The 115,343-nt window shown below is 40.4% G+C and carries 100 protein-coding genes, 3 tRNA genes and 3 pseudogenes (1 of these 106 running past the window's edge); 12 read left to right on the forward strand and 94 right to left on the reverse strand.

All coding sequences use genetic code 11. The features are described 5' to 3' along the window. Positions 1–286: 286 nt before the first annotated feature. From LI162_RS04035 to LI162_RS04115, 17 genes are all read right to left on the reverse strand, one after another. Positions 287–376 (reverse strand) — tRNA-Ser (locus LI162_RS04035). 8 nt (positions 377–384) lie between these two features. Next, a tRNA-Ser gene (locus LI162_RS04040) sits at positions 385–470 on the reverse strand. A 221-nt stretch (positions 471–691) separates the two neighbouring features. Further along, entirely contained in the window at positions 692–1,384 is a 693-nt protein-coding gene (gene ispD / locus LI162_RS04045) for a 2-C-methyl-D-erythritol 4-phosphate cytidylyltransferase (RefSeq protein WP_055148809.1), read from the reverse strand. Positions 1,385–1,574: 190 nt separating this feature from the next. Continuing rightward, positions 1,575–2,603, reverse strand: coding sequence for a tRNA (adenosine(37)-N6)-threonylcarbamoyltransferase complex transferase subunit TsaD (tsaD, locus tag LI162_RS04050; protein WP_227155803.1), 1,029 nt, complete (start codon positions 2,601–2,603; stop codon positions 1,575–1,577). 12 nt (positions 2,604–2,615) lie between these two features. Further along, entirely contained in the window at positions 2,616–3,524 is a 909-nt protein-coding gene (locus tag LI162_RS04055; RefSeq protein ID WP_020435984.1) for a ribonuclease Z, read from the reverse strand. Between the two features lie 58 nt (positions 3,525–3,582). Then, positions 3,583–3,819, reverse strand: coding sequence for a hypothetical protein (locus tag LI162_RS04060; RefSeq protein WP_015529908.1), 237 nt, complete (start codon positions 3,817–3,819; stop codon positions 3,583–3,585). A 137-nt stretch (positions 3,820–3,956) separates the two neighbouring features. Continuing rightward, complete coding sequence (gene tsaB / locus LI162_RS04065) at positions 3,957–5,135, reverse strand: tRNA (adenosine(37)-N6)-threonylcarbamoyltransferase complex dimerization subunit type 1 TsaB (RefSeq protein ID WP_055148813.1); 1,179 nt, start codon at positions 5,133–5,135, stop codon at positions 3,957–3,959. 89 nt (positions 5,136–5,224) lie between these two features. Continuing rightward, positions 5,225–5,650, reverse strand: coding sequence for a tRNA (adenosine(37)-N6)-threonylcarbamoyltransferase complex ATPase subunit type 1 TsaE (tsaE, locus tag LI162_RS04070; protein WP_015529907.1), 426 nt, complete (start codon positions 5,648–5,650; stop codon positions 5,225–5,227). Between the two features lie 73 nt (positions 5,651–5,723). Beyond that, positions 5,724–6,902, reverse strand: a complete 1,179-nt coding sequence (locus tag LI162_RS04075) for a phosphoribosylaminoimidazolecarboxamide formyltransferase (RefSeq protein WP_055166697.1) — start codon at positions 6,900–6,902, stop codon at positions 5,724–5,726. A 15-nt stretch (positions 6,903–6,917) separates the two neighbouring features. Continuing rightward, positions 6,918–7,631 carry an IMP cyclohydrolase gene (locus tag LI162_RS04080; RefSeq protein ID WP_054753425.1) on the reverse strand — a complete coding sequence of 238 codons (714 nt, stop codon included), beginning with the start codon at positions 7,629–7,631 and terminating at the stop codon, positions 6,918–6,920. A gap of 193 nt (positions 7,632–7,824) precedes the next feature. Continuing rightward, positions 7,825–8,304, reverse strand: coding sequence for a CarD family transcriptional regulator (locus LI162_RS04085; RefSeq protein ID WP_117916040.1), 480 nt, complete (start codon positions 8,302–8,304; stop codon positions 7,825–7,827). Positions 8,305–8,484: 180 nt separating this feature from the next. Beyond that, on the reverse strand, positions 8,485–10,041 hold the full coding sequence (locus LI162_RS04090) for an ABC-F family ATP-binding cassette domain-containing protein (protein WP_020435979.1): 1,557 nt from the start codon (positions 10,039–10,041) through the stop codon (positions 8,485–8,487). Positions 10,042–10,061: 20 nt separating this feature from the next. Next, positions 10,062–11,240 (reverse strand): M20 family metallopeptidase, encoded by a 1,179-nt coding sequence (locus tag LI162_RS04095; RefSeq protein ID WP_227155805.1) that lies wholly within the window; start codon positions 11,238–11,240, stop codon positions 10,062–10,064. A gap of 205 nt (positions 11,241–11,445) precedes the next feature. After that, positions 11,446–11,667 (reverse strand): hypothetical protein, encoded by a 222-nt coding sequence (locus LI162_RS04100; protein ID WP_118175698.1) that lies wholly within the window; start codon positions 11,665–11,667, stop codon positions 11,446–11,448. A 22-nt stretch (positions 11,668–11,689) separates the two neighbouring features. Further along, a complete protein-coding gene (locus LI162_RS04105) occupies positions 11,690–12,031 on the reverse strand; it encodes an arsenate reductase family protein (RefSeq protein ID WP_015529900.1) in 342 nt (113 codons plus the stop codon). A gap of 43 nt (positions 12,032–12,074) precedes the next feature. Then, complete coding sequence (locus tag LI162_RS04110) at positions 12,075–12,554, reverse strand: GNAT family N-acetyltransferase (RefSeq protein ID WP_195942932.1); 480 nt, start codon at positions 12,552–12,554, stop codon at positions 12,075–12,077. A 28-nt stretch (positions 12,555–12,582) separates the two neighbouring features. Then, the gene (locus LI162_RS04115) at positions 12,583–13,479 is read right to left on the reverse strand and encodes an AraC family transcriptional regulator (protein WP_227155807.1); all 897 of its coding nucleotides are present in this window, start codon (positions 13,477–13,479) and stop codon (positions 12,583–12,585) included. 128 nt (positions 13,480–13,607) lie between these two features. On the opposite strand from LI162_RS04115, the pseudogene LI162_RS04120 reads away from it, so the two are divergent. Then, positions 13,608–14,804 (forward strand): annotated as a pseudogene (locus tag LI162_RS04120) (MFS transporter). Positions 14,805–14,870: 66 nt separating this feature from the next. On the opposite strand, the gene LI162_RS04125 reads toward LI162_RS04120, so the two are convergent. From LI162_RS04125 to LI162_RS04155, 7 genes and pseudogenes are all read right to left on the reverse strand, one after another. Continuing rightward, entirely contained in the window at positions 14,871–15,134 is a 264-nt protein-coding gene (locus tag LI162_RS04125) for an alpha-glucosidase C-terminal domain-containing protein (protein WP_227155808.1), read from the reverse strand. 85 nt (positions 15,135–15,219) lie between these two features. After that, positions 15,220–15,537 carry a hypothetical protein gene (locus LI162_RS04130; RefSeq protein WP_155204302.1) on the reverse strand — a complete coding sequence of 106 codons (318 nt, stop codon included), beginning with the start codon at positions 15,535–15,537 and terminating at the stop codon, positions 15,220–15,222. Between the two features lie 219 nt (positions 15,538–15,756). Beyond that, a pseudogene (locus LI162_RS15880) lies at positions 15,757–15,894 on the reverse strand (ATP-binding protein); the annotation flags it as partial. 116 nt (positions 15,895–16,010) lie between these two features. Then, entirely contained in the window at positions 16,011–16,349 is a 339-nt protein-coding gene (gene rhuM / locus LI162_RS04140; RefSeq protein ID WP_226865674.1) for a RhuM family protein, read from the reverse strand. A 754-nt stretch (positions 16,350–17,103) separates the two neighbouring features. Next, positions 17,104–17,496: a 30S ribosomal protein S9 gene (rpsI, locus tag LI162_RS04145; RefSeq protein WP_020437258.1), complete on the reverse strand. Its 393-nt coding sequence runs from the start codon at positions 17,494–17,496 to the stop codon at positions 17,104–17,106. A 19-nt stretch (positions 17,497–17,515) separates the two neighbouring features. Further along, positions 17,516–17,944 carry a 50S ribosomal protein L13 gene (gene rplM, locus LI162_RS04150; protein ID WP_015527916.1) on the reverse strand — a complete coding sequence of 143 codons (429 nt, stop codon included), beginning with the start codon at positions 17,942–17,944 and terminating at the stop codon, positions 17,516–17,518. Between the two features lie 335 nt (positions 17,945–18,279). Then, positions 18,280–20,031 carry an AMP-binding protein gene (locus LI162_RS04155; protein ID WP_055147744.1) on the reverse strand — a complete coding sequence of 584 codons (1,752 nt, stop codon included), beginning with the start codon at positions 20,029–20,031 and terminating at the stop codon, positions 18,280–18,282. A 350-nt stretch (positions 20,032–20,381) separates the two neighbouring features. Here LI162_RS04155 and LI162_RS04160 point away from each other — a divergent pair, with 350 nt between their 5' ends. Next, a complete protein-coding gene (locus LI162_RS04160; RefSeq protein WP_227155811.1) occupies positions 20,382–21,809 on the forward strand; it encodes a hypothetical protein in 1,428 nt (475 codons plus the stop codon). Between the two features lie 74 nt (positions 21,810–21,883). On the opposite strand, the gene LI162_RS04165 is transcribed toward LI162_RS04160, so the two are convergent. From LI162_RS04165 to LI162_RS04275, 23 genes are all read right to left on the reverse strand, one after another. Then, positions 21,884–23,020 (reverse strand): DUF3048 domain-containing protein, encoded by a 1,137-nt coding sequence (locus tag LI162_RS04165; protein WP_055147738.1) that lies wholly within the window; start codon positions 23,018–23,020, stop codon positions 21,884–21,886. A gap of 190 nt (positions 23,021–23,210) precedes the next feature. Beyond that, on the reverse strand, positions 23,211–27,824 hold the full coding sequence (locus tag LI162_RS04170; RefSeq protein WP_227155813.1) for a hypothetical protein: 4,614 nt from the start codon (positions 27,822–27,824) through the stop codon (positions 23,211–23,213). A gap of 341 nt (positions 27,825–28,165) precedes the next feature. Beyond that, the gene (rfbA, locus tag LI162_RS04175) at positions 28,166–29,062 is read right to left on the reverse strand and encodes a glucose-1-phosphate thymidylyltransferase RfbA (RefSeq protein ID WP_055147832.1); all 897 of its coding nucleotides are present in this window, start codon (positions 29,060–29,062) and stop codon (positions 28,166–28,168) included. 25 nt (positions 29,063–29,087) lie between these two features. Next, on the reverse strand, positions 29,088–30,164 hold the full coding sequence (rfbB, locus tag LI162_RS04180; RefSeq protein WP_055147732.1) for a dTDP-glucose 4,6-dehydratase: 1,077 nt from the start codon (positions 30,162–30,164) through the stop codon (positions 29,088–29,090). Between the two features lie 96 nt (positions 30,165–30,260). Then, positions 30,261–31,553, reverse strand: a complete 1,293-nt coding sequence (locus LI162_RS04185) for a lipopolysaccharide biosynthesis protein (protein ID WP_196021290.1) — start codon at positions 31,551–31,553, stop codon at positions 30,261–30,263. Beyond that, positions 31,550–33,001: a GH25 family lysozyme gene (locus tag LI162_RS04190; RefSeq protein WP_227155815.1), complete on the reverse strand. Its 1,452-nt coding sequence runs from the start codon at positions 32,999–33,001 to the stop codon at positions 31,550–31,552. Before LI162_RS04190 ends, LI162_RS04185 begins: the two co-directional genes overlap by 4 nt. Positions 33,002–33,055: 54 nt before the next feature. Further along, a complete protein-coding gene (locus LI162_RS04195) occupies positions 33,056–34,972 on the reverse strand; it encodes a glycosyltransferase family 39 protein (RefSeq protein WP_196021286.1) in 1,917 nt (638 codons plus the stop codon). 22 nt (positions 34,973–34,994) lie between these two features. Beyond that, positions 34,995–35,639 carry an RraA family protein gene (locus LI162_RS04200; RefSeq protein WP_055147718.1) on the reverse strand — a complete coding sequence of 215 codons (645 nt, stop codon included), beginning with the start codon at positions 35,637–35,639 and terminating at the stop codon, positions 34,995–34,997. A gap of 8 nt (positions 35,640–35,647) precedes the next feature. Then, positions 35,648–36,868, reverse strand: coding sequence for an ATP-grasp domain-containing protein (locus LI162_RS04205; RefSeq protein WP_118174342.1), 1,221 nt, complete (start codon positions 36,866–36,868; stop codon positions 35,648–35,650). A 34-nt stretch (positions 36,869–36,902) separates the two neighbouring features. After that, positions 36,903–37,844 (reverse strand): glycosyltransferase family 2 protein, encoded by a 942-nt coding sequence (locus tag LI162_RS04210; protein WP_020437266.1) that lies wholly within the window; start codon positions 37,842–37,844, stop codon positions 36,903–36,905. Positions 37,845–37,907: 63 nt separating this feature from the next. Further along, complete coding sequence (locus LI162_RS04215; protein ID WP_227155817.1) at positions 37,908–38,576, reverse strand: acetyltransferase; 669 nt, start codon at positions 38,574–38,576, stop codon at positions 37,908–37,910. Between the two features lie 34 nt (positions 38,577–38,610). After that, complete coding sequence (gene rffA, locus LI162_RS04220; RefSeq protein ID WP_227155819.1) at positions 38,611–39,744, reverse strand: dTDP-4-amino-4,6-dideoxygalactose transaminase; 1,134 nt, start codon at positions 39,742–39,744, stop codon at positions 38,611–38,613. A 12-nt stretch (positions 39,745–39,756) separates the two neighbouring features. Next, a complete protein-coding gene (locus tag LI162_RS04225) occupies positions 39,757–41,202 on the reverse strand; it encodes a hypothetical protein (RefSeq protein WP_227155821.1) in 1,446 nt (481 codons plus the stop codon). A 412-nt stretch (positions 41,203–41,614) separates the two neighbouring features. Next, on the reverse strand, positions 41,615–43,084 hold the full coding sequence (locus LI162_RS04230) for a flippase (protein WP_227155823.1): 1,470 nt from the start codon (positions 43,082–43,084) through the stop codon (positions 41,615–41,617). A gap of 14 nt (positions 43,085–43,098) precedes the next feature. Further along, positions 43,099–44,100, reverse strand: coding sequence for a glycosyltransferase family 2 protein (locus LI162_RS04235; RefSeq protein ID WP_227155825.1), 1,002 nt, complete (start codon positions 44,098–44,100; stop codon positions 43,099–43,101). A 23-nt stretch (positions 44,101–44,123) separates the two neighbouring features. Further along, on the reverse strand, positions 44,124–45,113 hold the full coding sequence (locus LI162_RS04240; protein WP_227155827.1) for a glycosyltransferase family 2 protein: 990 nt from the start codon (positions 45,111–45,113) through the stop codon (positions 44,124–44,126). Between the two features lie 5 nt (positions 45,114–45,118). After that, positions 45,119–46,129, reverse strand: coding sequence for a glycosyltransferase family 2 protein (locus tag LI162_RS04245; protein ID WP_227155829.1), 1,011 nt, complete (start codon positions 46,127–46,129; stop codon positions 45,119–45,121). Between the two features lie 56 nt (positions 46,130–46,185). Then, entirely contained in the window at positions 46,186–47,286 is a 1,101-nt protein-coding gene (locus LI162_RS04250) for a glycosyltransferase (RefSeq protein ID WP_227155831.1), read from the reverse strand. After that, complete coding sequence (locus LI162_RS04255; protein WP_055147691.1) at positions 47,283–48,698, reverse strand: O-antigen ligase family protein; 1,416 nt, start codon at positions 48,696–48,698, stop codon at positions 47,283–47,285. The genes LI162_RS04250 and LI162_RS04255 overlap by 4 nt, the downstream gene beginning before the upstream one ends. A gap of 46 nt (positions 48,699–48,744) precedes the next feature. Beyond that, positions 48,745–49,980 (reverse strand): glycosyltransferase family 4 protein, encoded by a 1,236-nt coding sequence (locus tag LI162_RS04260; protein ID WP_020437276.1) that lies wholly within the window; start codon positions 49,978–49,980, stop codon positions 48,745–48,747. A 34-nt stretch (positions 49,981–50,014) separates the two neighbouring features. Then, a complete protein-coding gene (locus tag LI162_RS04265) occupies positions 50,015–51,091 on the reverse strand; it encodes a glycosyltransferase family 2 protein (RefSeq protein ID WP_020437277.1) in 1,077 nt (358 codons plus the stop codon). Between the two features lie 83 nt (positions 51,092–51,174). After that, positions 51,175–52,650, reverse strand: coding sequence for an LCP family protein (locus LI162_RS04270; protein ID WP_331470789.1), 1,476 nt, complete (start codon positions 52,648–52,650; stop codon positions 51,175–51,177). Between the two features lie 305 nt (positions 52,651–52,955). Next, positions 52,956–53,474, reverse strand: a complete 519-nt coding sequence (locus LI162_RS04275; protein ID WP_227155835.1) for an HD domain-containing protein — start codon at positions 53,472–53,474, stop codon at positions 52,956–52,958. A 235-nt stretch (positions 53,475–53,709) separates the two neighbouring features. Between LI162_RS04275 and LI162_RS04280 the strand changes: the two genes are divergently transcribed. Then, positions 53,710–55,032, forward strand: coding sequence for an alpha-amylase family glycosyl hydrolase (locus LI162_RS04280; RefSeq protein ID WP_020437280.1), 1,323 nt, complete (start codon positions 53,710–53,712; stop codon positions 55,030–55,032). Positions 55,033–55,106: 74 nt separating this feature from the next. On the opposite strand, the gene LI162_RS04285 is transcribed toward LI162_RS04280, so the two are convergent. Both LI162_RS04285 and LI162_RS04290 read right to left on the reverse strand, forming a co-directional pair. Beyond that, positions 55,107–56,993 (reverse strand): heavy metal translocating P-type ATPase, encoded by a 1,887-nt coding sequence (locus tag LI162_RS04285; protein ID WP_020437281.1) that lies wholly within the window; start codon positions 56,991–56,993, stop codon positions 55,107–55,109. Between the two features lie 13 nt (positions 56,994–57,006). Next, complete coding sequence (locus tag LI162_RS04290) at positions 57,007–57,225, reverse strand: cation transporter (protein ID WP_020437282.1); 219 nt, start codon at positions 57,223–57,225, stop codon at positions 57,007–57,009. Positions 57,226–57,448: 223 nt separating this feature from the next. On the opposite strand from LI162_RS04290, the gene LI162_RS04295 reads away from it, so the two are divergent. Next, complete coding sequence (locus tag LI162_RS04295) at positions 57,449–57,817, forward strand: ArsR/SmtB family transcription factor (RefSeq protein ID WP_020437283.1); 369 nt, start codon at positions 57,449–57,451, stop codon at positions 57,815–57,817. Positions 57,818–57,939: 122 nt separating this feature from the next. On the opposite strand, the gene nudC is transcribed toward LI162_RS04295, so the two are convergent. The 8 genes from nudC to LI162_RS04335 form a co-directional block, all read right to left on the reverse strand. Beyond that, positions 57,940–58,776 (reverse strand): NAD(+) diphosphatase, encoded by an 837-nt coding sequence (nudC, locus tag LI162_RS04300; RefSeq protein ID WP_227155837.1) that lies wholly within the window; start codon positions 58,774–58,776, stop codon positions 57,940–57,942. Continuing rightward, positions 58,773–59,252 carry a signal peptidase II gene (locus tag LI162_RS04305; RefSeq protein ID WP_055147682.1) on the reverse strand — a complete coding sequence of 160 codons (480 nt, stop codon included), beginning with the start codon at positions 59,250–59,252 and terminating at the stop codon, positions 58,773–58,775. Before LI162_RS04305 ends, nudC begins: the two co-directional genes overlap by 4 nt. A gap of 62 nt (positions 59,253–59,314) precedes the next feature. Then, positions 59,315–61,273: an NAD-dependent DNA ligase LigA gene (gene ligA, locus LI162_RS04310; protein ID WP_227155867.1), complete on the reverse strand. Its 1,959-nt coding sequence runs from the start codon at positions 61,271–61,273 to the stop codon at positions 59,315–59,317. Between the two features lie 23 nt (positions 61,274–61,296). Then, positions 61,297–62,097, reverse strand: coding sequence for a 23S rRNA pseudouridine(2604) synthase RluF (rluF, locus tag LI162_RS04315; RefSeq protein ID WP_227155839.1), 801 nt, complete (start codon positions 62,095–62,097; stop codon positions 61,297–61,299). Continuing rightward, positions 62,090–63,244, reverse strand: coding sequence for a DHHW family protein (locus tag LI162_RS04320; protein WP_227155841.1), 1,155 nt, complete (start codon positions 63,242–63,244; stop codon positions 62,090–62,092). The genes rluF and LI162_RS04320 overlap by 8 nt, the downstream gene beginning before the upstream one ends. 21 nt (positions 63,245–63,265) lie before the next feature. Then, positions 63,266–64,675, reverse strand: coding sequence for an MBOAT family O-acyltransferase (locus tag LI162_RS04325; RefSeq protein WP_227155843.1), 1,410 nt, complete (start codon positions 64,673–64,675; stop codon positions 63,266–63,268). Positions 64,676–64,692: 17 nt separating this feature from the next. Next, the gene (locus LI162_RS04330; protein WP_227155844.1) at positions 64,693–65,178 is read right to left on the reverse strand and encodes a DUF4358 domain-containing protein; all 486 of its coding nucleotides are present in this window, start codon (positions 65,176–65,178) and stop codon (positions 64,693–64,695) included. Continuing rightward, a complete protein-coding gene (locus LI162_RS04335; RefSeq protein ID WP_227155846.1) occupies positions 65,175–65,930 on the reverse strand; it encodes a GDSL-type esterase/lipase family protein in 756 nt (251 codons plus the stop codon). Before LI162_RS04335 ends, LI162_RS04330 begins: the two co-directional genes overlap by 4 nt. Before the next feature lie 244 nt (positions 65,931–66,174). On the opposite strand from LI162_RS04335, the gene LI162_RS04340 reads away from it, so the two are divergent. Further along, complete coding sequence (locus tag LI162_RS04340; protein ID WP_117498644.1) at positions 66,175–66,660, forward strand: DUF5721 family protein; 486 nt, start codon at positions 66,175–66,177, stop codon at positions 66,658–66,660. 141 nt (positions 66,661–66,801) lie between these two features. Here LI162_RS04340 and htpG read toward each other — a convergent pair whose 3' ends face one another. The 3 genes from htpG to LI162_RS04355 form a co-directional block, all read right to left on the reverse strand. Continuing rightward, on the reverse strand, positions 66,802–68,856 hold the full coding sequence (htpG, locus tag LI162_RS04345; protein ID WP_227155848.1) for a molecular chaperone HtpG: 2,055 nt from the start codon (positions 68,854–68,856) through the stop codon (positions 66,802–66,804). A 215-nt stretch (positions 68,857–69,071) separates the two neighbouring features. Beyond that, entirely contained in the window at positions 69,072–69,590 is a 519-nt protein-coding gene (locus tag LI162_RS04350; RefSeq protein WP_117498648.1) for a peptidylprolyl isomerase, read from the reverse strand. A 110-nt stretch (positions 69,591–69,700) separates the two neighbouring features. Next, positions 69,701–70,309 carry a hypothetical protein gene (locus LI162_RS04355; protein WP_117498652.1) on the reverse strand — a complete coding sequence of 203 codons (609 nt, stop codon included), beginning with the start codon at positions 70,307–70,309 and terminating at the stop codon, positions 69,701–69,703. Positions 70,310–70,618: 309 nt separating this feature from the next. On the opposite strand from LI162_RS04355, the gene LI162_RS04360 reads away from it, so the two are divergent. The 3 genes from LI162_RS04360 (at position 70,619) to LI162_RS04370 (ending at position 73,399) form a co-directional block, all read left to right on the forward strand. Then, on the forward strand, positions 70,619–71,731 hold the full coding sequence (locus LI162_RS04360) for an ABC transporter ATP-binding protein (protein ID WP_020437293.1): 1,113 nt from the start codon (positions 70,619–70,621) through the stop codon (positions 71,729–71,731). A gap of 96 nt (positions 71,732–71,827) precedes the next feature. Further along, positions 71,828–72,763: a PucR family transcriptional regulator gene (locus LI162_RS04365; RefSeq protein WP_055147667.1), complete on the forward strand. Its 936-nt coding sequence runs from the start codon at positions 71,828–71,830 to the stop codon at positions 72,761–72,763. Between the two features lie 135 nt (positions 72,764–72,898). Continuing rightward, complete coding sequence (locus tag LI162_RS04370; RefSeq protein ID WP_020435849.1) at positions 72,899–73,399, forward strand: hypothetical protein; 501 nt, start codon at positions 72,899–72,901, stop codon at positions 73,397–73,399. Positions 73,400–73,525: 126 nt separating this feature from the next. Here the strand turns inward: LI162_RS04370 and trxB are convergent, their stop codons facing one another. The 3 genes from trxB to LI162_RS04385 form a co-directional block, all read right to left on the reverse strand. Then, positions 73,526–74,443 (reverse strand): thioredoxin-disulfide reductase, encoded by a 918-nt coding sequence (gene trxB / locus LI162_RS04375; protein WP_412356939.1) that lies wholly within the window; start codon positions 74,441–74,443, stop codon positions 73,526–73,528. Positions 74,444–74,543: 100 nt separating this feature from the next. Next, positions 74,544–75,338: a pyrroline-5-carboxylate reductase gene (gene proC, locus LI162_RS04380; protein WP_227155851.1), complete on the reverse strand. Its 795-nt coding sequence runs from the start codon at positions 75,336–75,338 to the stop codon at positions 74,544–74,546. Positions 75,339–75,401: 63 nt separating this feature from the next. Then, entirely contained in the window at positions 75,402–75,683 is a 282-nt protein-coding gene (locus LI162_RS04385) for an acylphosphatase (protein WP_015527938.1), read from the reverse strand. 148 nt (positions 75,684–75,831) lie between these two features. Between LI162_RS04385 and hydE the strand changes: the two genes are divergently transcribed. Then, a complete protein-coding gene (gene hydE, locus LI162_RS04390) occupies positions 75,832–76,905 on the forward strand; it encodes a [FeFe] hydrogenase H-cluster radical SAM maturase HydE (protein ID WP_227155853.1) in 1,074 nt (357 codons plus the stop codon). Between the two features lie 260 nt (positions 76,906–77,165). Here the strand turns inward: hydE and LI162_RS04395 are convergent, their stop codons facing one another. Next, positions 77,166–77,540, reverse strand: coding sequence for a RidA family protein (locus LI162_RS04395; protein ID WP_015527940.1), 375 nt, complete (start codon positions 77,538–77,540; stop codon positions 77,166–77,168). Positions 77,541–77,765: 225 nt separating this feature from the next. On the opposite strand from LI162_RS04395, the gene LI162_RS04400 reads away from it, so the two are divergent. After that, positions 77,766–78,458 carry a helix-turn-helix transcriptional regulator gene (locus LI162_RS04400; protein WP_055147661.1) on the forward strand — a complete coding sequence of 231 codons (693 nt, stop codon included), beginning with the start codon at positions 77,766–77,768 and terminating at the stop codon, positions 78,456–78,458. 105 nt (positions 78,459–78,563) lie between these two features. Here the strand turns inward: LI162_RS04400 and LI162_RS04405 are convergent, their stop codons facing one another. From LI162_RS04405 to LI162_RS04430, 6 genes are all read right to left on the reverse strand, one after another. Continuing rightward, on the reverse strand, positions 78,564–79,244 hold the full coding sequence (locus LI162_RS04405) for a TIGR00266 family protein (protein WP_155204336.1): 681 nt from the start codon (positions 79,242–79,244) through the stop codon (positions 78,564–78,566). Between the two features lie 91 nt (positions 79,245–79,335). Then, complete coding sequence (locus LI162_RS04410) at positions 79,336–81,477, reverse strand: histidine kinase dimerization/phospho-acceptor domain-containing protein (protein WP_155204337.1); 2,142 nt, start codon at positions 81,475–81,477, stop codon at positions 79,336–79,338. Beyond that, positions 81,449–82,147, reverse strand: a complete 699-nt coding sequence (locus LI162_RS04415) for a response regulator transcription factor (RefSeq protein WP_117568339.1) — start codon at positions 82,145–82,147, stop codon at positions 81,449–81,451. The genes LI162_RS04410 and LI162_RS04415 overlap by 29 nt, the downstream gene beginning before the upstream one ends. A 129-nt stretch (positions 82,148–82,276) precedes the next feature. Continuing rightward, positions 82,277–82,870: a xanthine phosphoribosyltransferase gene (locus LI162_RS04420; protein ID WP_015527944.1), complete on the reverse strand. Its 594-nt coding sequence runs from the start codon at positions 82,868–82,870 to the stop codon at positions 82,277–82,279. A gap of 246 nt (positions 82,871–83,116) precedes the next feature. Further along, positions 83,117–83,187 (reverse strand) — tRNA-Gly (locus LI162_RS04425). 86 nt (positions 83,188–83,273) lie between these two features. Beyond that, positions 83,274–83,510, reverse strand: a complete 237-nt coding sequence (locus LI162_RS04430; RefSeq protein WP_020435856.1) for a hypothetical protein — start codon at positions 83,508–83,510, stop codon at positions 83,274–83,276. 389 nt (positions 83,511–83,899) lie between these two features. On the opposite strand from LI162_RS04430, the gene LI162_RS04435 reads away from it, so the two are divergent. Then, the gene (locus LI162_RS04435) at positions 83,900–84,250 is read left to right on the forward strand and encodes a DUF6465 family protein (protein WP_117915978.1); all 351 of its coding nucleotides are present in this window, start codon (positions 83,900–83,902) and stop codon (positions 84,248–84,250) included. Between the two features lie 93 nt (positions 84,251–84,343). On the opposite strand, the gene LI162_RS04440 is transcribed toward LI162_RS04435, so the two are convergent. The 24 genes and pseudogenes from LI162_RS04440 to LI162_RS04555 all read right to left on the reverse strand — a co-directional run bounded on the left by LI162_RS04440 (position 84,344) and on the right by LI162_RS04555 (position 114,487). Then, a complete protein-coding gene (locus LI162_RS04440; protein ID WP_117540980.1) occupies positions 84,344–84,979 on the reverse strand; it encodes an endonuclease III domain-containing protein in 636 nt (211 codons plus the stop codon). After that, positions 84,980–86,038 (reverse strand): putative ABC transporter permease, encoded by a 1,059-nt coding sequence (locus LI162_RS04445; protein ID WP_227155855.1) that lies wholly within the window; start codon positions 86,036–86,038, stop codon positions 84,980–84,982. 82 nt (positions 86,039–86,120) lie between these two features. Then, positions 86,121–86,564: a ribose 5-phosphate isomerase B gene (gene rpiB, locus LI162_RS04450; protein WP_020435860.1), complete on the reverse strand. Its 444-nt coding sequence runs from the start codon at positions 86,562–86,564 to the stop codon at positions 86,121–86,123. A 361-nt stretch (positions 86,565–86,925) separates the two neighbouring features. Continuing rightward, positions 86,926–88,128 (reverse strand): LL-diaminopimelate aminotransferase, encoded by a 1,203-nt coding sequence (locus LI162_RS04455; RefSeq protein ID WP_020435861.1) that lies wholly within the window; start codon positions 88,126–88,128, stop codon positions 86,926–86,928. A 223-nt stretch (positions 88,129–88,351) separates the two neighbouring features. After that, on the reverse strand, positions 88,352–88,612 hold the full coding sequence (locus LI162_RS04460) for a DUF1294 domain-containing protein (RefSeq protein ID WP_020435862.1): 261 nt from the start codon (positions 88,610–88,612) through the stop codon (positions 88,352–88,354). Beyond that, entirely contained in the window at positions 88,609–92,328 is a 3,720-nt protein-coding gene (gene addA, locus LI162_RS04465; protein ID WP_227155857.1) for a helicase-exonuclease AddAB subunit AddA, read from the reverse strand. The genes LI162_RS04460 and addA overlap by 4 nt, the downstream gene beginning before the upstream one ends. After that, positions 92,325–95,696, reverse strand: coding sequence for a helicase-exonuclease AddAB subunit AddB (gene addB / locus LI162_RS04470; protein ID WP_227155859.1), 3,372 nt, complete (start codon positions 95,694–95,696; stop codon positions 92,325–92,327). Before addB ends, addA begins: the two co-directional genes overlap by 4 nt. A gap of 134 nt (positions 95,697–95,830) precedes the next feature. Then, positions 95,831–96,139, reverse strand: coding sequence for a thioredoxin (trxA, locus tag LI162_RS04475; protein WP_055173049.1), 309 nt, complete (start codon positions 96,137–96,139; stop codon positions 95,831–95,833). 212 nt (positions 96,140–96,351) lie between these two features. Then, complete coding sequence (purD, locus tag LI162_RS04480) at positions 96,352–97,623, reverse strand: phosphoribosylamine--glycine ligase (RefSeq protein ID WP_117915967.1); 1,272 nt, start codon at positions 97,621–97,623, stop codon at positions 96,352–96,354. A gap of 13 nt (positions 97,624–97,636) precedes the next feature. Then, a complete protein-coding gene (gene purN / locus LI162_RS04485; protein ID WP_015527956.1) occupies positions 97,637–98,263 on the reverse strand; it encodes a phosphoribosylglycinamide formyltransferase in 627 nt (208 codons plus the stop codon). Then, positions 98,257–99,282, reverse strand: coding sequence for a phosphoribosylformylglycinamidine cyclo-ligase (purM, locus tag LI162_RS04490; protein ID WP_020435867.1), 1,026 nt, complete (start codon positions 99,280–99,282; stop codon positions 98,257–98,259). The genes purN and purM overlap by 7 nt, the downstream gene beginning before the upstream one ends. A 32-nt stretch (positions 99,283–99,314) precedes the next feature. Beyond that, the gene (gene purE / locus LI162_RS04495; RefSeq protein WP_015527958.1) at positions 99,315–99,827 is read right to left on the reverse strand and encodes a 5-(carboxyamino)imidazole ribonucleotide mutase; all 513 of its coding nucleotides are present in this window, start codon (positions 99,825–99,827) and stop codon (positions 99,315–99,317) included. Positions 99,828–99,951: 124 nt separating this feature from the next. Further along, positions 99,952–102,057, reverse strand: coding sequence for an aminopeptidase (locus LI162_RS04500; protein ID WP_227155861.1), 2,106 nt, complete (start codon positions 102,055–102,057; stop codon positions 99,952–99,954). Beyond that, positions 102,054–102,443: a DUF6142 family protein gene (locus LI162_RS04505; RefSeq protein WP_144366177.1), complete on the reverse strand. Its 390-nt coding sequence runs from the start codon at positions 102,441–102,443 to the stop codon at positions 102,054–102,056. Before LI162_RS04505 ends, LI162_RS04500 begins: the two co-directional genes overlap by 4 nt. After that, positions 102,412–102,861 (reverse strand): VanZ family protein, encoded by a 450-nt coding sequence (locus LI162_RS04510; protein ID WP_412286224.1) that lies wholly within the window; start codon positions 102,859–102,861, stop codon positions 102,412–102,414. Before LI162_RS04510 ends, LI162_RS04505 begins: the two co-directional genes overlap by 32 nt. Positions 102,862–102,985: 124 nt before the next feature. Then, positions 102,986–103,135 (reverse strand): hypothetical protein, encoded by a 150-nt coding sequence (locus LI162_RS04515; protein WP_020435871.1) that lies wholly within the window; start codon positions 103,133–103,135, stop codon positions 102,986–102,988. A gap of 14 nt (positions 103,136–103,149) precedes the next feature. Continuing rightward, entirely contained in the window at positions 103,150–103,830 is a 681-nt protein-coding gene (pyrE, locus tag LI162_RS04520; protein ID WP_020435872.1) for an orotate phosphoribosyltransferase, read from the reverse strand. Between the two features lie 833 nt (positions 103,831–104,663). After that, positions 104,664–105,617 (reverse strand): ORF6N domain-containing protein, encoded by a 954-nt coding sequence (locus LI162_RS04525; protein WP_055157697.1) that lies wholly within the window; start codon positions 105,615–105,617, stop codon positions 104,664–104,666. An 87-nt stretch (positions 105,618–105,704) separates the two neighbouring features. Then, on the reverse strand, positions 105,705–105,923 hold the full coding sequence (locus LI162_RS04530) for a helix-turn-helix domain-containing protein (protein ID WP_055157695.1): 219 nt from the start codon (positions 105,921–105,923) through the stop codon (positions 105,705–105,707). After that, positions 105,914–106,567, reverse strand: a pseudogene (locus LI162_RS04535) (FGGY family carbohydrate kinase); the annotation flags it as partial. The pseudogene LI162_RS04535 and the gene LI162_RS04530, both read right to left, overlap by 10 nt. A 221-nt stretch (positions 106,568–106,788) precedes the next feature. Further along, positions 106,789–107,532 (reverse strand): SDR family NAD(P)-dependent oxidoreductase, encoded by a 744-nt coding sequence (locus LI162_RS04540; protein WP_020436139.1) that lies wholly within the window; start codon positions 107,530–107,532, stop codon positions 106,789–106,791. A 23-nt stretch (positions 107,533–107,555) separates the two neighbouring features. Further along, positions 107,556–108,956, reverse strand: coding sequence for an MFS transporter (locus LI162_RS04545; protein WP_144366180.1), 1,401 nt, complete (start codon positions 108,954–108,956; stop codon positions 107,556–107,558). 99 nt (positions 108,957–109,055) lie between these two features. Beyond that, the gene (locus LI162_RS04550) at positions 109,056–111,803 is read right to left on the reverse strand and encodes an alpha-L-rhamnosidase (protein WP_055157691.1); all 2,748 of its coding nucleotides are present in this window, start codon (positions 111,801–111,803) and stop codon (positions 109,056–109,058) included. 44 nt (positions 111,804–111,847) lie between these two features. Beyond that, positions 111,848–114,487: a glycoside hydrolase family 3 protein gene (locus LI162_RS04555; RefSeq protein ID WP_155204351.1), complete on the reverse strand. Its 2,640-nt coding sequence runs from the start codon at positions 114,485–114,487 to the stop codon at positions 111,848–111,850. A gap of 192 nt (positions 114,488–114,679) precedes the next feature. Here LI162_RS04555 and LI162_RS04560 point away from each other — a divergent pair, with 192 nt between their 5' ends. Continuing rightward, positions 114,680–115,343 carry the 5' portion of a helix-turn-helix domain-containing protein gene (locus LI162_RS04560; protein ID WP_055160423.1) on the forward strand. 536 nt of this gene lie beyond the right edge of the window, so only the first 664 of its 1,200 coding nucleotides appear in the window; it begins with the start codon at positions 114,680–114,682; its stop codon lies beyond the right edge, outside the window.

Below are 115,343 nucleotides of genomic sequence, written 5' to 3' on the forward strand. Positions count from 1 at the left end.
TTCATCCTGAGCCAGGATCAAACTCTCGTTAAAAGTGTTTGTATCCAGTTCAGAATCAACTAACTAGCTAATTCTTCCCTTTTTACTGTTGTTTTGGTTTGTTAAAAACCGTTCTTAAAAATCTTCTCTTAAAGAAATTTTCAAGGGTTGTTGTTGTCTATTGTTCAGTTATCAAGGTTCTTTGTTTGTGTCGTTCTTTTCAAGCGACAGCTTTTTTATATTAACATAGCTGTTTTTGTTTGTCAAGAACTTTTTTAAAAAGTTTTATGAGTTTTCATAAAACAAACGGAGAAGGAGGGATTTGAACCCTCGCGCCGCTACTAACGACCTACTCCCTTTCCAGGGGAGCCCCTTCGGCCAGCTTGGGTACTTCTCCATAAAAAACGGAGAGGGTGGGATTCGAACCCACGCGCCCTTTCGGACAAACGGTTTTCAAGACCGCCTCGTTATGACCACTTCGATACCTCTCCATAATACCTAATCATTGCCGATTAGCAATTCTTATTAAGTTGTTGTCGTTTCACTTGCGACGCTGATAATCTTATCATAAGGTGGACCTAAATGTCAACACCTTTTTTTCATTTTTTTCACATTTTTTTAACTTTCTTTGTTTTCCTTGATTTTTGGGGCTTTTTCCACACTTTACAACATCGGAAAATCCCCCTCTTTTCTTGAATTCCCTTGTATATTCCTACAGAAACGCTTCCGCCACAAGAAGATCTTCCGGTGTTGTGATTTTTATATTTTCATATGCTCCGGGATATAATTTAACAGTATGTCCCATCATCTGCTCGACTACCATCGCATCATCTGTCGCATTTTCGATTTTCTCGTTGATTAATTTCTGATAAGCTTCTTTGATCAGCTGGATATTAAAAACCTGTGGTGTCTGAACAAGCCAGAGTGTTTTTCGCTCCGGTGTGCCTTTCACATAATTCTTTTCGTCCACAACTTTGATTGTATCCTTTACAGGCATGCCGGCAACACATGCATTTGTTTCTTCCACGCAAGAATAGGCGCGTTCAATCATAGTATCATCCACAAAAGGTCTCGCCCCGTCATGAATATATACGAACCCATCTTCTTCTGTTATTTGCTGAAGACCATTCCAAACAGAATTATATCGCTCTGCTCCTCCAGATACAATTTTGCGTACTTTTGAAAAACCATATTTTTCTACGATTTCTTTTTGACAATATTCTTCTTCACCTGTACCGCTGACAAGAACGATTTCATCAATCCATGAGGAATCCTGAAATGCTTTCAGAGAATAATAAAGTACAGGATAACCTTTCAGCATCAAGTACTGTTTATGAACTTTTGTCCCCATTCTTTTTCCACTTCCGCCAGCAAGAACAACCGCTGTACAATATTTCTTCTCCATTTTTCTCTCCTGTTATTCACATTAAATACAGGATTTTGCAAAGTTATTCACAACTCATCACAAAATCCTGTTCATATCTAATTACAATTTAAAGAATCGTGTGGATAACTTTTCGTTTCCCACTTATTCCATTCATACTCACGGTACCTATACCATATGACAAAATCATGCCTCGATACACAAAATATTTCTATCTCTCTCCAAGCTTCAGGTTCGGTACAGCATTCAAATCCCATCCCGAACGAGTTCCGGCAAGGTATTCATAATAAGCCGCCGCTCCGATCATTGCCGCATTATCTGTACAGTAAATCGGTGACGGACGGTAGAATTTCATTCCACGTTTTTCACAGGCTTCTTCCATCGCTTCACGAAGCGCTGAATTAGACGCAACTCCTCCCGCGATCGCGAATTTCTTCATGCCGAGTTTTTCTGCCGCACGCATTGAATTACCCACAAGAACTTCTACTACTGCCTTCTGGAAAGATGCCGCAAGATCTGCAGGATCAAATGTCTCACCTTTCATCTTACAGCCATTAATATAATTCAATACCGCTGATTTCAGTCCACTGAAACTAAAATCATACTCTGCATCATTTACCTTTGCCTTTGGGAACTGGATTGCATCCGGATTCCCCTCTTTGGAAATACGGTCAATCTTTGGACCGCCCGGATAACCGAGTCCGATTGCACGAGCCACTTTATCATAAGCTTCACCCGCTGCATCATCTCTGGTTCTTCCGAGGATCTCATATTTTCCATATTCTTTCACGCACACAAGATGTGTGTGTCCACCAGATGCAACAAGGCATACAAACGGTGGTTCAAGATCCGGATGTTCGATATAATTTGCAGAAATATGTCCCTCAATATGATGCACTCCAACCAGTGGAATATCTTTTGCCCATGCGATTGCTTTTGCTTCAGCCACGCCAACAAGCAGGGCTCCTACAAGCCCCGGTCCATAAGTTACACCGATTGCGTCAATCTCATCTAATGTTGTCCCTGCTTCACTAAGCGCCTCTTCAATCACCTGATTAATCTTCTCAATATGCTTTCTTGATGCAATTTCCGGCACAACACCACCGTATAATTTGTGCAGATCAATCTGAGAAGAAATGATATTTGAGCGCACTTCTCGCCCGTTTCGTACTACTGCTGCCGCTGTCTCATCACAGGAACTTTCGATCGCCAGTATATTAATCTCTTTGCTTTCACTCATTTTCTATCCCTCTCAATCTTCAAACATCAGATCAACAGACATTCCATCCTTTCCAGCTTTCGCCCGAGGGAATATCTTTTTCACATCATTCATATAATGTTCCGGCTTTGTAAGTGACGGGCTATAATGTGTCAGCCACATCTCGCCAACATTCGCTTCTTTCGCCAGTTCCGCCGCTTCATAAAATGTCATATGCTTATACTCTACTGCCTTCGCTGCTTTCTCTTTCTCTCCATACATGCCTTCACAGATGAAAAGATCAGAATCTTTCGCATTCTCACGAATCGAATCTGTCGGCCTTGTATCTGTTGTATAAGTCAGCTTAATTCCTTTTCTCTGTGGACCGAGCACCATATCCGGTGTCAAAATTCCCATTTCACTTTCTACAGTTTCTCCGTTCTGTAAGCGACTCCAGTATTTCTGCGGAATCTCATTTGCACGGGCACGCTCCACATCAAACTTACCGGCGCGGTCAATTTCAATCGTATAACCATAGCAAAGTACATTATGGTTCACACGAAATGCTTTCAACCGGTATCCATTTAACTCAAATGTCTGCTCCGCTCCCTGAATCTCCTGATAAATGATTGGAAATGGCAGTTCCGGCGCAATTACGCGCAGGCAACTGACAACCCTTTCAAGACCTTTCGGTCCGATCAGTGTCAACGGTTCCCTACGGTCTGCATTTCCCATTGTAAGTAGAAGACCCGGAAGTCCACTGATATGATCCCCATGATAATGAGTAAAACAGATCACATCGATTGGTTTAAAACTCCAGCCCTTCTCTTTTACAGCTACCTGTGTTCCTTCTCCGCAGTCAATCATCAGACTGCTTCCGTTAAACCTTGTCATTAAGGAAGTAAGGAAACGATAAGGAAGCGGCATCATCCCACCACTTCCAAGCAAACATACATCTAACATAATATTCCTCTATCTTCTTGTCCATTACGGTTTGCCCGAAACTGCAAACCAGACTCTTTCATTCATCTTTACATTCGGTTGGAATGAGGAACCCCTTTGTAATTTCATCAAAACACTCCTCGCACAGATCAAAACTGCAGCTTTCTCCATCTTTTCCAGAAAAATAGCCCCAGGTATGCTCTACATGAAGCATCTCTCTTTTCGGAATCCCACTCACAACTTTTGTTTCTTTTCCACACCGGTTACAAATAATTTTCGTAATTTCTTTTGTTTCTTTCAACTGATACTGGCGCATACGTTTTCCTCCTGTGAGCAGCAATTATGTTGTTACTCATCATTGTAATTTACAAAAACGGAATATTCCTGTTTTCTTCCTTTGTTACGCCTCAATTATACAAAACAGTTTTCGCAATTTCCACTGGAAACTGCTGGTTATTTATCTATTTCCAGACTCATCAGTACTGCATCTTCCTTCGGATCCTGATAGAATGCTTTGCGGACTCCATCATTTATGAATCCTTCTCTCGCATAAAATGCTCCTGCTGCCTGATTACTTTCTCTTACATCCAACAGAACCTTTGCAATCTGATGCTCTTTACTCCACGCCTTCAAAGCTAGCATTAATGCATGACCAACTCCCTGACGTTTCATCTCATCAATCACTGCGATTCTTGCAATCTCCACTTCATCAACTGCAGTATAACCAAGCAGATATCCTACTCTTTTCCCTGCTTTTTCCGCAACAAAGCAGACACTATTGTTCTGTTCCAGCGTCTCTAGAATCGCCTTCTCGCTCCAGGCATCAGAAAATGACTGGTGCTCAATCTCAGCAACTACAGCACCGTCTTCAATCGTCATCTCACGCACTTCTGTCTTTGCTTCCTTTTCACGCTGCGCACGTTCGCGCTCTGCCTGAGACACACGCAGATAATCCGGCTTATGCGCCTTTGCTGTCTCATATTTTCCTGCATAATAATACGCAATACCAAGTGCTCCTACTACAGCCGCTCTCTGACGGTTCATGTATGATGGGGCAAATGAATACGGGACTTCAAGTCCCTCTTCAAGCATCTGACGATACACTGGTACTCCGTCTCCCAAAAATACAACCGGACGTTTATACGCATTCAGCTTACCGATCAACTCTTCTACTGCAATCGCCATCTGCTGTTCTTCCACATGAAATGCTGCCTCTGTCAGATGTGTTCCATCTTTCACTTCATGTGAAAATGAATACAATCCTGTATAAACCTGTTTTCTTCTGGCATCCATGATTGGGCAGATCAAGTCGCCACATCCATAAACATTATAGGCCAGTGCATCCACTGTTGGAACATGGATCAGAGGTTTTCCAAGAGCAAGTCCCAGTCCTTTCGCAGTAGCAGATCCGATTCTAAGCCCGGTAAAAGAGCCCGGTCCTCCTGACACAGCAATGGCATCAATGCTGGACAAATCCAGATCGATCATCTTCTTTACCTCATCAATCATCGGCAGAAGTGTCTGCGAATGTGTCTTCTTATAATTCACGGTATACTCCGCAATTGTCTGTTCATCCTCAACGACTGCAACCGTTGCTGTCAGTCCTGAGCTGTCTATCGCCAATACTCTCATGGTCTTGCTTCCTTCCTCTGTCAGCTGCTGTAAGAATGTTCTCTGTATCAACAGCCTTCTCTTTGTTCCATTCTTCTAATTTTTTATCGTTATTGTTCCTCGATTGTGATCCGACGATAATCAAATCCCTGTGTCAGATCCTTCTCGATCAGAATATTTGTCCGACGTTCCGGAAGAATCTCTTCTATCAGATTCGCCCACTCGATCAGTGAGACACCTTCTCCCATCACGTATTCTTCAAATCCCACCTCGTCCATCTCTTCAATGTCACCGATTCTGTAGACATCAAAATGGTAGAAGGGCAGACGCCCTTCTTCATAAACCTGAACGATGGTAAATGTCGGACTATTCACCGGTTCTTCAATCCCAAGTCCTTCTGCGAGTCCCTGAGTAAAGACCGTTTTCCCAACTCCAAGATCCCCGGTCAGGGTTAACACCTGACCTGGGAATGCTTTTTCACCAAGACTTTTACCGACTGCAAATGTCTCTTCCGGGCTTCTTGTCTCTATTACCATAATATTTCAGCCTTTCTATACCGCCGGTTCTTCACCAAAAGTCCCGGTTCTTTTATCATCTTATCTTAAGTTTCTAATGATGGAACAGACGGATTCCTGTAAATGCCATTGCCATGCCGTATTTGTTACATGTAGCAATTACATTATCATCACGCACAGATCCACCTGGCTGTGCAATATAAGTTACACCACTCTTATGTGCACGCTCAATATTATCACCGAATGGGAAGAATGCATCAGAACCAAGCGCAACACCTGTCAGCTGGTCCAGCCATGCTCTCTTCTCTTCTCTTGTAAATACTTCCGGTTTTACCTTAAATGTATTCTCCCAGACACCATCTGCGAGAACATCCATATATTCCTCTCCGATGTAAAGATCGATCGCATTATCTCTGTCTGCACGTCCGATTCCATCCTTGAACTGAAGTCCAAGTACCTTCGGATTCTGACGTAACCACCAGTTATCTGCCTTCTGTCCGGCAAGACGTGTACAGTGGATTCTTGACTGCTGTCCGGCACCGATTCCGATTGCCTGTCCATCTTTTACATAACATACAGAGTTAGACTGTGTATATTTCAGTGTAATCATGGAAATAGCAAGGTCGATCTTCGCTGCATCCGGGATCTCTTTCACATCTGTCACAACATTTGAGAAGAAATCTTTATCGATATTCAGTTCATTTCTTCCCTGCTCAAATGTAATTCCGAATACTTCCTTGTGCTCTAACGGTGCAGGCACATAATCCGGATCGATCTGAATAATATTGTAATTTCCTTTTTTCTTCTGTTTCAGAAGTTCAAGTGCTTCCGGCTCATATCCCGGTGCGATCACTCCATCAGATACCTCTCTCTTGATCAGGCGCGCTGTATCAACGTCACAGACGTCAGACAGAGAAATAAAGTCACCGAAAGAAGACATACGGTCTGCGCCACGCGCTCTTGCATAAGCACATGCAAGTGGAGAAAGTTCTCCAAGATCATCTACCCAGTAAATCTTCGCCAGTGTCTCTGACAGTGGAAGACCAACAGCCGCTCCGGCCGGTGATACATGCTTGAATGAAGTTGCAGCCGGAAGTCCTGTTGCTTTCTTCAGTTCTGATACCAACTGCCATCCATTGAACGCATCCAGGAAGTTAATATATCCTGGACGTCCGCTGAGCACCTTGATTGGAAGCTCTCTGTCATCGTTCATGTAAATTCTTGAAGGTTTCTGGTTTGGGTTACATCCGTATTTCAATTCTAATTCTTTCATCTGTCTTTACGCTCCTTATTTGTTCTTATTCACGATCTTTGTCTCATAGTTACCTGTCTCGATATCAATGTAACGGACAAATAATGACACTTTATTTTCCTCATTCAGGCTGTTCCACAGAAGGTCTGCAAACTCTTCCATGTTGTCCAGCACCTCTACCAACTTCGGTTCTCCCTCAAAGCTTGGAAGCGGGTTGCCATCATGCATATAAGTGTGAATAAAATGAGCTTCACCGGCTGCCGGATTCTCGTATGCAAAAGTATATCTGTTGCAACTGTCCGGGTTTCCGTTATTGCTCTTCAGGATTGACATTGCATAATTGAAATTGCCATTCTCAATATGCATCACACCAGAAATACGTGGTGTGTAGTTCGGACCATCCGGCTCGAATTCTCTAGAACGAAGAGACTGCTCAAAAGTAAGCTGCTTATCCATTCCTTCATAAATCGTATCTGTCTGATCTCCGTTTGTTACGATCGTCTTATTCCCCAATACTCTGACCGGTGCGTAAATAATCAGACTTGGGTCTGTAAGCTTCGATGGATCAAATGCCTGTGTGCGGATTCCCTCTCCGTCCTCTACAAACACACGGTTTCTACTGTTCTCACTGCGTCCCATAATAAAATAGGCAGTGACAGCCTTCTTTCCATCCGGGCTTTTACCAATAATAATTCCTCTTCCTGGATAAGAGTTACTCTTAAGTTCCTGCTCAATCGACAGCATCTTCATTGTTGTTCTCCTTTCGGTACGTTCGCTTTCTTGACAATCTACTAGAAAAAAACGAAAAACTTCTCCTAAAATAATAGATTCAGGAGAAGTATATCATGCACATGCTTTTTTCGCAAGTCCGGGCCCGGCAGCTATTGAATGAAAAATCCTGATTTTCCGTAGCTTCGGACCTCTTTCTATTAAATTCTAGTAACTATTCACTCTTTTTGATCAGTTCTGTCATCTCACCTGCCGGAATTCCAAGAACATAATTCATTTCACTTGAAAGCGCATGTTCCAGAAGCATCTGATATTTCTTATCCATGCTTGTCATGCTGCCTCTTCGTTTTGTTCGGCTATACAATGTCTTCAGCACTTTGACCCAGTTTTCAGGACAGAAGCTTGAGATACAATCCTTGTATTCCTGTTCTCTGTACTTTTCATTCTTTACATTCAGTATACCAACCTCTGCAAGATTATCCAGCAGTTCCTTCGCTTTCTGCTCACTTACCGGACGACGGATGTTCTTCTCATCATCAATCGGAACATACGCCTTATCTCTCTGATTGTCTATGGATTGTAATGTATAATAATCTTTCTTGCCATCCACAAATGAAAAATCCAGTTTTCCTACTTCTTCTACCTTGTACACTCCTCTGCACTTATATACAACTGCGTCTCCTCTGCTGAGCATTTTCAAAACCTCCTGTTCTTTTTATTTACACTGTTGTTGTCCACAATGTACTGCCCTTTTTATAACAGACTCTACGTGTGTAGTATAACATTTTTTCAGTATTATTTTAAGAGATTTTTAAATTTTCAAACATTTTCGTGATTATTGCATAATTCACATGCAGCTCTATTTGTGCAATTTTTAGAATACTTTTGTTGTCCACTGGCTCATATCCCACACTTCATCAACCACGTCCTGATAAAATTCAGGTTCGTGACAGATCAGAAGGATACTTCCCTTGTACTCCTGTAATGCCTGCTTGAGAGAATCCTTTGCATCCACATCAAGATGATTTGTCGGCTCGTCAAGGAGAAGGAAATTCGTATCTCTGTTTAACAACTTACAGAGACGCACCTTTGCCTGCTCTCCACCGCTGAGTACACGCACCTGACTTTCGATATGCTTCGTTGTAAGTCCGCATTTTGCAAGCGCGGAACGCACCTGATACTGTGTATAAGAAGGAAATTCCTGCCACAGTTCCTCAATACAACTATTACGGTTTTCTCCTTTTACTTCCTGCTCAAAATAACCAAGTTCAAGGTTATCACCAAGTTCAACACTTCCTGATAAAGAAGGAATCAATCCAAGAATACTCTTCAGCAATGTGGTTTTTCCAATTCCATTTGTTCCAACAAGTGCGATTTTCTGTCCACGTTCCATAGAGAAATTCAACGGTTTAGATAATGGTTCATCATATCCTGTCACAAGATCCTTCGTCTCAAAAAGCATCTTACCAGGAGTTCTTCCATATTTGAAATGGAATTCCGGCTTTGGTCTTTCTGCCGCAAGCTCGATCACATCCATCTTATCCAGCTTTTTCTGACGGGACATCGCCATATTTCTTGTAGACACACGAGCTTTATTTCTTGCAACAAAGTCCTTCAGCTCGCTGATTTCCTGCTGCTGACGACGGTAAGCCGCTTCAAGCTGAGCTTTCTTCACTGCATAAACTTCCTGGAAATGATCATAATCGCCCACATAACGGTTCAATTCCTGATTTTCCATATGATAAATAATATTCACGACTTCATTTAAGAACGGAATATCATGTGAAATAAGGATAAATGCATTCTCATAGTCCAGAAGATAACGCTTCAGCCATGCAATATGCTCCTCATCCAGATAGTTTGTCGGCTCGTCAAGAAGCAGGATATCCGGCTTCTCAAGGAGAAGTTTCGCAAGAAGCACTTTCGTTCTCTGTCCACCACTTAAGTCTGTCACATCTCTGTCCAATCCAAGATCAAGTAATCCAAGTGCACGCGCAACCTCTTCTACCTTCGCATCAATCGTATAGAAATCATGCAGTGTCAGTTCATCCTGGATCGTACCAAGTTCTTCCATCAACGCATTCATTTCTTCCTCATCTGCTGTTCCAAGCATATCACAGATTTCATTCATTCTCTGCTCCTTCTGAAGGAGTGGATCAAATGCGGATTTCAGAGCCTGACGGATCGTCATTCCTTTCTCAAGAACTGCATGCTGATCCAGATAACCTGCATGCACATTCTTTGACCACTCAACCTTCCCTTCATCCGGTAACATTTTCCCTGTAACAATACTCATAAAGGTGGATTTTCCTTCTCCGTTGGCCCCGACAAGACCAATGTGCTCTCCTTTCAAAAGTCGGAATGACACATCATTGAAGATTGCACGGTCTCCAAATCCATGTGTCAGGTGTTCTACATTTAATATGCTCATATCGCTCTCCAATCGTATTCTTATTCCTGATGACTCTCCAGCCATTTCACCGCACACTGTGCCAGACATGCCACACCGATCGGGCAGACATCTTCATTAAACTGCACCTTCGGATTGTGTGCCGGATAAGTTCCACGCTCATCCATATACCCTGCTGAGAGATACATAAATGTACTCGGAACTCTCTCTGCGATCACTGCAAAATCTTCCGATGCACTTGCACTCACATCCGGAACTGGAGTAAGGCCCGGAATATCCATCTCTTTCATATATCCAATCATATCGTCCGTCAACGCCGGATTGCAGATCAGCGGTGGAACTTCGGAGATCATCTCGATTTCCACACTTCCATTATATACATCTGCAGTCTTCTCTGCCACTTCTTTCATTCGGCGAACAAGAAGTTCTCGCTCTTTCGTATTGTTTGTACGGATCGTTCCCTGAAGAACTGCTGTCTCCGGGATGATATTTGCCGCCTCGCCGGCCTTAAACTGTCCAATTGTCAGAACGCATGCGTGCGCCGGATCAGTCTCTCTTGCAATCAACTCCTGCAATGCAAGATGAATGTGTACTCCGATATTAATCGGATCCACACCCGCATGAGGATAGGCTCCGTGAGAACCTTTCCCTTTGACCGTGATTTTAAATCCATCAACAGAATACATCATTGTACCTTTATCATTATACATAAAAAGTCCGACCGGCATCTTTCCCGGAGATACATGATACGCAAGTGCTGCATCTACCTTCGGATTCTCAAGAATCCCATGTTCAATCATATTCTTACTTCCCTGAAATGTCTCTTCCGCCGGCTGGAACATGAATTTCACAGTTCCTTTCAACTTGCTTTCCTGTTCTTTTAAGATTCTTGCCGCACTCAAAAGCATTGCTGCATGAAAATCATGTCCACAAGTATGTGCTGTTTTTCCTGTTGGACAGGCAAATGCTTCACCACTTTCCTCTGGCATCGGAAGTCCATCCATATCTGCACGCAGGAGAAGAACCCTACCGCCATTTCCAAGCGTTGCCGTAACTCCCTCCCCGCATTCAACCGGATCCAGACCATACTCTTTCAACTTATCCATCACATAAGCTTTCGTCTTCGGAAGCTCAAGTCCTGTCTCTGCATTCTGATGAATGTATCTTCTGTCTGCTACTGTTTCGTCTTTTAATTCAAGTGCTCTCTTGTAGAAATCCATCGTGATTGCCTCCTTGTGATAAATATAATTTTCTGCGTCCATTTTTCCCAGGCGCTTTTGTGATTATAACACTATTTTGATGCTTATGCACTAAAAGAATACGCCCCAGATCTGCAACTGCTTTTTTGCATTTTTTAACTATGCTAACCACTGGACAGGCGTCTGCATCAACAAATATTTACATCATCATTTCCACACTTTCCATCTATATATGGCTAATAACGGAATCCGGATCATTTTTATCGAAACAAACCTTGTCTCCTTCATTGATATTGTTTTTATAAAGCAGGGCATCCTCTGCTTTCACCCTCAATTCTTCTCCGGATGAATCTACAAGTGTAACCACTGCCATAACCGGAGCGTCTTTGGCTCGTTCTTCGCAACCAAAATCTAAATCTTCATCGATTCTCTTTACTATATAAATCATAATAATTTATCCTTTACTTTTCCTATTTCCACGCTTTCCAGACATCCGGCTGATACCCTAATGTTGATTGTTTTCCATTTCTTACAACCGGCGTTTTAATCACCTGCGGATTTTCAAGCACCTTTTCCAGCTTATCTTCATCTGCAATATACTTAATGAGAGCAAGAAGATCTTTGTCTTTTCCTTCCCAGTTGATCATATTTTCTAATCCACCATTCACCTGAGCAACTGAATTGAATTCACCCTTACTCATACCTTTTTCTTTCATATCAATGAACTGAAATTTGATTCCACGTTCTTTGAAAAACCGCTCTGCTTTCTTGGTGTTATTGCATTTCTTAGTTCCAAAAATCTGTATGTTCATTTCGTTTTCCTCGCATCTTTATATTGTCAATATTTGTTTATTATTACACTTCCTTATAATACAAACAAATATTCTGATATGTCCCATCTTTCATACGGAATCCATTCGGTACAGTTCCAATCTGCACAAATCCTAATCTCTCGTACAAGTGACGTGCGTGAACATTATTTTCTACCACTGCATTGAACTGCAGGATTTTGAAATCATGCAGCTTTGCCTGTACAAGGCAGTCACTCACGAGTTTCTCACCGATATGCTTTCCACGGCAAGTTGAATCCACTGCATAACTTGCATTTGCAAGGTGGCCACAGCGGCCGATGTTATTCGGATGCAAAATGTAAAGTCCTACAATTTCCCCATCGTTATCTGCAACACCACAATAAGTCTGTGATGCAAAGAATTCTGCCCCTGTCTTATCATCCAGGAACTCTTCCTGTGGAAATGCTTCACCATCTTCTACTACTTCATTCCAGATGTGAACCATCTCGGAAATATCTTTTTCTGTATATTTTCTAATTATCATAATGTCATTCTCCTCTTCTGTTTTAACTTTATTGTACTGTTGAATTTTTACTTTTCCGATATTCTGTTGGAGTCATTTTATAACTCTTTTTAAATGCTCTACAAAAATAATCTACATTATGAAACCCTGTTTCGTAAGAAATCGTATTGATTTTTTTCTCTGTATTTTTAATCAACAATGCTGCCTTCTTCAGCCGGTAACCAATCAAATAATTAATCGGAGTGATATGTAAAAATCTATTAAAAAGATTCAACACCGTACTTTTACTAATATTAGCATAACAGGCAATTTCCTCCAAAGAAATATCTTCTGCATAATTCTGGTGCAAAAACTGCATCATAAGCTTCAAGCGTGCCTGAACTGAACCGGAATCGTCCACTTGCTCTTCCATACACGTTTTGTCAATATTTTCATAAATGATCAGCCATAATTTCTGCATAAGAACTGATGTAAGCAACTTACCATCACCTTCTCTATCCTGTGCAGAAAATATTTGCTTCATAATTTCTAATGCCTCTCCTTGCCATAAATTCTCCCCGTTTAAGATCAAGTATGACAACGATGATGAAACAATCGGTTGAATATATTTTTGATAGATCAAACTATTTTCCGGCGCAAGAAAGGACGGCATACAAAGGAAATTGGGGATGACAGTTTCATCACTGGAATAAAATTTGTGCAAAATCTTTGAATTTATAAAAATACCATTTCCCTCTGATAGTGAAAACATCGATTCACCAACACATACCGTCATGTTTCCGGATTCAACATATACAAATTCCCATTCTGTATGCCAATGCCAGTCAATGCAATGAAAATCAAATTGTGATAACTTTTCAAAATAGCATTTAAACGGATAACTGTCCGTCCCATGTTTTGCTGATTCCATTAAATTCTCATCTGTTACAATTTTATTTTGTGCCATATCTTTCCTCACAACAACCTTTTTATTGGATTTACGATATAATACAATATTTATGCAATATAAGTCAATGTTTTTTCTTGTTATCTAATATATAATACGGTATAAAAAGAACAAAGGAGTTTTCTGTTATGCAAGATTATCAAAAAACAAAAGTGGCATGTTATCTGGGATTCGTCACTCAGGCGATATCCGCAAATTTCGCACCACTATTATTTTTAAAATTTCACAATGATTATGATATTCCATTGGGTAACATTGCTTTAATATCTACATTCTTTTTCTTCACACAGCTTTTAGTCGACTTATTTTGTGCGAAGTTTGTAGATCGAATCGGTTATCGTGTATGTATCGTAACTTCTGAAATATGCGCTGCTGCCGGATTAGTTGGACTTGCATTTCTTCCTGATCTGTTACCGAATCCTTTTACTGGAATTATTCTAAGTGTAATTATCTATGCTGTGGGGAGTGGATTGATCGAAGTTCTCTGCAGTCCTATCATCGAAGCATGCCCGTTTAAAAATAAAGAAGCAACTATGAGCCTACTTCACTCCTTTTACTGTTGGGGTGCGGCAGCCACCATACTGATTTCGAGCTTATTTTTCTTCCTGTTCGGGATGAATAGTTGGAAATGGCTGGCAGTCATGTGGGCACTTATTCCGGCGATTAATATATATAATTTCGCAACTTGTCCGATAGAACATTTAGTAAATGGCGGAAATGGAATGGGCGTCAGACAGTTATTCCGAACTCCTGTTGTCTGACTGGCAATCTGCCTGATGATTTGTTCAGGAGCATCTGAATTGGCTATGGCACAATGGGCATCAGCCTATGCCGAAGCTGCACTGGGACTTTCTAAAACTTTTGGGGATTTGATTGGACCTTGCATGTTTGCAATTACAATGGGAATAAGTCGCCTGATTTTTGGAAAATATGGTGAAAAAATGGATTTGATGAAGTTTATGACAGGTTCCGGAATCCTCTGTGTGATCTGTTATCTTTTAACCACCTTATCATCGAATCCGGTAATCGGGTTAACCGGTTGTATTGTATGTGGTTTTTCGGTTGGAATCATGTGGCCTGGAACGATTAGTATTACATCTAAAAAAATGCCGGCCGGTGGAACCGCAATGTTTGCATTGCTCGCCATGGCCGGCGATTTGGGAGGCAGCATTGGACCTGGTATTGTAGGTTATGTTACCCAGAATTCTGATAATAATATCCGTGTTGGAATGGGGATAGGTCTTATCTTTCCACTTGTTCTCTTAATCATGTTATTTATTCTTTGCAAGGGGAAGAAGACGCAGGAATCGCTTCATACAGTTTAATTTCAGTTGAAGTTGAATTTCTTATCCTAACCTCAATTGATTCTTTCTCTACATAATTTATACTCTCTAGATGGAACGCATCACCTTGCACTCGTATGGTCTCAACGTTCCATCTACTTTTCCATCAGAGTAATTTCCAAGCAACAATTCATATGAATCCCACTCACTCTGCCATACAACTTTATTTTCTTCCTCACATAAATTGCACAGCACAACAAGTTTTGTTCCTTCTAATTCTCTTACATAGCCGATCACACCTTCGCTTTCTTCATCTAAAAACCGAATGGTTCCATTTGCAATAACCGGCAGTTTTTTTCTTAACTGAATCAATTTTTTATAGAAATTCAGGATAGTATCTAGCCTCTTTCTGTATTTTCTTTCACGCTTCGCGCTCTTCATCAGACTTGAAGATATCTTACTTCGCTTTGAACTCTATCCACTCGTTATCTATAAGGACAACTACCCTGTCATCCTCAATAACTGCATAAGGTGTTCCTAAATCTCTGTTGAAATTGGCTTCGCCATCTTTTTGAGGTATGCCGTTTTCTGCATAAGAAGTAGTATATTGAATAACACTCTCGTCCACTTCAACAGGAACAGCATGATCAGTGGAATAGTAGTTAGTACCATTTACCATTATAGTTGCAGGGTAGTCACCACTACCTGATTTTCCACACCTTGCCAAAGTAAGAATACAAACTAATGTCAAAGCTGATGCAATTAACTTTTTCATACAATCGCCTCGCTATTCACTTTTACTATTTCCGTAATAATATTGCCAATAAAACAATTAGAACTAATATAATTATCAAAAAAATAAACCTTATTTGACCGTGAAATCCTAATCCGATCCACTGCAATACTATTATTAACGCAAAAACTAATAACGCCCAGTAATTTCTTTTCATGCAAATCCCTCCCTTAATGTCGTAACGGCTTGCCTTGGAAATCAAAAACGCATCTTGGGATCTCTTAATTCCTCGTTCTCTATACCGTCCAATGCAATTTCAACAATATGATCAGAGCCAACTCCATTCTCCAGTAAATATCTCTTAAAGATTGTAAACAGCAAAAAGGATTTTCCGCATCTGCACTTTTTTTAGTAATGATATTCTGTCATAAAACAAAATACGTTTCAATATTCATTCCTTGTTTATGCGTATGTGCGTATTTTTATGTAATGCACTAATAAAAATATGAAGCAGGCTACACTTTCTCCTCTATATCAAGTGCATCTGCAAGCATCCTTGACTGAATATCAACTGTTTTCTTAAGCGCCTGAAGACGCTTTTCATTGATTGCATAGCCTTGCAAAATAAACTGTTTAAGGACATTATTTGCCCATTTTCTGAAAGCTATACCTCTTTTAGAATTAACTCGATATCCGACAGACAAAATCATATCCAAATTATAAATTGGGGGTTTTCGTCCCCCTGTACTTCTGTCGGAAAAACCGACAGAAGTCTCATCCAATTCTCCTGAAGCAAGAATATTTGAAATATGTTCGCTTACTGTAGCGTGCTTAACATCAAACAACACTTCCATTTGTTTTTGCGTCAGCCAAACTGTCTCCTGCTCAGGATTGATTTGAACTTCTATATTAACATCACCATCTGTAAATAATACAATTTCATTCTTCAGCCTTCAGTTCCCCTCCACTGCTGAAAATTGCATTACAGTATTCCGTAATCACTTCTTCTAACATCTCATGTGAAACTTCCAGTTTGCACATCCAATCATTTTCTTCATTCTATCACAGCATCTTATTATTCCGCCATCAATTTTTCAAACCAGGTACCCTTGACAATAATAAACTGGTCTGCGCCTTTCCATTCTTGCAGCATTTCATCCATCCCGAGCAAACTCGGACTTTGGCCCGTCACAATAATCGAGTAGGAGGGAGCATATCAAAGCGACAGCCCCGTAGGTATCTTTTCAGTTTTATCATTTATTTTCGATTTCACATCATATCCGCAATTAATGATAGTTCATCTGTTGAGGAATACTCCAAACCATTCTTTGTAGTTCGTCCATATTCACTAAATAAATACAAGTTCTTTTTTGCCCTAGAACAAAGAACATAAAGAAGTTTACGCTCTACAGTGTCTATCACCGAAAAGTGTCCTATATTTAACGCTTACCTATATTTTTAGATATTTTTGTTGCAAACGTATTGCAAACCGAATAAGTTTCACCACATTTCTAGACATTTCATCAAGATTTAAGGGTAAAGAAAAACCCCAGAACCGAAGTTCTGAGGTTTGTGATCTCTTTGAATTGTAATTCTCTTGCGAGATAATTATCTCTTTGAGAACTGTGGTGCTCTACGAGCTGCTTTGAGACCTGGTTTCTTACGCTCTTTCATACGTGGGTCACGAGTCAGGTAACCTGCTGACTTGAGAACCGGTCTGTAATCTGCGTCTGCCTCAAGGAGTGCTCTAGCGATTCCGTGACGAATAGCTCCAGCCTGTCCTGTGTATCCACCACCACATACATTAACGATTACGTCGAACTTGTCAGCTGTCTCTGTAGCCACGAGCGGCTGGCGAACAACAACCTTCAGAGTTTCAAGTCCAAGATACTCGTCGATATCTCTTTTATTGATTGTGATCTTTCCTGTTCCAGGTACAAGATATACTCTTGCGATAGATTTTTTTCTTCTTCCTGTTCCGTAATATTTTGCGTTAGCCACTGTTATTTCCTCCTTCTACCTAAAATGTAAGAACTTCCGGCTTCTGAGCCTGATTTGCATGCTCTGGTCCAGCGTATACATGAAGCTTCTTGATCATGTCTCTTCCCATAGGTCCTTTCGGAAGCATTCCCTTAACAGCAAGCTCGATCACCTTCTCTGGCTTCTTAGCAAGAAGCTCAGCAAGTGTAGTCTCTTTCATTCCTCCAACATAGTCAGAGTGATTGTAGTAGATCTTCTGCTGTAATTTCTTTCCTGTTACTTTAACTTTCTCTGCATTAACAACGATTACATAATCTCCTGTATCGATGTGCGGAGTATATTCCGGTTTGTTCTTTCCTCTGAGTACCTTTGCGATCTCAGATGCAAGACGTCCAAGTGTAGCGCCTTCAGCGTCAACCACATACCATTTTCTTTCAATCTTATCAGGGTTAGCCATATAAGTTTTCATGGGTGTTCCTCCTATAAATAATCATTATATACTATTGCTTATTTATTTGAAATCAGCATACTCCGGGGCTTTGGTGCATACTGTTTCTCCTTATGTCATACCTTGCTATTATATGTTGATTTGTGTTCCGTGTCAAGTGTTTTTTACATAAAATCGCATTTTTTCTTTCAGTTCTCAACAGCAAAGCAAAACTTTTTCATTCTTTTACAAAATCATCTCTATTTCGCACTTAAAAAGTGCCGAGTCATATGGATTTTTCCTATAACTCAGCACTTTTTTCACATTCCCTACTCAACGGTTATTGCTCCCTGGAACAATCAAAACCTTTGATTTCCTTATTTTTCTTCTTTTGCCTGCTCTAATTCTTTAAGAATCTGAGCTGTAAGACCTTTTCTATCTGTTTTGAAGTGGAAGTAAGGTCTTTCAGTAATTTCTCTGATCTCTACCGGATATTCATGTTCTTCCAGTGTATCTTTCAACAGTTCTGCTACTTCCTCAAGTGTCTTTGTTCCATCAAGAATCACAAACAGATATGGACGATAATATCCTTCATGCTCCTGATCCGGAACGAGACAGAAGAATCCATCTTTCACTCCAGGTGTTCTTACTGTTTTTGTCTCCATTCTCATTACATGAAGTGGCTTATCTCCGTAAGCTTTGATTTCACCACGACCAAGAATATGCACAATTCCCTGCTCTGTGATATAAGCCTCGTCTCCTGTATGTAACCATGTGTTTCCATCCGGATGCTCAACAAGTGTCTGCTCTGTCAGTTCTTCACCTCTCCAGCCTGAGTAATGAAGCATCATAGACGGACCTGTCATACAGAGTTCTCCTGATTCTCCGTAATTTAATTCATTCAGATCTTTGTCAAATACACCAAGTACAGTTGCTGTCATTGGCATACCTACACATCCATCCTCCAATGGGAACATTGGGTTCGGCAGTGTGAGGTTTGAGCACCCCTCGCTCTGTCCATAACCTGCACTTAATTTTGCCTGAACGTTGTGTTTATGGAAGAATTCTTCTACCTCTGCATACTTACGGTCATTCATAGCTTCGGCACCTGCACCGATTGTTCTCAGGTGAGACATATCGTAATCTTCCGGAATTCTCTCACTGGACATTAACATCTCGCAATAGAGTGGGATCAATGCCCAGAAGTTCGGTTTACGATCCATGAATTCAATGTCAATATTCTCTAACGGACAGAATGGATCAAGTGATACCATTAATCCTGTAGAAAGTGGGAAGATCGTCATTGAAACTGTTACTGCGATCAATGCCGGTGGAAGAATTGGTGTCCACCAGACTTCCTGCACATCTGACGGCGGAATAAAGATTGACATCTGGTATGCAGTTGCTACTATATTCGCTGAAGAATGGATTACAAGTTTAGAGATTCCTGTTGAACCACTTGTGTATGCTCCAAACACAGCTCTGTCAGGATCTACTGGTGCAAGATATTCACCTTTGAAGTTTCTTCCCAGTTCCATAAACTCCTGCCAGCTCATATCGCCTTCTGTTGTCTCTGTCTCTGCCGGATAGCGGGCTGTGATTTCTTCTAATACATAATCCTTCATCTGGCTCTTGTCTGCATATTCAAATGGTGACACTTTAATCATACGTGTCATCGGAGTTGTTGTACGGAATAACTCTTCATCTTCTTTTGAAAGATAATCCATTACAAATGCTGTATCTGTTTTACATTTACGGATTGCAAAACAAAGTTCTTCCGGTTCGTCATCACGACAGATAATTGCTACACCGACTCTTTCTGCTGCAAGAAGCAGAATAAAATGAGCTGGCGTAGATACTAAAAAGGACGGAACTCTGTCACCTTCGTTAAATCCGAGGGCTTTCAGTGCTCTTGCCGCAACATCTACATCTTCCCATAACTGTTTCCATGTAATCTTATTTCCATAATACTCAAATGCGATCTTATCCTCATTCGGGTTTTTCATTTTCAGGAAAGCTTCGATTGTAATTCTTGGTATCTCAAGATTTCTGAACTGTTCCGGATAAAAGTTCAGCCAAGGTTTGTCAATACTTGCTTTACCTGTCAATTTCTGCTCTGTAAAATTCATAATTTTGTCCCCTTCTTTTCTTTTGTTTTTCTTGTCATTTTTCCCCAAAAATACTTTCAAATTTTATCACAGGTTCTTTCAAATGACAATTTATGGAAACTTGAATCAACATGATTCACATGAATCATCTTGTTTTCCAAGCTTCATTTTTGAAATAAATACAAAATCGTAGGTAAATTATGGTTCTTTTATTGCAATTTTATTTTCTCTGCTCTAAACTAATATCATACTATCAACTTCTTTAAGGTATTTTTAAAGGAAGGGGGACATATTACAAGTTATTCTATGCTCTGTAATATAACAAAAATATGAAAGATAAAAACCGTTTCAGCATTTTACTAGAACACCTTATGGCTATTGCTGAGCTAAAAAATAGTATTCTTGCAAAAGCTGTTCAGTATGATGACTCCTATATCAGTAAATGGATTAGCGGAAAACTATTGCCAACTGAAAAAAATTATGAAAATACACTTCAGGCTATCAGTCACTGCATTGTTGAAGCACTTTCAGAAGAAAGCACTGCACAACTGTTACAGGAATATCAGTTACAGGACATCAATGATCTTGAAACTGCTATTTATGACAATCTCGAATCTGAATATATGTATGTAAAAGAATTACAAAACTCAACCGGTACAGAAGTAGCTCCAAAAATTTCTTATTATCCGGAGCTTACATTAGACCAGTTCATTTTTAAAATGAAACACCCTTCACTTCGAAAAGTTAATTCTCTAAACGTATACGCGATTGTTGATATTTTGAATGTCGATCCTAATTACCAGCTTTTGATTGCAGAACTCAACAGTGCACACGGCGGCCGGAATCTTATTCTACCTAGTGTACACTTTTCACTTCTTATGGACCTGGAATCGGCTGCTTCCACTCCTGCCTATACCGCTGGTTTCTTAATGAATGTGATGACCAATCTCTCTAATATTGATTTTAATCTTTATTCTGGTTCGCAGGCTCAACGTAAGCTCATTTTTGCAATCAGAGACACTTATGCTATCTCTGGAATGTTAGTAGATAGCAGTCACTGTCTTGGAATTACCACAATTGAAGACAGTGATCTAACGAATGAACTTTATCACAAGATCAGACTTCTTTGTAATAAAGAAACACTATTAATCCGGAAAACAACCATTCCGGAAATGATTCATCGCTTTGAATATGAACAAACGTTAATTTCACAGAAGCAATACTGTCTCATCGGACACCTGACAGAACATTTTCTTCCGGAAGATCTATATACGGAGCTCCTGGATGAGTATTGCCTGAATAGCAACGATCTTCAGAAGGAGGACGTAAAAAAACTAAATCACCTGACACAGCGCATTTTGGAGACCACACCAATCCATCTGATCATTTATGCTTCCGTGTTAAAAGATTTCACAGTTACAGGAGAACTTGATTTCTTCGGTGTAAGAATATCATTAACTATATCCCAAAGACTGCGTTGCCTTAAGAATCTGGAACAGCTGGTAAACAAACTTGATCTTATGCATGTATGCGTTCTTCCGGAAGGAATTCTTTCCGACCATCAGCACATAGCACACCCGACACTTTTTGTATCAGATTCTTTGTGTTATCTGCGTTTAAAGAAGTTGACTCCGGAATATAACATCTGCATTCCAAATAAGATTATATTGGATCATATCTTCGAAGAGTTTTTCGATGATGTCTGGGATTCTAATATTGATAAAAACAGCCATAATACTGTAGTAGCCATGATTCAGCATGCAATTCATGCAATAGAAATCATGCTTGAAGTCAACTAAAAATGAGTATCAATAAACAATCCCCTACCTGTTGCTATTTCAAATTAATCTGCAACTGGCAGGGGATTATTTATTTATTCATATGTTGTCTGATTCGGATAGTTAAATGCAATATAACTCTTTCCGCGGTTAATTGATATTTCATTTCCTGATTCATCATAAAATGTTAATCTTGATAATTCATTATTTTCCTCTTTACTCCAATGAATCTTCTGTTTTGCACCGTTCGAAATGTAATATCCCATGGAGTCTTCCCAGCCATCCCAGTCAACTGCTTTATGTCCCAAATCATCTTTGACAGAGATAGTGGTCTCTAACACAAACACATTGGTAAAAGCAAGCTGGTTTCCTGTCTTTCCGTCTATCTGGGCATTTCCATCAATTTCTTTTTTATAAGTATTACTTGCTTCATCATAGACAAGTGTAGCAGACTGTGCGCCAAAATCAATGCTCACTTTCTTACACACATCTTCTGATGGTTTCACTTGTTCATTTAATCCATTAAACTGAAATGCTGTTCCTTTCTTATCATCCGCAAGGTCTGTTCTCTTTCCAGTATTTTGCACTACTTCTGCAAACTTTGTTCCATCAAAGTATCCTGTATGTTCCAATGCATACCCCTGATTCCGACGTTCCATATCTCGTCCAAACAGACCTCCTGCATTGTAAATTCCATCATACTGATCCAGGTTCAAAGCTTCCAGATAATCTGCGATACTATCATCAATTCCCCAATTTACATAAAACGCATCAAATCCCTGAGACAGTGCCGGGAAATAATATCTGCAGCTTCGTATCGCACAGATCTGCGGAACAGTTGTATAATCCGCATAAAGAGCCATAAAACGCGTCTGATCACCCTCTACCGGGATTTCAAAGATAATATCTGCTTTTTCTACTCCGTACTGTGGCATTGCTGCCGGAATATTATTCACCATAACCGCCACCGGACGTTTACCGATAGCAGCATCTGTCAGATCCGCAAGACCTGTCAGCAGGTTTTGATTTTCCGGAATCTTTTCTTCTTCCGGTTCTTCCGGTACTTCTTCTACTGGTTCTGGCTTTTCCACTTCTATTTTCTTAGTCGGTGGTTTTTCTGTTTTTGTCTCTTTTTTCTTAGAGCAACCTGAAAGAGCCAGAACTATCATAGATAAAATCAGTAACAGGCACATTCCCCTTCTTTTTTTCTGCCCGCCTCGTTTCTTCTTCATACACTTTCCCTCCCTTACATTTGGAATATAACGAATATTAACTGAATTAATTATATCATCCCCCAGTGTCTTACACAATCAAAGAGGACCATATTATGCAAAAAGCACAGTGAATAAATCACTGTGCTTTTTGCGTATAATCTTCACAAGTTGAATCCTGTTTATAACTTATGATTCAGATCTCATTCAATTATTTTGCTTTTCCATATACATACTTCGGTGTTCCACCAACAACCTTGTTTCCGTTAGAGTCTGTATGGTATGGGAATACCCAGTAGAAGTTCCAATCTGTGCTGGATGCCTTCTTATCTGTAAATGTTGTGCCTTTTGTTGTCATACCGATGTAACCATATTTCTCGCCTGGATGGATTCCGTATACAAGATACCCTTCTGCTCCGGCTGACTTCGTCCATGTAAGTTTTACTCCACCCTTTACAGATGAAGCTTTCAGGTCTGTAACAGCTGCGCATTTCTGTGCTTTACCATATACATAGTGTGCTGTCAGTCCTGGATACATCTTGCCATTTTCGTCTTTGCAGTATGCAAATACCCAGTAATAGTTGTAATCACTTGTAAGTGCTTTTACATCAACAAAAGATGTCTTAGATGTCATACCGATATAACCATACTTGTTACCGCCTCCGCGGATTCCATAAATCAGGTATCCTTCTGCGTCCTTCACTTCACTCCATGTAAGTTTTACCTTACCTACTGAAGAAGATGCTTTCAGGTTTTCTACTGCTGCAAGTCTTTCTTTTTCAACTACGACTTCCTTAGTTGTCGGATTAACAACTTTCTTTCCATCTGGTGATGTTACGGATGCTGTATAAACAACTTTTCCTTCTTTTGTATAAGTTGCTTTTTCGACTGTTTCACTATCAATCTTAACTTCTGGTGTCTGAACATGTGTTGCATCATTTGCACATGTAAATGTTGCTGTTGTTGTCCACTTACCATCTTTTTCTTCCCAGTCTGACCATACCGGATCGCCGTATTTGTGACCAAGTTTTGCAATTGCTACTTCTTTTGTCTCTTTTGCAAGTACAGTATTATCATCTGTTGATGTTACTGTTGCTACATAAACATCTTTTCCTGCTTCTTCACATGTAGGTGCTTTATATGCATCTGTATCTTTTACTACAGATACGGATACATTTTTCTGAACTTCTCCACATACGGAACACTTCACTTCATCAACTGTTACTGAAGTGCCTTCTTTCTGATCTGTCTTATAACCTGTGATGTTTCCATCATCATCTTTAATTGCAGCTGCATCCCAGTTGAATTTTACATCACTATATGTATGCTGTCCTGCTTCGCCTTTTACTTCTGTAGATACTAAATATTTTACACCGTCTTCAGTTTTATCTGCTGCTTTGTATACAGCTGTTACACCTTCATCACATGTTCCAGCATGGCTGACCATCTTAGCATCTACTGTTACAGCTTTATCCAGTGTCTTATTGATAGAATCACGGTTCGCTTTATTAGTTGCATTATCGTCAGATGAAAGCAAGCAATCGAGCTTGTCAATTTTATCTGCACAAGATTCACATGTAAGATTCTGGAATGTTACTGTTGAGTAATCATCACTCCATTTTGCATCTGTCGGTACATATGTATGACCTTCTGCTTCATTTTTAATTGCTGCATCCCAGATAGCTTTTCTCTTCTCATATGTAGAATTCGCCTGCTCGTACTTAGATTTAACAGGTTCTGTAATACAAGCACCACATTCCGGGCATACATAGTTATCTGCTTCGTTTTTAACACCATCTGTCTTTGTATAGTATACCTCATGGAATTTGATGTAATGATGTTCATGTGCTGTATTTTCTTTTTCTACACGCGTACCATCTTTAATCAAACCACAATCAGAACAACGTTCCTCTGTAAATGCATCACGGCCACAGGTTGCAGGTACGGAAACTGTTTCATAGTTGTGTGAAGTACCTGTCAGTGTCTTCAGATCAACAGTGTCTACAAAGTTAGCTGACCACATGAACTCGTCATTATCATTGCTCTGACTGCCCATGAACTGCTGATACTTCTTGTAGTTTGTATAAGTCGGATTGTAATCTGTCTCTTCGAATTCATAACCGTAGCTGGAATGGTCAAGCAGTTTGCTCTTACCTGAAATGAACGCGAAGTTTGTACCGATTGAAACAATCAGTTTGTCACCCTTCACAGTCAGACCTGCGATTGGATGATTTGTAACAGTAAAGTCTGCACTGTCTTTGCTTGTTGTTGTAAACGCCATACCGCCAAACAGCTTTGTATTATCACGTTTTGCAGATACTGTATTGTATTCCTTCACAACGGCTACTGCACCGTCTGCAGGATTGTAGGATACGATATCGTTGGATACGTTGAAGTAAATCTTACCATCTGTGTACAGCGCTGCTGTCAGACCGATAGATGGGTAGATGCTCTGTTCATCTACGAACTGTGCATACAGTTTTGTCAGAAGGTCGTTCTTCACCATCTTGCCGTCTTTGAGAACGCTTACAAATGTATCGTCATCATCGTCGTTTTCCTTGTCTGTGAAGTTAATCAGTGTCTCATAGTCACTGTCGCCATCACCTGCATCCTTTTCTGTCAGTTTATGACGAACAATCTTGTACTCTGCAGCCTTCTGGCTCTGATTCATGCTTGAACTGTTTACTCTGTCAAACAGGTCTGTAGAATCATACATGTAGTACGCATAACCGTCTGCATAGTAAACATTGCTTGCCGCACGCGCCATCCATGCTGTCTCATAGGTCTTATCAGTTGCTTCGTTTTCATAGAGAGATCTCAAAGAACTGAAATTACCATCATATAATTTTCTGGCACTTGTATCACTGAACAGGAAGTATGTATGGTTCATATCACCGTCTGTCTCAACACGGTCACGGCTCATAACTTCTGTGTAGACATCTGTGTAACAAGGATCCACATAAAACCACTGTCCATCAACCTTTACTGCATTCCAATAATGGTCGGATCCGAAGTCCTCCTGTTCTTCGCCGTACATTGTAACATCAGACTGGAAGGAGATTCTTACAAGGTCAACTGTGTAATTCTTTGAAGTGTCAAGCTTGCCATCTGTATAGTACAGTTCTTTGGCTGTCTTCCAGTTGGAGCTGTCATAGCCTACATTCGTATCTTTCAGATAAATATCCTTATCCAGACACTGTACAAGGTATGTGTAAGCTTTGGAGTAACCAAGACATACGGATGTACCCATACCGAATGCACCAAACTGAGAACCTTCCCAATAATTGATAACACCAGTTGTCATACCGGTTGCAGCCTGCTTCGCATAGATTGGAATCGCCTGCTTAAAGCTTGTTTCCTTCGTTCCATCACCGTCCATATCCAATGCCGGATCATCGCTTTCTAACTGCTGCTGAGTAATCTGCTCAACTGTCATCTTGTAACCAGGCGCATTCTCAGGATCAACCTCAACGCCATTTTCTTCAGCATCTTTGATAAAGGCATCTGCCTTAGTCTTCATCTGGTTAGCTGCATCCTCACCAAAATTGGTTCTTACATAGCCATCCGGATCTTTGTCAATGGCTTCTTTGTTCTGCTTGATATAGCCTTCAGCCTGCTCTTTCGCGGCTGCTTTCTCTTCATCTGTGGCTTCACTTTCAGCTTTGCCTAAAGCCTGCTCATAAACCGCCTGCTGAATAGCCTTTTCATAGAACTGTGTACGCAAATCATTTTCGATGCCTGCAAAAATCTGATCATGGAAATTCTGTTTAATCTGAGGTTCATAAACTTCATAGATCGCATTATAAACATCATCTTCATGCTCCTGCTTCTGAGGATCCTTTGCAATCATCGGCTTGTCATCATCTGATTCCTTACCGGAGTTCATGATGTAGGACATATCAAATGTATTGTTATGTGCCAGCCAGTCATTCAGAACAAGCAGCTTCTGTGCCTTTGTCTGCGCACCTGATGCTGTAACTGCAGCAAGGGCTTCCTCTCTTGCATTTGTTACATCTTTACCATAATACTCAATACCTAACTTATCACCATATGTGAAAGTAAAGATCATACCTGTCAGATCATCATACTTAACCTTGCCATCTCTGACATCCTGAACAGTTTTGCCGTCTAAGGCAAGCATCTCACCAAGGATACCAAGACCATCCGTATCATCATTGAAATCCAGAAAGAATGGATTCTGAACACCGAGTACATTGGCATTATCTGCCCACTGATTCAGATAGTTCTGATACTGCTTAACAACCGTATCAATCTGTTCATCTGTCAGCTTCTGAGTTGTCTCCTGTCCATCTGCTTCATCTGCTTCATACAGGTCTGCTGTACTGATGTTAGATTCATTGGATTCTGTGCCGGCTTCGCCGCCGACAATTTCAACCTCTTCCAGTGCTTTTCTCAGACTCTGGATAGCAGGATCAGATTCATCAATCTCCACGTCCTTTGCCATCTGTTCTGCAACAGCTGCATTGGCACCCTGGAAGTTAATTGTCGGGATAGAAATTGTATAACCACCATCCACCTTAACTTCATTATCTCCTTCTTCAGCTGCCTGAGCATCAGCTTCATCCGCTGTATCCTGCTCGTCCGCCTCTTCAGGAGTCGCATCGTCAGCTGCTGTGGAATCATCAGTTGCATCATCCGCTACAGCATCAGCTTCATCTGTTGTTTCCTGAACAGCTGCGGCATCGCTATCTTCCTCTTCTGCTACATTATCTGTCGGTTCTGCATAAACAGGAGCCGGAACAGATGTTGCAAGCATAGCAGCTGAAAGAACAATACCTAAAAGTTGTGTTTTTTTCTTTTTCATAGTTCTCCTTTATTTCCTTTCTTAAACAATTTCCATATACTCTCCTCTGAGCGTCCTATCTATTTCTCGCTCGTCATCACCCCTTTTTCTTCTTTGGACCTACCCTCCTTCCTTGACTCAAATGTGCCTGTAATAATTATAAGTAAATGCTTCAATAAAAATAAATAGTAAGTCCATATTAAGAGCAGTATACCACCTAAAATCCGGAGCGTCAATTAGCCTTCCATAATTTTACAAATTTTACAATCTGTAAGATTACTCCCTTCAAAATACCAAAAGCAGATATTATGCCACATTTTCATTCCGCTTTCACTTCTTTGTGTCATAATACCTGCTTTTCTTTATTTCTGTTTGCGCATCTCACCAGGTTCTTTACACAAAGATAATATGTACTGTCCATATGGTGTCTTACGTAAACGGCTTCCTAACTTCTTCAATTGTTCTTTATCAATAAATCCTTTTTTATATGCAATCTCCTCTATACAGGACACCTGCAATCCCTGGCGGTTCTGGAATGTCGCCACGAAATTAGCTGCATCCATAAGTCCATCCGGAGTTCCCGTATCCAGCCATGCAAAGCCACGCCCCAAAAGTTCCACTTTCAGTTTTCCCTCTTGAAGATATCTGTTGTTGATACTTGTAATCTCAAGTTCTCCACGTTCGGACGGCTCGACTTCCTTTGCATACTGTACAACAGAATTATCATAGAAATATAATCCCGGTACTGCATAGTTAGACTTTGGTGCTTTCGGTTTTTCTTCTATAGAAAGTACATTATTGTGTTCGTCAAACTCTACCACTCCATAGGCTTTTGGATTCTTTACATAATATCCAAAGATTGTAGCTCCCTCGCGTTCATTCACTCTCTGCAAAACAGGGGAGAAGCTTTGTCCATAGAAAATATTATCTCCCAGAACCAATGCCACATCATCATCACCGATAAAATCCTCTCCAATGATAAATGCCTCTGCAAGTCCTCTCGGTTTCTTCTGAACTTTATATTCGAATCTCATCCCAAGCTGTGATCCATCACCAAGCAGTTCTTTGAACACACTGACATCTCTTTCTGTAGTAATGATCAAAACATCTCTGATTCCTGCAAGCATAAGCACGGACAGTGGGTAATAAATCATTGGCTTATCATAAACCGGCAAAATCTGTTTTGAAACTGCCTGTGTAATCGGATACAATCTTGTTCCTGATCCTCCGGCAAGAATAATTCCTTTTCTCTTCTTCATATGATCTGCTCCATTCATCTACTATTTACAGATGATACATCTCTTTATAATAGTTCTGATATTCTCCGCTTGTAATGTTCTCCATCCAGTCCAGATTCTTGAGATACCATTTTATCGTTTTACGGATTCCCGTCTCAAAGTCTGTCTCCGGCTCCCAGCCAACTTCTTTGCGGATTTTGTCCGGTGCGATTGCATATCTTCTGTCATGCCCTTTTCTGTCTTCGACATACTCGATCAGATTTTCATTAATATGTTCTCTGCGTGGGTCAGTTTCCGGAAGTACATCATAAAGCAGTTTCAAGATAGTCTTCACGATTTCGATATTTCTGCGCTCATTGTGTCCACCAATGTTATAAGTCTCACCTAGTCTGCCCTTTTCCTGTACCATATCGATTCCCTTGGCATGATCTTCTACATACAACCAGTCTCTGATATTGAGTCCATCTCCATAAACCGGGATTTTCTTTCCGTTCAAAGCATTATTGATGATCAATGGAATCAGTTTCTCCGGAAACTGATATGGTCCATAGTTATTACTACAATTTGTAATATTGGCCGGGAACTTATAAGTATCAATATAAGCCTTTACCAACATGTCTGAAGATGCTTTACTTGCTGAATACGGGCTGTGTGGTGAATACGGTGTTGTCTCGTAAAAGAATGTCCCATCCTCTTCCAAAGATCCATACACCTCATCTGTTGACACATGGAGGAACTTTTTCCCTTCTTTATAGGTTCCGTCTTCCTGTTCCCATGCATTTCTTGCGGCATTCAAAAGAACTGTCGTTCCAATTACATTCGTCTGCACAAAAATCTCCGGATTCTTGATACTTCTGTCTACGTGGCTCTCTGCCGCAAAATGTACAACTCTGTCAATATCGTACTCCTGGAAAATCTTATTTACAGCTTCTGCATTACAGATGTCTTCTTTAATAAAGACATAGTTTTCATTATTTTCAAATTCTTTCAGATTTTCCGGATTTCCTGCATAAGTAAGTTTATCCAGATTAACAATTTTAATATCCTTATACTTTTTAAACATATAATGAATATAATTGCTTCCGATAAATCCGGCTCCACCGGTTACTAAATATGTTTTCATTCCCTGTTTCCCTCGTATTTTTACTATTTTTATCTGATCTTTTTCTAATTTTATTTTAACATACCGTTTTTTAATTTAAAATAATTAATTGGAGATTTATTGTTTTTTCTCTGCAACTGTTTTTCCATCGCTGTTTGCATATCCTTTGATAATCCCTATCGTCAACACGATAAATACCGCTCCGAGGATCATGACTACTGCTGTGTAAAAAACTGATATTCCAATCATTCCATGCTTTTCTGTGATTGTTTTTCCACCAAAAACAAACAATAAAAAAGCTAACAGATATCCTATATTCAGCAGTTTTTGTTTTCTTGCGACAGTAATGATCATCTGAAGGAAATTAACAATTGCAAGTGCGCCTCCTCCAATTAGCAAAATCACAAGTGATTTCTTATAATCTGTCAGATCCACGCCGTAAATCAATGATAAGACTGGAATTCCAAGTAAATATCCCCCTATGATCGCAGCCACAGAAAGCAACAGGATCAAAGCAATCTGTCGTAAGATCAGCTTATTGAACTGACTGATCTTTTTCTCATGCCATAAAAGAGCCATTTTGCTGATTACCGGCTGATAGACAAACTGACTCAAAAGACTTATCACAAAGACCGGCATGAAAATGTAGGTGAAACATGCCTGCGCTTCACTTGACATCACCTTATCAATCGCATATTTCGGTGCATTTCCAATGTAAATCACCAAATAAGATGCTATAAAAAGCGGAAAACATTCTACAAATATATTTTTAACATTTTTAATTTCAAATGTTTTCTTTTTTATTTCAAAGCCTCTTATTGCCGTATAATTCAATATCACGAACTGAATAAATGATACAAGCAAAGCCACTGCAGATGTCAGGATAAGGTTTTTGCTGAAATAATAACATACTAAATATACAAAAATATAAGTACACATTCTGATAGACAGGATCTTTCCGGCCACATCCAGGCGAAGATATTGCTGGAACATTCCATGAATCACATCTTCTACCGCATCGATCACTTTTGCCAGACAGATTAGAATTATAACTATAGATTTCGAAGAGTTATACAATCCTGATGCAAGATTCACTCCGACATAAACAAAAGATGCAGCAATCATAATTATACTCGTTATGATTCTCGCAGCTGTATATTCTTTAAAACTATATTTTTCTTCGACATCTGACACTTGAAACTGGCGTATTCCATATTTTCCTATCGCCATCATAAGATTTCCTATCGCAAATGCAATTGTAAATACGCCCGCATCGATCACCGGATCAATGCGGGATATAAGCATCAGTATAAATACTGTCTGGAATGCATTCAGCATTGCTGCACATGTATTCCATAAGTACGCCGACTTCATTTTGTCCTTACTGCCAAATAGAATCTTTTTTATCATAATCCTGCTCTTCCATATACATAGTGTGCTGTACCGCCCGCTACTTTATTTCCATTACCGTCTGTATGATATGGGAATACCCAGTAAAAATTATACTCATCTCTTAATGCATTTTTATCTGTAAACGTTGTTCCTGTTGTTGTCATGCCAATATATCCGTAACTTCCTTCTCCTCGAATTCCATGGACAAGATAACCTTCCGCACCTTCTGATTTTGTCCAGGTCAACTTTACCCCTCCACTGACAGAATATGCTTTCAGGTCTGTTACTGCTTCACATTTCTGAGCTTTTCCATAAACATATTTTTCCGGCGCATTTCCGGCGAGCATATTTCCTTCTGAATCTTTACGATAAGCAAATACCCAATAAAAATTATAATCACTCGTCAATGCTTTTGTATCCGAGAAGGAAGTCTTGCTCGTCATCCCAATATAACCATACTTCCCGCCACCACGGATTCCATAGACTAAATATCCATCTGCCCTCTTCACTTCTGACCATGACAGATTCACCGCACCTATCTTGGAAGAAGCTTTTAAATTCTGAACTGCTTCCGGTTTTTTATTTGTAGTTTCTGCACCGAAATCCATGTTCAGATCTACTTTCCCATCAATTCCATCAACCGTACCTGAATCTGTGCATTGCCACATTGAATACTCTCCCTGGTAAGTACAGGTAGAATTGTACTGTGCAACCCAATGGTCAACTGTATCAAAATAAGAATCTGTCAGATAATTTGTAAACCAGTCTTTATTCGCATATACTGCCACATCATATCCTGCATCTTCTATGATACTGCAGAATGTCTGTGCAACTTCTGCGATCTCTTTTGTGCTCAGTTTTTCCCTCACACTATTTTCTTCCAGATCATAGTAAATCGGATAAGAAAGATTATATCCTTTGATCAGACGAAGTACATGATTGGCTTCGCTTTTTGCTGCTGTCACACTGTCTGCATAAGAATAAATATAAGTACCAAAAGGAATTCCTTCTTTTGTACATGCATCTGCATTTGTCTTCCAATATGGATCATCCTGACTTGTCTCATCATCTCCATATCCACAACGTATAATTGCATAATCTACATCTGTTGCCTTTACTTTTGCCCAGTCAATGTCTCCATTCCACTTACTTACATCAATTCCTTTGGCAACAGCTCCTGTGATTTCTTCTCCCTGGTCATTATAGAATTTCCCGTCTTCTTCATACCACGCATCCGAAGAACTTCGCAGATATTCTGCTGTATCAGACAAAATTGGGGTTCCATCTTTGTATCTCCAGCTGTTGCTTCTGTCTTCTCGTTGTGCCTGCTGTGGCTCTGTTAAATCTTCTTGTACTGATGTACTTTCTGTTTCTTCTGCAAATACAGTAACAGAAGGTAATGTTTCCAAAACCAGAACTGTAGCAACCGCCATTGCAAGTACACGTTTAACTCCCTTATTCTTCATACTTTCTTCAACCTTTCCCTGTCTACTCCGATGTTGTCATGCTGCCTGACTGCTTCATTCTCCTACAATATACCAGTTATAATCATAATCTTCGGATTTTGTCATATCTCCCGGAGCAAGTACAATATAGTAATCATTTGCATATTCCAGGCGATAATCATTTCTGTGCAGGAATTTCATAAACCAATCTTTTTTTCCATTGTACTGATTATATAATTCACTTTCAATCAAAACATCGTAATTATATTCCTCAAACCCATAATAATTGTTTGTTCTGCAGAATATAACAACCGGTTTCTCTTCCCAGTTCTCTTTTGCAAGTTTCAGGTCTTCTTTCAGTTTCTCTTCTGTATAATTCGGATTGGTAACCCATGGCTGTACATAAGATTCCATTTCATTCAATGAATACATCAAAATAGCTCCGCCAAATACCATTAATGGACGTTCTTTCTCCTCATCTAAATGATTTATGCAATCCAGAACACCATTGACAGCATCTGCTTCTCTCTCTGTTGTCTTCATATATTTTAATTTATCACTGTTAACAGAATATCGAAGTGAACTTCTATCCACACTGTCAAAATTCATTGTGCAATAAAGCATGTCTACAAATTTCACTCCCATGCAGACAAGAATAATCCCTGTACAGGCTAAAACTGCACCATGTCGGATTTTCAATCCATATTTTTCTGTCATTGCATTAACTGCTTCAAGTGCGGCTTTACTGAAAACAAACCTGCAAACGGCGGATACTGCAAATGGAGCAATGATCCAAAATGCAAGAATCACGTGTTTTGTTCCTGTATTAGAACCTGCAATTGTCAGAAGTGGAAGCATAATGGCACAGATTCCAAGAATAATCAGATCTGGATTTCCATTCTTACTATACATGTTAAAAAATACATAGCAAAAAGTTACTACATACAATATACCTATAAAAAAGGACGGACCTGTTGTCATCTGCGGCCAGTTTGGTACTGTATTTACATTATATGCATAAACCAACATATAAACAGCAATTCCAATCACTACTGCGCTGAATGCAATATTCAGGATTATTTTCTTCGGATGAATTCCTTTTAATGAAAACAAAATATTCATTCCTAAGAGAAGAATCATAGAAGCAGCAAGATAAATAACGCCTGAAGCAATTGCATCAAGATTTCCAAATATAAAGGTAGACCAGAGATTTTCCATGCTGTAACCGCTTCCGGCCGTAGATGCAATACCAGATAATCGAAAAATATTATTGATAAAATATTCAACCTGACCTGTAATTGCCAGAAATGCTGCCAGAACTCCGAACGTTGCTGCTACTCCTCCCGCAAAGACTCCCAGATGCTTCATAAAATATTTCACATCTTCATTGTTATATAAATAAGAGAAAACATAGATAAAGCATGTAACCAATGCTGTTATACTACCCATTCTGGAAAATACAACCAATGTCAGGAAAATTCCTGCGACAAAACTATATTTAAACTTCTTCTCAACTACAGCCTTAAATTCAAATCCAAGAATAAGAATCAGGAAAAATACATTGAACTGGTGATAATTGAAAATATTCAAATATGTATCTGATGCCATAATTGCAATAAGAATTCCGAATAATGTCTGTAAATCACCCAAATATTTATGAAATACCTTATAGACAGCGAATGCCATAACCATTTCCACAATTACTTCCAGAAGATTTAATCCCCAGATTCCTAATCCACCAAATATCTGAAGCCATCCCCATGCAAGTACATTTGTCAGATAGCAGGTAAAACCAACTTTATCCGGATTGCTATATATATTTTCATAGTTAAACATATGAATCCCAGTATCACCCAGGTCAATGCCAAAGAAGCTGCAAAGAAATGGATAGAGAAAAATTCCTGCGATCAACACAATCTTCGCAATTTTTTCAATTTGTTCCTTCTTACTTAACAACTGCTCCTTTTTACTTAACAACTGTTCTTTATTCATCCTCTTTCATCCTTATACTCTATTAATCATTTAAGTATTTTTTTAAACACACAATATCATATGTATCCCATTTATATTTATCAAGATACTCAAACCAGATATCTTCCTGATTTTCAATATTTTCCAATTTCTTTAAGAACTCTTCCGTATGTTGTTCTTTCGGAATAATTACGACTCCGGTATCATCGCATACAGCAATACTTCCTTCATATTTATCTCTGTGTTCTTTTTCAATTACACTGTCTAACGGTTGTTCAATGTATTTATTAAAACATCCCACCGGACTAAATCCTTTACACCACATCGGATAATTCTGCTTAATAATATCATTTGCATCTCTCATATTGGCATTTGATATAATCGCAACTGCCTCTCGATACAGTACTGCAAACTTTGTTACAAGCTCTCCGATAATTGCACGGTCACCACAGTTAAAAGCTTCGATCATTACAACATCTCCGGCCTGCACTTCACGGATCTGTTCATGTATGCTCCAGTTTGATTCATCCAATGCGTAGATCCATTTTACATTTCCCACCGCAAAATGCCCTCTGTTCACCGCATGAGAATCTTTAAATACGCCTGTTTTCCCCAGACAGTCTGCCACTTCTGTTGTAGAAATTCGATTCATTCTGATTTTTCTTATGATTTCGTTCTTAATATCCATGTTTTCTCCTATGATTCGAAAGATACTTTCAATGTATTCTTTACTTCTTTTTCAATTTCTTCAATTCTCTCTTTTGATTCTGCACGTGCAATAAAAAATCCTACTCTGGAACGATCATCCTGTGCCTTCTCTATAATATCGCCTTCTTTAAATTCAAGCTGAAGCTGTAAAATTTCCGGAATTGCATTAATCTGCTCAACACCTTCAATTTTGGTAATCTTCTTTCCTTCTGATTCGATATCCAGAAATTCCAGAACTGCTGCTCTTTCTTTCATTTTCTCCGCATCTGATATATGCAGTTCTTCCACAGATGGAGTCTTGCCAAGTGCTGCATTGATCAGCAGCTGATAGTTGTCTACCCCTGACATAAATGGAACAATATCAGAAGCAATTCTGCTTCCACCTCCACGTGCCGCCATCTCAATCAGATAATAATCTCCATCTTCGAACTTGTATTCGGAATGTGTGATTGCATATTTAATTCCTGTTCCGCTGATCAGCTCGTCATTTGTTTTTCTGAGCAGGTCATAATCAAATGTCTCATTGTAGTTCGTAAAAAACAACTTTGAGGCTATATTTCTGTTATAAGAATAATGTTCTTTCTGAGAGATCGCCAGTGTATGGTGTGTTCCATCAATCACAATACCATCCACTGTAAATTCTGTGCCTTCAATATATCTCTCCACAAGCACATAATCACCACTATTTGTAAAGGCTTCCGTCTCTGCGAATCGATCTCTCAATTCCTGTTCGGATTCTATCGTAAATATTCCACGGCTGGACTGGGAATCCAATGGTTTGATAATCACCTTTTTTCCCAATTCTCTGTAGAACTCGATTGCTTCTTCTACATTTGTACATAATCTGTACTCCGGATACTTAAATTTATTTTCCCGGCAATACTCTCTCATTTTAAATTTGTTTGTAAAAAGTTCTGCCATTTCATGACCAATTCCAGGACACCCCATCTGTTCTGCAACATAAGCTACTGTTGGAACAGCAATATCACTCTGATCTGTCAGCACTGCATCAATCTTATATTCCTTTGCAAGTGCCAGATTCTTCTCTTTGTCTCTTACATCCATTACACCTGTAAAATCCGCGTACTTAAATCCAATAGAATCTTCATAAAGATTTGAATTCACTACTTCATATCCCAAACTTTTTACTTTCTTAATCAGTGGAACCTGCCATGTTCCCCCTGCAATTACCATTACTCTTTTCATCATTCGCTCCGACCTTCCTTTAAATCTACAACCTTTTTTACAACAGGTCTTCTCCGTCTTTTACAATACTCTCTATTACATACTGTGGCTGATTATTGATACACATATAAATTCTTCCTGTATACTCTCCGATAATTCCAAGCACGCCCAGGATCAGACCTCCTAAAAACAGTGTAACAGCCATCTGCGATGTATATCCCACTTGAATTGTAGGTATAATCAGTTTTCTTATTAATGAGATAATTCCTAGCAACACTCCGCATACAGAACTGATAAATCCAAGTGCACTTCCGACTCGTAAAGGTTTAATTGAAAATGCTGTAAATCCATTGATCCACAGTTTTAATAATTTCTTAAAATTATAGCCGCTCTTTCCTGTTGCTCTTTCTCTCTGTTTCAGATGAACATTTCCTATCTTTCCTGATGTTCTGAGTAGAAGTCCTGCAATGTAAGGGTATGGATTCTGATATTTGACCATCTCTTTCACTACAAATCTTTTTGCCATAAAAAAAGATGATAATCCTATCTCTTTAGGCTTATCAATCATATGATACAGCATAAATTCATTCACTTTTGTACCAAATCTTCGAACAGCCGATTTCTGTGTAGTCTCTGTATATTTTGCGCAGACTACATCATATCCTTCCTGCATCTTGTCATAGAAATCCCATACCATTCCTACCGGTGTCTGTCCATCATCATCTGAAGTCATAATATACTTTCCGGATGCCTGGTTAAACCCTGCCAGCAATGCGTTTGGCTGTCCGAAATTCTTAGCAAAATTGATTCCGATGATTCTTCCATTTTCTTTTGAAAGCCGATTGATCAATCCCTTTGTATTATCTTTTGAATTGTCATTGACCAAAATAATCTCATATTCAAATCCTTCTCTTTTTTTCATTGCAGCTTCAATCTCGCTGATCACGCCTTCCAGATTCTTTTCTGAACAATAGCATGGAATTACAAATGAAATATCCATTCAATCATTTCACAGATCAGATTTTCTAAAGTATTAAAATCCGACCTGTGTACTCCTTTCTCTTTATCTCGTATAAGCCATCTCTGTACTTTTTTTATTTTCCAGACAGATACTGCGTGCCGGAACATAGACACTATATGGCTCTGTATTCTCTTTGACAAATGCACCTGCCCCAACCAGTGTTGCATATTCCAGCGTCCTGTTTCCAAGTACCGTACTGTTAATTCCGAGAAAACAATTATTCTTTACAACTGTTTTTCCTGCGATAACAGAATCCACTGAAAAGAAATTATAATCTCCAACCTGCGATTCATGTGAAATCTGGCTTCCGTTCCATATAATGTTGGAATTTCCAATCTTTGTTCCATACGCCAATGTAACATGTTCGAGAATAATATTCCCCTCGCCCATTGCAACACTCTCGTCTACTACACTCGGATGAACAAAATTTTCGATCCTATATCCTTTTCTTTTCGCATCTTCAAACTTCTGCTGTCGAATCTGATTCATTTTCTTATAACCAAGCGCAATAACCATCGTATATTCTGTTGGTGGATATGCTTTTTCAACTTCTTCATAAGCCACTGCCGGCAGACCATCATAGGTATCACTTTTAAGATATGCTTTATCTACCGTATATGCCACAATCTGTACGTCTGCATATTTTTCAAAATAATATCGAAGCATTTTCCCAAAATCTGTCGTACCAAAGATCACACATTTTCTCTTCATTCTTTTATCCTCTGTTTTTACTATACCGGTTCTTTTACTTTCCACTATAAAATGCTTTTACTTTCTCCGCAATGTAATCTACATTTTCTGCTTCGAGTCCATAATACATCGGCAAACGCAGAAGTCTTTCGCTTTCAGTCGTCGTATATTTATCTTCCCCACGGAATTCTCCGTATTTCATACCTGCCGGAGCTGTATGCAGTGGAATATAATGGAATACGGAAATAATACCATTCTCTTTCAAGTATCCAATCAGTTTCTGACGTTCCTCCAGATCTCTCGCTTTGATATAGAACATATGAGCATTATGTACGCAATCCTCAGGAATAACCGGCAATTCAATCTTTCCTGCTTCTTCCAGTTCCTTTAAAGCTTCATAATATCTGTTCCATGTTTTCATTCGATCATCATAAATCTCCTGTGCTTTTTCAAGCTGTGCCCAGAGATATGCTGCATTCAATTCACTTGGAAGATAAGATGAACCCGCATCCATCCATGTATATTTATCAATCTGACCACGGAAAAATTTACTTCTGTTTGTTCCTTTTTCTCTTACGATTTCTGCGCGTTCAATATCTTCCGGATCACGAATCAGAAGTGCTCCACCTTCTCCCATGCTGTAATTCTTTGTTTCATGAAAGCTAAAGCAGCCGTAATCACCGATTGTACCAAGTGCTTTTCCCTTATAGGAAGCCATAACTCCCTGTGCAGCATCCTCTACAACTTTCAGATCATATTTCTGTGCAATTGCACAAATCTCATCCATCTTACAGGCTACACCGGCATAATGAACCGGAACGATTGCTTTTGTCTTCTCCGTAATCGCATTCTCAATCAGCCTCTCATCAATATTCATTGTTTCCGGATGAATATCAACAAATACTGCCTTGGCACCTCTTAATACAAACGCATCCGCTGTTGATACAAATGTATAGGACGGCATGATCACCTCATCCCCTGGTTTAATATCCAGAAGGATTGCTGCCATCTCTGTAGCATGTGTACAGGATGTCGTCAACAGTGTCTTGGCTGTTCCTGTATTTTCTTCAATCCATTTAGAACATTGTTTTGTAAATGCTCCATCACCACAGATTTTATGATTTTCAATTGCTTGTCTGATATAATCGATCTCTGTTCCGACGATTGGTGGTACATTAAAATTAATCATTCTCTTTTTTCCTCATTCCTTTGAAAACTTCCATATTTGATAGCCATCTAACTCTTTGTATAATTCTGCCTTTGCTTCAGGATAATACCGTTCCTGCAAATACTGCACTTTTTGATCTAAAGTTTTCCACTCTGAATCCACAAGATATACCTTCTCATTTATTAATGCTTTTAATGGCTGTTCGGCATCATATGTTTGTAATATCTGATTGCAATCCGGGAAATTTGTTGTTACACCTGCAAGATATAAAGCATTGTCAAATTCTCCTGTCGGAATTGCTTTCCACGGATTCCAGTCATAATAGAACACTTGCATCATTGTCTGAAAATCCAGTAAATACAAATTTTCCTTATGTGTTTCTATCTCATTGATCAGTTCTTCCGACTTCGCCCCTTTATTGACTATTTTACGATATTTACTCGCTTTATAGTTCCATGACTCATAAAATGTATTCTCTATATATTCCTTGCGCCCCCAACTATCTACATCCTGATAGGATCGATCCGGTAAATAAAGTGGCAATTGCAAAAATAGACATACTGTATTTATTATAACACAGACTCTCCTATATTCAATAAATTCTCTTTTATTTTCACATTCTAATTTTTCCCAAAAGTAAAAGAGGGTTAAAAATCCGCCTAAAAACACTGCATATTCCGTTCGATACACGGTTCTTTCAATCAAAAAGCAATATAAAATATAGGCAAATCCGATTCCCCATATCACAATTGCTGTCCAACAATTTTTTCTCTGAAAAACAATACTTAATATTGTAAGCACCACACAGGCAAGGAAAACAGGATATCCCTGTAAACCACGGTTCTGTATCTCTTCTATTATTCCCTCCTTAGATATCTCTACATTTTTTTTATAATCCTGTATAATATCTGCGGCCTTCTGCATAATGTCCAAAGAGAAGACTTCATTATCTGCAAAATTCCAGTTACGCATCATCTTATAATCATTTTCTGAAATTCCGATTTTCTGAAGTTCTTCCGCGTATGCTTCATATCCATAATCACTTGCATCTACGATTGCAGCCCTTGCTTCGCTATATTCTTTGAAGTATTTGTATTCCAGATCCTTATTATAAGAATAATCATCAAATAACTTGCAGCCTGTTACTACTAAGATTAACAGCAGTCCCGCACTGATAATTTTTCTCATCTTTAGCCAAAAACGTCTGTGATCCGTCTCATTTTTCCACACCCGGACAATCTCTACAATAAGAATAAATAAAAGGAAACCGCCCGCGAGATAAATAATATTAAACCTGAACCACGTTCCAATTACGCACAAAATCGCCGCCGATATCTCTATCCGCAACGATCTTTGTTCAAACAGCGCCCATAGAAACACAAGGCTGCCTGCCATGACAGCTATCATTGCTGTTTTGGTGAACTGCATAAGAATATACGCATCACTGCCAAACACAGTCAATAATAAAGTTATTACCATAAGCGCCATTGATCTGTTCAATTTTTTCAATAACATATATGAAAGTATTGTAAAACTAAGAAAACAGAGTAATAACTGAAAAATAAGATACCAACTGATTTCTGGTAAAATAAGATAGAATGGGGTCAACAGATATCCCCACAGGACATTGATAAAAATCAAATGTGGATTTAAACTCCCCCCATAAGCTCCTGACAAAATCGCAGACATCACAAAATCATCTGACACTTCATATTTAACATCACAAAATACTAAAATTGAAGCTAAAAAAAGAAGATTCAATGTGATAGCAGACAATGTTTCCGATTTCCAGATCTTACTGATACAGTTTTTCAAACTTGTTTTTTTCGTCTTATCCATACTTCTCACCTTCTTTTTTTCTATTTAATCAGTTTCCTGATCTCTATTGTTCCTATTTCTTTTCGATATAGTTCCCTACAATCTCCCAGACCAGTTTTTCTTTTGTCATAAGGAGTACAACCCCATAAATCCCAAAGAACACGCATGCGCTGATTGCAAGCATTACAAATGACTGTATCTCCATGCTCCAGCCAGATGATTCTAAATCAAGCAAGCCCTTCACTAAACTCCCACCGATGGTTGCCACTACAATCGCTGCTCCAATTTTCACTCCACTGACATCGCGCATGATATCCTTTAATATCTCTTTCAAATACACACATTGAACCAGAAGTACCACCAATTCAGCTATCACAGTAGCAAGTGCTGCACCGGATGATGCCATCTTCGGAATCAGAACCAGATTCAGAAGGAAATCAGCAACTGCACCACACACGATAGAATTTAACACCTTCTGTTCCTGATTCTGTGGCGTAAGAATCTGAATCCCGGTAATATTAGACATACCGATCAAAAGTACTGTCGGCATCAGAATAATCATCGGAAGTACCGCGCACTGATACCCGTCTCCTGCAAGAAACTGAATCGATTCTGATGCATACAGCATAAAATAAATGGTCAATGGAAGTCCTGCTACAACTACAAAATTGACTGCTTTCCCGATCATTCTGTAAAAATCTTCTGTTTTTTCTTTCTTAATATAATAAGAAAGCCTTGGCAAAAGTACTGTTCCAAGAGAAGTGATCAGCGTAACAAGTATTGTTTTTACTTTAATTGCTGCATTATAGTATCCAACTTCTGTATTCCCCTGCATGAACCGAAGCATTACAACATCTAGATTCGTATAAACACTGGTTGCGGCTGCCATTGCAAAAAAACGCAAAATCGGCTTTATATGTATCCGAAAATCATATGTCCCACTTTTCTTAAAAGAAACAAATTTTGTTGCATACACAAAGTTAAACACATAAGATGCAGAGCTCGCAAATACAGTAATTCCTCCATAGACAATATAATCTTCCGGATTATGTACCAGAAGGAACATCAACACCAGTGATAATAGTTTTACAACCATGTTGCATACCGTAATATACGCGTACTGCTCCAATGCGTTATATAGCCATGTGATAGCAAACATATTTAGAACCATTCCGATTCCGTTAATAATATATAATTCTTTTTCTGCTGCAAACTCCGGCACTAACGCTACTGTAACTACGAAAACGATACAGGTTAAAAACATCGTAATTGAATTGATGATCAATAATTCCTGCACTGTTTTTGACAATTTTTCTTTATCATCTCTTACTTTTGCGCATGCCCGGATTCCATAGGTTGGAATTCCCAAAGATGCAAACATATTGAAGTATGTTATAACAGCACTCGCTGTTGCCACCTTACCATTTCCGGTTGCCATCAAGACTCTTGAAATGTACGGAAATGTAATCAGTGGAAATACAATTGAAGATGCTGACATAATAAAATTCATGATAAAGTTAAATTTAACAGAGTGAATCTTCATATTACGACCTTTCTTTAACCATTTCGCACCTTACTCAACCGGACGATCAACGAGTAAAATCTAAATCCGGATTTTCTCAAGAGACGAAGCATTCCGCTAAATTCTCCGGATTTTTCGTAAACATATGCATTTTTTTCTTTTACTTCTGCATCAAATTCTTTAAATTTTTTCTGTATTACTTTATCTCCAGAACCAAAGCTTATAAACACATCTACCTGTCCATGCACCATTTCCGCTATTCTGCGTGCCATATACAATTCTTTTAATTTATCATAATCTGCTTTTTCTTTGTAGGCATTAATATAATCAAGTACATGAAAAATAACGTCAATATGATTCTGCATATGTTTCTGATATCCCAGCATGCTCACACTCTGATTCACCTGTGCAAGACGATACATATAAACAAAAATATCAAAATAAATCACATTTTTCACATACGGGATTGGATACAAAATGTACTCTACATCCACATAGAAGCTATGTTCGTCTAAACGAATCTGATTTTCTTTTAGAATTGATGTTTTTAAAACAAGCGCATGCATAGAGATTCTCGTCTCATTTGCAATCATCTCAAACGGCATCTGTTCTTCTTTTCTGATTTCTGGAAAGGTAACCGGATTTAATTCGCCTGTTACGTCATTCACTTCATAATAATTAGTAAATACATAGTCTGCATCGCATGTTTTCAATCTTTGAATCAGTTCTGCAAATCCATCCTGATCTACCCAGTCATCTCCGTCTACAACCTTAAAGTATTTTCCTTTTGCTTCACCAATCCCTCTATTGATCGTAGAACCGTGCCCTCCATTCTCCTTAGAGATCACGCGAAACGTATCTGGATATTTTTCTTCATACTTTCTTCCGATTTCTGCTGTCTTATCTTTCGAACCATCATCGACAATAAGCACTTCAATATCATCCAACACTCTCTCATCCACAAAGGAGTCCAGAGTGTTCTCTAAAAATTTTTCCACATTATAGGAAGGTACTGTGACCGTCAGTATTTTTTCCACCTTTTCTACCTGCTTTCCGATTTTTACAGTTTTGTTGATACCATTCTTCTGGCTTTAGATAAAAGACGCATCAGCCAATACTGTTTGTAATTCAATATCCATAAATGAAGCTTATCTTTTCTACTCCATTGATTTATGTATTTATTATTCTTAACATTCCCAATTCTTGACTTTGTATAATCTCTGTACTTCTGAAGATATGTCCCATCGTCTCCCTCAAGTACAAGTTCTTTCGATGGTTCAAAATAAGCATTTGCCAAAACTAGATATTCTAATTCTTCGCGGTAAGTTTCGTATTTTCCATTTTCACGATATACCGACAATATATGATCTATTACTTCCATTTTATCATGACTGCTTTTCTCATGATTTTTCCCTGTCATAATTGAATTTTCGCGAATAATATAATAATATAATGGTTCTTTTAAATAACTGATTCTTTCCGCTTTCAGGAAAAATATCGGTGTTGTTGCCAGATCTTCAAAATATAATCCTTTTGGGAATGGACAATCTGCTTTCACGTAAAATTCTCTGTTGAACAATTTTGCCCAGGCCGCCGGTGGTGCAAGCAGTAATTGGTGTTCCTTCTCTAAAGAAATCACTTTTCCACCAGGAATCTGTGTTGTCCGAACTTCCTCTATCCCATTTTCCACGCAACAATAATCAAAAAGAACCATATCGCATGCCATTTTTTCAGCTTCTGTCACTGTTTTTTCAACCAGATCTTTCGCTATGTAATCATCACTGTCTACAAATAGCAAATATTTCCCTGTAGCCAGTTTTACGCCGGCATTTCGTGCATCACTTAATCCACCATTCTGTTTATGCAACACTTGAATTCTATTATCCTTTTGAGCCAGCTCTTCACACATTTCACCGCAACGATCCGGCGATCCATCATTTACAAGTATAATTTCCAGTTCCTGATACGTCTGTTCACAGATGCTTTTCACGCAACGTTCCAGATATTGTTCTACTTTATATACCGGTACAACTACACTTACCAGTTCCACTCACATTACCTCCTGCTGACTGCTGCCAGTCTGTCCTTCATTCTTCTCAACTGAGACATCAATACCATCATTCCATACATTCGATACTGTAATAGTTTCAAGAGGATCTTATCTTTTCCTGCTATCTGCTGCACATAATAATTCTTATTCATCTGTGGAAATTTATTGTATGCATAATCTCTGAACTTCTTAAGATATTCGCTTTTTCTGTCATTTAATACGATTTCTTTTGATGGCACGAAATAGGTATTTTCAAATACGAGATATTCCAGTTCATTTCTATATGTCTCTATAAGATTTTCTCTTTCAAAATATTCAAGAAGTTGATTCACCGCCCATGTACGATCTTCATAATTCTTTTCAAAATTCCTGCTGTGCATAATTGATCCGTCGCGCATAAGATAATAATAATAAACTTCCGGCAAGTACACGATCTTTTTCGTCTTTGTCATAACTTTTGGAATCGTTGCCAGGTCTTCATAATATCTCCCCTTTGGAAATTGAAAGCCACTTTCTTTCCAAAGCTCTCTGCGAATCAGCTTATTTACAGCCGAACAGGATCTCATGATCAATTCTTTTTCTTCTGCAACCTCTATCACCCGGTTTGCTGAAAAAGGAAATGTAAACCGATCTGTCAGATTTCCATTTTCCTCTTCTCCGATATAATCAAAGATAACCATATCCGCCTGATTTTTTTCTGCTGTCTCTACTGTATCACGCACAAGATTTTCATGGATTCTATCATCACTGTCAACAAATAAGAGATACTTTCCTTCTGCCTTTTCCACGCCTGCGTTTCTCGCATCTCCAAGTCCGCCATTCTCCTTGTGGATTACTTTTATACGTCCATCCCGCTCTGCATATTCATCACAGATCACACCACTTTTATCTTTCGAACCATCATCTACAAGAATAATTTCTAATCCTTGATAGCTTTGCCCACATACACTCTGAATACATCTGGCAAGATATTTTTCCACATTATAGACAGGTACAATTACACTTACAAGCTCCATATTTTGCTCCTATTATGATATAGTAAAATGATCAGTTCACTTTTTCTAATTATAGTTTAGCGAATCAAACTCTTCAATTCCTGATCCTGATTTGCAAGATCATACTGTTCTGCATTATCAAGGAATTCTGCTGATTGTCTTTCCATTCTGTTGTCTAAAATTTCCTCAGCCCAGTATTTTGCGCCTGATTTTAGAGGAATAAAATAACACGCTTTCGTTATTTTAGATTCTTTTGTTATCTCATCACTCATAAAACACGGTAAACCTGCTGACTGTGCCTCGATTCCTGCGATTGGAAGTCCTTCAAAATTAGAAGGTAGTAAAAATGCGTCCATTCCCTGATACAGATAGTCCGTATCACTTCGTCTTCCAAGAAGTTTTACAACATCTTCCAGATTCTTTTCAGCAACTATTTGTCTGACTTTTTCAAATCTGACTCCGTCTCCTGCAAGAAGCAGAACTGTGTTGGGATCTTTTTTATGAACTTCTTCAAATACATCTAGAAGAAAATAATGATTCTTCTGATAGCAGAAGTTTCCCACATGACCGATTACAAATTGGTCAGTTATCCCCATACTCCCTCGGATTTCTTCTCTTTTCTGCACACTGTACTTATATTTTTCTCTATCCACAGCATTATGAATTACACAGAATTTTGATGAATTCACTATTTTTTTGGGAAATAACCATTCGCCGGCTTTCACAGAACATCCATAAAATTCTGTTCCGTATCGATATAAAAACAAGCGGCAGAACTTATGAATCCCGTTAAATAGATTTCTCTTTAAAGCACTTTCACAGTCATTTCCACTGGAATGACTGTGAATCATTCTTCTCTCCACCCCCGAATGCTTTGCGGCAATTGCCGCAATACAGTCAATCGCTGTTGAGATATTCAGATAAACGGCATCATACTGCCCCTCTTTCATAATTCTACACACTTGCCGATATTGAGACACCGGATGTTTCAAATTGGCAATGGCATATAAATTTGAATGGCATTTTTTTAATTCCTTCTGTAACTCTACGTCGATTTCGTTCGTGAGAAAATCGATCCTCACCTCTTCATTTGACACTTTTGTCAGGAAATTCAAAAGATATTTATCAATTCCTCCTGATTTTCCATCCATGATAAATCCTACCAGAAGCTTTTTCATCCCTTTTCCTCTCTACGAACCTGATATGAATATTGTACCAGATAACCACTGAACACCCATAACGCAAAAGCACTTGGGGAATTCGTATAGATTCCGTCTAATAAAAGCAACATACTTATAAGTACTGTTCCTGCCACAGCAAGAATTGCGATAAGATACAAACTATCACTGTCCGATTTCTTAAAGACCGGAACTAAAACATATTGTATAATTCTAAATGTGATCAAAAGGAAAAGAACAAATCCAAGGATTCCCTGAAATGCCAAAGTATTAAAAAATGCATTGTGCATACTCGTATAATCACCCACTTCATTATTTACAGCATATGTCTCCGGCACATGTTCTTTTGCATATGAAATAAATGTGGAATACCCAGCTCCGTATATAGGACTTGTCTGCCAGACTTCTACTGCACTTTTCCATAACGAGATTCTTCCATTGGTAGCATCTTTTTCAATATTCTCATGTCTTGCTGTCTGAATCTTGTTTCCTTTCTTCGTTTTCGTAGAAATTGTAGTCTGAGGTTTTGTAGTCTTCTGTGCAGTTTTATTTGCCATTTCAGTCTGATACCTGGTATTTTCTGTCTTTAATACCTGCATTCCTCCAACTGACACAATCATAATACACAATACGATCAAAAGATTTTTAACATATCTATACTTCTTGTTTTCACTCTTCCTATGAATCAGGCAAAAATATAAAAGAAATCCTCCACACAAAACAAAAGCGATCTCACCGGTTCTTGAATCTGAATAGGTTACATATCCCAAATTAAGTAATGCCGCAATTACATAAAAAAGTTTCTTTATTCCTTTCTGCTGAAATATGAATAAAACAGCCAGAATAAAACCTATCACACTAAAAACCGCTCCATAATTAGGGTCTGTATATACGCCCCATAATCTATCCCAGGTATACCCGGTAACAATGAATTCCCCCTCCGGTGTTGTAAGATATTCCGAATAAGATTGAACCATCATAACAAGACTTGTTACAGCAGATACAGACGTTACAATAATCATCAAGTGTGAAAGAATATTAAATTCTTTTCTGTACTTCTCCGTGTCACGATCCAGATCACATACGTATAATGCAAAAAACTGAATTCCTGTCCAGAGAATCCATTTCAGATTATCTGTCATGCCATACTGTCTATTCATAAATGTACTAAGCAGAAAGCTCAGACAAAAGAATATCATCAAGATCAGACATGGCATTTTTCTATATTTCTTCCTGTTTATAATACGGACCAAAATCACAAATAATCCTAACACTAATGTCAATTTCACAAGGATTGGCTGTATTGGTGATATATAAATTATAGAAATAAATGTCGCAAATGCCAGACATAGATAACTGATCTTAAATACAAGTTCTAATATTTCTTCATAGTTCTGTTTTAATTTGTCCATTAGATCCCCTTTGCACTTCGTGTCTATCTCATTAGTATCTGTCTTGCTAGTTCCTGTTCTGATTTTTCTCAATCAATCCTCGAATTAATTCTTCTATTTTTCGGTAAGACTTTGGTCTGTCAAACTGCTCTTCCGCAATTTTGCGTGCCTTTTCACCCATTTTTACTCTTGCTTCTTCATTTTTATAAAGCTTCTCAATCATATCCGCAAGAATATTTACATCTTCCGGAATAATATTCACACCAAAGCCATCGTTTTTCACCTTCGCACGGAATTCCGGACTCATACAGGTATTGATCATTGGTTTTCCTGCTGCCAGATAATCTCCGATCTTCGTGACAATGCTCTGCGGAGCCTTCTTAACAAAAGAGTTCACCAGAATATCTGATTTCTTAAGATATGCTGCCATCAGATCATAAGGTGCATATCCAACAAATTCTACATTTGATATCTTTCTTGAATTTGCAAGTTCTTCCAATTCTTCTTTCATTGGTCCACCACCAAGAATTTTTATCTTAATCTGTGGCATACCGCGTTTTGCAAGTTCTTCACCTGCCAAAACCATCGTACGGATATCATAACTCGTTCCGATCGTTCCTGCGTACGATACCCAGAATTCTTCTTTATCTTTTACAATCTCAGCTGTCCGCTGTGCTGCTCCCGCATCGAACACCGTCAGTTCATTTCCCACATAAACTGTTTCTCTCGGAATATCTCTGTTCCGTCTTTTAAACGGGCGGTCACGGTATTCATCCGATGTACCGATCACTCCACTTGCAAGTCTGTAAACTTTCTCTGCATCTCGAAGCAGGGAATAAAAAATAATATCACTTATCACCGGAATATCTATTATCATCCTCATTGCTTCCGGCCAAAGATCATTCACATCTGCAACAAACGGAATTCCTTTCTTCTTTGCATATTCTGCCGCCGCCAGTGCTACGTCATTCGGTGGAATCTCAGCATATAAAAGATCATAGTCTCCCTCTTTCTCAAGAAGATTCATCAGGTTCTTTGCTGCAATTCTATGACTATAGATTCTACGTAGATCAATATTTTTCTTATATCCCGGCTCATAAATGAACTTGACCCCAAATTTGTATTTTTCATTTTTAATTTTTTCCAGATCACGCTGTGCTTTTTCCCAATGCTGAAAGGTTGTTGTAATCAGATCAACCTGATAACCAGCATCTGCGAGAAATTCACAGACAGAACGAAATCTTGTATACCCTTTTTCATCATCCAGACGAATTCCCATTGTAATAACTGCTACTTTATACATTATTTTTCTCCCGCTTGATATTTCTTTCTATGATCTATCTCTCCGACTTCGTCTTTGAATAAATCACAGGCATTCCTGTTCGCACAATATGCACCATTCTTCCAAGTGCTGTACACAAAAATGTGGAATGTGTGTTCAAACATTTTAAAGTAATCTTAAGTGCCTTACTGTCCTTCGCTTCTGCTTTTGGAAGCAGCTGCTGAAACAGCGGATCCCGGAATACTTCCCTGCAAAATTGCTTTCGATCTTTTGAGTTCATTCCTGACTGATGATCGCAATTTCTTTCTAAGGCTGAAAGAATATATCTTCCATACAGTCCTCCAAGAATAGCGCAGTGTTGAGGCGTATCTACTCTCCAATACCTCTGCTGATTCAGTAACATTTCAATACGTCTTCTGTGAAGCGGATAATAATCCGGTACAAACTTAGTTGTCAGACTTCCTGTCATTCTTTTCGCATAATGATACGGTGCAATATTCAATAAATTCATTGAATCAATATCATTACAATAATTAATATTAAATACGATATCCTCAATCAATCTGACCGTTTCATAGCGAAATTTATTTTCTTTGATATAGTCCAGATCATACACTTTATTCCACGCATAACCATAAATCGTCTCCTGTTCCAATCGGATCATATAATTATGGATTTCTTCAATATCCGTAAAATATTTTTCTTCTGGCCGGATCTCATGGGCATAAGCAAAGCTTCCATCTTCATTGTAATATTCTTCAAGATGTCCAAAAACAACAAGTTTTGCTCTGTTTTTTTCTAAAGAATCTGCCACTTGTTGTAAAAGGTCCATGTCTACTGTATCATCCGGATCCATAAACCAGATATATCTTCCGGCTGCATGTTGAATCCCTGTATTTCTTGCTTCACTGAGCCCTTTATTCTGTTCATGATGTATCACCCGGATTCTTGCATCCTTCTCTTTTAATTTCTCAGCCAGACTTCCTGTTTTATCCGGAGATCCATCCTCTACGATAATTAATTCCCATTCCTGAAATGTCTGGGATTCTATACTCTCTACCGCTTTGGCAAGATATTTTTCTACTCCATATGCCGGCATTACAACTGTAAATAATGGGCGTGTCTTACTCATATCATTTTCCTTAATCATCTTTTCTCTATAACATCACGATTCCCGCAGACAAATTTCTGCCTGCGGGTTTCTCTCGTTGTCTATTACTCTGTTGCTGTTCCGCCTTCCAGAGTTTCTCCGTTCTCCACTTTATCCATAGCTTCTTTGATCGCGTCTACAGACTCCTGATTTGGTTGCATTACATATAAAGGCTTACCGGAATAAGAATAACAATACTGAGTGTCTCCTGTTCCATCTGCTGCCATTGATGTAATTGTCCATTGCGGGTTCTCAGAAAGCTGGGTTTTAATCAATTCCTGAATCTGAGCTTCAGACATATTTGTTTCAACATTTCCACTTACACTATTAAGAATTCCATTTGCTCCTGTCAAAATTGCCGGAGATACCATCTTCTTGATCATTGCTGTAATTACCGCCTGCTGATCCTTACCGCGCTGATTATCTCCTCCTGGTACATTCTGACGCTCTCTCGAAAATGCTAACGCCTGTTTTCCGTTAAAGTGGTTGGTTCCCTGTACAACATCCATCACAAGTCCTGAATCTTCACTTGTTGTAAAGGCATACTCAGATTCTACATCTACTCCACCAAGTGCATCTACCATTGTGATCAGGGAGGTAAAGTTTACTCGCGCGTAGAAATCAAGATTCGTATCATATAACTTCTCTAATGTCTTCATAGACTTATCCACGCCATAGATTCCTGCATGTGTCAGTTTATCTTTCTGTCCACCTGAAACCTCAGGAATTTCGACATAATAATCACGCGGTGTGGTTACAAGCAGGATCTGGTGTGTTGTTGGATTGACTTCTGCTATGATATTTACATCACTTCGGCTGTTTGTCTCAATTGCTCCATAAACATCAATACCACTGATGTATACACTGAATGTATCATTTTTCACTTCAACATCAGATGAGGTATCTTCTATCTCAGTCTTAATGTCATGGGAATAAATCACTTTTGTATTATCTTCATACCCTTCAAATGCTTCTTCAAGAACTCCTGTAAATCCCTGATTATAAATAATCGCATCTACTTTTCCATCATGAAGAGCCTCGGCCTGTTCTGCCAATGTATCATACTCTTCTGTCTTAATTTCCGTTCCGAGTTCTTCATTAATTGCCTGAACAGTCTGTTTAATCTGATCTCCATTCATCTTATATTGTACACCAAATGTGTAATTTTTTGCATCTTTGATTGCCTCTGCTGAATCATCTGCCATAACAGATACAACTACTTTATCTAGTTTATACTCTCCACCAGAGATTTTGGAAACCGTTCCACTTACCTTGAACAGATAATACGAACTAAAAATCAACAATACGGTAATCAATACGCTGATAATTTTTCCTGTAATCGCATTTTTCTTGGAAAAGAACTGGCTTGCCAGAATAACTCCCCAAAACAGCACCAATGCTACAGTTGCTGCAACAACATACTTTGTCGGAAGCATATTCAATTTAAATATGCCTGCCATAAAAATCCCTGTCGCAATAAGCTGAACAATTGCCAGAACTAATCCAATTGTTCTGCTGAGTTTATTCTCTCTCTTTTTCACCTTTCTCCTTCGGCGATGTCTGTCAGATGTATTTTTTCTATTGGAATGTCTTTTCTTTCTTCGCACATCATTTCTTTCATCAGAAGGTCTCCTGCGCCGAGATCTTTTTTCCTGCTGACTCATATTCTTTAGTTTCCTTCCCTGTAAATCATTCTCTATGTTTCTATCTGTCGCTTTCTAATGGCACTGCCAAACGCAATTTCTACGCTTAACAGCCCATGAATACTAATTTAATATACCATTTCAACCTTCATTTCGCAACATAAGCCTTGTATTCTAAAAAAATCTTAATCTTTTTGATCTATTTAAAATACTTTTACTTCCTCACGAAATTGTTGCTTTTCTTCACAATCATTCAAACTTTCAATCAGTTCTGCTACAACTTCCGGGATCTCCGGTCTGAATTTCATATACCAGTCAAGCGTCTCGCGGATGTATTTCTTGCGAAACTTCTCATTTGCACAGAATGCGCTCTGCAGATTATGAAGACGATCTGCCCCTTTCACTGCATATGCCATAGAATTTGTCTTAATCCCTGCAATATAGGTCTCCATACAATATTCTTTTTCCTTCGTCACCAGCTTCACTGCTTTTAAGACATCTTCTCCCCCGATTTCTACAATCTCCTGTTCTGAAGCATCTGTATCCTCTAAAAGATCATGAAATACTGCCGCAACCCGATATTCAACCTGCTTACCATCCCGCCGAAGAATCTCTGCAACTGCAATCGGATGTACAATAAAAGGAGCTCCACCTATCCGAAACTGTCCTTCATGCTTCTTCTTCGCATACTCCAGTGCTTTCTGGTATATCTCTTCTCCCATGATATCCTCCTTTGAATCTTCCATATTTCTGTATCATCCGGCCAGTATCTTCCTGTTGTTTCGATAATTTTAGTATACGTTGTATTTCTCGTAAATGCAATTCTATCTCTTTAAACTTTTTCACCAAACCGCTCAACTTATGTTATAATTAGAAATAGGTTTTAAGAGATTTTTATATCTCTGACTCTTTATCGAAATCCGATAAAAATCCGAATCAAGAAAGTGGGTAACAACTATGTGGGCTTACAATGAAACTTTTTATCAAATCTACCCGATTGGATTCTGCGGTGCTCCGGTACATAATGACGGAGTAACAGAACACCGGATTCTTAAAATTGGTGAATGGGCAGAATATCTTGGTGATCTTGGAATCGGTTCAATCATCTTGAATCCGATTTTCGAATCAGACAACCATGGGTATGACACAAGAGATTTCCGCAAGATCGACTGTCGTCTTGGAACGAACGAAGACTTTAAAGAAGTCTGTGAAAAGCTGCATGATAACAATGTAAAGATCATGCTGGACGGAGTATTCAATCATGTTGGACGTGGCTTCTGGGCATTCAAGGATGTGCAGGAGAAGAAATGGGACTCTCCGTATAAAGACTGGTTCCATATCAGCTTCGACGGAAACAGTGCGTATAACGATGGTTTCTGGTATGAAGGATGGGAAGGTCATTTTGAACTTGTTAAATTAAATCTGCAGAATCCTGCAGTTGTCGACTATCTGCTTGACTGTGTCAAGATGTGGATTGAAGAGTTCGGCATAGACGGACTGCGTCTGGATGTAGCTTATTGCCTGGATCATAATTTCATGCGCCGTCTGCGCAGCTTCTGCGAGGAACTGAAACCGGGATTTGCACTGATCGGTGAGGTTCTCTTCGGCGACTACAACTTAATCGTAAACGACGAGATGCTTCACAGCTGTACAAACTATGAATGCTACAAAGGAATTTTTTCAAGCTTCAATTGCATGAATCTGTTTGAGATCGCACATTCTCTGAATCGCCAGTTCGGACCGGAGCAGTGGTGCATTTATCGTGGAAAGCATTTGATGACATTTGTAGATAATCATGATGTCACACGTATCGCAAGTATCCTGACGAACAAGAATCATCTTCCGCTTGCTTACGGTCTTCTCTTTGGTATGCCGGGTATTCCGTGTATCTATTATGGAAGTGAATGGGGCGAGGAAGGTGTGAAAGCACCGGATAATGACTATGCACTTCGTCCATGCTTCGAAGAGCCGAAGCCGAATGAACTGACTGATTTCATCAAAGAATTGATTGAAGTTCGCAGAAACAGTGATGCTCTTTGCAATGGTTCTTACCGAAATGTTGTCATTACAAATCATCAGCTGATCTTTGAACGCCGCACTGATAATGAACGTGTTCTCGTTGCGATCAATGCCGGTGATTCAGAATTTACTGCCGGAAATGGTGAACTGCAGGGCACTTTCACAGAACTGCTTGTAAATACAGACGAAGCAGAAACTGTAACTTTAAACGGACAGCTGACAATGCCAGCTTACAGCGTACAGTTCCTGAAAGCTGTATAAGATTTTACTGATTAAGTCATTAGAAAAAGGATGAGTGGTAATGTATCTCACATTTACCATTCATCCTTTTCTTTTTATAACTTCTTCACAAAAAGTGTACGCATCGCATTGAGTATTGCAAGTACCATAACTCCCACATCTGCAAAGATTGCGAGCCACATATTTGCAATTCCAAGTGCTCCGAGAATCAGGCACGCGCCCTTTACTGCGAGAGCAAATACAATATTCTGATATACGATTCCGAGACATTTCTTAGAAATTCGGATTGCCTTAACAATCTTCAACGGATCATCATCCATCAGGACAACATCTGCTGCCTCAATTGCCGCATCGGATCCCATTGCCCCCATCGCAATACCGATATCCGCTCTTCCAAGAACCGGTGCATCGTTAATGCCGTCTCCGACAAATGCCAGGTTTGCCTTCGCCGGCTTCTCAGCCAGAAGTCTTTCTACCTGCTCCACCTTATCTCCAGGAAGCAGTTCGCTATGAACCTCATCAATACCAAGATCTGCTGCCACCTGGTCTGCCACCTGTTTCGCATCTCCCGTCAACATGATTGTCTTCTGAATTCCTGCCTGTTTCAGTTTCGCGATTGCTTCTTTAGAAGTCGGTTTCTCAACATCTGAAATCACAATGTGTCCTGCATATTCGCCATCAATTGCCATATGTATGATTGTTCCTACTTTATGACATGATTTATATGGAATACCAAGACGATCCATCAGCTTAACATTTCCTGCTGCAACGCTTCTTCCGTCTACTTTCGCTGTAATTCCGTTTCCACTGATTTCTTCTATCTCACTGACACGGGAACGATCCAGTTCTTTTCCGTAAGCCCTCTGAATACTCTTGCTGATTGGATGAGATGACGCACTCTCTGCAAGTGCCGCATACTCTAAGAGCTGCTTTTCTTCCATCTGATTATGATGTACTCCGACCACTTCAAAAATTCCCTGAGTCAAAGTTCCTGTCTTATCAAAAACAACATATTTTGTCTTGGACAGTGCCTCGAGATAATTGGATCCTTTCACCAAAATTCCCTCATGGCTTGCCCCGCCGATTCCTGCGAAAAAGCTAAGTGGGATGCTGATAACCAGCGCGCACGGACAGCTGATTACAAGAAATGTCAGTGCTCTGTAGATCCAGTCATTCCACTGCGGTGCAGCTCCCATTGCAAACATTCTCACAAGTGGTGGAAGCACTGCAAGTGCAAGTGCGCCATAGCATACCGCCGGTGTATAATATTTTGCAAATTTAGAAATAAAGTTCTCTGATCTTGATTTTCTGGATGTGGATTCTTCTACCAGTTCCAGTACCTTGGATACCGTTGATTCTCCGAACTCTTTTGTTGTACGGATCTTCAACACACCTGTCAGATTGATACAGCCACTGATGATCTCATCTCCGGCTTTCGCTTCTCTCGGAACGCTTTCACCGGTCAACGCACTTGTATTCAGTGTAGAGGTTCCCTCTACAACCACACCGTCGATTGGCACTTTTTCTCCCGGCTGAACAATGATCACTGTTCCGATTTCAACTTCATCCGGATCCACCTGTTCAAGACTTCCATCCTGCTCTATGTTTGCATAATCCGGACGGATATCCATCAATTCACTGATATTTCTGCGGCTCTTTCCAACTGCATAGCTCTGGAAAAGTTCACCGATCTGATAAAACAGCATAACAGCAACCGCTTCATTAAAGTCTCCGGACTTCTCATAAAATGCAATCGCAATCGCACCGACCGTGGCGACTGCCATCAGGAAATTCTCATCAAATACCTGACGGTTTAAGATTCCCTTCCATGCTTTCTTCAAAATATCGTAACCAACGATCAGATATGGAATCAAAAATAATACAAATCTGATAATTCCTGTTACCGGAAGGAAATTCAATAGAATCAGGAGCACCGCCGCAGCGATGATCCTGGTCAGCATCTTCTTCTGCTTCTTCGTCATTCTTCTCACCCTCTTACAGGTAGATCTCGCAATCGTCCTCTACCTTCTTACAATTCTTCAGAACGTCTTTCATAACGCTCTTTGCATCCTGTCCCTCTTCAAACTCAACGATCATCTTCTGTGTCATGAAATTCACTGTTGCATTCTGAACACCTGCTGTGTTCTTTGCTGCATCTTCCATCTTATTTGCACAGTTTGCACAATCCACTTCAATCTTATAAGTCTTCTTCATCTTTCTCTTCTCCTTTGATCTTGTTTTTTGACTTTCATCAAACATGTTTCCTATTCATTTTCATTAAACGATTAAGCATTCGTTTAATCCTTATATTTACATTATAGCCAACCAAATGAAAAAGTCAATACATTTTGGTATTTTTATGTTACAATACCTTTATGATTATAGAGTTGCCAAAGGCGCTATTGAATTTCAATACCGAATAAAAGGAGAATTGTTTATGACTGACCATATTTTACCACATAATCATGGTGAACATCTGAATACAGAACTTCTTATAGATAATATTGCAAAGACAGAGGATTTCCAGATTGTTGCTGACCTGTTCAAGGTCCTCGGAGATAACAGCAGGGTACGCATTTTCTGGCTTCTCTGCCACTGCGAAGAATGTGTGATCAACATTTCTTCCATGATGGACATGAGTAGCCCGGCTGTCTCTCACCATCTCCGCCAGCTGAAATCTTACGGACTGATTACCAGCCGCAGAGAAGGAAAAGAGGTTTACTACAAAGCAGCTGACACGAATCAGGCTCAGCTGCTTCATCACATGATCGAACAGGTTATAAAGATCACCTGCCCTGAAGCTTAACTGTTATTACTGCAATATCACGCAATTAAACAAGTATATCAAAACGGAAAGACATGAATTTCTCAGAGATATTCACATCTTTCCGTTTTCTCATTGGATTTATTCACATTTATAAAAAAGTTTTACACTTCACCGTTTTTGAACTTGATGATCATCTCATTCGTCAAACTGTCTCTGCTCGGCTCCACCGGAATCTCATCCCTTCGGAACCATTCTGCCAAGGCCAGTTCCTCGCGGTCGAGTGTGATTTCTTCCTCACCATCCAGATCACAATAGAATCCCATCAGGAGCGTATCACTGAAAGACCATGGCTGACTTTTATAGTAACGAATATTTTTAACTTTCAGCCCAACTTCTTCCATTACTTCACGCTGAACAGTCTCCTCGATTGTTTCTCCAATCTCGGTAAATCCTGCAAGAAGTGCATATTTTTTGTATGCTCTTCCGGCGTATTTTGACATGAGAATCTTGTCACCATCAGTTACTCCTATGATAACTGCCGGGCAGATTTTCGGAAATTCCATATTGCCACAATGATCGCAACGCATCATACGTTCTTTTTCATCATGTCTCATCTTATGTCCACAGCGTCCACAGAACTTGCGATTACGATACCAGTTGTTCAACTGATAACCGGTAATTCCGGCAAATGCAAGATACTGCGGTTCTGCATAACGGAAAGATTCTTTATTCTCCATTGTAAACTCTGACAACCGTTCACGACTAATATTCTGTACCAGATAAAAGCGTTCCTCGTCAATCGTAAACAGATAAACTGCTTCTTCATAAATTTCTTCATTAAGCCGTTCCAAATCACGAAATCTTGGAAATTCAATTCCATCTTTCCTTTTCTTCAGCAGTGCACTTTGTCCTTCGTAATACAATGCATAGCTCTGCGCATCCGGAGGGCATGGTCTGTACTGGTTATCAAACTGATGTGGCTGTATATCCTGAATCATAATTCTGTTCCTTCTTTCTTAAACATAGAACCAAGAACCCAGAGTACTCCGCCTGCTCCGATTGCAAAGTCTCCCAAATTATAAGTTACTTGTTCCAGCTTTTTCTTTTCTGTCTTAATCCCGATGTAATCAACCACCTTCTCTTTATGATAACGGTCTGCCAGATTACTCCACGCACCCGCTGCCGCAAGTGTGATTCCTGCTTTTTTCAAAACATGATTGTTTCCAAGAAGTGTCAGCATCTGTGTCACTGTCACAATACCTGTTCCTGCTTCTGTAAGCTTTTTCACCTTTTCCGGTTTATTTGCAAAAACTCCCAGGCAGATTCCCGGATTATGGACACGCCGGAGTTCCAACTTCTCTGCCAGCTTCCTCTTCTCTCCCATCTTCAAGTTCTTTTCTACATAATCTTTTATCCATTGATCCAAAAGGAATACCGCTGTTCCGGCCAACGGGTAGAATTTATTTTTCTTCACACTATCATCTCCCAGTTATTTTAAGTCACCTTTCCTATAACCTGTGTATTTCCACTGTTTCTTTACAGCATTTCCAGAAAATCTTTTTCTGAAATAATTGGAACTCCGAGATCTCTTGCCTTTTTATTTTTTGAAGATGTGGAATTTACGTCATTGTTGATCAAATAATTTGTCTTTGATGTGACACTTCCCGTCACCTTACCGCCACGTTTTTCAATCTCAGCCTTTACCTCTGCACGATTTGCAAAATGTTCAACACTTCCGGTAATAACAAAGTTCACTCCGGCAAATTTCTGACTGTCTTCTGTTACTTCCGCTTCTTCTAATTCCACTTCGTCAAGAAGTCGCTTATAGATTTCCTGATGCTCTTCCTCTTTAAAATAATCTACATAGCTTTTCGCCATGACTGCTCCGACACCCTGGATCTCAACCAGTTCTGCCTCTTCTGCCTGAAGCACGCGTTGCGAATCATTTCCAAGTGCCCGGCAGATTACCTTAGCATTCGCACTTCCGATTCCCGGGATTCCGAGACCATAAACCAGTCTTGCAAGTGTTGTCTTTCTTGCCTTTTCAATACTGCTCTGCAGTTTCAGGAAAGATTTTTCGCCAAAGCCATCCATTGTCATGATCTCATCTCTGTAGTTATCAAGATGGAAGAGATCTGTAAAGTCTTTTACATAACCGTGGAAAATGAATTTCTCCAGTGTCGCCTCTGAAAGGCCTTCAATATTCATCGCATCTCTGCTCACAAAAAGTGCAAAGGACTTCACATGCTTTGCCTGACACTTCGGATTGGTACAATACAGCGTTTTTGTCTCATTTTCCATAGAGATTTTCGTCTCACCTCCACAGACCGGACAAACTTTTGGAATATCTTTCACTCCGCTTCTTGTCAGATTCTCCGCAATCTGCGGAATGATCATGTTCGCCTTGTATACCTGGATCTCATCTCCAACACCAAGTTCAAGTTCTTCCATGATGCTGATATTATGGACGCTTGCACGGCTGACTGTCGTTCCTTCAAGCTCTACCGGCTCAAAAACCGCCACCGGATTGATCAGACCTGTTCGTGACGGACTCCACTCAATCTCAAGCAGCTTTGTATTGCGGATCTCATCTGCCCATTTGAAGGCAAAGGAATCTCTTGGGAACTTCGCTGTTGTTCCAAGTGACTGTCCGTAAGCAATATCATCATACACAAGCACAAGACCGTCCGATGGAACTTCTTTGTGCTCAATCTCACGGGCAAACCATGCCACTTCCTCTTCAATCGTATCTCTTGTCACTTCATGGTTCTCTACAACATCAAATCCCTGGTTTTCAAGCCACTGCATCTGATATTTTCTTGAATTCTGAAAGTCCACGCCTTCTGCACGAACGAGTGTAAATGCGTAGAATCTTACATTTCTCTTTGCGGTGATTTCATTATTCAGCTGACGAACAGAACCGCTGCAAAGATTTCGTGGATTCTTATATTTCGCATCTACATCCTCAATCTCTTCATTAATCTTCTCGAAATCTTTATAGGAAATAACTGCCTCTCCTCGCAGTACAAGTTCTCCCTGATATGGAATCTTAAGCGGTACATTTTTAAATACTTTCGCATTGTTTGTAATGACCTCACCGATCACTCCGTTTCCTCTGGTGACTGCCTTCGCAAGTTCTCCGTTCTGATAGGTCAGAACAACAGTAAGTCCGTCCAGTTTCCAGGAGATTAAAGCCTTCTGGTTTCCCAAAAACTCTTTCAGTCTTTCCACATCTTTTGTTTTATCTAACGAAAGCATCGGACGCTCATGACGCTCTTTCGGAAGCTCACTGAGTACTTCATATCCAACATTTACAGTCGGACTGTTTGCCATTCTCGTGCCAAGCTTCTCTTCCAACTCCTGCAGTTCATCATAGAGCTTGTCATACTCGTAGTTGCTCATGATCTCTGTATTTTCCTGCTCATAAGAACGTCTCGCTCTGTTCAGAAGTTCCACCAGTTCTCGCATGTGATTCATTTCTTTCTGCTCATCCATCATCACTTCTTCCCTTTCCCATGTCACGTTCTATTATCTTGTGTTGCTGCCCACTGTTCCTGATATTTTCCACCGGGCAATGCAGAAGAATCTTTCAGCTGATCATATAATTCGTTCAATTCCTGATCTGTTAGTTTTCTGTACTGTCCATCCTTCAATCCATCCAGTGTGATATTCATCACGCGGACGCGTAAAAGATCCTTCACTTCATATCCAAGAGTCTCACACATTCTGCGGATCTGACGGTTCAACCCCTGTGTCAGGATTATGGAAAATGTATATTTACCGATTTTTTTCACTGTACACGGACGTGTTACGGTATCAAGAATCGGAACTCCTGCTGCCATCTTCTTTAAGAAGTCTTCCGTAATCTCTTTATCAACAGTTACTTTATATTCTTTCTCATGTTTATTGGCTGCACGCATCATTTTATTGATGATATCACCGTTGTTCGTCATCAGAAGGAGTCCATGAGAATCCTTATCAAGTCGTCCGATATAAGTCACACGCACCGGATAATTCAGGAAACGGACAATGCTGTCCCTCTCTCTGCGTTCTTCTGTACAGACAATCCCGCGCGGCTTATTCACTGCCAGCACGATCATCTCGTCCTGTTTGGAAACGACTTTATTTCCAACTTTCACAACCTGTCCCGGCACGATACGCATACCGGTCTGCGCACGCTGTCCATCAACCGTCACGCGTCCAGTCTCAATGAGGCGGTCTGCCTCCCTTCTGGAACACACGCCCGCCTCGCTCAAATATTTATTCAGCCTTACCGGCTCACTCTTCTGTAAAAATTCTTCTTTGATTCGATTACTCAACTGCAAACACTCCACTTATATTATTGTCTTTGAAAAATGTATTTCCACTGTATAAAAACAGAACCTCTGAGATTCTGTAGGAATCCATAAGATCATTGATCGTTCCGCTGTAATATCTCGGATCCACAACTACGATTTCTCTGTAATACGGTGTCAGGAACGGGATAAATGAATTCGCAAAGGAGTCTTTCACGATCAATAGTTTCTCCTTGCTTGTTGAAACTGTACGAATATCAAGTAAAGAATAATTGCCGCCCAAAAATACTGTATACTTGTCTTTTTCTTTCAGCGCAGAAGAATTATATAATGATGTTACACGTTTTCCTTCATCCACATAGTCTACAATCAGATCTGTATCTTCTTCTGTCGGAACATAGATGTCAATCTGTTCCTTCTCTTTCAGATTCATTCCGCTTTTTGATGCCAAAGAACCATTGAAACTGTCTGTCACTGCATAAGATACATATTTTCCTGACATATCATCTGTTATTCCCAAAGAAGGGGCTGCTGCCTGAAACGCATAAAATGCTCCAAGTGTTGTCCAGTGATGGTCCGTTTTGTAATAAATCTTTTCATTTGTGTGCTTGCTCAATTCTGTTGCTACATCGATCCATTCAACAGCATCTCCAAGATCCTTTTTCACCATACTGAACATCTGTGTCTGATCTTCTACTTTTGCGAACGCCGGAAGATCTTTTTCCAAAACATTCGCTGCATCTGGAACAAGCATCATTTTTACCGGAATATCACTCTGACTCTCTGCAAAAGACTTGATTGCCTTTAGATTCGCTGCCAGATGTTCTTTATCCGCCACCTCGATTTGTTCCATCAACTGTCCTTTTTTCCCTTTTAAAACGCCATTTTCCTGACGTCCACCGCCAATCTGATCCACAGCAACCTTCATCTTTCTCCAAAAGTCCCTGCCAACGAATTGATCTGTCATATAATTTTCAAACTTTTTCGTATAATCGCCATTCACGATACTGCTCCATTGCAACTTCGGCTTTGTTGTGAGCATACGATTCTCCATTTCAGATTTTGTCTTATCGGGTACGATTATGTTCACAAGCATGAACACAAACAAGATCAAAACGAACAAATTTCCAATCAGGGTTTCCCGCATACTTCTGTTTCTCTTATTTTTCATTCTTCCACCTTAATTCTCTTATCAAAATCTAAAATACAAAAATGGATTGTATGTACTTGTAATCAGATATGCGACAGAAACTGCCAACATTCCAAAAAATACAACAATTGTCACTGCTGTGCGTACAGCAGATTTTCTTGAACAATTCAATATCTTCTTCAACACCTTTCCGCCAACCGCTGTAGACGCAATGACAGCCAATAAGTAAAATAACCAATGCGTAAATATCACAAAGAATACTTCACGATCCACAAACCCGGCGCCTCCGCCGACCATTGCAAACAGATAACGGATTGCAGCTCCAAGACTTGGACTGAAAAAGAACACCCAGCCAACTAAAATCAGAACCAGCGCATACACATGTTGTAATGCTGCCGGCAGGCTGTCCACAATTGCTCCCCATACATATTTTTCAAAGACAAGAATCACTCCATAATATAATCCCCATACGATAAAGTTCCATGCTGCTCCATGCCACATTCCTGTCAGTGCCCATACGATCATCAAGTTTAAAATATTTCTTGATATCGTCACACGGTTTCCTCCAAGTGGAATGTACACATACTCGCGGAACCAGGAGCTCAGAGAAATATGCCATCTTCTCCAGAATTCTGTAACACTTTTTGACACATACGGAATATCAAAATTCTTCCTGAATTCAAATCCAAACATTCTTCCAAGTCCGATTGCCATATCAGAGTAACCACTGAAATCAAAATAAATCTGGAATGCATAGGTAATACATCCGAGCCATGCCATCAAAACAGTAAGATTACTTGTCGCTGTGGAAGTAATCTGTTCAAAAATCTCTCCCATCGTATTGGCAAGGATGACTTTTTTTGCAAGCCCTACAATAAAGAGCATTGCTCCGTTTCCAAGTTTCCTCGCAGATATTTTTCTGGATGAAAGCTGTTCTTCGATTTCTTCATAACAAACGATTGGTCCTGCGATCAACTGTGGAAACAAAGATACATACAATGCAAAATCCACAAGACTATGCTGTGCTTTTACCTTTCCTCTGTAAACATCAATAATATAGGAAAGTTCCTGAAATGTGTAAAATGAAATTCCTATCGGCAATGCAAGTTCTCGATATGGAATATGAACCTGGAACAAACCATTGATGCTTTCCACAAAAAATCCAAAATACTTAAAAAATACCAGTAAAAGAATATTTACCACAACTGCAAAAATCAGACTTCTCTTCGCTTTCGCCTCATTCTCGCTGTTGTTTTCGATATCCATTCCGCAAAAATAATTCAGCAGAATACTCAACACCATTAATATAATATAAACCGGTTCTCCCCATGCATAGAAAAACAAGCTTCCAATCAAAAGCAGTCCATTCTTTAACCGGAATGGTGCAATATAATATACCGCCAACATAATTGGCAAAAACAAAAACAAAAATGTAATACTACTGAATAACATCTTGTATTCCTTTCCCCCTATAAACTTTTATCAAAAGTGTTTCTATACTTAGAAGCATCTGATGATACCGCATAAAAAATGTATTTTCCTCTGACACTAAGCTGTGCATCTTCTAACAGCTTCACTTCTTCTGGAAGATACCCCTCGAAATCCTCCATCCGCTGTGCTTTTCTCTTCTCGATTGCATCTGTTACAGCATCTGTCTGTGATTCATTTTTTACCTGTATCAGAAGTACTTCCGCTGCTGATACACTCGATGGAGAAGCATAGTACATCACGCCCTGATAGTCTGCGCTGTTCAATCCGAAATTCTTTTTCAACATCCGTTCATCCATCTTTGTCAATTCATCACTATTCAACACACTGCTAACTGCCTTCTCTACTTCTGAAAAAGCTCGCTTGCTTCCACTTGCATAAACCATCAGCATAATCAAATACAAAATAATAAACACAAGTATGACATACTTCATCCCGGCAATTATTTTCTGTCTTTTATCTGTCATAATGTAGCTACCTCCGACATTTTCTCAGCCCAGATTGGATAGAACTCCGCCTTAAAATGGATTCCATCCGGCTCGTAATACTCGTCTTTCACCAGATCGGAGCTGTCAAGATACCCTACTTGCAGCTTTTCGCACAAAGCTTCAATTGCTTTATTGTATTCCGCAATATTAGCAAATGCCGGTTCTTTCTGAAGTGCTTTATCCTGCACTGGAAACATCGCATTCACAAAAATATGTGCATCCGGTATCGATTTCTGTATCTTTTTGATTATAGACGAGTATTCTTTAATAAATGTATCCTGATCTGCTTCTATATCATTATTTCCATAATTAAGGAAAATTACTTGCGGATCAAGCTGCCTTGCCTGCTCAATCTGTTCATCTACTTCATTAAAGTTAATTCCAACTTTTGCCACTACACTGGAAGAATTTAATACATCATACTCCTCAAATGCCTCCGTGATAGAATCTCCCATCACAACCACTCCGGAAAAACGTTCTTTCAGACTTCTCGTATCTTTTCCATCCACGATAAAATCCTGTCTCTCTGCCTGTTTGATCTTCTGTTCTATCGTCTTCGCATCTGCAGATTCTTTGCTCTTAATATATTCAATCCCCTTACTTGTGTCTACTGATTTCTTCGTCAAATGACTGACACCCTGTACTGTCAAAAGTACTGCTGTTACAATCGCAACACCTGCAATCCCCACTCGGATACTGCGTTGTCTTTTTCTATCGTTTTTTTTCTTCATAACATTCTATTCTTTCTGATTTTTATCTAAAAATGTACCTGCAAAAAGCTTGTTTTTTATTATATTTATCAATTTGCATACCGATATAATCATACTTTTTTTAGACTTAAAAGTCAATGAAAATGCATCTTGTGCGTTTAATTCTACACTTGTATCTTATTCTGTCTTCTAGTACAATAATGAATAGACTGTTACAATCTATAAGTTCTAGTAATTGTTAATACTGCGGAGGTATCTGATTTATATGATTTCACTGACTTTAACAAATGTAAAAAGCTTCATGTCTCACCTTCTGTTAAAAGAGACCTTTGACAATTTCTCTTTTATTGAAGGAGAGATTATTACGTTTAATACCTTTCGGATTGACGGGTATATGCAGAAAGATTTCTTTGATTCCGAAGAAGAGATTCCGGAATATTCTCTTTGGAAAAATCTGCGTGAATTTTGTTTTTCCTTAATTAAAGGAAAGAAAACACCGCTCGGTTTTCATTTTGTCTTCAGCCTGAATTCAAAGAATATTTCCCGTCTGATTGAACAGAAAGAACTGGGACTTAATCCTGCTGACGTGCAGGGACTATATTTGAATATACGTTACGATGGAACTCATCTCACCTGCGTGACAGGAACTTCCTTCAAGAGTTTTATGATGGATAAGACCCTGGAACGCGAATGGGATGAGATGGTAAAGAAGTTCTTTTTAAAAAAAGAGATTGAATTTGAGTTGATGTAAATTTAAAAATCCATTAGCAATGTGTGCCGCAAGGCGCACATAATAACAGCCGCCTCACGGTCAAATAATCGTGAAGCGGCTGAACTTATTACTGCCAATGATGAGAAACTCATAGAACATGTTTCTCATCATTTTACTTTATTATTTTGTCAGAAGCATCATAATATCATTGCTTCTCTTAACGAATGCTGTCATCTCTTCCGGACTTAATGGCTTATGAGCAAGCATTGCAAGGTCATACAGCTGTTTGCAGATGATTGACACGTTCTCGCTGTCTTTGTTCGTTACAAGGAACTGAACAAGTGGATGGTTAGCATTGAGTACCAGTGTTGCCTGGCTTCCGAACATGGATGCATCCATGCCGCCCATACCATACATCTTCATCATCTCCTGCATTCTTCTGTTTTCCTCAGAAAGAACTGCCATAGATGCTACATTCTCATCTTTGAGCTTTTCAACTTTAACATCAAGCTTCTCATTGCCAAGCTCTTTGCGGAAGATTTCAACAAGGCTGTCTGTTGTCTTCTGGAATTCTTCCTTCTCATCTTCTGCAACTTCATCCTTCAGAGAATCATGTACATCTGCATCAATTCTCAAGAACTGAACTTCCTGATGTTTCTGCTCAAGGTATGTGATAAATGCAGAATCAATGTTATGTGTCAGAATGATCGCATCCTGTCCCTGGGCCTTGAACATGTTGATGTACTGGCTCTGCTGCACTTCATCTGTTACATAGAAGATTCTTGTCTTCTCTTCTTCCTTCGCATCTGCGTCCTTAGACTCTTCTGCGTCTGTTTTTGTTTCTTCTGCCTTAGCTTCCTCTGTCTTGGCTGCATCAGCTTCTTCGCCTTTGGCTTCTTTGATGATATCTTCGAGAGTCATGTATTTATGATCAAGATTCTTGTAAAGCATAGAATTCTTCATCTTCTCACCGAATTTCTCATCCTTCAGGCAGCCGAACTTGATGAATGGACTGATGTCATCCCAATATTTCTCATAGTTCTCACGGTCTGTCTTGAACATTCCATTCAGCTTGTCAGCAACCTTCTTGGAAATGTAATCAGCAACTTTATTTACAAATCCGTCGTTCTGCAGTGCACTACGTGATACGTTCAACGGCAGATCTGGACAGTCGATCACTCCCTTAAGTACCATAAGGAACTCTGGGATTACTTCTTTAATATTATCTGCGATAAATACCTGGTTATTGTAAAGTTTAATCTTTCCTTCGATGGAATCATACTCTGTATTGATCTTCGGGAAGTAAAGGATTCCCTTTAAGTTAAACGGATAATCCATGTTCAGGTGGATCCAGAACAGTGGCTCTTTGTAATCCATGAACACCTTGCGGTAAAAGTCAATATAGTCTTCCTTTGTACACTCACTTGGATTCTTTGTCCAAAGCGGGTGTGTATCACTGATAGATACCGGACGTCTTACAATCTTCGCTTTCTGCTTCGGCTCGCCCTCTTCGCCTTCCTTTGGTTCCTCTGTAATATGCTCTACTACAGTATCTGTATCAAGAACATCTGCCTCATCGATTGTATCGTACTCCGGCTCTGCATTTGCCTTGGAGAGGAAGATCTCTACCGGCATGAAAGAACAATATCTCTCAAGCACTTCTCTTGCACGGTACTCGTTTGCAAATTCAAGACTATCCTCATTCAGGAACAGTGTGATCTCACTTCCAACTGTTGTCTTATTTCCTTCCTGCATCTCATACTCTGTACCGCCCTGACTTGCCCAGTGTACCGGCTTTGCGCCTTCTTTATAAGAAAGAGTATCAATCTGAACTTCGTCTGCTACCATGAATGCAGAATAGAATCCAAGTCCGAAGTGTCCAATCATCTCATCGTCTGTTGTCTTATCTTTATATTTCTCAAGGAACTGTGTTGCACCTGAAAATGCGATCTGAGTGATATACTCCTCTACTTCTTCTGCTGTCATACCAAGTCCGTTATCGATAAACTTCATTGTCTTCTCTTCTGGATTGACAATTACTTCAATCTTCGGTTTATAATCTTCCGGGAGTTCATATTCTCCCATCATGTCCAGCTTTTTCAACTTAGTGATCGCATCACATCCGTTGGATACGAGTTCACGTACAAAGATATCATGATCGGAATAAACCCATTTCTTGATAATAGGAAAAATGTTTTCGCTGTCAATTGATAAAGTACCTTTTTTAACTGCCATTTTACTGCACTCCTTTTTATTTATAATCTATCCGTAACTGCTCAGTTACGTTTCTTTTAATATCGGCTGTCAATCAGCTTTTTCGCTGATATCGATAGTATATTTGCTTGCCTAATGGACATTCTAGTACAGCAAAATTTAAAAGTCAATAGAAAATTAGCACTCCTTTTGAAAGAGTGCTAATAATTTCGTTAAAAGTATAAAGTTTTTATGAACTATACTGTTTCCGGCTCCGGATAATCCTCTCCGAATGTCTCAACAGTAACTTTCTTCATTATCTGTTTCTCAAGCGGGCGGTCGCTGTAGTCTGTTGCTGTCTCAGCAATCTTATTCACTACATCCATTCCTTCTGTGATCTTACCAAATGCAGCATAAGCTCCGTCAAGGTGTGGTGCTTTCTTATGCATAATGAAGAACTGGCTTCCTGCTGAATCCGGATGCATTGCACGTGCCATAGAAAGAACTCCTGCATCATGTACAAGGTTGTTCGCCACACCATTCTGTGCAAACTCTCCTTTGATTGAATATCCAGGACCACCGATTCCTGTTCCTTCCGGATCTCCTCCCTGGATCATGAATCCACTGATTACGCGGTGGAAGATCAATCCGTCATAGAATCCTTTCTTTACAAGTGACACAAAATTGTTCACTGTATTCGGTGCTACTTCCGGATACAGTTCTGCTTTCATGATATCGCCATTTTCCATTTCAAATGTAACTACTGGATTTGCCATGTTTAATTCCTCTTTTCCATAGATTTAATGACTCTATTGTAGCGGATTTATCTAAGAACTTCAAGATACATCTATTATTTCAAACGTTCTCGGTAAAAATACGTTACTGTTCAAAGATTTCTGTAAACAGTAATCCCTATCAATCCGCCTTTTTCCTTGTACCCAGTATTCCACAGTTCCTTCAGTGAAAATGTTGTTGCTTCCCCGTAAGTCGCCACTTTGATCAGAAGATCATCTGCTGTCTCTTCATATCCGATACATAAAAACCAGTGCCATACAAAATCAGCAAATTTCTTGTCTTTATGACGCAACATCAGATATGGAACCGGCGTTCCTTCATTGATTTTCTTCTTAATGAATACTGCTGCTTCTCTTGCTGTATGTTCACCGGAAAATTCTTTGAATTCCACCTTTTCTCCTATATCTTCCAGATACTTTCCAAAGCCTTCTGTGTACATCCACAACTTGTTCACCCCACTCATTCTTGGGCGAAGATATGGTTTCATTTTCATGGAAAACTGAATATAATCTTCTTTACTCAGATTCTCTGCATCAAAAGGATACAGGTTCTTCTTTCCTTTATATTTTGCAAAATAGATACAGCAGTCACACGCTGTTGCCGCAGCGCATCCGCCGATGTGCATCACCACATTGCGGAACCAGTCCTGATTGCCGCCTACTTCTCCGTCTATCATAAAATAATCCAGAATCTGTTTCATTTCTGTTGTTCTTCCTCTCTGTAAAAAATCTTGTTTTATCTCTTATCATTCGGTCCGTTATTATTTTACAAGCTGCATTTCTACTGTCATTTCCTACTGATCTGTACATATTAACTGTAATTATAACCTCATATGGTTGAAATGTACACTTTCCCCTCCTTTTTTTAGTCACTCGTGACATTGTTGATTTTCGTGCCTAACGCTATACTAAGTACATAAGTTAAACAAACCAAAATCAACTACCAATTAAAAAACAAAACCAAATTTAGTCAAACAAGTAAAAAATAATCATTTAAGGAGGCACTTATAATGGCAAGTTTATCTCTTCAGGGAATTCAGAAAATTTATCCTAACGGATTTCACGCAGTAAAAGATTTCAATCTTGAAATCGCTGACAAGGAGTTCATCATCTTCGTAGGACCATCAGGATGTGGTAAATCTACAACACTTCGTATGATCGCTGGTCTGGAGGATATCTCTGGCGGTACACTTAAGATCGATGGAAAAGTAATGAACGATGTAGAGCCAAAGGATCGTGATATTGCAATGGTATTCCAGAACTACGCTCTGTATCCACATATGACAGTATATGATAACATGGCTTTCGGACTGAAACTTCGTAAAGTTCCGAAAGATGAGATTGATAAGAAGGTTCGTGAGGCTGCCAAGATTCTTGACCTTGACAAACTGCTTGATCGTAAACCGAAGGCTCTTTCCGGTGGACAGAGACAGCGTGTTGCTATGGGACGTGCTATCGTTCGTAATCCTAAGGTATTCCTTATGGATGAGCCACTTTCCAACCTGGATGCTAAACTGAGAGTTCAGATGCGTATCGAGATTTCCAAGCTTCATGAGAATCTGGGTGCTACAATCATCTACGTAACACATGACCAGACAGAGGCTATGACACTTGGAACAAGAATCGTTGTTATGAAAGACGGAGTTGTTCAGCAGGTAGATACACCACAGGCACTTTACAATACACCATGCAACCTGTTCGTAGCAGGATTCATCGGATCACCTCAGATGAACTTCATGGATGCAAAATGTACAATTAAGGGAAATGATGTTACTCTTACAGTTGGAAAACATGTTCTTAAGGTACCGGCTTCTAAGAAGCAGGCACTGATTGATGGCGGATATGACGGAAAGACAGTTGTTCTTGGTATTCGTCCGGAAGATGTACATGACTCACAGGCATTTATCAGTAACTCTCCTGACAGCGTAATTGAGTCTACAATCAAAGTTTACGAGCTGCTTGGAGCAGAAGTATTCCTGTACTTCGATGTTGAGGGAACTCAGTTGACAGCACGTGTTAACCCACGTACAACACTCAGAACTGGAGATCATGCAGTATTTGCACTTGATATGGAAAAGATTCATCTCTTTGACAAAGACACAGAGTTGACTATTACAAACTAATCCTTTACAATTAAACTAAACACGGAGGGGGCTGTACTTTTCTCGGAAGGTGCAGCCTTTCTTCCATCTATTATTATTTTATTTACGGAGATTACTATGGCTAATACATCCGAACTTGAAAAAGGACTCAATGAATTAAAACGTTTGACCGGAATCACACTTGCAGTGACTGCCAAAGATTCTGAACAGGAGCAGATGGCCCTGGAACAGATTCGCTGTCTCTGCCTTGCCTACCGGGAAAAATATAATAAAAATGATTTTCTTATGGGACTAATGACCGGCGGTGTTCCTTCCTACGATGTACAGCAGCGTGCCGCACGGCTCCACATTGCACCGGAAGAAAATCGAATTCTCTTTTTGATTGAAATGAAAGAACCTGACGAGATTGTTGCAGAGATCCTTAAAAATCTGTTTCCTTCTCAGACAAAAGCTTATATCATTCCTGTTTCAAAAGAGCGACTGGCTGTATTATATCCATTTCATGAGACAAAGGATTCCAAAGATTCTGCTGATGAACATGCAAGACATCTGGCTCATGCGATTGTTGACACGCTGAATGCGGAAGCTCTTGCACATGTTCAGGTTTCTTTTAGTCAGATGATTCCTTCTCTTTTGGAATTATCCGGGGCTTTTCGTGAAGCAAGTCTTGCACTGAAAGTTGGAAAACTTTTCTATCCGGAACAGACTGTCTTTCCATACAATGAACTGGGGATTGGCCGCCTGATTTATCAGCTTCCTGTTTCACTGTGCGAAAGCTTTCTCCAGGAAGTTTTCTTAGACAAGATTCCGGACAAGCTGGATGATGAGACACTCCTGACGATCAACCGTTTCCTTCAGAATAATCTGAACATTGCTGAGACTTCACGCCAGCTTCATATGCACCGTAACACGCTGATCTATCGTCTGGAACAGATTGAAAAGCGTACCGGACTTGACTTAAGGCAATTCGAAGATGCAATGACATTTAAGATTGCAACAATGGTCATGAACTATCTTCATGCTGAAAAAGAAAAAAATTGCACTGAGGTGTAAAATGCTTGCATTTTTAAGACTGTTTTTGAAATTTTATTTGGCGGATACGCCACACCGACGAAATGCGTAGCATTTTGGAGGTTGACTCTGAACAGTTACTATAATATATAATATATAAGAAAGGACTTATAACTTATGAATGACGCATTATGTGAACATATTGTAGCTAGAAAATCAAAACCAATGGATTTTGTTATCCGTGTTCTTATTATTGTTGTGATCGTTGCAATCGCAATCGGAGGAATGCCATTTCTTGGATTCTTTGCTTTTGCTCTTGCAGCAATCCTGGCTTTACTTGCTTATTATTTTGCATTTCCACTCTTAAATGTGGAGTATGAATATTCCCTTCTGAATCACGATCTGGATATTGATGCAATTTACAGCAAAGAGAAAAGAAAATCCAAAATAAACCTGGATATTCAGAATGCTGAGATTATTGCACCAAAAGGATCTCATCGACTGGATTCTTATCATCCGGAAACAACTTGCGACTTTTCATCCGGAAATGCAAATGCAAAGGTTTTCGCAATCATGATCCCAATCAATCAGAAAATGACTTGTGTTTATATTGAACCTGATGAAAAGATGATTGAACATATGAAACAATGGATGGGAATGAAGATGTTCGTAGATTAATATTGAATGTTTGTTTCTAACTCAGGCAAGTACCACAATCAGTAACTACTAATTGTGGTACTTGTTTTTCTTTTCTGTCTGGTTGTAGATTACGAATTGCAATTACATACTTAAAACATCATAATCTTATTTTTCAGCAACATCTGCTATATATTTACATGCGGCAAGTGCAGCTACTGCACCGTCCGCTGCTGCTGTTGTAAGCTGACGTACTTCTTTTGTCCGGCAATCTCCTGCTGCATAGATTCCCGCTTCTGACGTCTTGCAATCTTCTCCGGCAACAATAAATCCACCCTCATCTAACTGAACAACATCAGCAAATTTTTCATTCTGTGCAATCTGTCCGACAGCTACGAAAATTCCTGAAACAGCAAGTTCTGATTCTTCTCCTGTTACTTTATTCAAAACCCGCAGACTTTCCACCATCTGCTCTCCACGGATTTCCTGAACAGTTGTATTTAAGATAAACTCTACATTTTCTTTCTCTTGCAAACGTTTTACAATCTGATCTTCTCCCCGGAATTCGTCTCTTCTGTGAATCAGATATACTTTGCTACAGTAATTTGACAGAAATTCTGCATCCTGGAGTGCTGTACTTCCACCTCCGACAACTGCAACTTCTCTTCCCCGGAAAAACATTCCATCACAAGTCGCACAGTATGAAACTCCTGCACCTGTCAGACGTTCCTCTCCCGGAACTCCAAGATGGCGGTGTGTCACACCAGTAGCAAGAATAATGCTTTTGCATTCATATTCTTTTTCCGTTGTTACAATCACTTTATAATCCGCTTCTTCACGGATACCTGTCACCTGCTCCATTATGGTCTGTGTTCCCAGCTTTACTGCCTGATCCATCAGATTCATAGAGAATTCACTGCCGCTCACACTTGCAATTCCCGGATAATTTTCTACATTCGGAGAAGATGTGATCTGACCGCCGATGGTTGTTCCCTCGAAGAGTACGGTCTGCTTTCCTGCACGCTGGCCATAGATAGCCGCAGTCATCCCTGCAGTTCCGCCACCGATGATTCCAATATCATAAATTCCCATATTTCTCCTTTCCCAACAAACTGTTTCTACATTTTCTGATTGCTGTAATTCATTTTTTCATTTACGCTAAACTGTAAGATGTTTCAATCACTTCTTACATATTTCTGGACATATCTGCGCAAACTTTCTCTGCCTCAATCACTGCGCTTCTAAGTCCAAATTTTTCAAGTACACGTACTGCCTCAATCGTTGTTCCTGCCGGTGAACATACCATATCTTTCAGTTCTCCCGGATGCTTTCCTGTCTCGAGTACCATCTTTGCACTTCCAAGTACTGCCTGTGCTGCGAACTGATACGCCTGTGATCTAGGCATTCCCTCAGCTACCGCTCCGTCTGCCATTGCCTCGATCATCATAAAGATATATGCCGGTGAACTTCCGCTGACTGCAACAACTGCATCGATCAAATGCTCCGGCACGATTTCTACTTTACCAAAAGAACTAAGAAGCTCCAGTGCATAGTTCTTTTCTTCTTCTGTCACTGCATCATTCGGGCATGCCGCTGTCATTCCCTCTCCAACTAATGCTGGTGTATTCGGCATTGTTCTTACAATCTTAACTTTCTTTCCAAACTGCTCTTCGAGCCATGCGAGAGTCTTGCCCGGTGCGATTGTAATAATCAGCTGGTCTTCTCTTACTGCATCTTTGATCTCAGCAATTGTCTGTGCATAGAACTGTGGTTTTACAGAGAGAACTAATACTTCTGCTTTCTGTGCTACTTCTATATTATCTGCTGTCACATGAATTCCATGCTCTTTTTTCGCACGTTCACGTCCTGCTTCCATAATATCTGAACCGATGATCTCTTCCGGGGCAATAATTCCCTTTTTGATGATTCCGCCCATGATTGCTCCTGCCATATTTCCTGTTCCGATAAATCCTAATTTCATGATCTTAAGTCTCCTTTTCTTTTATCATTACTGTTCTAAGAACCGTGTCCAGTAACCTTTTATCTACATGTATCCGTCTCTCACCCAGAATTTTTTCTCATCCTCTAACGGAATTTCTTCTGTGTCCATCCAGTCGATTGTAATAAACTGATTCCTGTTCAGCCCTTTTAGCAGTTCATTGATCAGCCATTCCCGTCCCTGAACTTCCATTGTAACGGTTCCATCCCATTCGTTCTGAACCCAGCCAACCAGATTTAGTGAATTCGCCAGATATTTCGCTGTATAGCGGAATCCAACACCCTGTACACGACCGTGAAAAACAATGTGCTTTCTAACTTCTGCCATATCTGATCACTCCCTTGAAGCAATTTATGTTGTACACTACCGTTATTCTAACATATTTTTTTACCTTGTACAGTTCTTTTCGGTAAACAGTTCCTGCTTCCTGTGTTATAATGGGAATAACTTTTCTGAAGGAGGACTTCGAGAACGAATGAGTAATTATGAAACATCACAGACTTCTGATCTGAAAGAATTGATAAATAAATTACGAGATACACAGACTCTCTCTAAAAATGAATGGATTCGGCTAATTGACGGAAGAACCCCAGAACTTGCCGACTATTTATTTGAAAATGCGCGCGAAGTACAAATCACTCACTATGGACATGATGTTTATGTCCGCGGACTAATTGAATTCACTAACTATTGTCGTAACGATTGTTATTACTGCGGTATCCGCAAAAGTAATCTGAATGCACATCGCTACCGTCTTACCAAAGAAGAAATTCTTAACTGTTGCAAAACCGGATATGAACTTGGTTTTCGCACCTTCGTTCTTCAAGGTGGTGAAGATGGCTGGTTCACGGTTCCGCGTCTGGCTGATATTGTCTCTGACATCCACAAAAACTGGCCGGACTGTGCAATCACACTCTCTGTTGGAGAAATGGAACATGATGCATACCAGACTTTATTCGATGCCGGCGCTGACCGCTATTTACTTCGCCATGAAACTTATAATGATGCACATTACCGTAAGCTTCATCCTGTTTCCTTAAGTGCGCGTCATCGTCAAAACTGTCTGTGGGATTTAAAGTCTATCGGCTATCAGATTGGAACCGGATTCATGGTCGGTGCACCTTTCCAGACAACTGAGAATCTTACTGATGATATGCTTTTCTTAAAAGAATTGAATCCGCATATGGTTGGGATTGGTCCTTTTATCCCTCACCACGATACACAGTTCGCTAGTGAACCTGCCGGAACACTAGAATTAACACTTTATCTGCTTGGGCTGATCCGTCTTATGCTGCCGAAAGTACTTCTCCCGGCAACAACCGCCCTCGGTACGATTTCTCCCACCGGAAGGGAACAGGGAATTCTCGCAGGAGCTAATGTCGTTATGCCAAACCTTTCTCCAACAGAGGTTCGCAAAGATTATCTGCTTTATGATAACAAGATCTGCACCGGTGATGAATCGGCACAGTGCAAGAACTGCCTGGCCCAAAGAATGGAGTCTGTCGGATATCATGTTGTTGTAGACCGGGGAGATTCCTTGAATAAGTAAAAAGGAGGTTACTGTTCACTCCCGTGTCAATCACTTCGCTGATTGACACGGAGGATGCATGTTTTGGCTTGAATGCATCTCGCCCCATCGCCAAAGGCGATTTAAAATGGCGAGATGCGTTGCTGGTCGCACATTGTGTGAACAGTAACAAAAAGAGTCCATGGTATGCGACATATCGCATTTCCATGGACTCCTTTTCTATTCACACCTCGCCTCACAGCACAGTGTCATTTTTTCATTTTCTCTACTAGCTATAAGAATTACTCTACAACAGCTAAGATCTCGATCTCAACGAGAACAGCCTTCGGAAGATCCTTAACTGCTACGCATGAACGAGCTGGTTTGCTTGTGAAGTATTTCTCGTATACTCCGTTGAATGCTCCGAAATCAGCGATATCTGCAAGGAAGCATGTTGTCTTTACGACATTGTCAAAGCTTGATCCAGCTTCTTCAAGAACAGCAGCGATGTTAGCGATAACCTGCTCTGTCTGTCCTTCGATTGTTGTGGCATCTACATCACCTGTAGCCGGGTTGATCGGGATCTGGCCTGAAGCGTATAACATTCCGTTAACTACCTTTGCCTGAGAATATGGTCCGATTGCAGCTGGTGCCTTTGGTGTTGAAATTGTTTTCATTGAATTCTACCTCCTGATTTATTGAAATTATAAGTTCTTAATGAAATTATATAACGTTAAAATCGTTTAGTCAATAAAATTTCATTCACTTAACTATTTTTCATTGACTTCTTTTTCACACAAACCAGCATATCCATGATAAAATAAAACCATCAATATACTATTTGTCTGTTTTGACCGAACAAAACTGGATATCTTTCACACAGACAGAAAGGACGCATGATTATGCCAACCGGAAATTTAAAATTAACTTCACTTGACAAAAAGATTCTGCACTCATACTGTCAGACACTCGATGGACTTTCCAATTATCTTGGAAATGGATACGAGATTGTCCTTCACAGTCTGGAAGATTATGAACACTCTGCAATCAAGGTCATCAACGGATATCACACAGGACGTACCGAAGGTGCACCGATTACCGACCTTGCGTTGAAGATGCTCGAGCAGATCCGTCGAAATGAAGAAAATGACCATGGTGTTATTTATTTTTCCACAAATGTAAAAGGAGAACCGCTGAAGTCAACTACAATTCCTGTCAAAGGAGAGAAGGACAGAATTATCGGACTGCTCTGTATCAACTTTTATATGAATACAACAATGGCAGATTTCTTCTGCAACTTTGCTGTTCCGATTCCATCTGATTCTGACGGTCTCACACTCTCCGGTCAGATTCATGAGACATTTTCCCAGAGCAGTTCTGATCTTCTTGAGCAGACCATTCAAACCGTTCGTCAAGAAGTGTTGATGGATTCAGCAATATCGAGCACAAATAAGAATAAAGAAATCATTTTCCGACTTTACCAGCAGGGAATCTTTAATCTAAAGGATGCCGTCGTCACGATTGCCGAAGCGCTGGGAATCAGTAAGAATACCGTATATCTGCATCTGCGCAATCTTGAGAAAGTAAATAATTAGCACTATCTGATATGCAAAACATTACTGTTTACGCAGTGAAAAGGACAAGACACTTTCATTTTATCTAACATTTCATTCGAAAGTATCCTGTCCTTTTTTCATCCTTTATTTTCCAGCCGGCATATATCTCAGAAGTTCTCCTGCCACGCTGGAGATTGGCATTGTCTGAAGCCATACATGTCCAGGTCCGGTGACAACTGTATTGAACACACCTTCACCGCCGAATACCATATTCTTAAGTCCCGGTACTGTCTGAATCTCCATGCTACAAGTTGCATCCATTGCTGCAAGATATCCGGTATCCACTACAATCTGTTGTCCCGGTCTCAGTTCATACTCTACCACATGTCCATCAAATTCAAGAAATGCTATTCCATTTCCCGAAAGTCTCTGCATGATAAACCCTTCTCCGCCGAAGAGTCCTGCTCCGAATTTCTTTTGGAAGAAAATAGAAAGATCAACACCTTCTTCTGAAGCGAGAAATCCTGACTTCTGTACGATCAACTCCTGTCCCGGTGCAATCTGGCGTGCTACAATCTGTCCCGGAAAACTGGATGCGAATGCGATCATCCCATTACCTCCCGTTGCTGTATAACGGTTCTGAAACAGTGCCTCGCCTGAAAACATTCTTCCAAATGCTTTTCCGATTCCTCCGTTGGAAGTTGTCTCCATTTTCATATTCGGAGACATCCAACTCATAGAACCGCGTTCTGTAATCATTCTTTCTCCATTCTCCAGATAGCAGACCACTACCGGAAGGGTATCACCTTTGATTTCATATCTCATGGTTTATTCCTCCTGAATCATTCTTCCTAACATATTCTGTAAAGTTTCATCTATTCTAACAATACTATTCTTTTACAACATTTTCCAGTCCCTAATCTTCTTTTTTCTCGCTCATTTCTAATTTAGGAAGTATGATCTCCGCCTTGAACAGGTCTGCTTCTGTTGTAATATTTAAATTACCATGCTGCAGCTGTGCAAAGCTCTTGGCAATTGCCAGGCCAAGTCCAGATCCTTCGGTATTTCTTGAAGAATCTCCTCTTACAAAACGGTCCGTGATCTCCTCTGTATTGAAATTCAATTCCCCTGCGGAAACATTTTTCATAAAAATCTGTACGTCATCCGGCCGCTCATTCATTTCTATATAAACTCTCGTATGCGGCATTGCGTATTTTGTAATATTAACAATCAAGTTCTCAAAAATTCGATATGTTTTTTCACTATCCAGCCAGAGAACTACTTTGTCCTCCGGAAGTTTCCAACGGAATTCCAGATGTGCTTCTCTAATCTTTTCCTCATTCTCAAGCTCCGCCTGACGGATCAGTCCTACGAGATCCACTTTCATGTAATTCATCTGGATAGTCTTACTTGCTGCCTTACTCATCTCAAAGAGATCCTCGATCAGGGCTTTCAAACGAAGAGATTTTCTCTCAAGTACTTCTGTATATTCTTTTCTCTTTTCTTCGTCTTTTTCATTCTTTAAAAGATCAATGTAAGTAATGATTGCTGTCAGCGGCGTACGGAGATCATGAGAGACATTTGTCACAAGCTCTGTCTTCATACGCTCATTTTTCACTTCTTCATCCACCGCCTTCTTGAATCCGCTCTGAATCTTCTTTAATTCATCCTGAATCGGACGGAAGATTCCAACATCACCTTCGATTGGAAGATCTAGCTGTCCTTCTGCCAGCTGATTCGTTGATTTAAGCAGCAGCTGATATTTCTTTTTGATTCCATTTAGCACTTTCTTCATTACAAAGAATAAAATGATAGAATAAACAATTAATGGTATCAGTCCTATGCTGTAAGAAAATAATTTCACTACTAAGAGCAGAAGAAAGTTCAGGATCACGATTCTGAGGATTCCTTTATTTCCTTTATCCCGCAGATCCATCTGAAGAATCGCTTCATATTGATGATGAATAAATTCTCTGATGTCTTTCCATGCCTTCTTCAGCAAATGTCCCTTTTCCTGTACTTCTTCTCGGTTTTTTTTCACCCAGTAAATAAGCATTCCTGCTATTGTGTGTTCTTTCCAGTAATTTCTTCTATCTGTAAATATAAGTCGAAGACTCTCTGCCACGCAGAAGAAAACTCCCAGCAGGCAGAACCAGATGATCCAGTTGATTCCAAGCATACTGATCGTATTCCACATAATATTTACAGACGGATGATAGTTCTCAAATGACCAGTGTACTAATTCCGCAAATGCCGAATAACCTATACCCAATGCAGAAATCCCCAAAATCACTGCAAGTTCGAATGGCATATGGAATAATTTTCCTTCGTATCTTCCAACTTTCGGAATACATGGAAGAAAGAACGCTACAAGCAGAACTCCTAAAAAGAAGAGTGCAGCAGAACTCCAGAACATGGAATAATTATATTCCACATACTCTTCCTCCTCTTGATTTGCAGAAATGAATTCATCATAATTTGCATCTGTCATTCCATAGACGATACTAATTCCATCTGTTTGCTTTTCATCCTCAATCAAATCCTCCAGATCTGCGTCCATGCAATAATAGGACAGATCTTTCTCAATATTGTATGCTTCTTCCGGTGCCAATTTCGTACCGCTAACTGTTACATTTGACATTGTTCCTGCTGTGCCATACTTGTATTCAATTTTCAGCGCATACGAATCATTTGACTTCAACGCCTCGTTTATCTGATCATCGTTTTCTTTAAATAAAGGATTGCCCTCTTTATCAAAAATCTGGTAATCCATATATTTTTTAAAGAGAGAAAATGCACTGTTTGACATCATCTCCATTTGCTCCGACGCATCCATCGCGCCTGTGACCTCGTTATACAGAATGCGGTTTCCAGTTGCAAGAGAATAGTCCATCCTCTCTATACAATCTTCTATATCCTCCTCTACTGTAACTGTCGATGCGATATTATTTCTACTCACCACATAATAACTTCCCACAATTCCTGCTGCAAACAGGATGAGTATTACTATCGTTACTATTGTCCTTATCTCACGGCTGCTTTTCAAGTTTGTATCCAACTCCCCACACCACCTTTAAATATTTTGGTTTCTTCGGGTCGATCTCGATCTTCTCCCGAATATTTCTTACATGTACCATGATCGTATCTGTATTAATTGCCTTTTCCTGCCATACTCTTTCGTAAATCTCTTCGGATGAAAAGACTCTTCCCGGATTCTTTGCCAAAAGAAGCAGAATCTTGTATTCGATTGGAGTTAATTTCACCGGATTGCCATCCATTGTGACTTCTACCGTATCCTCATTGATCTCAAGTCCCCCGATCACATGTACATTTTCCTGTGGTGTGAGCTTCTCCAAAAATCTGCGGTAACGTCTCAGCTGAGAATTCACACGGGCCATCAGTTCCATCGGTGTAAACGGCTTTGTCACATAATCATCCGCTCCGATGTTGAGCCCTGTGATCTTATCAACTTCCTCTGATTTTGCTGACAACATGATTACAGGAAAATCGTATTTCTCGCGCAACTTCATCGTCATACGAATCCCATCCATACGTGGCATCATGATGTCAATGATTGCCAGATGGATTTCTTCCTTCTCAAGGACTTCTAATCCTTCGATGCCGTCTGCTGCCTGAAACACCTTATATCCCTGGCTCTGCAGATAAATCTGTACACCTTCTCTAATCTCTTTATCATCCTCTACAATTAATACGTGATTGATCTCCATTTTGTTTCCTCCTAAAAAAATAACCTCCTTTATATATCTACAGAATACTCTGTAAATCTAAAGGAGGCTTTTATATGTTTCAAAAGATTTTCTTAAGCTTACTATAGCTTTTTTAAAAATATTGTTCTTTTAGTTCTCTGCATTCTGCTCTCTGAAGAAAATCTGACCCGTAGAAGCGTCCATTCCGTCCACAATTGCCAGTGACTCCAGCTGGAATCCAAGATTACGGATGATTCTTCCGCCTGACTGGAATCCTTTCTCAATTGCAATTCCGATACCTTCTACTGTAGCTCCTGAAGACTGAACAATCTGAATCAGTCCCTGCAGTGCACATCCGTTCGCAAGAAAATCATCAATAATAAGTACATGATCATCCTCTGAAAGGAACTTCTGTGAAACGATCACATTATTCTTACACTTATGTGTGAAAGATTCAACCTCTGCTACATACATCTCGCCGTCTAAATTGATGCTCTGAGACTTCTTTGCAAATACGACCGGTACATCAAAGTGTTCTGCTACGATACAGGCGATTCCTATACCGGAAGCTTCTATAGTAAGAATCTTATTGATGTTCTTGTCAGCAAATCTCTTCTTGAATTCTGCACCCATCTGATTCAAAAGTTTAATGTCCATCTGATGATTCAGGAAACTGTCAACCTTGAGAACATTGCCCTCTTTTACAATACCGTCTTTTACAATTCTTTCTTCCAAAAAATTCATCTTTCTACCTCTTCCTCTGTAATTTCCCCAAAATGTGTTACTGCTCAGTGTAACCCCAAAAATATTTCTTAAAGTATAGCACAACTCCATATAAGAAACAACGTTAACAGGACGAAAAAATAGTACAAAAATAATTGAAAAAAAGCACTTTCCTTATCCGGTTTATCAAAACCGAATCTATGGAAAATGCTTCGCGCTATTTCTGTACAACTTTGATTCTGCCCTCCAAAATCAGGGCAACAAAAAAGCGGGTGATGGGAATCGAACCCACGTATCCAGCTTGGAAGGCTGGTGTTCTACCATTGAACTACACCCGCATTTCGTGTCTTATCTCTGACACGAGTAGTATCTTATCATACTCTTTTTAAATATGCAAGTACTTTTTTAAATTTTCTTATATTTTTTATTTTCCCATCTCCTGCAGTGCACGGATAAATTCCAGATCTTCTGCACGAAGCTTCAGATTTGTCTCGTAATGAGCTCCGTTCGGTGCTGTCACATTGATCTCGATGATTGTGCCTTCCTCAACTGCATTCTGAGCTACTGCTCCTAAGAACATCGGAAACTTCGGATGATTTCTGCGAAATGTATCCATATGTCCTTTTAATTCCTGTATCTTTCCAAGCTGTGAAAAATTCATATCAACTTTCCTTTCTGCCCTGACGACTTTTACCTTATTTTTATTATGATACCTACGGATTGCTCCATTGCTATGCAATTCCCGCAATCCTCGAACACCTCAAACTCCCATAAAATGGCGTATTCACACCATTTTATTCCGTTTTCGGTGTTCGGCGTGTCAATAAGTATAAATTGCTTATTTGTGCAAGCACAAACGCAATTTATACTTTTGACACTTACATCATAATATACGAATCTGATAAAAAATACAACTTTTTTGACTTATTTTCCACTTCGTTATATAATAGGAAAAGTGACCGATGTCCCCCTTTTTACTAAATTATTTCAACCAGCAAGGACAGACATCCCGGACTTCGGTTTTCAGATTAGAGAAAAGAGGTAACATCCATGAGCAAGAGAACAGATAAGAAAAGACAGAAAAGATTTAATGAGGTACATCCGACTACCACAGCACCAGCTGCTCAGCCTGTAGTAGAGACAGCTGCACCAACAGCTGAACCTGTTCCTGAAGTGACTGTAACAGAAACAACTGCACCAGTAAATGCTGCTCCGGCATATGATCTTTTCATCCAGTATCAGAACGGCGAATATGACGCTGCTGTACTTGCAGAGAAGATTCTTGATAAATGCAAAGCTGAAGGTATGGACAGCTCCGACCTTAAGATCTATGTAAAACCTGAGGATAAGAAAGCTTACTATGCTTGTGCCGGCGGAACAGGTGCTATTGAGTTAGCTTAGACTGATAGAAAGAAAGTCTGTGAAAGAATCTATCTACTCTTAAGATTCTTTTCACAGACTTTTTATTTTGACTGTTATACCCTGATCTTTTTACTATACTCCGACCTTTTTACAAACATCTGCCAAACAGCATCTGTCGCAATACGGTTTCGTTCTCGCAGTACATATCTCTCTTCCATGATAAACAAGACGGTGGCAAAGGTCACTTCCTTCTTCTGGCGGGATAATCTTCCACAAAGCCATCTCTACTTTCTTCGGCTCCTTGATTCCATCTACCAGACCGATCCGGTTTGTCAGGCGGATACAATGTGTATCTGTCACAATTGCCGGCTTTCCAAACACATCTCCCATGATCAGATTCGCGCTCTTTCTTCCGACTCCCGGAAGCTTTAATAAAGCATCAAAATCATCCGGAACTTTTCCACCATATTCATCACGAAGCATCTTCATACAGGCACTGATATCTCTTGCCTTACTCTTTCCAAGACCACAAGGACGTACAATCTCTTCAATATCTTCCACCGGAGCTTCTGCCAGTGCTTCTACTGTTGGATATTTCTCATAAAGACCTTCCACGACTACATTTACTCTTGCATCTGTACACTGTGCTGCCAGCCTTACACTGACCAGCAGCTTCCATGCCTGATCATAATCAAGCGTGCATCCTGCATCCGGATACTCTTTCTTCAGTCTTTCAATCACTTCAAGCGCACGCTGTTTCTTTGTCATTTATTTCACCTCGGCATTTTTCTTTAATTCTTCCATCGCATTCTTGAACTTGTCTGATACTGCTGTAGGGTTTCTTCTCAGCTGTCTCATAGCATTTACATAATTTCTGTCTGTACGTGAGCCTAATTTCTTTCTCTCACTTAATATATTGGAACGCATCTGGGCAAGTTCTTTTCTCCAGTTTCCTTTCGATTCAGACTCTTGTGCTTCATTCTCCAGTCGGACAGTACGAAGCAGTGCCTCAACCTTCTCTGAAAGCTGTGTAAGCTGTTCTTTTCGTTCTCTACGCTGTTCTTCTATCTTCGCAAGATACAATTCTTTTCTTGTCTGCTTCTCCGCTGCTTTCATCTCTTTACGCTCTTCATACAACAGATAGCTGTCCTCAAGCCTCTCCTGTACCCCTTCAGATGCACGTTTCAGCCGTTCTTGAACACCTTCTGATGCATCTTTCAGTCTGTCCTGCATTTCCTCAGAAGCATCTTTCAGGCGCTCCTGCATCTTCTGGATCTGTTCTTTGCTGGCTTCAAGCTGTACAAGGATACGTTTCATATCCATAGCCTCGTTGAAGGACTGTGTGAAGTCAACTGCTGCTGCGATTGTCAGAACAAATGCAAGGATATCGGCTATTGTAACCGGAATCAACAATACCATATGTTCAAATGGAATATGTACGACCTTTACCATAAGAATGGAGAATGCTCCCCAGCACAAGCTTGCCAGTGGACAAATGTATCCTCTGACATTAAATTTCAGGTTTCTATAATCCCAGTACCTTACGTGGAACAGACGCTCCATCGTAATTCCTGTAAAATACTCCAGGATTGTCGCACCGATCATTCCCATAAGAAAGACAAGCAGGATGTTATCTCTGACCGGAATCGTCACGATCAGAACAACCATTGCTCCGGAACCATAGAGCGGAAGTATTGGACCATGCATAAATCCACGGTTCACCCAACGGTGCTTTCTGACAGAAACATAACAGCTTTCCCAGATCCATCCCAGAAAACTGTAGAGAAAAAAGAATAAAACCCATTGTGATAAATCGTATTCCTGCATTTTTCTTCCCCTTTTTTAAAAGACTTCCGCGCTCAGATAAAATGTAACGCAGAAGTCTCTTTCTTGAAATCTTTGTAACTGTTTAGTTTCTCTCCTCGATCTCCATCAGCAGATCTACTCTGCGCTGATGACGGCCGCCTTCGAATTCTGTATTGATCCATGTATCAACGATCATCTTTGCAAGTTCTCCACCTACTACACGAGCTCCAAATGCAAGTACATTACAGTCATTATGTGCTCTTGACATCTTCGCTGTAAATGGCTCGCTGCAGACACATGCACGGATTCCTTTTACTTTATTCGCTGCGAGAGAGATTCCAAGTCCTGTTCCGCAGATCAAAATCCCCTTCTCTACTTCTCCTGCTACAACTGCACGGGCCACTTTCTCTCCATACACCGGATAGTCACAGCTGTCTGTTGTATATGTTCCATAATCTACAACCTCATGACCTTTCTCTTTCAGAAATTCTATGATTTCTGCTTTCAGCTCCAGTGCGGAGTGATCGTTACCAATACCAATTTTCATTTTAACGTTCCATCCTTTCTAAATTTCAAATATCAAGAATGCCTCAGCATTCTTGCTGCGAGGTGCGCATCATGCGAATGCAGGACATATTTCTCCTGCGCACCTCTGCAATCCTGCCAGAGGCTATGTCAGATGGGAGTTTATCTCGCATCTGATATACCGTTTCTATCATACCAAACTTGTACGGTCTTGTAAACTCACACCGGATTTGTTTCTAATGTAATACAAAATGTTGCTGTTCAGGATTCCCGCTTTGCCTGACAACAAAAAGAGAAGCACGAACAGCTTCTCTTTTTCCTTCTGTAAACCATCACTATGATAACTTTCTTCTGTTATGCACGTAATCCGTTCACTTTATATCTTAGAATAATGAATTGAAACGCTCCATTGCTTCTTTTGTCTTCTCATGTTTTCCAAAGGATGTCAGACGGAAATAATTCTTTCCATTTTCTCCGAATCCTGCTCCCGGTGTTCCGACAACCTGAGCATTTTCAAGGAGATAATCAAAGAACTCCCAGGACTCCATTCCCTTCGGGCACTCGAACCAGATGTATGGTGAGTTCACGCCGCCTGTAAATGAGATTCCTTTCTTCTCAAGTGTTTCAGCGATCATACGCGCATTTTCACGATAATATCCGATATTCTCCTGACACTCTTTCATGCCCTCTTCTGTGAATACCTTAGCTCCGGCATACTGGATGATATACGGTGTTCCGTTGAACTTTGTACACTGTCTTCTGTTCCACATATTGTGCAGGCTCAATGTTCCGCCATTTGATGTCTCAAACACAAGTTCTTCCGGAACAACTGTATAGGAGAAACGTGTACCTGTGAATCCTGCTGTCTTAGAAAGGGAACAGAACTCGATCGCACATTTCTTTGCGCCCTCGATCGCATAGATGCTTCTTGGAAGTGTAGGATCTGTGATAAATGCTTCGTATGCGGAATCATACAGGATCACCGCATCATTTTTCAGTGCATAGGCAACCCATGCCTCTAACTGCTCTTTATTATAGCATGCTCCTGTCGGGTTGTTCGGAGAACACAGGTAAATGATATCTGCCTTTACATTTTCATCCGGCATTGGAAGGAAATCGTTTTCTTTTGTTCCGTTCATATAGATAATATTCTTTCCATCCATTGTATTTGTATCTACATAAACAGGGTAAACCGGATCCGGAACGAGAACCACGTTATCCTTTGCAAAAAGCTCTGTAATATTTCCTGTATCACTCTTTGCGCCATCTGAAATAAAGATATCTGTAGCTTTTACTTCTACGCCATTGCGTGCGTAATAATCTGCGATTGCTTCCTGTGCAAATGCATATCCCTGCTCCGGTCCGTATCCTTTGAATGTCTCAGATACTGCCTGAGAATCTACTGCTTCATGAAGTGCCTCGATCACACTCTTTGTCAATGGCAATGTTACATCACCGATTCCGAGACGGATAATATCCGCCGCTTTCTCCGGATGTGTTTCCTCATATACTTTTACTCTTCTTGCGATCTCTGCAAAAAGATAACTGTCTTTTACATTCTGATAATTTTCATTTAACTTTGGCATCTTGTCAAACTCCTTTCCCAGCTGCTTTCATGCTGTTCACAGTATTCTGCAACCAATAACTCTAGTATTCCTATGTGTTATATTAACAGATTTTTTTTCATTCGAAAAGAAGTTGAAAAAAAGAAACAAGATTTTGTAAAATCTTGTTTCTTTGATAATAATTTCAGCACTTTAACTGTGCAAATTGATGATGCGATAAAGAACATTTTTCTTTTTTTCTTTCTTACAAAAGCCAGATGATCAGCAAAATTACCTCCACAACAAAGATCACAGGCACTGTAATCATAAATTTTGCTTTCCGTATCTTATGCCGGAAGCACATCATACCTGCGATTGCTCCTGCACTTCCACCGATCAGTGCAAGGATTAACAGCGTTTTCTCCGGAACCCTCCATGCGCCTTTCTTCGCTTTCCATTTATCAATCCCATAGGTACAAAATGCAAATAAATTGATAAATATCAGATAATACCAGAAATATTTCATAAGATGATCTCCTCCTTCAAGGCAAAGGAATAGATGATTTTCTCCTTCACCGGCTTCTCTAACAGTTGCTCCAACGCCTGGGCATAGTAATCAAGCTGTGCATGGTACAGTTCTTTCAATTGAGATGCATTTCTGACTCTATCCGTCTTATAGTCCAGTAGTACAAGCCCGTTTTCCTCCTCGAACCAGACATCAATAATTCCCTGGATGAGAATGGTCTCTTCCTTTCGATTTTCATCCGCTTCCTGACTTCTCTTCTGAATGTCCTGATAGATCTCCGGATAGATTTCTGATGCAGCTACTCCGAGAACAAATGGCTGTTCCTTCCGAAGCTTTCCATTTCCTGCTGCTTGTGTCATTCGTCTTCCACTCTCGCTATTTAAAAACGCAAGAATATCTTTCGTGCGGATACAGTCTGCCATCTCTTTTGACAGTCTCCCTGCCTGATAGAACAGTTCGATTTCTTCTTTCAGAAGTTCCTCTGTATACTCTTTTGAAAAATCATGAAGCTCGAGAAATTTATGATAAGCACTTCCCCTTGAAGCTCCTGTCAGGCCTTCTTTCTGTTCTTCCATGAAATGCGGAAGCAGTGGCAAAATCTCCGGCTCCTGAATCAATTCTTCTCCTGCTTCTTCCTGCAAAGACTCACGCTTCTTCAACTCTGAAACTGTAAATTTCAGCTTCATTTTTCCTTCTTCTTTATATGGATACAGGAAATTCATCTGCTGTTCCAGCTTTTCTTCCGCTCCCGGAAGATAAACCTTCGTTGTATCCCAGTGTTCAAGAACTTCTCTTGCGATCACTTCTGCCTGTCGCTGTGCATCTTCTGTAAAATCCATCTCTCCTGCATCAAAAATCCGGACTTTAATCGGCAATTGCTGCACCTCTTCACTTTCTGTTTTAAGAATTCCACATAAATCAGCTTCTCTCTTGAGATCTTCTTCCTGAAGAAGTGCCGGAAGAATCCAGTCCAGATAACGGTTTGCACCTTCTAACTGATAAAGGCTCAATGGAGATTCCCTGTCTGTCATATGATTCACATATGGTTCCAGGCCGTCTTCTCCTATTTTCAGACTGCCTGTCAGAATCAGTTTTTCTTTCGCTCTTGTCATCGCTACATAAAGCACACGGAGTTCTTCTGCAAGATTCTCAAGCTTTGTCTTCTCCTGGATCATTTTCTTCAAAAAGGTCGGTGCCTTTGTCCTCATCTTAAGGTCTACAACGTCAATTCCAACTCCGTTTCTCGGATGGATCACAATACTTCCTTTCAGATCCTGTGTATTGAATTGCTTTCCTGTTCCGGCTACAAAAACGATTGGAAACTCCAGACCTTTACTTTTATGAATACTCATAATACGGACTGTGTCATCCTGCTCGTCTATGATACTTGCTTCGCCATAATCAACATCATATTTTTTCAGTTGCTCGATATAGCGTACGAAATTAAACAGACCTTTATAACTCGTCCCTTCAAATGCTCTTGCTTTCTCAACAAGCATTTCTACATTAGCCTGTCTCTGTGCGCCCCCTGGCATCGCACTGATAAATAACCCATAGCCGGTTTTATCAATTATTTCCGCAAGAAGGTCATGGATTGCCGTATACGGAAGAATTTCCCTGAAATGATCCAATACCACGAAAAACTTCCTCAATTTTTCCTGTACCTGTATTGCCTGCTTTTTGTCCACAGTTTCCGGAATTTCTTCCGAACTCAGGCTGCAAAATCCTTCCACTGCCTCGTAAAACAACTGATTCGGATATGCAAGACGAATCACTGACAACTCTGCTGCCGTCAGACCGGCAAACGGTGAAGTCAAAACTGCTGTCAATGGCAGATCCTGTCTTGCATTATCAAGAACTTTCAGATAATCCAGAAGAACACTGACCTCATACGTCTCGAAATATCCTTCTCTGCTCACAGAGTATGCCGGAATTCCCTCCTCGGCCAGTATGGACGCAAAAACTTCTGCCCACCCCTGTAAACTTCTCGTCAGAATCACCATATCCCGATAATGAACCGGGCGGTATTCTCCTGTCTCCTTATCAAGCACAACACCCGTGCTTAGAAGTTCTTTCATTCTCTGTGCGATCATCCGCGCCTCTTCTTCTCTCGCTTCACTGCTCCGAAGTCCCGTCTGATTATAAAGAAGCAGTTCCGTCTGATCCGTAAACACATTTTCATCCGGTAATTCAGGAAAAGAGGCTCCCAAATGTAGTGCCGCCTTATCATCATAGATAATTTCTCCGAATTCCTTCCGCATCAGTTTCCTGAAAATATAATTTGTACTGTCAAGTACTTCTCCTCTGCTTCGGAAGTTCCTGTCAAGATCAATTCTCTGCCTGCTGCTCTCCTGCGTACTGTAGCTGTTATATTTTCCCATAAAGAGTTCCGGGCGCGACAAGCGGAATCGGTAAATACTCTGTTTTACATCTCCAACCATAAAAAGATTATTCTGTCCTGCCGACTCTCTTGACACACTCGTCAGAATTGTTTCCTGCACCAGGTTACTATCCTGATACTCATCAATCATAACTTCTTCAAAGCGTTCCTGATACTCCTGTGCCACTGCTGACGGAACCAGTTTTCCTTCCTTTTCTTCCGTCAGAATCTGAAGTGCAAACTGTTCCATATCACTGAAGTCCAACAGATTTCTCTGTCTCTTTTTCTCCGAAAATGCCTCTGCAAAAGCCTGTACCAGCAGAACTAACATCTTCATTGCTGTCTGCGCCTCTTGCATATCCCTGATCCACTCATCAACAGGCGCGTAGAAATAGTTTGCTTTCAGATCTTCTATCAGTTTCTTGGCCTGTTTTCTGAGCCCCTGCGCTTTCTCTTTCAGCTCCGGATCGACTGTCGGATCTTTCTTTCCTGACAAACGTTTCCATGTAAAATCACTGACGATCTGCTCTTGCTGACAAAATGTCTCTGCTTTTTCCAATTGCTCAATCTGTACCAGATCAGAATCTAACATTTCACCATACATATACGGACCGGCCGGAAGTTCGCATACTTCTATCGCCTGTTGAACAAACCCTTTCACATCTGTAAGATTCTGCCTTACTCTTGCCTTTGCTTCCTGCACGACATCTGCTTCTTCCATCTTCTCCGGATCGATCTCATAATTATCCACACATTCCTTCAACCACTTTTCCGGCTGTGGATAACTTCTGGAATATTCATAAAGCTGGAGGATAAGTTCCTCGATCTTCTGATCATTTCTTCCTGTTCCATACTGGTCAACAAAGTTTAAAAATGCCTCGGATCCCTCTGCATAGAAATTCTCGATCAGCTCTTCTAAGACATCCTGCATCAGAAGACGCAATTCTCCTTCTTCTGCAATGCGAAAGGCCGGATCAATTCCAATCACATGAAAATGATCCCGGATCACCGACAGGCAGAAACTGTGGATTGTCATGATTGACGCATTGTGGATCAATGTGGACTGCTGCTCCAGATTCACATTTCCCGGCTGCTCTTCCAGCTTCTTTTCAATTGCTGCACCGATTCGTTCTTTCATCTCTGCCGCCGCTGCTTCCGTATAAGTCACAACCAGGAGACGGTCTACATCCGCGGGATCATTTTCATCTGTTATCCTGGAAATAATCCGTTCAACAAGTACCGCTGTCTTTCCGGAACCTGCTGCTGCAGATACGAGAATGTTGCGATCACGCAAGTCGATTACTTTCTGTTGTTCTTCTGTCCATTTTACGCTCATTCTCCTGCCTCCCCTTTCTCTTCCAAAATACCAAGACGCGCTTTCATAGAATTCAACGCTTCTTCCAAGGTATATTTTCTTAATCTTCTGTACTCACAGCCTTCAATCCTCTGGTCAAATCCGCAGATATCCCTGCACCCACAGTAATCACAGCCTGTCATCTCATCAAGTACATACGGAAGTGCCGCAACCTCTCCCTGATACATCACGTCCTTCAGCTCTTTTTCTTTCTCTTTCGTGTACGCAAGAACCGTATCAAAGTTCTCCTTTGATAAAGCTTTTGATGCCGAACCGAGCGTTCTGTTCTTATTCATCCGCAGCGGATAGAATGTTGAAGTTCCACTCAGATTCCGCTCCAGATGCTCAACTACATTTTCATCTGCATTGATCAGTCCATCCAGCTTCAGCTCTTTTAGAATACTTTGCTCAACTTCCGCTTTTGTCTCTTCTTTCTTCACAATCGGATCCTGGATCCTGTAATAAAAAATACCGGCCGGAAGTACTTCTTTCTCCGGATGTTTCTGCCGTTCGATCTCCAGTGCCGCATTCAGATAAACCGGAAGCTGCATCTGCAAACCGTGATAGAATGCTGTGATATCAAATGCTTTCCTTCCAGTTTTATAATCTGTTACCTTCACATAGACCGCATTTTCATCTTCACACGTATCAATTCTGTCAATCTTTCCGCTTCCGAACTTAAATTCACACCCGCTCGGCACAAAATCGCCTGCCGCCATCTGCTGTGTCAGTGCCCAGACGGACCGGTTGATCAATTGCTTGATTCTGTGGATCATATACTCATTACGTGCAGATGAAAATAGAACTGTATTTCCATAATCCAGAATACTTTCTTCTACACTTTCATCAATCAGCTGCTCCCGCTTCTCTTCCGGCATTGTAACCCAGTCCAGACCTTCCTCTTCTACCTTGTGTGCAAATCGCTCCAGTGCCTGATGTGCAATATTTCCCAGATCCATTGCTTCGAACCCATATTTCTCCCGTTCTGACAAACGAAGTCCGTAATTCAGGAAATGTGCATATGCACAGGAAGCAAAACGTTCCAGTCTTGTTACGCTGACACGCTTTGGATCCAGGAAGAGTTCTTTTGCTACTCTACTTCCAAGGCTCGGCTCATCCTTCCGGTAGAAACCGGCTTCTATCATCTGCTTCAGAGTTTCCTGACTCTGTTCATCCTTTACAAACCATCTGTACAGTTCTTTCCAGGAATCATCCAGTCCATGCTCCCTCTCTCTTAAACCTTCTGCAATCTGCAAGAGTCCGCTCTTTCTCATCATCTCATGATCAAGCAGCCCCTTTCTGTCTTCCTCTACCGGAACAAGTACCGGGAACAGACGCATCAGATCCTGGATCAGATACGCTGGACGAAGTGCTTTTCCTTCCCCGGATACTTTCGCCCAGGACAGATACAGAAGTTCTGACGGTTTCGTCAGATTCATATAGAGATAAAATTTCTGAATATATAATTTCTCTTTTGGTCCGGGAGAAAGATTCATTTTCTTCTCCTGAAACTGTTTTCTGTCTCGCTCGGAAAGCAGACCTCTTGCCCCTGCATTTCCTGGAAGAAGCGTATCATTTGCTCCGACAAAAAATAATGCGCGGATATTTTTGATACGTGTTCTCTCCATATCTCCGATCACAACCTGATCCAGACTTGGAGGGATCACACCTACTTTCGCCTCTTCAAGTCCTGCATCAAGAAGTTCACAGTATTCCTTCAAAGGAATCTCTTCCTCCCCCAGAAGTTCAACGAATTTATCAAATAATTCCAGAACAATACGATAAATCTGTGCATATTCCTTCGCCAGTGCCAGTTCTCCATCTTCCTGGAATTTCTGCTCCAATTCTGCAAGCTGTTCCTGGATCTTCTCCTGAACCAGATATTCATAAACTGCAAGTGTGATCTCTTTTACCGTCTTTTTTCTCTTCTTCAGAACTGTATGCAGCGGTGTCAGTTTTTCCACAAAGCGCATGCGCAGATGGTTCAGTTCTTCCAGTTCTTCCTTTGTCGTCATCGGTGTCTTTCTCACCCAGACCTGATCCCATTTCTTAAATCCTTTCAGATCCAGCGCAAGACAGTAATTTTCCAGACGGTCTACTTCATCTCTTGTAAACCCACACAGGCTGGTCCGCAGATAACGAAAAACGCTTTCGTAAGTATAGTTCTGTTCTACCATCACCAGCAAGCTTCTTAAATACTCTACAAAAGAATTTAATAAAATACTTTTCTTATGATCCATAAAGACCGGGATTTCATATCGATCACATGCTTTTTCCAAAGCATCTGCATAAGTACTCAGATCCGAAGCAATCACTGCGATTTCCCGATATCTGTACCCTTCTTCTCTCACCAGACGCCGGATCTCCTCTGCCACATACTGTGCCTCTTCCCGTGGTGTATGAACTTCATGAAGAGAAATTGACCGCATCTTCTCTCCACTGTATTTTCTTCTGGAATAACGAAATAGTTCCTCTTCCAAAAACGCCATCTCCGGATTCTCTTTGAACCGATACGACGGATTCTTGCATAACCAGACCGGCTCATCAATCTCCACTCTCACTTCCTGCGCCACTTCCGTCAGTGAAGTAACCATCTGCTTACTCAACGCAAAGAGCTGATACGGATGCTTATAGACAAACGGATCTTCCCTCCGATCGATCTCAGCTGTCAACATAATCTTGTCGCACACTTTCAGAAGTTCCCCGATCAGCCGGTTCTGCACCGGTGTAAATCCGGTAAATCCATCCATTGCGATCACACTGTCTTTAAGCATTTTCGCTTCCGGTACAGTCTGACTCAACACATCAAGTAATTCTTCTTTTGTGATATATTTATCACGCAGATAATCCTCAAATCCTTCATATACTTTACGGATATCCTTTAACTTATAATACAGATAACTTTCCGGATTCAGTCCTTCCATGAAAGAATCAAGCTGTTCAAAATCAATTCCATACTGTGTGAATTCTGATATCACGGACTTCACTTCGCTGATATATCCCTGCTTCTTAAGATTTCCCTTAAGAACGGTCAGCTCATCTTCGTAATTTCCTGCAATCTTACGGAGCACCAGATTCTTACCCTCATCATCAAGGATCGGCTGTCTTTCCTTTCCTGTCTCTTCAAAAACACGGTGAGCCAGACGTCCAAAACTTAAGACATCAATATTCATAATACCGCCACGCGGATGTGCCATACACAGGTCCTTCTGCGTCTGCATTGTAAACTGCTCCGGAACCAGAACAAGATAATTCTTCTCCGGATGACAGATTGACTCCTTAACAATCTGCTGATATAAATAATGGGACTTTCCGCTTCCAGAATTCCCGAAAATAAACTGCAATGACATGCTCTGACTCCCGCCTTTCTTCTTAATATCTAAGCAAAAGACAGGCTGTCGTTCACAGGAATGAGCCATATCTCTCAGCCTTCTCTGTGCCCGGCAGCCCGTCTGGGTTTTTCCTTTCTTCTATTATCGCAAATTTATTTCACAAGGTCAACCAGTGCTGTCTTAGGAATCGCACCAATCTGTCTTCCGCTCTCTTCACCACCTTTAAATGCGATGAAAGTCGGAATACTCATCACTCTGTATTTCTGTGCAATGTCGATATTCTCATCAATGTTGATATGGCATACCTTTACATCACTGAGTTCTTCTGAAAGAGCTTCTACGATTGGAGCCATCATCTTACATGGTCCACACCAGTCTGCATAAAAATCAACGAGTACCGGCTGCTGTGCCTGAAGTACTTCCTGCTCAAAATTGTCTGTTGTAAGTTTTACTACTGCCATCTTTATATCCTCCTTATAGATGTTATATCTTTTATCTGTAACTGAACAGTTACCTTTTTCCTTTGTTACAACCCTAGTATAGCACATATTTTTTATTTTTCTGTGATAAAATCACAAAGAAACCGACAGTTTGGATTTTTCCTCCCTGCCGGTTTCCTTCATTACTTCTTATATCGTTTTATCTTATTGCAACCAGGTCTGCGACCCTTTATTTATGCTTCATCGATTGCCTTACCGATATCATGTCTCATGTATTTATTCTTAAAGTTTACCCACTCTGTTGCTGCATACGCATTCGCACGGGCTTCTTTCAGATCTTTTCCCTTCGCTGTCACGCCAAGAACACGTCCGCCGTTTGTCACGATCTGATCTCCGTTGAATTTTGTTCCTGCATGGAAGCAGTAATATCCTTCGTGCTTCTTGAACTCTTCCAGTCCTGTGATTGGGAAGCCTTTCTCGTAGCTTACCGGATATCCTTCGGATGCGAGTACGACACAGACTGCTGCATTGTCTTCAAACTGAAGATCAACCTGATCCAGTGTTCCGTCGATACATGCTTCCATAACTTCAAGGATATCATTCTTCATACGAGGAAGTACAACCTGAGCTTCCGGATCTCCGAAACGAGCGTTGTATTCAAGAACCTTCGGTCCGTCTTCTGTCAGCATCAATCCAAAGAAGATAACTCCCTTGAACGGACGTCCTTCTGCTGCCATTGCGTCTACCGTTGCCTGGTAAACATATTTCTCACAGAATTCTTCTACTTCTTTTGTATAGAACGGGCTTGGAGAAAATGTTCCCATACCTCCTGTATTAAGTCCTGTATCTCCGTCTCCGGCACGCTTATGATCCTGCGCACTTGTCATTGTCTTGATTGTCTTTCCATCAACAAAGGAAAGTACGGAAACCTCGCGGCCTGTCATAAATTCCTCAATGACCATCTCATTTCCGGCTGTACCAAACTTCTTATCCAGCATGATCTCTTTCACGCCTGCTTTTGCTTCTTCCAGATCCTTACAGATCAGAACACCTTTTCCGAGTGCAAGTCCGTCTGCTTTCAAAACAATCGGAAACTTCGCTGTCTCAAGATAAGCAACTGCTGCTTTTGGATCTGTAAAGTTCTCATAAGCTGCTGTTGGAATGTTATATTTCTTCATCAGGTCTTTGGAAAATGCTTTAGATCCCTCAAGAATCGCTGCATTCTTCTTCGGTCCAAATGTGCGGATTCCTGCTTCTTCAAGAACATCTACAAGACCGCCTACCAGCGGATCATCCATTCCTACGATACAAAGATCAATCGCATTCTCTTTTGCGAAATCTCTTAATTTATCAAATTCCATAGCGCCGATCGGTACACACTGCGCATACTCAGCGATTCCGGCATTTCCCGGAGCACAAAAGATTTTGTCTGCTCTTGGGCTCTTTGCCACGCTTGCTGCGATTGCATGCTCTCTTCCGCCGCTTCCTACGATCAATACGTTCATAGTCTCTGCCTCCTTACTCGGTAACGATTGTACGATGTCCTTCTACTTCAACCTTTCCGTTCGCGATCAGATCGATTGCATGTGGAAGGATCTTCCATTCAGCCTGTTCCATCACTCTGCGCTGAAGCACTTCCGGGGTATCTCCATTGTGTACTTCTACAGCCTTCTGCAAGATGATCGGGCCTGTATCAGTTCCTTCATCTACGAAATGTACTGTTGCACCAACTACTTTCACACCGCGCTCCAAAGCTGCCTCGTGCACTTTCAATCCATAATAACCTGTTCCACAGAAAGATGGAATCAGAGATGGATGAATGTTGATGATCCGGTTCTTATACTTCTTAATCATCTCCGGTGGGATTACCACAAGATAACCTGCCAGTACAATCAGATCCGGCTCATATGCATCTACAGCCTTTAAAAGTTCCTGATTAAACACTTCTCTTGACTCGTAGTCCTTCGGAGAAATGCATTTCGCATCGATTCCATTTTCTTTGGCACGTGTCAGTGCATAGGCATTCTTATTATTGCTGATCACGCCCACAAGTTCTGTATTCGTGATCATTCCATTCTTTACGCTGTCAATGATTGCCTGAAGGTTTGTTCCGCCTCCTGACACCATACTTAAGACTCTTAACATAAAGTCACTCCCTTTTCGCCAGCCTCAATCTTGCCGACTACATATGGCTGATCTCCTGCTTCACGAATTGCATCCATTGTCTTATCAACATCTGCCGGATCAACAGCGAGAACCATTCCAAGTCCCATGTTGAATGTGTTGTACATCATCTGCTCTTCGATTTCGCCCTCTTTTGCAAGTTTTGCAAAGATTGGTGGAATCGGATAGCTGTCTTTTTCTACAACTGCATGAGTTCCTTCTTTGAGCATACGCGGAATGTTCTCATAGAATCCGCCACCTGTGATATGGCTGCATGCTTTTACTGTAACCCCTGCATTTTTGATGCTTTTAAGTGCTTTTACATAGATTCTTGTCGGAGCAAGAAGTGCCTCTCCAAGAGTAGTTCCAAGATCATCATAATAAGTATCTAAAGATTCTTTTGTAATATCAAATACTTTTCTTACAAGTGAAAATCCGTTGCTGTGAACACCTGTAGAAGCCATTCCGATCAGAACATCTCCGGCTGCAAGATTCTCTCCTGTGATCATATCTTTCTTATCGCAAACACCAACTGCGAATCCTGCAAGATCATATTCATCTTCCGGCATAAGTCCCGGATGCTCTGCTGTCTCTCCACCGATCAGAGCTGCATCAGACTGCTTACACCCTTCTGCAACACCTTTTACGATTGCAGCGATCTTCTCCGGATAGTTCTTTCCACATGCAATGTAATCCAGAAAGAAGAGTGGCTCTCCACCTGCACATGCGATATCGTTCACGCACATAGCAACAGCATCGATTCCGATTGTGTCATGCTTATCCATTACCATAGCAAGTTTTACCTTTGTTCCGCATCCGTCTGTACCGGAAAGAAGAACAGGCTCTTCCATCTCTTTGATCTTCGCAAGAGAGAAAGCTCCTGAGAATCCGCCAAGTCCTCCGAGAACTTCTGCGCGCATTGTCTCTTTTACATATTCTTTCATTAATTCCACTGATTTGTAACCGGCTTCAATATCTACACCTGATGTCTTGTAATCCATCGTAAATCTCCTTTTCTTTCGAATCGTAATATTTATTTATTGTTGAGATATTCCTCATAACCAACTTCTGCAAGTCTGTCTGCTTTTGCCTGTACCGTATCTTTCATCTCTGCAGAATAAGCTTTCAGTTTCTCTAAAAGCTCCGGATCTGACATTGCAAGCATCTTTGCTGCAAGAATTGCCGCATTCATACCGCCGTCGATTGCAACTGTAGCAACCGGGATTCCAGGTGGCATCTGAACGATTGAATAAAGTGCGTCCATACCCTCCAGATTCTTTCCTGACATTGGGATACCAATTACCGGCATTGGGAAAAGTGCTGCGCACATTCCCGGCAGATGTGCTGCCATACCTGCTCCTGCAATAATTACTTTGATTCCCTTTCCTTCAGCTGCCTTCGCCCAGTCAAAAAAGACATCCGGCATACGGTGTGCTGAAATGATCGTCATCTCATAATCGATTCCAAACTTCTCCAGTGTGGCTGCTGCCTTACTCATCACCTTCAGATCTGAGTCGCTGCCCATGACAATTCCTACTTTTGGCATATCATTTCCTCCTCAGTGGTATACTGTTTTCCTTCCCTTGGAAAACTTTGTTTATTTATTATCCATACTTATGAAAGATTCCATTTAATCATCTATTAACTATCCAATTACCTATAGGATTTCCTTAAAATCCCGCTTCATCCAAAGGCTCATTAAGTACCTCTGTTCCCGGCAATACGAATCTTCCGTCCTCTAATAGTATAATGTCTTTTCCCTCGTTTGTCACTACACTTATTTCTTCTAACTCTTTATAAGGCACGGTTATATCTGTATGACAGTTAAAGTATGCTTTTGATACATCTTCCTTACGAAGAAGAGAACAGGAATTATCTTTCGCCACAATTTCCTTTCCATTCGGATTGTAGACTCTGATTTCCTCGCTCCAGGAATAACATGTATCTCCTACTGCAAAATGCGGTCCTGTCTTCTCTGCGATCAGAATCGGCATCTTATCTTCTATATTAAATTTCTTTGCTGCAACATATGCAGTCGTATTTGTTCCAATTGCGAACTCACCAAGCGGAAGAGTCTCATGATTCTTCAACACATTATCGTAAATGTATTTCTTATTCTGTGCTTCATCCTCAAAGTTCGTACATGTATAGTCGGTGATCTTTCCATCCTGAAATGTCAGCTTCAGATTCTCATACTGAAGTCCGTCCAGATATACCTTGCTTACATGAAGTATGCCGTTCGTCCCTTCCAGAACCGGTGATGTAAATACTTCTCCGACAGGAATATTCACATCTGCCACACAATTTTCGAAGATTGTCTCCTTCTGTGCGTCTTTCAGATGATATAACTGTACTGTAATATCTGTCTGGTTTTCTCCTTTTCCTCTTACATGTACACAAGTTCCCTGATCTAACGCATCGATCATTGTCTGTTGCACTTTTTCATAAAGTTTCGCGTCTAATGTATTGATCTTGATCACTTCATCAAAGATCTTTGCATAATCTGCTCCAATCTCCGGCACCGGATAAGCAACAATCGTGAAACTTCTTTCCTCACCCTTGATATACTCATTCGTGATCTGTCCTGATCTGCTGCTAAAGAGAAGATCCAGTTCTCTCTGCGCCTCATCATATGCCGGTGCTGTTTCTTTCGCTTCCGGTGAAAATGGTGTCTCACCGAAGATCTCCATAACTGCCGGTCCTGCAACACCTGCTGCTATCTCTTTATTTTGCTCAAAAACAGTCTTCATCACCTCAAGCTTACGTTCTACATAACGCTTATCCATAAAGAGTGCCTGGTCCTGTCTGTGATCATACTCATACTGCTGATTCGCAATCGCACCGTAATATCCAATCTTGTGGTGCTCTCTCTTCGTGATCACGCTGGAGGCAGCACGGTAAATAACCGGCTTTAATCCCATCTTACGGAAGTTCTCGATTGCAAGGCAGATCACCTTTTCAAATCCAAGGCTGTAACGGATATTTACAATCGATTTCTTTGACAGATCTTTTCCAGTATTAATAAAACCAACCCGATATCCTTCCGTATATACATCTGCCATCTTCTGCAGTGTCTCCTGTGGCAGATTTCTCAGATGATGAGCTGTTCCAAGTTCATTCTTGGAAATGTACTCACCGAATTCATACAGATAATCATCTTCATCAAGATCTGCCTTCTCAATGATCTGTACTGCAAAATCCGCTGACGGATCCATCTGCTCCAGAATTCGGTCTGCATAAAACACATCGCAGTAATCGCTTGCATACCAATACAGAATCTCCTTGATCTGCTCCGGCTTTGGAACCGGATTCTCTTCCTCACTCATTCCCTCGAAACAGGTATAGACTTCGAGAAACAACTCATAGAGGATTGTCAGATAATCCTTGCGCTGTTCAAATACATACGGAATTCCTGCTCTGATTTCCGTATACAACAAACTTAAAAGCTGTCCCATCTCCTGCCCCAATTTTTCACAGGCATAGTCTTGATTGGCATAGCTTGTCTGATATTTCTCTCCTATAATATCACTATAAAGAATCCTGTTCAGGCTACGCTTTTCTTCAAGACTTAAGCTGTCCCTGCTTCCATCTTCTAGCTTTTTTCGTGTATTCTCTAACTCAAGCAGAAACAAGGTACAATCCTGAAAATAAGAAATATATGCTGTATTCACTGTTTCTTCTGTCACGATTGTGCGCAGACGCTCAACTGCCAGTTCGTGACGCTGTGTGCACTGTTCATTTTTCTCCTTCTGTAACTCACTTAACTTTCCGATCATAAGTTCAGACCTCCAACAAAAATTCCAAGGAAGCACACGATCTGCACAATACCGATCCCGATTCCACATTTGCAGGAAAGATACTTCCTGTCCTGCTCCTCAAATCCTTCTATTGCATTCCAGATTCCATATATATCAAGCATTAAAGAAAGGATTGCAATCCCTCCGACAATTCCGGCTGCCTTTCCTCTCGTCAGGAATGCATATCCGACACATCCCAGCAAAATAGCAAGTGACCATCCGGTCAACCAGCAGGAAATCACACCTCTTCTTGACTGCAGATAAGCTGCTTTCCCATATTTCTTTGATTGATTATTCTTTCGTTCCTTTTCTTTCTTCTGTTTTTTTTCTCTTTCATCGTTTTTCTTTTCTTTTTTTCCGATCATTTCTTCTCCTTAGTAGATTACAAACTACAAAAACTATATATCCAAGTACACCGCCGATTGTATTCAGCAGAATATCGTCCACATCAAAGCATCCCACTTTCGTGATCAGCTGCATCAACTCTACACAAAGAGTCAGACAAAAACTCCAAAATAATGTTTTAAAAAAGCTTCTTCTTTTCCCTGCCATTGCAGAAAAGTAACCAACTGGCATGAAAATCAGAATATTTCCAAATAAATTTGAGAACACCGCAAATGTTCCCAGCTGATGTCTGTATTTAATAAATCTCTTAATCTCTTTGAATAGCACCAGATTGTAATGGTATTCATCCATTACGCCTTCCCTGCCGTACCAGTCTGATAAGAACAGAAAGTAGACAAGGAAGATAATATATAATATAAACAGGATCTTTCCAAGCATCCTGACTCTCTTCGCTTCTTTTTTTGTCAATTTCTTACACCTTCATAGAAAAAGAAAGCCCCCTCTGCCGGTTCACTTCGGACGTAACTACTCACACTGAACAAGCTACGAGGGGACTTTCTTTTTAAAATGTTATATTATTTTTATGTTTTAACAGACTGGCTCCATTGATAATAGAAATAATTCCTACCGTAACTCCTGTAACAAGCAGGATTATTCCGATTGCAATGTTACCTGCTCCACTGTTTCTCATTACACGATACGCTTTTTCCAAAACACCAGGCCTCCTTATTTTGCTCCATATTTCTCATAATATGCATCGATCGCTGCTTTTAATTCATCATCGATCACTACTTTTCCGTCACATTCCTTGTTGTAAAGGCACTCTACAACATCTTCCATTGTAACGATCGCTGCTGTCTCAAATCCATAGAGATCTTTCACTTCGTCAAGTGCGCACTTCTCTCCGCCTTTTCCTACTTCCATACGGTTTAAGGATACCATAAGTCCAACGATTGTAACATCAGCAGCATCTTTTACTTTCGGAACTGTCTCTTCCATAGATTTACCGGATGTTGTAACATCCTCGATCATGATCACGCGGTCTCCATCTTTCAGCTTACTTCCAAGGAAGCTTCCTTTATCTGCGCCATGATCTTTCTCTTCCTTACGGTCTGAGCAGTAACGTACTTCTTTTCCATATAATTCACTGTATGCGATTGCTGTTACAACTCCGAGCGGGATTCCTTTGTAAGCCGGTCCAAACAGTACATCAAAGTCATCTCCATATGTCTCGTGAATTGCTCTTGCGTAATACTCTCCAAGTTTCTTTAACTGGGATCCTGTTACATATGCTCCTGCATTCATGAAAAATGGGGATTTTCTTCCGCTTTTCAGTGTGAAATCTCCAAACTTCAATACATCACAGTCTACCATAAATTCTATAAATTCCTTCTTATATGCTTCCATTTTATCTTAAAACCTCCTGTTTATAAGGCTTTCACGCCTTTATTATTGTCTCAAATTGCTTTACTACACACTTTCCACGGTAGCTACGAACCATTTTACCTAATTCTTTACCATTAAGGGATTTACCCATTTGTGCCTCCTTCCTAAGTGTAGAATAGGAAGGATTCCAAATATCGTTCCTATTCTACCATAAAACCTTACAATTATCAATCCGTTTCAAAAATTGAATTCCCACTTTGAAACTCCTCCGTATTCTTATTATGGTACTCACATAGATCCTTTACATTTAATAATGCTCTTGTATCAAGTTCTGTCTTCATGGCAGCCCTGCCTCCTCTCGTAATATTTTTATTAACCACCTTCTTTCCTACCCACAATAAGCGGTTGCTAAGGTAATTTTGTAAGTTAATTGTAGTAAAATATAGAGGATAAAATAATTGACGGTCACTTGACCGTGACTTGACATAGAAATTTTTCAAAGATTGAAAATATAGAAAGACAAATAAGATAGATGGATTGATACATCTTCTCTGAAAGGAGCACGCAGATGAGAAACAGACTGACCTTCGCCAATGTGATTGGTGTATTACTGGAAAATAAAAAAAACCTACCCGCAGCACCTGCTTAACGCAGATGTTGTCTTTCGTGATGTTATGAACGAGAACCCGGATAATGATTATTCCAAAAGTACTGCTCGTTATTTGTATAGTTTGTATATGAGATGGGGAAAGAAAGAGCTTGCGGAGCAATATAAAAAATCCGGTAGGTATATTCCTGCCAATAGTCAACTGTCTATTCGACTTGTGGGGTACCCCCCAAGTCATTATCCCTCTTTATGATTCGTTTTCTTCTGTTTCTATATCCAGCCTCTGTAAAATATCATATATCACACCAGAATCGTTTAATAAGCTTATAGCAAAACATTTCTTTCCTGCATCTTTTAATGATGCACCAATGTGATACGCTTTTTTGTCATCAATGATTAAAAACCTGTCATGAAATACACCTGTGTAGTTCACTTCAAGTTTGGGATACTGTTGATTGAAAGTTTCAATATCTTTTTCTGACAATCTGGTTTTCCTAACTGTGTAAATCGTTACCGATACTTTCTCTTTCTTCTTGGACAGAATATTTAAAGTTCCCACATCGACATAATTATCAACCAATACAAGACTTTTCGTTGCACTAGCTACCAGATCTATCAGTAAGCTAAACGCATCATATATCTGTCCATCAAAAAAAATTTTCTGCTGTGATTCTTCGTGGTCAGAAATATATGCAAATACTTTATCAAATTTTTCATTTGTTTCATTTTGATAAGTTATCTGTCTTTCTTCTATTGCATTCATGCGATCATACAAAAGTGACGTGTTTGCCATATATTTACGCATTTCAACAAATGTTTCCATTATCCTGATACTGACTTGTATTGCAATATCACTCCTCAGCACCGCAGAAAGCATTGCAATACCTTGTTCTGTAAAAACATATGGCAGATATCTTCTTCCACCTCTCCCTTCTTTTGAGGTCACAAATTGTGACCTCAAAGAGTCGTACTCTTCCTTTTTTAGTTGAAACCTGAAATTCTCAGGAAATCTTTCAATATTTCTTTTTACAGCCTGATTAAAAGTTTTTGTTTCAACTTGATACAAAATTGCCAAATCACTATCGAGCATTACCTGTTTTCCTCTAATAACATATATAAGACTCTGTATATGGCTTGCTTCCCTAACCCTATCATTTTCATCTGAATTTACGTCAATCAATTCACTATTATCTTTTGCCATCGAATCCTCCAATCCATTTTTGAAGTCGCAATTTGCGACTTCAAGTTTACAATCTGTGTACTCATTCTGAGGTCACAAACTGTGACCTCAAACAGTATCATCGTGTTCCTTCTTGTTTTGCTTCCCAAATTGCTGCTCATACAAAATCTGATACTTTATCAGCCGTGGAATATACTCAGGAGGCTTTCTGCGACCCGCTTCCCACTCTTCTACCGTTCGAAGTGGTATCTGAAAATGTTCTGCAAACTGTTTTCGATTCAAACCGGTCTCTGCTCTCAAAGCACGTATTTTCTCACTTAATTCCATACTGTTCGCCATCCTTTATCACACACACTCATTGTGTGGTTAATTATATCATGCCACTTCTTCTTTATCAATTGAAAATCAACACGAATCCATAATTTACACACCAAACGAGTAATCCAGAAACTCATTCTCTTCTGGCTCCGCCAGCTCTTGCTTAGAAGCTTCTGACAGCTGTTCCTGCTGCAGTCTGCTTCCGTAAGCTCCGTTCCCATAAGAGACCATGTGCCTGAACTGATATACAGCGGATGTTCGCTCACCGTCGGAACCGCCATAACCGCTGCTCCTGTATCATGTGTCGCCGGAAGAATCACCTTGCAGTCGAAGCCGACCTCCTCACGGATTACCTTGCGAAGGGTTCCAATTTCATGTCCTAGAAGCTCAATCCTCTGGAAAATATGTTCCGGATAATCAAGCCTTCTGATTAACTCCCAGTTCCAGTCCTTTGTCACCGGATCCACAAGCTGTGTGGTTGTCGCATTGGTGTATTCCTGCACCGGCTTACCTGTAAGAAGATAATGGAAATAATCCGGAATCATCAGAAGTTTATCTGCCTTATCCAGTTCCTCCTGTGCATTTTTGCGAAGCGCCATAAGCTGATAGATGGTATTGAAGGGTTGCTTCTGAATTCCAGTGGCTGCGTATAGCTTTTCCTCCTCTTCTCCTTGTTATAGCTATATGATACGAATTTTTACACAGCAAAAAAAGACACTCCTTTGTAAAAAAAAAGTGTCCTTTTTTGCACTGGTGATGACTCAGCCTGTTCCATCTGTTGAAGAATCCAGCAGATTCACAAGGATTATCTGTGTAAGAAAATAAGTCGCCGCCACCCGCATTTTACTTTTTCTATCTATTCTACTTTGAAAACTTAGCAGATTGTTGCACCATCCACAGCTAAAATTTCTCCTGACACATAACTTGCAAGTTCACTTGCGAGAAAGAGGCATGCATTTGCCACATCTTCCGGTTCTCCGATTCTTCCAAGAGGAATCGTTGCAATGAGCGGCTGAATTTCTTCCTCCGGGAGTGCTGCCACCATATCTGTTCTGGTAATTCCAGGTGCAACTGCATTGACACGGATTCCATATTGTCCCAGTTCTCTTGCAAGAGAGATTGTCAGACCGTTTACCCCGAATTTGCTGGTAGGATAAGCCACTCCGCCTGGCTGCCCGTACTTACTTACCATAGAACTTGTGTTGATAATGCAGCCTCCGCCCTGCTCCTTCATCAGTTCTACCGATGGCTGAATTGCGTTAAATACTGCGTTTACATTCAGATTGATTATTTCCTGAAAATGCTCTGGATTGCAATCTATCGTCATCATACTGTCAGATACACCCGCATTATTTACAAGAATATCAATCTTTCCGTATTTTCTGTGAATTGCCTGGATTTCGTCTGCCACTTCTTTTGCGTCTGTCAGACTCGGGCAGGCACCGGATACTTCCCATTCCGGATTTTCTTCCTTTAAGGATGCCAGTGCCTTATCTACTGTCTCCTGCCGGGAACCGAATAATATGACCTTTGCACCATTCTCCAGATATTTTTTCACAATGGCATACCCGATTCCGCGTGTACCTCCAGTTACTACTGCTATTTTTCCTTTCAGCATAATATTTCTCCTTTTGGCGTTTTTTAGGCATTCTGTGCTTTTCTTTTTGCAATTTCTTCTTTCATTGCAGGAAGTGTTTTTTCCAGATCAAACTTGCTTACAAGAATAAACATAATAACAAATATCACTAACGGTGTTACAATAGCGAATCCGTAAATTGCCATTTTTGTAGCTGCCGGCGCTACAGTCTGTGCAGCATCATAGCCGACTGCCGCAAGGAACCAGCCGATGATAGATGTTCCGAGTCCGCTTCCCACTTTACCACCAAAGCTGGATGCACTGTTGGAGATTGCTACCATTCTTACACCATATTTATATTCATTATAATCAATTGACATTGCCGTCATAACTCCAACCAGACACATCATCGGAATGGTTGCAAATGTTGTAATACTTCCGAACAATGCGTAGCAAATAAAGATGTCTTTTGTGAAGAGAAGCAGTATATTTGCTCCTGCCCCCATTGCAAAGCTCACCAGTAGCGTTTTCACAACACCAAGTTTCTTAATCATCGGTCCTACAAGTATGAATCCTAACAGGGTCGGAATCATTCCGATTCCTCCGAGAACGCCGACCAGGTTGTCATTGCCGAAAATCCATTTACAGTAATATACTCCCGCACCCGCTGCAAGACCATATATAATGCATGAGAGCAGATTCACCACCAGAACAATCACCCAGTATTTGTTGTGGAACAGCTTTCCAAGTGCTTCCTTAAACGGAATCACTTCTTCATCCTCTTCTTTCACTTCTACTACCGCTCCTGCCTCTGTTGCTGTCTCACGGCTTGTTGCATAACAAATCAAGGCTGCCAGTATTACAATAATTCCCATGATAAAGCCAAATTTAATCCATGCGTTTTGGTTTCCGCCCAGTGCATTCGTAATCGGAATCATACAGATTGCAAATATCATACCTGCCACATAACCGGTTGCCGCTCTCCATGTTCCCATGATGCCTCGTTCTTCCTGGCTGTTCGTACGAACGGTCATAAGCGAATTATAAGGGATTGCCATTGCCGTATATAATACTGCTGTCAGAAGAATGTTCGTTATTGTCACGTAAATTATCTGTCCCATATCTCCTATTTTCGGCACCGTAAACATCAGAACCATTACAATACCTGCCGGAATTCCCGCTTTCAAAAGCCACGGACGATATTTTTCTTTTCCCGGTTTTGTATGGTCAATGATATTTCCCATAATCAGGTCTGTAAATGCGTCAATAATCTTACAGACAATAAACATTGTTGCAATCGCCCCGGCAGCCATACCAACCTTATCCGTATAGAAGTATGTAAGCTGTCCTACCAGTGTGGACATCGCATTCAATGCGAACTGTCCCGTAGCGTCTCCGAAGTAATCCTTCACGCGCATTACTTTCTGAACGCCGAATTTGTCCTTTCCTAATGGTTTTTTACTCATTGTGTTCCTCCTTCATTTCGTATCACATTTTTTCTTGATATCCTGTAAGCTTAAAATATCACATTCCTAATTGTCCGTATTTTAATTTTAGCTTATTTTTTATAATTTTGAATTTGCAGCGTTCAGCGCATCAATGACTGCCAGATACATTGGCTTTGCCTGCGCATCCTGCATAAGCAGATCGGATATGGTCATGGACAATGCAAACTTAATCAGCGGGTCTTCCAGCATTCCCGGCACCATTTCTTCAAACATACTGCGGCCAAGTTCTTCGGCGACCAACTCTCCGAGTGTTGACTCCAACGAATATTTCTCGAATTTCAGATTGGTATCCGTCTTGTACTCGTAATGATATCTGCCGGAACCAACCGTGAATTCCGCTTCTTTCTCCGGAAGCTGGATAACTGCCGTTGTATTCGCCGGAATCTGCACGTCCACGCAGATTTTTCCTTCTCTGCAGCTCCATGCACTTACGATTGTTCCATATATGGATTCATAAGTTGCGGACACCTCTGTCATTCCCTTTGTCAGCGTCGGCTGAATCCGTATTTTCTTATATCCCGGTTCCATACAGCGTATTCCTGCAACTTTTTCGTACAGCCAGCTTCCAATCGAACCGTACGCATAATGGTTCAGGGAGTTCATACCTGATTCGTCAAAATCCCCATTTGGCAGAATGGAATTCCAACGCTCCCAGATTGTTGTTGCGCCTTTCTTTACTGCATAGAGCCAGCCCGGAAAATCCTCTTTCATAAAGATCTCATCCGCCAACCCATGAAGACCGTTTTCTGACAAACAATGACACAGATACGGTGTACCCACAAAACCTGTCGTCAGATGATTATGGTGGGCTCCGATATTCAACTCCAATGTCTCCAAAATACGATTACGAAATTCCGGTTTTATCAAGTCAAAGTACAGCATCAGCACACAGGCTGCCTGTGTCTCGCTGACCATTCGTCCGCTTCTTGTCACGTATTCCACATGAATGGCTTCTACTATTTCTTCATATAAGTCACCGTATGCTTTTGCTTCCTCTGCATACCCCAATGCATCCGCAGCATCCCGCACAATCCTGGTCGAATATGCGTAATAAGCATTTGCCACCAGATATTTGTCCGTTCCACCTGTCCGGTCGGTGCTTCCGGATTCTATGTCCAGTGCCAGCCAGTCTCCATACTGGAATCCACTCTGCCACAATCCGTTTTTCGAGACTCTCGCATGTATATAATCCACCCAGTTCTTCATCATCGGGAATTGCTCCGCAAGCATCTCTTTATCCCCGTAAACCTTATAAATCGTCCACGGAATGATTGTCGCAGCATCGCTCCATGCCGCTGCTCCCGCCTGATTTCCGAGAATATTCGGAACAACATGAGGTACGCCCCACTCCGGATTGGTCTCTGCCGCCATATCCCGCAGCCATTTTCGGAAAAATAGTGCTGTGTGAAAATTGTAGGAGGCTGTACCACAGAATACCTGTGCATCTCCGGTCCAGCCCAACCGTTCATCTCTCTGTGGGCAGTCTGTCGGAACATCGAGGAAGTTGCCTCTCTGTCCCCACTGTATATTACTCTGCAGTTGGTTAACCAACGTGTTGTCGGATGTGAATGTTCCTGTCGGCTGCATGTCTGTGTGCATTGCACATGCCGTAAAATCCGATGCCTCTGTTTCCGTTCCTGCGCCTTCCACACAAATATAACGGAATCCGTGGAAAGTGAAGTGCGGCATCACAAGCATTCCCACCTGCTTTTCTCCGTATATAAATGTATCTGTACATCTTGCCGTCCGCAGATTCTCTGTATAGAAGTTTCCATCTTTATCCAGTGTTTCTGCATATCGAATAACTAATCTGTCTCCCATAAGTTTTGGAAGTCGTATTTCTACCAGTCCTGCCATATTCTGTCCGAAATCAAACACCAATTCTCCTTTTGGAGTCACGATCCTTTCCTTTACATCAAACCGTTTCGTTACCCGGACCGGCTCGGATTCCTGCGCCACAATCTGCCCGATATCATCCGTATGTTCAAACAGAACTGCCTTTCCCACCTGCCTTCTTTCTTTTGTATAATCCTGTATCTCACCGTGATAAATCTCGGAAAACAGAATTTCTCCTGTTTCCACATGCCAGTCCGTATCAGTGCCGATGCAGATAGTTTCCCCGTCTTCGTACTCGATACGCACCATTGCCAGCAAAGCCGTTCTGTCGCCGTAAATATTCGGTCTTGCATCAAACCCGAGTTCTCCCTTATACCACCCGTTTCCTACAGTAACCGTAATCTCATTATCTTTTTCCAGGAGTTCCGTAATATCATAAGTCTGATACTGCAGTCGGTGATGATAAGATGTCCAGCCCGGAGCCATGAACAAGTCTCCTGTTTTCCTTCCGTTAATAAGTGCCTCATATACACCACAGGCGGTCGCATACAGCCTTGCTCTCTTCACCGGTCTGTCCAGAGAAAAGCTGCGGACAAATACCGGACATGCAGTCTCTTCAGCCGGAAGTGTATGGGTAATCCATTTTGCATTCCAGTTTTCTTCTCTCATCAAACCGGTTTCAAAGTTTCCTGTCACCTGTCCCAGCTCTCCGCAATTATCCCATACACTGACCTGCACCTGATAAACGGTCATCTCTTTCAATGCAGCACCCTTATATGGCACCAGAACGGATTGGTCGCTTTCCACCCGGCCACTGTCCCACATAAGCTGGCCTCCGCTGACAACCTGAATCTGGTAGCTTGTCTGCACAACATCCTGCTTTTCACTCTCCAGCTTCCATGAGAAACGTGGTTTCTCATCGATTCCTATCGGATTTTTTCTGTATTCTATTGTCAAATCACGAATCATATACATTTCCTCTCTTTCTTTTTGTTTTTCTGATTCTTTCTATTCTATGAAAATTTTGCCATTGTACGAATCAGAGCGGTAACATTCTCCTGAAGTCTTGCCGTGTCTATGGTACCGTTCTCCAATCCTTTCTTTATCTGACCGGTATATGTATCATCATTAGAGCCCGGTGTAATCCAGCAGTTTCCCGCCTGTACCATTGCTGCCACATCTACACTGTCATAGGTTGTCCAATCCGTCATTACAAAACCGGCAAACCCATTTTCTTCTCTGAGAAGCCCCTGTAGAAGTTCTTCATCCGCTGCTGTCGGGCAGCCGTTTACCGCATTATACGCCGTCATAAAGCTGGCTGGCATATGAACATCCATCGCATATTCAAAAGTCCGAAAATAAATTTCCCGGATTGCACGTTCGGAAATCAGACTCTGATTTCGCTTTCTGGAAGATTCACAGTTGTTCCCGATAAAATGTTTATAGCAGCCTCCGACCCCGGCTCCTTCCAATCCTTTTGCATAAAATCCAGCCATGACACCGGACAAATACGGATCTTCCGAAAAATATTCCGGCTGTCGTCCATTTAGCGGATTTCTGTGAATATTAAATGCCGGGGCAAGAACCAGCGGCATGCCCAATGTCTTCGCTTCTTCCCCGATTACACACCCGATTGCTTCCGATAATTCTTTATTGAACGAAGCACAGATTGTAACGCCTGACGGCATTCCAATATTTTTGATGTTCAGATTGACTCCGCTGTTTCCATCGCTCACCGGAAAGTCCGGCAAATCATATCCTTCTGTCTGAAACACACGACCTGCCTCACCAATACCTTCCATTCCCCACCCAGCCGAGGCACAGACGCTGATGCGGGCAAGTTCCTCCGGTGACATCTGTGCCACAAACTCAGCCGCACGTGACGGATTTTTTCTTACAGCATCAAATGTTACCTTCTCTTTTGGTTTCTCCATATCAAACTTTGCGGGATAATGTTTCCTCTTCTCATAAGGCAAAAATGTCAACTTATTTTTGACCACTCCGGAATGCGCTCCTGTCGGCCATGTATCATCCGGATTTGTTTTGGATAATCTTGTAAATTTGCAATCGCAGCAAAGCAGGTTGGTTACCTGTTTGATTATTCTTGTTTCTTCTTCGTCGAATCCGCCGCATTCCGCTGCTTCAATACTGTTTCCCACATAAATACGGTAATATCCTTTTGATAAAATATACGCCGCTTTTTCTTCCGAATATGAAGTCAATACTTTCACCGGAACATGAACCGAAATCTTCTGTTCCTCTCCCGGAAGCAGTTCCTTTGTTTTTTCAAAGAATACCAGTTCTTTTTCCGGCTGCTCCAGTTCTGATTCCGGTTTGCCTACATAAACCTGAACAACTTCTTTTCCGGCTTTTTCCCCGACATTCTTCACATATACATCCAGTTCCAGTACTTCCCCGTCAAATCGAATATTCTCCTGCCTGATACAAAACTCCGTATAACTTAATCCGTAGCCAAACGGATACGCCGCTTTTTTCCTGAATGTTGTAAAATAACGATATCCTACATAAATGTCTTCCTCGTAACAAGTATCCACATATATATTTTCATCTGCTGTCAGACGTGTTTTATCCACACAGTCATAGAAATTTTTCGACGACGGAATATCAAAATAATCCTTTGCCCATGTATCCGGCAGCTTCCCTGACGGATTTACAGCCCCGCTCAGGATATCCAAAAGTGCCGGTCCTGCAAGCATTCCACCAAATCCCGAATATATAAGTCCTGCAACTGCATACTTTTCTGCAAATGTCACATCAATCGGATATCCGACATTTAAAATCACAATTGTCTTTGCAAATGTATCCGTTATTTTTGCAATAAGTGCTTCTTCATCCTCGCTCAGATAGTATTCCCCTTTCGCCGTGGAAGCATCCTGGTTTTCTCCTGCTGCACGTGTCAGGAACACGATTGCCGTATCGGACAAATTCTTTGCACGCATCAACATCTCGTCCCCCGGTATCTCATCCCTGTCGCAGCCGTAAAATTCAACCAGTTCTTCATTCAGTGAATAAGCTTCTCCTTCCCTGGCAGCCTCCACAAAATTAACACTGTAGCGAGGATTGATTTTGCCTGCCCCCACTGCTCCGATACGAAATTCGTGAATACCTCTGCCAAACAGATTCAATACCGTTCCCTTCTTCAGCGGAAGAACTTCTGCCTCATTTTTCAAAAGAACGATTCCCTCCCTGGCGGCTTCCAGTGCAATCTGTTCATGTGCTGCATCTTCCGGCTTCGGTTTCACTTTTTCCACACCTCTGACCGTAAAATCCTGCGGATTCATCTCATTCCCATCCATATCCACAAAACCTTCCACGTGAAGTTGATATTCCCGACCGTACTCTGTCACAAGTCCACGAAGCGGAATTCCAAGCACCCACATATTCCCCATAACTTCCATATACTGGTTGATACAGCCGGATACCACCCTGCTATCTAAGGTGACGGTTCCCTGAATATCCGGATTCATCGGCTTTGCCCACATCATAAGCAGACAGCCGGATAGTCGACGATCCAGCATAAAATACAATCCGTCAATATCATGAAAATCGTACTCCAGCGGTCCCATTTCAAAAAGCAATGGTTTATCTTCTTTTCCTGTCGGAAGCTGTTCCCAAAAATCTTCCATTCCCATGTTGAGTCCTCCTTTTAAATACTTTCATTGAGTTATCTATAAAATATCAAATCATATGATTTTTGTATTACAATATTGATTACAATATTTCAATTTTGTCCTTGTTTTTATAAATAGAACGCCTTATAATTAGTATTACATCCATTTCAAAGAGAGTTTAAAAGTACGGTTTTACCTGGAAAGGAGTCTTCCATGATTACTGATTTAAAGGCATTTTGTGAATTATTTTATGCATCAACCTCCATACCGATTGGCTATTACCACGCTTCACCCGACGATGACTGTTCCTTTCCTTCGATTTTGGAAGACCCGTCTGTTTTTAAAGGCATCCTGTCCGGTTTCCGACATTTCACAAAAAACCCGGACTATTTTATCGCGCAGTCCTTCGGCTATTATGGTTATATAAAGCCGGAGCATGCTGATTGCGTAATCATCATTGGTCCTGTATTCAGCACACCTATTTCAGATCTTACACTTCGCACTTTCATGCAGGAATGGGCAATCAGTCAGGAACACAAACCGGATATACTCCAATTTCTGGTCAATATTCCTCAGATTTCCTTTAACCAGTTTCTCCAGACACTTGCCTGGCTTCACCTGTGTTTCAACGATGAATATATTTCTGTTGGACAGCATTTTAATCTAGAAAACACAAGCAGCATCAGCGAGTTTTCCAATGTACATTCCAATCAGGTGATGAATGCAAAGGAAGAACAGCATTTTCATAATACCTACCAGTTTGAACAGAAACTTTTGCAGTATATTCAAAATGGAGACGTCGAAAAAATGAAAACATTGTTAAACACCCCCTCCAAATTATCAGGTGGTCTTATGGCTGACAACTCCCTCCGGCAGG

It is taken from the genome of Mediterraneibacter sp. 210702-DFI.3.120 (genome assembly GCF_020561005.1).
Classification (GTDB): domain Bacteria; phylum Bacillota; class Clostridia; order Lachnospirales; family Lachnospiraceae; genus Mediterraneibacter; species Mediterraneibacter faecis.

Excerpts from the sequence above, each read along its gene's own strand:
- ispD (WP_055148809.1), bottom strand. The coding sequence starts at position 1,384 with ATGGAGAAGAAATATTGTACAGCGGTTGTTCTTGCTGGCGGAAGTGGA.
- tsaD (WP_227155803.1), bottom strand. The coding sequence starts at position 2,603 with ATGAGTGAAAGCAAAGAGATTAATATACTGGCGATCGAAAGTTCCTGT.
- LI162_RS04055 (WP_020435984.1), bottom strand. The coding sequence starts at position 3,524 with ATGTTAGATGTATGTTTGCTTGGAAGTGGTGGGATGATGCCGCTTCCT.
- LI162_RS04060 (WP_015529908.1), bottom strand. The coding sequence starts at position 3,819 with ATGCGCCAGTATCAGTTGAAAGAAACAAAAGAAATTACGAAAATTATT.
- tsaB (WP_055148813.1), bottom strand. The coding sequence starts at position 5,135 with ATGAGAGTATTGGCGATAGACAGCTCAGGACTGACAGCAACGGTTGCA.
- tsaE (WP_015529907.1), bottom strand. The coding sequence starts at position 5,650 with ATGGTAATAGAGACAAGAAGCCCGGAAGAGACATTTGCAGTCGGTAAA.
- LI162_RS04075 (WP_055166697.1), bottom strand. The coding sequence starts at position 6,902 with ATGAAAGAATTAGAATTGAAATACGGATGTAACCCAAACCAGAAACCT.
- LI162_RS04080 (WP_054753425.1), bottom strand. The coding sequence starts at position 7,631 with ATGAAGATGCTGTCGATTGAGCAGGAACTTAAGAGTAACTCTTATCCA.
- LI162_RS04085 (WP_117916040.1), bottom strand. The coding sequence starts at position 8,304 with ATGCTCAGCAGAGGAGACGCAGTTGTATATAAGTGCAGAGGAGTGTAC.
- LI162_RS04090 (WP_020435979.1), bottom strand. The coding sequence starts at position 10,041 with ATGAGCATATTAAATGTAGAACACCTGACACATGGATTTGGAGACCGT.
- LI162_RS04095 (WP_227155805.1), bottom strand. The coding sequence starts at position 11,240 with ATGGATTTCTACAAGAGAGCACTTGAATTAAAAGACGAAACAGTAGCA.
- LI162_RS04100 (WP_118175698.1), bottom strand. The coding sequence starts at position 11,667 with ATGATTTATATAGTAAAGAGAATCGATGAAGATTTAGATTTTGGTTGC.
- LI162_RS04105 (WP_015529900.1), bottom strand. The coding sequence starts at position 12,031 with ATGAACATACAGATTTTTGGAACTAAGAAATGCAATAACACCAAGAAA.
- LI162_RS04110 (WP_195942932.1), bottom strand. The coding sequence starts at position 12,554 with ATGATAATTAGAAAATATACAGAAAAAGATATTTCCGAGATGGTTCAC.
- LI162_RS04115 (WP_227155807.1), bottom strand. The coding sequence starts at position 13,479 with ATGGCACAAAATAAAATTGTAACAGATGAGAATTTAATGGAATCAGCA.
- LI162_RS04130 (WP_155204302.1), bottom strand. The coding sequence starts at position 15,537 with ATGAAAAAGTTAATTGCATCAGCTTTGACATTAGTTTGTATTCTTACT.
- rhuM (WP_226865674.1), bottom strand. The coding sequence starts at position 16,349 with ATGGAAGTGTTGTTTGATGTTAAGCACGCTACAGTAAGCGAACATATT.
- rplM (WP_015527916.1), bottom strand. The coding sequence starts at position 17,944 with ATGAAAACTTATATGGCTAACCCTGATAAGATTGAAAGAAAATGGTAT.
- LI162_RS04155 (WP_055147744.1), bottom strand. The coding sequence starts at position 20,031 with ATGAATTTTACAGAGCAGAAATTGACAGGTAAAGCAAGTATTGACAAA.
- LI162_RS04160 (WP_227155811.1), top strand. The coding sequence starts at position 20,382 with ATGGCTATTGCTGAGCTAAAAAATAGTATTCTTGCAAAAGCTGTTCAG.
- LI162_RS04165 (WP_055147738.1), bottom strand. The coding sequence starts at position 23,020 with ATGAAGAAGAAACGAGGCGGGCAGAAAAAAAGAAGGGGAATGTGCCTG.
- LI162_RS04170 (WP_227155813.1), bottom strand. The coding sequence starts at position 27,824 with ATGAAAAAGAAAAAAACACAACTTTTAGGTATTGTTCTTTCAGCTGCT.
- rfbA (WP_055147832.1), bottom strand. The coding sequence starts at position 29,062 with ATGAAGAAGAGAAAAGGAATTATTCTTGCCGGAGGATCAGGAACAAGA.
- rfbB (WP_055147732.1), bottom strand. The coding sequence starts at position 30,164 with ATGAAAACATATTTAGTAACCGGTGGAGCCGGATTTATCGGAAGCAAT.
- LI162_RS04185 (WP_196021290.1), bottom strand. The coding sequence starts at position 31,553 with ATGATAAAAAAGATTCTATTTGGCAGTAAGGACAAAATGAAGTCGGCG.
- LI162_RS04190 (WP_227155815.1), bottom strand. The coding sequence starts at position 33,001 with ATGAAGAATAAGGGAGTTAAACGTGTACTTGCAATGGCGGTTGCTACA.
- LI162_RS04195 (WP_196021286.1), bottom strand. The coding sequence starts at position 34,972 with ATGAATAAAGAACAGTTGTTAAGTAAAAAGGAGCAGTTGTTAAGTAAG.
- LI162_RS04200 (WP_055147718.1), bottom strand. The coding sequence starts at position 35,639 with ATGGATATTAAGAACGAAATCATAAGAAAAATCAGAATGAATCGAATT.
- LI162_RS04205 (WP_118174342.1), bottom strand. The coding sequence starts at position 36,868 with ATGATGAAAAGAGTAATGGTAATTGCAGGGGGAACATGGCAGGTTCCA.
- LI162_RS04210 (WP_020437266.1), bottom strand. The coding sequence starts at position 37,844 with ATGGATATTTCATTTGTAATTCCATGCTATTGTTCAGAAAAGAATCTG.
- LI162_RS04215 (WP_227155817.1), bottom strand. The coding sequence starts at position 38,576 with ATGAAGAGAAAATGTGTGATCTTTGGTACGACAGATTTTGGGAAAATG.
- rffA (WP_227155819.1), bottom strand. The coding sequence starts at position 39,744 with ATGATTAATTTTAATGTACCACCAATCGTCGGAACAGAGATCGATTAT.
- LI162_RS04225 (WP_227155821.1), bottom strand. The coding sequence starts at position 41,202 with ATGGTAATAACTTTATTATTGACTGTGTTTGGCAGTGATGCGTATATT.
- LI162_RS04230 (WP_227155823.1), bottom strand. The coding sequence starts at position 43,084 with ATGAAGATTCACTCTGTTAAATTTAACTTTATCATGAATTTTATTATG.
- LI162_RS04245 (WP_227155829.1), bottom strand. The coding sequence starts at position 46,129 with ATGGAGCTTGTAAGTGTAATTGTACCTGTCTATAATGTGGAAAAATAT.
- LI162_RS04250 (WP_227155831.1), bottom strand. The coding sequence starts at position 47,286 with ATGAAAAAGCTTCTGGTAGGATTTATCATGGATGGAAAATCAGGAGGA.
- LI162_RS04255 (WP_055147691.1), bottom strand. The coding sequence starts at position 48,698 with ATGGACAAATTAAAACAGAACTATGAAGAAATATTAGAACTTGTATTT.
- LI162_RS04260 (WP_020437276.1), bottom strand. The coding sequence starts at position 49,980 with ATGTATAAAGTAGCAGTTATTACAATGGGAATTCGTCTGGATGATGAA.
- LI162_RS04265 (WP_020437277.1), bottom strand. The coding sequence starts at position 51,091 with ATGAGTAAGACACGCCCATTATTTACAGTTGTAATGCCGGCATATGGA.
- LI162_RS04275 (WP_227155835.1), bottom strand. The coding sequence starts at position 53,474 with ATGGGAGAAGAGATATACCAGAAAGCACTGGAGTATGCGAAGAAGAAG.
- LI162_RS04280 (WP_020437280.1), top strand. The coding sequence starts at position 53,710 with ATGTGGGCTTACAATGAAACTTTTTATCAAATCTACCCGATTGGATTC.
- LI162_RS04285 (WP_020437281.1), bottom strand. The coding sequence starts at position 56,993 with ATGACGAAGAAGCAGAAGAAGATGCTGACCAGGATCATCGCTGCGGCG.
- LI162_RS04290 (WP_020437282.1), bottom strand. The coding sequence starts at position 57,225 with ATGAAGAAGACTTATAAGATTGAAGTGGATTGTGCAAACTGTGCAAAT.
- LI162_RS04295 (WP_020437283.1), top strand. The coding sequence starts at position 57,449 with ATGACTGACCATATTTTACCACATAATCATGGTGAACATCTGAATACA.
- nudC (WP_227155837.1), bottom strand. The coding sequence starts at position 58,776 with ATGATTCAGGATATACAGCCACATCAGTTTGATAACCAGTACAGACCA.
- ligA (WP_227155867.1), bottom strand. The coding sequence starts at position 61,273 with ATGGATGAGCAGAAAGAAATGAATCACATGCGAGAACTGGTGGAACTT.
- LI162_RS04320 (WP_227155841.1), bottom strand. The coding sequence starts at position 63,244 with ATGAAAAATAAGAGAAACAGAAGTATGCGGGAAACCCTGATTGGAAAT.
- LI162_RS04325 (WP_227155843.1), bottom strand. The coding sequence starts at position 64,675 with ATGTTATTCAGTAGTATTACATTTTTGTTTTTGTTTTTGCCAATTATG.
- LI162_RS04330 (WP_227155844.1), bottom strand. The coding sequence starts at position 65,178 with ATGACAGATAAAAGACAGAAAATAATTGCCGGGATGAAGTATGTCATA.
- LI162_RS04335 (WP_227155846.1), bottom strand. The coding sequence starts at position 65,930 with ATGAAGAAAAAAAACGATAGAAAAAGACAACGCAGTATCCGAGTGGGG.
- LI162_RS04340 (WP_117498644.1), top strand. The coding sequence starts at position 66,175 with ATGATTTCACTGACTTTAACAAATGTAAAAAGCTTCATGTCTCACCTT.
- htpG (WP_227155848.1), bottom strand. The coding sequence starts at position 68,856 with ATGGCAGTTAAAAAAGGTACTTTATCAATTGACAGCGAAAACATTTTT.
- LI162_RS04350 (WP_117498648.1), bottom strand. The coding sequence starts at position 69,590 with ATGGCAAATCCAGTAGTTACATTTGAAATGGAAAATGGCGATATCATG.
- LI162_RS04355 (WP_117498652.1), bottom strand. The coding sequence starts at position 70,309 with ATGAAACAGATTCTGGATTATTTTATGATAGACGGAGAAGTAGGCGGC.
- LI162_RS04360 (WP_020437293.1), top strand. The coding sequence starts at position 70,619 with ATGGCAAGTTTATCTCTTCAGGGAATTCAGAAAATTTATCCTAACGGA.
- LI162_RS04365 (WP_055147667.1), top strand. The coding sequence starts at position 71,828 with ATGGCTAATACATCCGAACTTGAAAAAGGACTCAATGAATTAAAACGT.
- LI162_RS04370 (WP_020435849.1), top strand. The coding sequence starts at position 72,899 with ATGAATGACGCATTATGTGAACATATTGTAGCTAGAAAATCAAAACCA.
- proC (WP_227155851.1), bottom strand. The coding sequence starts at position 75,338 with ATGAAATTAGGATTTATCGGAACAGGAAATATGGCAGGAGCAATCATG.
- LI162_RS04385 (WP_015527938.1), bottom strand. The coding sequence starts at position 75,683 with ATGGCAGAAGTTAGAAAGCACATTGTTTTTCACGGTCGTGTACAGGGT.
- hydE (WP_227155853.1), top strand. The coding sequence starts at position 75,832 with ATGAGTAATTATGAAACATCACAGACTTCTGATCTGAAAGAATTGATA.
- LI162_RS04395 (WP_015527940.1), bottom strand. The coding sequence starts at position 77,540 with ATGAAAACAATTTCAACACCAAAGGCACCAGCTGCAATCGGACCATAT.
- LI162_RS04400 (WP_055147661.1), top strand. The coding sequence starts at position 77,766 with ATGCCAACCGGAAATTTAAAATTAACTTCACTTGACAAAAAGATTCTG.
- LI162_RS04405 (WP_155204336.1), bottom strand. The coding sequence starts at position 79,244 with ATGAGATATGAAATCAAAGGTGATACCCTTCCGGTAGTGGTCTGCTAT.
- LI162_RS04415 (WP_117568339.1), bottom strand. The coding sequence starts at position 82,147 with ATGGAGATCAATCACGTATTAATTGTAGAGGATGATAAAGAGATTAGA.
- LI162_RS04420 (WP_015527944.1), bottom strand. The coding sequence starts at position 82,870 with ATGAATTTTTTGGAAGAAAGAATTGTAAAAGACGGTATTGTAAAAGAG.
- LI162_RS04430 (WP_020435856.1), bottom strand. The coding sequence starts at position 83,510 with ATGAATTTTTCACAGCTTGGAAAGATACAGGAATTAAAAGGACATATG.
- LI162_RS04435 (WP_117915978.1), top strand. The coding sequence starts at position 83,900 with ATGAGCAAGAGAACAGATAAGAAAAGACAGAAAAGATTTAATGAGGTA.
- LI162_RS04440 (WP_117540980.1), bottom strand. The coding sequence starts at position 84,979 with ATGACAAAGAAACAGCGTGCGCTTGAAGTGATTGAAAGACTGAAGAAA.
- LI162_RS04445 (WP_227155855.1), bottom strand. The coding sequence starts at position 86,038 with ATGCAGGAATACGATTTATCACAATGGGTTTTATTCTTTTTTCTCTAC.
- rpiB (WP_020435860.1), bottom strand. The coding sequence starts at position 86,564 with ATGAAAATTGGTATTGGTAACGATCACTCCGCACTGGAGCTGAAAGCA.
- LI162_RS04455 (WP_020435861.1), bottom strand. The coding sequence starts at position 88,128 with ATGCCAAAGTTAAATGAAAATTATCAGAATGTAAAAGACAGTTATCTT.
- LI162_RS04460 (WP_020435862.1), bottom strand. The coding sequence starts at position 88,612 with ATGAAATATTTCTGGTATTATCTGATATTTATCAATTTATTTGCATTT.
- addA (WP_227155857.1), bottom strand. The coding sequence starts at position 92,328 with ATGAGCGTAAAATGGACAGAAGAACAACAGAAAGTAATCGACTTGCGT.
- addB (WP_227155859.1), bottom strand. The coding sequence starts at position 95,696 with ATGTCATTGCAGTTTATTTTCGGGAATTCTGGAAGCGGAAAGTCCCAT.
- trxA (WP_055173049.1), bottom strand. The coding sequence starts at position 96,139 with ATGGCAGTAGTAAAACTTACAACAGACAATTTTGAGCAGGAAGTACTT.
- purD (WP_117915967.1), bottom strand. The coding sequence starts at position 97,623 with ATGAACGTATTGATCGTAGGAAGCGGCGGAAGAGAGCATGCAATCGCA.
- purN (WP_015527956.1), bottom strand. The coding sequence starts at position 98,263 with ATGTTAAGAGTCTTAAGTATGGTGTCAGGAGGCGGAACAAACCTTCAG.
- purM (WP_020435867.1), bottom strand. The coding sequence starts at position 99,282 with ATGGATTACAAGACATCAGGTGTAGATATTGAAGCCGGTTACAAATCA.
- purE (WP_015527958.1), bottom strand. The coding sequence starts at position 99,827 with ATGCCAAAAGTAGGAATTGTCATGGGCAGCGACTCAGATCTGAAGGTG.
- LI162_RS04500 (WP_227155861.1), bottom strand. The coding sequence starts at position 102,057 with ATGATCGGAAAGTTAAGTGAGTTACAGAAGGAGAAAAATGAACAGTGC.
- LI162_RS04505 (WP_144366177.1), bottom strand. The coding sequence starts at position 102,443 with ATGATCGGAAAAAAAGAAAAGAAAAACGATGAAAGAGAAAAAAAACAG.
- LI162_RS04510 (WP_412286224.1), bottom strand. The coding sequence starts at position 102,861 with ATGCTTGGAAAGATCCTGTTTATATTATATATTATCTTCCTTGTCTAC.
- pyrE (WP_020435872.1), bottom strand. The coding sequence starts at position 103,830 with ATGGAAGCATATAAGAAGGAATTTATAGAATTTATGGTAGACTGTGAT.
- LI162_RS04525 (WP_055157697.1), bottom strand. The coding sequence starts at position 105,617 with ATGGCAAAAGATAATAGTGAATTGATTGACGTAAATTCAGATGAAAAT.
- LI162_RS04530 (WP_055157695.1), bottom strand. The coding sequence starts at position 105,923 with ATGGAATTAAGTGAGAAAATACGTGCTTTGAGAGCAGAGACCGGTTTG.
- LI162_RS04540 (WP_020436139.1), bottom strand. The coding sequence starts at position 107,532 with ATGCTGAAAGGAAAAATAGCAGTAGTAACTGGAGGTACACGCGGAATC.
- LI162_RS04545 (WP_144366180.1), bottom strand. The coding sequence starts at position 108,956 with ATGAGTAAAAAACCATTAGGAAAGGACAAATTCGGCGTTCAGAAAGTA.
- LI162_RS04550 (WP_055157691.1), bottom strand. The coding sequence starts at position 111,803 with ATGATTCGTGATTTGACAATAGAATACAGAAAAAATCCGATAGGAATC.
- LI162_RS04555 (WP_155204351.1), bottom strand. The coding sequence starts at position 114,487 with ATGGGAATGGAAGATTTTTGGGAACAGCTTCCGACAGGAAAAGAAGAT.